Origin of the sequence: Nonomuraea sp. NPDC050536 (assembly GCF_044457685.1) — a bacterium.
Taxonomy (GTDB): Bacteria; Actinomycetota; Actinomycetes; order Streptosporangiales; family Streptosporangiaceae; genus Nonomuraea.
This window is the reverse complement of the sequence record NZ_JBITHD010000023.1, coordinates 55,577-145,685: the sequence shown is the minus strand read 5'-3', so window position 1 is coordinate 145,685 and position 90,109 is coordinate 55,577. Positions and strand designations below refer to the sequence as shown.

General features: G+C 70.7%; 87 protein-coding genes and 1 pseudogene (1 of these 88 only partly in view). 56 read left to right on the top strand and 32 right to left on the bottom strand.

Annotation, left to right across the window (positions count from 1 at the left end; translation table 11 throughout):
• Together ACIBHX_RS43485 and ACIBHX_RS43480 are read right to left on the bottom strand one after the other, a co-directional pair.
• Window positions 1–273: DUF899 family protein (locus tag ACIBHX_RS43485; protein WP_397073739.1), on the bottom strand; the 273-nt coding region annotated here is incomplete at its 3' end.
• 880 nt (window positions 274–1,153) lie between these two features.
• The gene (locus ACIBHX_RS43480) at window positions 1,154–3,697 is read right to left on the bottom strand and encodes a methyltransferase domain-containing protein (protein ID WP_397073737.1); all 2,544 of its coding nucleotides are present in this window, start codon (window positions 3,695–3,697) and stop codon (window positions 1,154–1,156) included.
• Here ACIBHX_RS43480 and ACIBHX_RS43475 point away from each other — a divergent pair.
• Window positions 3,647–4,672 (top strand): hypothetical protein, encoded by a 1,026-nt coding sequence (locus ACIBHX_RS43475; RefSeq protein WP_397073735.1) that lies wholly within the window; start codon window positions 3,647–3,649, stop codon window positions 4,670–4,672. The two genes, ACIBHX_RS43480 and ACIBHX_RS43475, sit on opposite strands and share 51 nt — an antisense overlap.
• Window positions 4,673–4,739: 67 nt before the next feature.
• Here the strand turns inward: ACIBHX_RS43475 and ACIBHX_RS43470 are convergent, their stop codons facing one another.
• The gene (locus ACIBHX_RS43470; protein ID WP_397073734.1) at window positions 4,740–5,663 is read right to left on the bottom strand and encodes an MBL fold metallo-hydrolase; all 924 of its coding nucleotides are present in this window, start codon (window positions 5,661–5,663) and stop codon (window positions 4,740–4,742) included.
• Between the two features lie 109 nt (window positions 5,664–5,772).
• Between ACIBHX_RS43470 and ACIBHX_RS43465 the strand changes: the two genes are divergently transcribed.
• Entirely contained in the window at window positions 5,773–6,183 is a 411-nt protein-coding gene (locus ACIBHX_RS43465) for a single-stranded DNA-binding protein (protein WP_397073732.1), read from the top strand.
• 669 nt (window positions 6,184–6,852) lie between these two features.
• A complete protein-coding gene (locus ACIBHX_RS43460) occupies window positions 6,853–7,803 on the top strand; it encodes a helix-turn-helix domain-containing protein (RefSeq protein ID WP_397073731.1) in 951 nt (316 codons plus the stop codon).
• Window positions 7,804–8,471: 668 nt separating this feature from the next.
• On the opposite strand, the gene ACIBHX_RS43455 is transcribed toward ACIBHX_RS43460, so the two are convergent.
• Window positions 8,472–10,010: an MFS transporter gene (locus ACIBHX_RS43455; protein ID WP_397073730.1), complete on the bottom strand. Its 1,539-nt coding sequence runs from the start codon at window positions 10,008–10,010 to the stop codon at window positions 8,472–8,474.
• 710 nt (window positions 10,011–10,720) lie between these two features.
• On the opposite strand from ACIBHX_RS43455, the gene ACIBHX_RS43450 reads away from it, so the two are divergent.
• Window positions 10,721–11,182, top strand: coding sequence for a hypothetical protein (locus tag ACIBHX_RS43450; protein ID WP_397073728.1), 462 nt, complete (start codon window positions 10,721–10,723; stop codon window positions 11,180–11,182).
• 241 nt (window positions 11,183–11,423) lie between these two features.
• Window positions 11,424–12,014, top strand: coding sequence for a transposase family protein (locus tag ACIBHX_RS43445; protein ID WP_397073726.1), 591 nt, complete (start codon window positions 11,424–11,426; stop codon window positions 12,012–12,014).
• 231 nt (window positions 12,015–12,245) lie between these two features.
• On the opposite strand, the gene ACIBHX_RS43440 is transcribed toward ACIBHX_RS43445, so the two are convergent.
• The 4 genes and pseudogenes from ACIBHX_RS43440 to ACIBHX_RS43425 all read right to left on the bottom strand — a co-directional run.
• A complete protein-coding gene (locus ACIBHX_RS43440) occupies window positions 12,246–12,539 on the bottom strand; it encodes a DUF1330 domain-containing protein (protein WP_357939971.1) in 294 nt (97 codons plus the stop codon).
• Between the two features lie 33 nt (window positions 12,540–12,572).
• The gene (locus tag ACIBHX_RS43435; RefSeq protein ID WP_397073725.1) at window positions 12,573–14,006 is read right to left on the bottom strand and encodes an MFS transporter; all 1,434 of its coding nucleotides are present in this window, start codon (window positions 14,004–14,006) and stop codon (window positions 12,573–12,575) included.
• Window positions 14,003–14,461, bottom strand: a complete 459-nt coding sequence (locus ACIBHX_RS43430; RefSeq protein WP_397073723.1) for a MarR family winged helix-turn-helix transcriptional regulator — start codon at window positions 14,459–14,461, stop codon at window positions 14,003–14,005. The genes ACIBHX_RS43435 and ACIBHX_RS43430 overlap by 4 nt, the downstream gene beginning before the upstream one ends.
• A 228-nt stretch (window positions 14,462–14,689) precedes the next feature.
• A pseudogene (locus ACIBHX_RS43425) lies at window positions 14,690–14,995 on the bottom strand (recombinase family protein); the annotation flags it as partial.
• 210 nt (window positions 14,996–15,205) lie between these two features.
• Here ACIBHX_RS43425 and ACIBHX_RS43420 point away from each other — a divergent pair.
• Genes ACIBHX_RS43420 through ACIBHX_RS43410 form a run of 3 tightly spaced genes read left to right on the top strand, consistent with a single transcriptional unit; the run spans window position 15,206 to window position 17,303 of the window.
• The gene (locus ACIBHX_RS43420) at window positions 15,206–15,442 is read left to right on the top strand and encodes a hypothetical protein (protein ID WP_397073742.1); all 237 of its coding nucleotides are present in this window, start codon (window positions 15,206–15,208) and stop codon (window positions 15,440–15,442) included.
• A 57-nt stretch (window positions 15,443–15,499) separates the two neighbouring features.
• A complete protein-coding gene (locus ACIBHX_RS43415) occupies window positions 15,500–15,745 on the top strand; it encodes a hypothetical protein (protein WP_397073722.1) in 246 nt (81 codons plus the stop codon).
• A 22-nt stretch (window positions 15,746–15,767) separates the two neighbouring features.
• The gene (locus tag ACIBHX_RS43410; protein WP_397073720.1) at window positions 15,768–17,303 is read left to right on the top strand and encodes a Mu transposase C-terminal domain-containing protein; all 1,536 of its coding nucleotides are present in this window, start codon (window positions 15,768–15,770) and stop codon (window positions 17,301–17,303) included.
• 93 nt (window positions 17,304–17,396) lie between these two features.
• Here ACIBHX_RS43410 and ACIBHX_RS43405 read toward each other — a convergent pair whose 3' ends face one another.
• Entirely contained in the window at window positions 17,397–18,737 is a 1,341-nt protein-coding gene (locus ACIBHX_RS43405; RefSeq protein WP_397073718.1) for a DUF1015 family protein, read from the bottom strand.
• A 70-nt stretch (window positions 18,738–18,807) separates the two neighbouring features.
• Between ACIBHX_RS43405 and ACIBHX_RS43400 the strand changes: the two genes are divergently transcribed.
• The gene (locus ACIBHX_RS43400; RefSeq protein ID WP_397073717.1) at window positions 18,808–19,215 is read left to right on the top strand and encodes a tetratricopeptide repeat protein; all 408 of its coding nucleotides are present in this window, start codon (window positions 18,808–18,810) and stop codon (window positions 19,213–19,215) included.
• A gap of 121 nt (window positions 19,216–19,336) precedes the next feature.
• On the opposite strand, the gene ACIBHX_RS43395 is transcribed toward ACIBHX_RS43400, so the two are convergent.
• Window positions 19,337–19,753, bottom strand: a complete 417-nt coding sequence (locus tag ACIBHX_RS43395) for a TipAS antibiotic-recognition domain-containing protein (protein WP_397073715.1) — start codon at window positions 19,751–19,753, stop codon at window positions 19,337–19,339.
• 53 nt (window positions 19,754–19,806) lie between these two features.
• Here ACIBHX_RS43395 and ACIBHX_RS43390 point away from each other — a divergent pair, with 53 nt between their 5' ends.
• A complete protein-coding gene (locus ACIBHX_RS43390) occupies window positions 19,807–20,766 on the top strand; it encodes an HAD-IIA family hydrolase (RefSeq protein ID WP_397073713.1) in 960 nt (319 codons plus the stop codon).
• Between the two features lie 102 nt (window positions 20,767–20,868).
• Here ACIBHX_RS43390 and ACIBHX_RS43385 read toward each other — a convergent pair whose 3' ends face one another.
• Window positions 20,869–21,210: an SCP2 sterol-binding domain-containing protein gene (locus tag ACIBHX_RS43385; protein WP_397073711.1), complete on the bottom strand. Its 342-nt coding sequence runs from the start codon at window positions 21,208–21,210 to the stop codon at window positions 20,869–20,871.
• Between the two features lie 128 nt (window positions 21,211–21,338).
• Between ACIBHX_RS43385 and ACIBHX_RS43380 the strand changes: the two genes are divergently transcribed.
• The 13 genes from ACIBHX_RS43380 to ACIBHX_RS43320 all read left to right on the top strand — a co-directional run bounded on the left by ACIBHX_RS43380 (window position 21,339) and on the right by ACIBHX_RS43320 (window position 33,725).
• Entirely contained in the window at window positions 21,339–21,488 is a 150-nt protein-coding gene (locus ACIBHX_RS43380; protein ID WP_397073709.1) for a hypothetical protein, read from the top strand.
• Window positions 21,485–22,294, top strand: coding sequence for a TlyA family RNA methyltransferase (locus tag ACIBHX_RS43375; RefSeq protein WP_397073707.1), 810 nt, complete (start codon window positions 21,485–21,487; stop codon window positions 22,292–22,294). The genes ACIBHX_RS43380 and ACIBHX_RS43375 overlap by 4 nt, the downstream gene beginning before the upstream one ends.
• Window positions 22,291–23,190 (top strand): NAD kinase, encoded by a 900-nt coding sequence (locus ACIBHX_RS43370; RefSeq protein ID WP_397073706.1) that lies wholly within the window; start codon window positions 22,291–22,293, stop codon window positions 23,188–23,190. The genes ACIBHX_RS43375 and ACIBHX_RS43370 overlap by 4 nt, the downstream gene beginning before the upstream one ends.
• Window positions 23,191–23,254: 64 nt before the next feature.
• A complete protein-coding gene (gene recN / locus ACIBHX_RS43365; RefSeq protein WP_397073704.1) occupies window positions 23,255–24,964 on the top strand; it encodes a DNA repair protein RecN in 1,710 nt (569 codons plus the stop codon).
• Window positions 24,965–25,037: 73 nt separating this feature from the next.
• Complete coding sequence (steA, locus tag ACIBHX_RS43360) at window positions 25,038–26,234, top strand: putative cytokinetic ring protein SteA (RefSeq protein WP_397073702.1); 1,197 nt, start codon at window positions 25,038–25,040, stop codon at window positions 26,232–26,234.
• Entirely contained in the window at window positions 26,231–27,208 is a 978-nt protein-coding gene (locus ACIBHX_RS43355; protein ID WP_397073700.1) for a copper transporter, read from the top strand. Before steA ends, ACIBHX_RS43355 begins: the two co-directional genes overlap by 4 nt.
• 1 nt (window position 27,209) lies before the next feature.
• A complete protein-coding gene (locus ACIBHX_RS43350; protein WP_397073698.1) occupies window positions 27,210–28,046 on the top strand; it encodes a hypothetical protein in 837 nt (278 codons plus the stop codon).
• Window positions 28,043–29,620, top strand: a complete 1,578-nt coding sequence (gene murJ, locus ACIBHX_RS43345; protein WP_397073696.1) for a murein biosynthesis integral membrane protein MurJ — start codon at window positions 28,043–28,045, stop codon at window positions 29,618–29,620. The genes ACIBHX_RS43350 and murJ overlap by 4 nt, the downstream gene beginning before the upstream one ends.
• Before the next feature lie 14 nt (window positions 29,621–29,634).
• Window positions 29,635–30,699 carry a glycosyltransferase family 4 protein gene (locus ACIBHX_RS43340; RefSeq protein WP_397073694.1) on the top strand — a complete coding sequence of 355 codons (1,065 nt, stop codon included), beginning with the start codon at window positions 29,635–29,637 and terminating at the stop codon, window positions 30,697–30,699.
• A gap of 176 nt (window positions 30,700–30,875) precedes the next feature.
• Window positions 30,876–31,853 carry a TerC family protein gene (locus tag ACIBHX_RS43335; protein WP_397073692.1) on the top strand — a complete coding sequence of 326 codons (978 nt, stop codon included), beginning with the start codon at window positions 30,876–30,878 and terminating at the stop codon, window positions 31,851–31,853.
• Window positions 31,854–31,933: 80 nt separating this feature from the next.
• Window positions 31,934–32,587, top strand: a complete 654-nt coding sequence (locus tag ACIBHX_RS43330) for a phosphatidylserine decarboxylase (protein WP_397073691.1) — start codon at window positions 31,934–31,936, stop codon at window positions 32,585–32,587.
• Complete coding sequence (gene pssA, locus ACIBHX_RS43325; RefSeq protein WP_397073690.1) at window positions 32,574–33,395, top strand: CDP-diacylglycerol--serine O-phosphatidyltransferase; 822 nt, start codon at window positions 32,574–32,576, stop codon at window positions 33,393–33,395. Before ACIBHX_RS43330 ends, pssA begins: the two co-directional genes overlap by 14 nt.
• 54 nt (window positions 33,396–33,449) lie before the next feature.
• Entirely contained in the window at window positions 33,450–33,725 is a 276-nt protein-coding gene (locus ACIBHX_RS43320; protein ID WP_397073688.1) for a hypothetical protein, read from the top strand.
• A 113-nt stretch (window positions 33,726–33,838) separates the two neighbouring features.
• Here ACIBHX_RS43320 and ACIBHX_RS43315 read toward each other — a convergent pair whose 3' ends face one another.
• Together ACIBHX_RS43315 and ACIBHX_RS43310 are read right to left on the bottom strand one after the other, a co-directional pair.
• A complete protein-coding gene (locus ACIBHX_RS43315) occupies window positions 33,839–34,480 on the bottom strand; it encodes an MBL fold metallo-hydrolase (RefSeq protein ID WP_397073686.1) in 642 nt (213 codons plus the stop codon).
• Window positions 34,477–35,232 (bottom strand): maleylpyruvate isomerase family mycothiol-dependent enzyme, encoded by a 756-nt coding sequence (locus ACIBHX_RS43310; protein ID WP_397073684.1) that lies wholly within the window; start codon window positions 35,230–35,232, stop codon window positions 34,477–34,479. Before ACIBHX_RS43310 ends, ACIBHX_RS43315 begins: the two co-directional genes overlap by 4 nt.
• Before the next feature lie 203 nt (window positions 35,233–35,435).
• Here ACIBHX_RS43310 and uvrA point away from each other — a divergent pair, with 203 nt between their 5' ends.
• The 5 genes from uvrA to ACIBHX_RS43285 all read left to right on the top strand — a co-directional run bounded on the left by uvrA (window position 35,436) and on the right by ACIBHX_RS43285 (window position 41,067).
• A complete protein-coding gene (gene uvrA / locus ACIBHX_RS43305) occupies window positions 35,436–38,276 on the top strand; it encodes an excinuclease ABC subunit UvrA (RefSeq protein ID WP_397073683.1) in 2,841 nt (946 codons plus the stop codon).
• Window positions 38,277–38,381: 105 nt separating this feature from the next.
• A complete protein-coding gene (locus ACIBHX_RS43300) occupies window positions 38,382–39,512 on the top strand; it encodes an ArgE/DapE family deacylase (RefSeq protein ID WP_397073681.1) in 1,131 nt (376 codons plus the stop codon).
• A 99-nt stretch (window positions 39,513–39,611) separates the two neighbouring features.
• Window positions 39,612–40,040: a Rieske (2Fe-2S) protein gene (locus tag ACIBHX_RS43295; RefSeq protein WP_397073680.1), complete on the top strand. Its 429-nt coding sequence runs from the start codon at window positions 39,612–39,614 to the stop codon at window positions 40,038–40,040.
• A 104-nt stretch (window positions 40,041–40,144) separates the two neighbouring features.
• Entirely contained in the window at window positions 40,145–40,603 is a 459-nt protein-coding gene (locus ACIBHX_RS43290; protein ID WP_397073679.1) for a Rieske (2Fe-2S) protein, read from the top strand.
• A 44-nt stretch (window positions 40,604–40,647) separates the two neighbouring features.
• Window positions 40,648–41,067: a Rieske (2Fe-2S) protein gene (locus ACIBHX_RS43285; RefSeq protein ID WP_397073678.1), complete on the top strand. Its 420-nt coding sequence runs from the start codon at window positions 40,648–40,650 to the stop codon at window positions 41,065–41,067.
• Window positions 41,068–41,070: 3 nt separating this feature from the next.
• On the opposite strand, the gene ACIBHX_RS43280 is transcribed toward ACIBHX_RS43285, so the two are convergent.
• Both ACIBHX_RS43280 and ACIBHX_RS43275 read right to left on the bottom strand, forming a co-directional pair.
• Window positions 41,071–41,787, bottom strand: a complete 717-nt coding sequence (locus ACIBHX_RS43280) for a dienelactone hydrolase family protein (RefSeq protein ID WP_397073676.1) — start codon at window positions 41,785–41,787, stop codon at window positions 41,071–41,073.
• The gene (locus ACIBHX_RS43275) at window positions 41,780–42,445 is read right to left on the bottom strand and encodes a type 1 glutamine amidotransferase domain-containing protein (protein ID WP_397073675.1); all 666 of its coding nucleotides are present in this window, start codon (window positions 42,443–42,445) and stop codon (window positions 41,780–41,782) included. The genes ACIBHX_RS43280 and ACIBHX_RS43275 overlap by 8 nt, the downstream gene beginning before the upstream one ends.
• 72 nt (window positions 42,446–42,517) lie before the next feature.
• Between ACIBHX_RS43275 and ACIBHX_RS43270 the strand changes: the two genes are divergently transcribed.
• The 5 genes from ACIBHX_RS43270 (at window position 42,518) to whiA (ending at window position 48,448) form a co-directional block, all read left to right on the top strand.
• Complete coding sequence (locus ACIBHX_RS43270) at window positions 42,518–43,387, top strand: LysR family transcriptional regulator (protein ID WP_397073673.1); 870 nt, start codon at window positions 42,518–42,520, stop codon at window positions 43,385–43,387.
• Window positions 43,388–43,675: 288 nt separating this feature from the next.
• Window positions 43,676–45,574 carry an excinuclease ABC subunit UvrC gene (uvrC, locus tag ACIBHX_RS43265; protein ID WP_397073672.1) on the top strand — a complete coding sequence of 633 codons (1,899 nt, stop codon included), beginning with the start codon at window positions 43,676–43,678 and terminating at the stop codon, window positions 45,572–45,574.
• Window positions 45,575–45,576: 2 nt separating this feature from the next.
• Window positions 45,577–46,446 (top strand): RNase adapter RapZ, encoded by an 870-nt coding sequence (rapZ, locus tag ACIBHX_RS43260; RefSeq protein WP_397073670.1) that lies wholly within the window; start codon window positions 45,577–45,579, stop codon window positions 46,444–46,446.
• Window positions 46,443–47,396, top strand: a complete 954-nt coding sequence (gene yvcK, locus ACIBHX_RS43255; RefSeq protein ID WP_397073668.1) for a uridine diphosphate-N-acetylglucosamine-binding protein YvcK — start codon at window positions 46,443–46,445, stop codon at window positions 47,394–47,396. The genes rapZ and yvcK overlap by 4 nt, the downstream gene beginning before the upstream one ends.
• Before the next feature lie 71 nt (window positions 47,397–47,467).
• Complete coding sequence (whiA, locus tag ACIBHX_RS43250; protein WP_397073666.1) at window positions 47,468–48,448, top strand: DNA-binding protein WhiA; 981 nt, start codon at window positions 47,468–47,470, stop codon at window positions 48,446–48,448.
• Between the two features lie 243 nt (window positions 48,449–48,691).
• Here the strand turns inward: whiA and ACIBHX_RS43245 are convergent, their stop codons facing one another.
• Entirely contained in the window at window positions 48,692–49,252 is a 561-nt protein-coding gene (locus ACIBHX_RS43245) for a hypothetical protein (protein ID WP_397073664.1), read from the bottom strand.
• A 45-nt stretch (window positions 49,253–49,297) separates the two neighbouring features.
• The gene (locus ACIBHX_RS43240) at window positions 49,298–49,936 is read right to left on the bottom strand and encodes a hypothetical protein (protein ID WP_397073663.1); all 639 of its coding nucleotides are present in this window, start codon (window positions 49,934–49,936) and stop codon (window positions 49,298–49,300) included.
• 176 nt (window positions 49,937–50,112) lie between these two features.
• Here ACIBHX_RS43240 and gap point away from each other — a divergent pair, with 176 nt between their 5' ends.
• The 7 genes from gap to ACIBHX_RS43205 all read left to right on the top strand — a co-directional run bounded on the left by gap (window position 50,113) and on the right by ACIBHX_RS43205 (window position 54,982).
• Window positions 50,113–51,117 carry a type I glyceraldehyde-3-phosphate dehydrogenase gene (gap, locus tag ACIBHX_RS43235; RefSeq protein WP_397073662.1) on the top strand — a complete coding sequence of 335 codons (1,005 nt, stop codon included), beginning with the start codon at window positions 50,113–50,115 and terminating at the stop codon, window positions 51,115–51,117.
• Window positions 51,117–52,301, top strand: a complete 1,185-nt coding sequence (locus tag ACIBHX_RS43230) for a phosphoglycerate kinase (protein WP_397073660.1) — start codon at window positions 51,117–51,119, stop codon at window positions 52,299–52,301. Before gap ends, ACIBHX_RS43230 begins: the two co-directional genes overlap by 1 nt.
• A complete protein-coding gene (tpiA, locus tag ACIBHX_RS43225; protein ID WP_397073658.1) occupies window positions 52,298–53,074 on the top strand; it encodes a triose-phosphate isomerase in 777 nt (258 codons plus the stop codon). Before ACIBHX_RS43230 ends, tpiA begins: the two co-directional genes overlap by 4 nt.
• A 99-nt stretch (window positions 53,075–53,173) precedes the next feature.
• Window positions 53,174–53,404: a preprotein translocase subunit SecG gene (gene secG / locus ACIBHX_RS43220; RefSeq protein WP_214324142.1), complete on the top strand. Its 231-nt coding sequence runs from the start codon at window positions 53,174–53,176 to the stop codon at window positions 53,402–53,404.
• A gap of 63 nt (window positions 53,405–53,467) precedes the next feature.
• A complete protein-coding gene (locus ACIBHX_RS43215; RefSeq protein ID WP_219465784.1) occupies window positions 53,468–53,812 on the top strand; it encodes an RNA polymerase-binding protein RbpA in 345 nt (114 codons plus the stop codon).
• A gap of 223 nt (window positions 53,813–54,035) precedes the next feature.
• The gene (locus tag ACIBHX_RS43210) at window positions 54,036–54,440 is read left to right on the top strand and encodes a hypothetical protein (protein ID WP_397073655.1); all 405 of its coding nucleotides are present in this window, start codon (window positions 54,036–54,038) and stop codon (window positions 54,438–54,440) included.
• 17 nt (window positions 54,441–54,457) lie between these two features.
• Window positions 54,458–54,982, top strand: a complete 525-nt coding sequence (locus ACIBHX_RS43205; protein ID WP_397073653.1) for a hypothetical protein — start codon at window positions 54,458–54,460, stop codon at window positions 54,980–54,982.
• Here the strand turns inward: ACIBHX_RS43205 and ACIBHX_RS43200 are convergent.
• The 3 genes from ACIBHX_RS43200 to ACIBHX_RS43190 are packed head-to-tail and all read right to left on the bottom strand — an operon-like array spanning window position 54,960 to window position 59,011.
• Window positions 54,960–56,690, bottom strand: coding sequence for a hypothetical protein (locus ACIBHX_RS43200; protein ID WP_397073651.1), 1,731 nt, complete (start codon window positions 56,688–56,690; stop codon window positions 54,960–54,962). The genes ACIBHX_RS43205 and ACIBHX_RS43200 overlap by 23 nt on opposite strands.
• Complete coding sequence (locus ACIBHX_RS43195; RefSeq protein ID WP_397073649.1) at window positions 56,683–57,375, bottom strand: hypothetical protein; 693 nt, start codon at window positions 57,373–57,375, stop codon at window positions 56,683–56,685. The genes ACIBHX_RS43200 and ACIBHX_RS43195 overlap by 8 nt, the downstream gene beginning before the upstream one ends.
• 34 nt (window positions 57,376–57,409) lie before the next feature.
• Window positions 57,410–59,011, bottom strand: a complete 1,602-nt coding sequence (locus tag ACIBHX_RS43190; RefSeq protein ID WP_397073647.1) for an amidohydrolase — start codon at window positions 59,009–59,011, stop codon at window positions 57,410–57,412.
• A gap of 68 nt (window positions 59,012–59,079) precedes the next feature.
• On the opposite strand from ACIBHX_RS43190, the gene ACIBHX_RS43185 reads away from it, so the two are divergent.
• Window positions 59,080–60,102, top strand: coding sequence for a GNAT family N-acetyltransferase (locus ACIBHX_RS43185; RefSeq protein WP_397073645.1), 1,023 nt, complete (start codon window positions 59,080–59,082; stop codon window positions 60,100–60,102).
• On the opposite strand, the gene ACIBHX_RS43180 is transcribed toward ACIBHX_RS43185, so the two are convergent.
• The gene (locus ACIBHX_RS43180) at window positions 60,094–60,672 is read right to left on the bottom strand and encodes a Clp protease N-terminal domain-containing protein (RefSeq protein WP_397073643.1); all 579 of its coding nucleotides are present in this window, start codon (window positions 60,670–60,672) and stop codon (window positions 60,094–60,096) included. The two genes, ACIBHX_RS43185 and ACIBHX_RS43180, sit on opposite strands and share 9 nt — an antisense overlap.
• Before the next feature lie 33 nt (window positions 60,673–60,705).
• Between ACIBHX_RS43180 and ACIBHX_RS43175 the strand changes: the two genes are divergently transcribed.
• The 3 genes from ACIBHX_RS43175 (at window position 60,706) to ACIBHX_RS43165 (ending at window position 63,102) form a co-directional block, all read left to right on the top strand.
• Window positions 60,706–61,497, top strand: coding sequence for a hypothetical protein (locus tag ACIBHX_RS43175; RefSeq protein ID WP_397073641.1), 792 nt, complete (start codon window positions 60,706–60,708; stop codon window positions 61,495–61,497).
• A 139-nt stretch (window positions 61,498–61,636) separates the two neighbouring features.
• Complete coding sequence (locus tag ACIBHX_RS43170) at window positions 61,637–62,506, top strand: oxidoreductase (protein ID WP_397073640.1); 870 nt, start codon at window positions 61,637–61,639, stop codon at window positions 62,504–62,506.
• Window positions 62,507–62,517: 11 nt separating this feature from the next.
• Window positions 62,518–63,102: a TetR/AcrR family transcriptional regulator gene (locus ACIBHX_RS43165; RefSeq protein ID WP_397073638.1), complete on the top strand. Its 585-nt coding sequence runs from the start codon at window positions 62,518–62,520 to the stop codon at window positions 63,100–63,102.
• Here ACIBHX_RS43165 and ACIBHX_RS43160 read toward each other — a convergent pair.
• Entirely contained in the window at window positions 63,082–63,792 is a 711-nt protein-coding gene (locus ACIBHX_RS43160) for a class I SAM-dependent methyltransferase (RefSeq protein WP_397073636.1), read from the bottom strand. The two genes, ACIBHX_RS43165 and ACIBHX_RS43160, sit on opposite strands and share 21 nt — an antisense overlap.
• 94 nt (window positions 63,793–63,886) lie before the next feature.
• Between ACIBHX_RS43160 and add the strand changes: the two genes are divergently transcribed.
• Both add and ACIBHX_RS43150 read left to right on the top strand, forming a co-directional pair.
• Window positions 63,887–64,903, top strand: a complete 1,017-nt coding sequence (gene add / locus ACIBHX_RS43155) for an adenosine deaminase (protein WP_397073634.1) — start codon at window positions 63,887–63,889, stop codon at window positions 64,901–64,903.
• A gap of 63 nt (window positions 64,904–64,966) precedes the next feature.
• On the top strand, window positions 64,967–65,215 hold the full coding sequence (locus ACIBHX_RS43150; protein WP_397073632.1) for a hypothetical protein: 249 nt from the start codon (window positions 64,967–64,969) through the stop codon (window positions 65,213–65,215).
• Window positions 65,216–65,218: 3 nt separating this feature from the next.
• Here ACIBHX_RS43150 and pgl read toward each other — a convergent pair whose 3' ends face one another.
• The 6 genes from pgl to tkt form a co-directional block, all read right to left on the bottom strand.
• Complete coding sequence (pgl, locus tag ACIBHX_RS43145; RefSeq protein WP_397073630.1) at window positions 65,219–65,992, bottom strand: 6-phosphogluconolactonase; 774 nt, start codon at window positions 65,990–65,992, stop codon at window positions 65,219–65,221.
• A gap of 219 nt (window positions 65,993–66,211) precedes the next feature.
• Complete coding sequence (locus ACIBHX_RS43140; protein ID WP_397073628.1) at window positions 66,212–67,123, bottom strand: glucose-6-phosphate dehydrogenase assembly protein OpcA; 912 nt, start codon at window positions 67,121–67,123, stop codon at window positions 66,212–66,214.
• Window positions 67,123–68,721 carry a glucose-6-phosphate dehydrogenase gene (gene zwf / locus ACIBHX_RS43135; RefSeq protein ID WP_397073627.1) on the bottom strand — a complete coding sequence of 533 codons (1,599 nt, stop codon included), beginning with the start codon at window positions 68,719–68,721 and terminating at the stop codon, window positions 67,123–67,125. The genes ACIBHX_RS43140 and zwf overlap by 1 nt, the downstream gene beginning before the upstream one ends.
• Before the next feature lies 1 nt (window position 68,722).
• The gene (locus tag ACIBHX_RS43130; protein WP_397073625.1) at window positions 68,723–70,348 is read right to left on the bottom strand and encodes a glucose-6-phosphate isomerase; all 1,626 of its coding nucleotides are present in this window, start codon (window positions 70,346–70,348) and stop codon (window positions 68,723–68,725) included.
• A 66-nt stretch (window positions 70,349–70,414) separates the two neighbouring features.
• Window positions 70,415–71,509: a transaldolase gene (gene tal / locus ACIBHX_RS43125; protein WP_397073623.1), complete on the bottom strand. Its 1,095-nt coding sequence runs from the start codon at window positions 71,507–71,509 to the stop codon at window positions 70,415–70,417.
• A gap of 1 nt (window position 71,510) precedes the next feature.
• Window positions 71,511–73,541 carry a transketolase gene (gene tkt, locus ACIBHX_RS43120; protein ID WP_397073741.1) on the bottom strand — a complete coding sequence of 677 codons (2,031 nt, stop codon included), beginning with the start codon at window positions 73,539–73,541 and terminating at the stop codon, window positions 71,511–71,513.
• A gap of 322 nt (window positions 73,542–73,863) precedes the next feature.
• On the opposite strand from tkt, the gene ACIBHX_RS43115 reads away from it, so the two are divergent.
• Complete coding sequence (locus ACIBHX_RS43115; protein ID WP_397073621.1) at window positions 73,864–74,808, top strand: heme o synthase; 945 nt, start codon at window positions 73,864–73,866, stop codon at window positions 74,806–74,808.
• Window positions 74,809–74,833: 25 nt separating this feature from the next.
• Window positions 74,834–75,976 carry a PrsW family intramembrane metalloprotease gene (locus tag ACIBHX_RS43110; protein ID WP_397073619.1) on the top strand — a complete coding sequence of 381 codons (1,143 nt, stop codon included), beginning with the start codon at window positions 74,834–74,836 and terminating at the stop codon, window positions 75,974–75,976.
• A 39-nt stretch (window positions 75,977–76,015) separates the two neighbouring features.
• Here ACIBHX_RS43110 and ACIBHX_RS43105 read toward each other — a convergent pair whose 3' ends face one another.
• The 4 genes from ACIBHX_RS43105 to ACIBHX_RS43090 form a co-directional block, all read right to left on the bottom strand.
• Window positions 76,016–79,354, bottom strand: coding sequence for a S8 family serine peptidase (locus ACIBHX_RS43105; RefSeq protein ID WP_397073617.1), 3,339 nt, complete (start codon window positions 79,352–79,354; stop codon window positions 76,016–76,018).
• 208 nt (window positions 79,355–79,562) lie between these two features.
• Complete coding sequence (locus ACIBHX_RS43100) at window positions 79,563–80,261, bottom strand: vancomycin high temperature exclusion protein (RefSeq protein WP_397073615.1); 699 nt, start codon at window positions 80,259–80,261, stop codon at window positions 79,563–79,565.
• Between the two features lie 82 nt (window positions 80,262–80,343).
• Window positions 80,344–81,309: a heme A synthase gene (locus ACIBHX_RS43095; RefSeq protein WP_397073613.1), complete on the bottom strand. Its 966-nt coding sequence runs from the start codon at window positions 81,307–81,309 to the stop codon at window positions 80,344–80,346.
• A 38-nt stretch (window positions 81,310–81,347) separates the two neighbouring features.
• Complete coding sequence (locus ACIBHX_RS43090; protein ID WP_397073612.1) at window positions 81,348–82,274, bottom strand: LysR family transcriptional regulator; 927 nt, start codon at window positions 82,272–82,274, stop codon at window positions 81,348–81,350.
• Between the two features lie 96 nt (window positions 82,275–82,370).
• Here ACIBHX_RS43090 and ACIBHX_RS43085 point away from each other — a divergent pair, with 96 nt between their 5' ends.
• The 8 genes in view from ACIBHX_RS43085 to ACIBHX_RS43050 are tightly spaced (at most 24 nt apart) and all read left to right on the top strand, a layout consistent with a single transcriptional unit that may run on beyond the window.
• The gene (locus ACIBHX_RS43085) at window positions 82,371–84,020 is read left to right on the top strand and encodes an ABC transporter substrate-binding protein (RefSeq protein ID WP_397073610.1); all 1,650 of its coding nucleotides are present in this window, start codon (window positions 82,371–82,373) and stop codon (window positions 84,018–84,020) included.
• On the top strand, window positions 84,017–84,859 hold the full coding sequence (locus ACIBHX_RS43080; protein WP_397073608.1) for an ABC transporter permease: 843 nt from the start codon (window positions 84,017–84,019) through the stop codon (window positions 84,857–84,859). The genes ACIBHX_RS43085 and ACIBHX_RS43080 overlap by 4 nt, the downstream gene beginning before the upstream one ends.
• A complete protein-coding gene (locus ACIBHX_RS43075) occupies window positions 84,856–85,851 on the top strand; it encodes an ABC transporter permease (protein ID WP_397073606.1) in 996 nt (331 codons plus the stop codon). The genes ACIBHX_RS43080 and ACIBHX_RS43075 overlap by 4 nt, the downstream gene beginning before the upstream one ends.
• Window positions 85,848–86,645, top strand: a complete 798-nt coding sequence (locus tag ACIBHX_RS43070) for an ABC transporter ATP-binding protein (RefSeq protein WP_397073604.1) — start codon at window positions 85,848–85,850, stop codon at window positions 86,643–86,645. The genes ACIBHX_RS43075 and ACIBHX_RS43070 overlap by 4 nt, the downstream gene beginning before the upstream one ends.
• Window positions 86,642–87,574, top strand: coding sequence for an ABC transporter ATP-binding protein (locus tag ACIBHX_RS43065; RefSeq protein ID WP_397073602.1), 933 nt, complete (start codon window positions 86,642–86,644; stop codon window positions 87,572–87,574). The genes ACIBHX_RS43070 and ACIBHX_RS43065 overlap by 4 nt, the downstream gene beginning before the upstream one ends.
• 10 nt (window positions 87,575–87,584) lie before the next feature.
• Window positions 87,585–88,799, top strand: coding sequence for an alpha/beta fold hydrolase (locus tag ACIBHX_RS43060; RefSeq protein WP_397073600.1), 1,215 nt, complete (start codon window positions 87,585–87,587; stop codon window positions 88,797–88,799).
• A gap of 15 nt (window positions 88,800–88,814) precedes the next feature.
• Window positions 88,815–89,939 carry a M6 family metalloprotease domain-containing protein gene (locus ACIBHX_RS43055; protein ID WP_397073598.1) on the top strand — a complete coding sequence of 375 codons (1,125 nt, stop codon included), beginning with the start codon at window positions 88,815–88,817 and terminating at the stop codon, window positions 89,937–89,939.
• Between the two features lie 24 nt (window positions 89,940–89,963).
• Window positions 89,964–90,109, top strand: the start of a protein-coding gene (locus ACIBHX_RS43050) for an NAD(P)/FAD-dependent oxidoreductase (protein ID WP_397073597.1). The gene runs 982 nt beyond the window's last position; the window shows 146 of its 1,128 coding nt (coding positions 1–146); the start codon lies at window positions 89,964–89,966; the stop codon falls past the right edge of the window.

Genomic DNA, 90,109 nt, shown 5'->3' with positions numbered 1-90,109 from the left:
GTCGTACCACATGTGCTTGTAGACCACGAGCTCGTCGCGGCCCTGGAACAGGTCCAGGAACGGGACCGGGCCGTCGGGTCCGACGACCTCGACCGACCCGTCGAACTCCACCATCGGCAGCCGGCGGCGGGCCACGGCGATGGCGTCGCCCTCGCGGGTGTGGGCCTTCTCGCGGACCAGAAGCTCGTCACGGGCGGCCTGCCAGGTGGCCAGGTCAACGACGGGCGGGCGGCCGGGCAGCGCGGTGGTCGGGTCGTTCGGCGTGGAAGGCATGGTGTCCTCCGTGGTGGCTCGTGCCGGGCAGCGTCGCACGACTTCCTACGACGGTCACCAGAACAGACTCGCGCCCCGGCCGGAACTCATCGCGGCAGGGGGTGACTTCTCCCGCGAGTCTTGGCCGAGCCTGCACGGACCACGTCGGGCTGACAAGTTCACGCACGCGCTCTGCGTGGGCGGTTGATCCTGCGAGGTGATGTATCTGGCTGGTATGCCCGCCCACCAGTACGCCTCGTTTGCGCGCTTTCGGTGGATGTCGGTGCGGCGGTGTCCGATGAGCGGGCCGCAGGGCGCCAGCCATATCCTGGAACATCATTCCAAGATGCCTGGCATGTCACCTTATGTAGTTGAAGATTGACGCTAAGGGCTGGCAGGAGATGCGATCTGCGCTTCGCCGGAAGCATGGCTGTACAGCGACCGTATCCCAGCGACCCGTCCGACGCCCGGTGGGCGCTCATCGAACCCGCGCTGAGCACCTGACGCGCCGACCCCCGCGGCAGACGCCTGGACATCGCCCGCCCCTGCGAGCACGACCTGCGCGCCATCATGAACGCCATCCTCTGCGTCGACCGCACCGGCCCCCCTAGCGCTATCTGCCGCACGAATACCCACCCTGGCAGACCGTCTACGGCTACCTCGCCCACTGGCAGACCGACGGCATCTTCACCCAACTCAGCGGCCTGCTGCGCCGCTTAGCCCGCACCGCCGAAGCCCCGCCACGATGCCGAGGACGCTGGCGAATCCCGGACTGGTGAGGGAAGGCGGGAGGACGAGGTGTGGATGCGGGGTGCAATGTCCGTACTTCGCCTCGGGTGGAGCGGGTGGCGGGGGTGAGGTGGTAGGCGTTCAGCGGGGCGGGTGACGAAGGTGCTGGCGTTCAGCGGGGGCGGGTGACGAAGATGCCCCAGCCGAGGTACTGCCGGCCGTACTCGAGGTGAGAGGTTCGCGCTTGGGCGAGGAAGTCGCGCATGGCGGGAGCGTCGGGATCGTCCGGGTTGGTGCGGAGCCAGTCGCTGATCGTCCACCACTGGCTTGCCACGTAGCGGTCCCAGCTGTCCTGGTTGGCCAGGACCATCTCGAGGAGTTCGAAACCGGCCTGTTCGATGCGCTCTGCCGTACCTGCGAGGGACGTGCAGTCTGCCGGGTCGATGCCGAGTGCCTCGGAGGCCTCCGCCGACGGCGGTGAGAGCCAGAAGATGTCGCCGACCAGGGCGAGGCCGCCGGGGCGGAGGGCCGGGCGCATCAGGTCGAGCGTGCCGGCGAGGCCGCCGCCGATCCAGGTCGCGCCGATGCAGGAGACGAGGTCGTAGGAATGCGGTTCCGCCTGGTAGGTGGCGGCGTCGGCCTCGAGGTATTCGAGGCGGTCGGCCACGCCCAGTTCCTCGGCTCGGGACCTGGCCGCCTCCAGGAAGACCTTGCTGATGTCGACGCCGACGCCGCGCGAGCCGTACCGGCTGGACCACTGGGCGAGCAGTTCGCCCTTGCCGCAGGCGAGGTCGAGATGCCGCAGATCTGGGGTGATGCGGCAGAGGTCGCCGAGCAGGTGGAGCTTGTCCTCCGTGAACGGGTTGAGGATGCGGTGACGGGCTTCGGCGATCTCGTGGTGGCGTAGGGACATGGAGGCCAGTGTGTCGTGAGGGGCACGGCCGGGGCCATCGAATATGTGCGGGCTCGGGAAGGCTCCACGGCTTGCTAGGCTGGAGGGGCCGGGCCACCCCCACGGGTGGCCTTCGTCGCGTAAGGCCCTTAGGCGGGCGGCGACCAGCCACGGTGGACCGTCGTTGGAGCACGGGTCCGCTGAGTGAGCCAACGAAATGGACCAGAAGTGAACAGAGACAGCGGATCGGACGGCGAAGAGCGCGGGCGTGGCGACGGCCCCCGCGACAGGAGCTCGGACAACAGAGGCGGGTACGGCTCGCGCGGCCGTGAGCCCAGGAGCGACCGGCCGTACCGTTCCGACGACAGGTCGCGGGACGGGGGATCCCGGGACGACCGGCCGCGACGTGAGGGGTTCCGCGATGATCGCGGCCCGCGTCGTGAGGGTGGCTACCGGGATTCCGGTGGCGACCGTGGCCCCCGGCGTGAGGGTGGTTTCGGTGGCGACCGTGGCCCCCGGCGTGAGGGTGGTTTCGGTGGCGACCGTGGCCCCCGGCGTGAGGGTGGTTTCGGTGGTGATCGTGGCCCCCGGCGTGAGGGGGGTTACCGCGATGACCGTGGCCCCCGGGGTGAGGGTGACCGGGGTCCTCGCCGTGAGGGCGGTTACCGCGACGATCGCGGGCCGCGTCGTGAGGGTGGCTATCGGGACGACCGCGGCTCTCGTGATGATCGTGGCCCCCGCCGTGAGGGTGGCTTCCGTGATGATCGTGGCCCCCGTCGTGAGGGTGGTTTCCGCGATGATCGTGGCCCCCGGGGTGAGGGTGACCGGGGTCCTCGCCGTGAGGGCGGTTTCCGGGACGACCGCGGGCCGCGTCGTGAGGGTGGTTTCCGTGATGATCGGGGTCCGCGGCGTGAGGGCGGCGGTTTCCGTGATGATCGTGGGCCTCGCCGTGAGGGTGGTTTCCGCGACGATCGGGGTCCCCGGCGTGAGGGTGGTTTCCGTGATGATCGGGGTCCCCGCCGTGAGGGCGGCGGTTTCCGTGATGATCGTGGGCCGCGTCGTGAGGGTGGTTTCCGCGATGATCGTGGACCCCGCAGTGAGGGTGACCGGGGTCCTCGCCGTGAGGGTGGTTTCCGGGACGACCGCGGGCCGCGTCGTGAGGGTGGTTTCCGTGATGATCGGGGTCCCCGCCGTGAGGGTGGTTTCCGGGACGACCGCGGGCCCCGCCGTGAGGGTGGCTTCCGTGATGATCGGGGTCCGCGTCGTGAGGGTGGTTTCCGCGATGATCGTGGACCCCGCAGTGAGGGTGACCGGGGTCCTCGCCGTGAGGGCGGTTTCCGGGACGACCGCGGGCCTCGCCGCGAGGGTGGTTTCCGGGACGATCGGGGTCCCCGCCGCGAGGGCGGGTTCCGCGACGACCGCGGGCCGCAGCGCGAGGGCGGGTTCCGCGATGATCGGGGTCCTCGGCGCGAGGGTGGTTTCCGGGACGATCGGGGTCCCCGCCGCGAGGGCGGGTTCCGCGACGACCGCGGGCCGCGGCGTGACCGGGATGACCGCTCTCGTCCCTTCTCGCGTGACGAGCGGCCGCGCGGCGACCGCGACGCGGGTCCGGCCAGGGCGCGCTACGGTCGGTCCGACGAGCGCGAGGACGCGCCGCAGCGCGAGCGCCTGCCCGAGGTCGCGCCCGACATCACCACCGACGAGCTCGACAAGGACGTCCGCGACGAGCTGCGTTCCCTGCCCGGCGACCTTGCCGACCTGGTCGGCAGGCACATGGTCGCCGCCGAGCGGGCGCTGACCGAGGACGACCCCGACGCGGCGCACGAGCACACCAAGGTTGCCCGCAGGTTCGCGGCCCGCATCGGTGTCGTGCGCGAAGCGGCCGGAATCGTCGCCTACCGGGCGGGTCACTTCTCCGAGGCGCTGAGCGACTTGCGCGCGGCGCGGCGGATGACGGGCTCGGACGCGTACCTGCCGATCATGGCCGACTGCGAGCGGGGTCTCGGGCGTCCGGAACGCGCCCTTGACCTGGTCCGTTCGCCCGAGGCGGAGCGCCTCGACCGTCCCGGCCGGATCGAGCTCACCATCGTCGAGTCCGGCGCCCGCCGTGACCTGGGGCAGCACGACGCCGCCGTCATCACGCTGCAGCGCCTGCCCGAGCTGCGCGACCCGCAGCCCCGGCCCTGGTCGGCGCGGCTGGCGTTCGCGTACGCCGACGCGCTCGCCGACGCGGGTCACCAGGACGCGGCCACCGACTGGTTCTCCCGGGCGATGGCCTTCGACGAGGAAGGCGAGACGGAGGCCGCCGAGCGGTACGCCGAGCTGACGGGCGCCGTGATCGAGGACGTGGAGGAGGAGTTCGAGGCCTTCGACGCGGACGACTTCGACGACGACATCCTGGTCGGATCCGCGGCGATCGCGCCTACCCAGGCTGCCGATTCCGCCTCGACGGACGAAGCCGCGGCATCCGACGTCGAGGACGACGAGGCGGACGCCGAGGCCGAGTCTTCCGAAGCGGAAGCCGAGCCGGAATCTTCCGAGGTGGACGCCGAGGCGGAATCTTTCGAGGTGGACGCTGAATCCGGGTCAGCCGAATTCGCTGCCGAGGCCGAATCCGCCGAGGCCGAGATTGCCGAAGCGGACGACGAGGCCAAGCCCGGCGAGGATGAGCCCATCGAGGCCAAGCCTGCCGAGATCAAGCTCGCCGAGGAGGTCGCGATCACGCCGGCCTTCATCGAGCCGGACTTCGGCGACATTCTCGACCAGCCTGACGAGGAGTCCCCGAAGCGCCAGGACTAGCGTGCCGCCTGCCGTACCAGATGGTGATCTTGTACGGCAGGCCGTACCTCCGTGCGCGGAAAGGTCGTCAGGGCTTGGCGCGGCCGAGCCAGTGGAGGATGCCGGCGACGTTGGACGGGGCGCCGCTGAGCATCTCGAACTGCTCGGCGCGCTCGTCCTCCTTGAGCACCGCGTAGCGGTCCTTGGTGCGCTCGTAGACCATGGCGACTGCGTGGTCGAGGTCCATGCCCTCGGCGTGCGCCTGGCGGGTGAGATCAACCCAGATACGTAGTTCCTCCGCCGAGCGGTCGAGGGTGTCCTCGACCGCGCCGACGGGGCCGTAGTGGCTGAACAGCAGGCGTTGCGGACCAAGGGCCTTGAACAGGGCAATCGAGTTGAGTGCCGTGTCCAGGTCGAAGTCCGGCGGCGGCGTGGCCGGACGGACGTCCCCCGTCTGCGGGAGATACACGCCGGCCGCGTCCCCGACATAGAGGTCACCGGTGGCCGAATCGATCAGGCCCACATGGTGCTTGGCGTGGCCGGGAGAGTAGTGGCTGCTCAGCGTGCGGCCGTTGCCCAGGTCGATGGCGCCGGTGTCCCCGAGGGCGACGATGCGCTCGGACTCGGTGGGGGACATTTCGCCGAAGAGCGTGTCGAGCTGGTCGCCCCAGACCATGCGCGCGCTGGCCATCAATCGCGACGGATCGGCCAGGTGGCGCGCCCCCTTCTCGTGCACCACGATCTGGGCGGACGGGAAGAAGCCCGCGATGTCCCCCACGCCGCCCGCATGGTCCAGGTGGATGTGCGTCACCACGACCGTGGCCAGGTCGTCCGGGCCGACGCCGAGTGCGGCGAGCGCGTCACGCACGACCGGGGCCGAGGTGGAGGTGCCGGTCTCGACCAGGCAGGGGCGGTCGCCGAGGATCAGATATCCAGCGGTGATCCCGGCATATCCCGCCATCTTCGTATCGATCTCATAGACGTCGCCGCCAAGGGCGGTGATGTTGTCCACAGGCACTCCCGCGCTGCTGCCGTTGTCCCCAGAACGGCGTTCGAGCCGATCCGGCCTTTCCCTCATCGTAAAGAGTGATCTCCACGCGAGTATCGACGGGAGGGCGACAGTGGACCGCAACGAGGTCTTGCTGGTGGGACGGCTTTCTGCGGCGGCGGAGGACAAGACTCTGCCGGGTGGCGACGTCCTGACGAAATGGCGCTTGATCGTACGGCGGCGCCGCCACAGACGCGGGAGCACGGTGTACGACAGCCTGCCGTGCGTGACCTTCGACCCGGTGGTGGCGGCGGTGGTGCACGGGCTGAGACCCCGGGATCCGCTGCAGGTGTCAGGGTCACTGCGGCTACGGGTCTACGGGCCGACGACGGCGAAGGTCTTCAACTACGAGGTGGAGGTGGAGGCCGCCTCATCGGTCACCGAGGAGGAGGCCATGTCGCCGGTCTCCGAGGAGGTGGAGGTCACGTCGCCGGTCTCAGAAGTGGCGGTGATGCAGGTGGAGTACCTGGCTCCCACGGGGTGATCCAGCTCTTGTCCCCTCCGGGTGGTGACGCCCACCACCCGGGGAACGGGCATGCCTATGTTGCTGGCCGCCAAGCAGGTCTGGTGTCCGTTCATCTTGTCTGCCGCTAGCGGTCCTGGCTGACGCTTGGACGGCCAGGTCTGTCGCTGGCTTGCCTTGCATTAGCGAGAGATGCGGGCACACCGGCTCACCGCTTGCTGTCTGTGCCCTGGTCGGTTTATCTAGCTCCAGGCGTGGACTCCTCGGGTTGGCTCGGCTCGGTTGGTTGGTTGGCTCAGTGGCGTAGCAATCTTTTGGTTGGCTCGTTGGCTCGATGGCGTAGCACTCCTCCGGTCGCCTTCTGTGGTCATGACGCAGCACCTCTGGTTGGTTTCGCTGGGTCGGTGTGCGCATATCGGGATGCGCAATGCGGTCGCGTGAGCTCTTTGACTGCGCCGTCCGTCATTGCGTGGATTCCCGGGCCGCGCCGGCCGGGGTGGGGACCTTCGTGACATGGGCACCTCGAGTCATACGGGCTGCCTCATCGCGGTTGTCGAGCGTGAGGCATCGTGACCGCGGAGTGCTGGCGGGTCCGGGTGTGAGGATGCACGGCTTCCAGCGGGGTCTTGGCAGAGCGGATGTCGGCAGGTGTGGGGTGGCAGAAATGCGGAGCAGCGTACGATTTCGGACATGAGGAGTGTTGCGTTGGCCGTGTACGAGGGGATCAGCCTGTACGAGATGGCCGCGCCGTACGAGGTGTTCGGCGTGGATCGGTCGGATCTGGCGGATCCTTGGTACGACTTCATGGTGTGCGGTGGGTCGTCCGTCCGGGTGGGCGAGTGGCTCCAGGTGGAGACGTCCGGCGGGCTGGAGCGGCTGGTTGAGGTCGGCACGGTGGTGGTTCCCGCGTGCCGTGACATCTCGAACGAGCCGCCAGGCGATCTGGTCGATGCCGTGCGGGCGGCGCACGAGGCCGGGGCGCGGGTGATGTCCATTTGCACCGGAGCGTTCGTGCTGGCCGCGGCGGGGCTGCTGGACGGGCGGCGGGCGACCACGCACTGGATGCACGCTGACGTGCTCGCTGAACGGTATCCGCGAGTGCGGGTCGATCCGGAGGTGCTGTACATCGACGACGGGTCGATCCTCACCTCGGCCGGAAAGGCGGCAGGGATGGATCTGTGCCTGCACGTGGTCCGGCTCGATCACGGGGCGGCGGTGGCCAACGCGCTGGCCAGGCGGCTGGTCGTGCCTCCGCATCGGGAGGGCGGGCAGGCCCAGTTCATCGCCGCGCCTGTCTCCAGCGGGCGCGAGCAGCCCTTGGGCGACGTGCTGGCCTGGGCACTCGAGCAACTGGACCGACCGCTGACGGTCGAGGACCTGGCCGGGAGAGCGAACATGAGCTCACGCACCCTCGTTCGCCACTTCCATGCCGTCACGGGCACGACGCCACTGCAGTGGCTGCTGACCCAGCGCCTGCACCGTGCCAGGGAGCTCCTCGAGACGACGGACGACAGCGTCGAACTCGTTGCGGCCCGCACAGGCATGGGCACGGCCGCCACGCTCCGCCGCCACTTCAACCGCACGCTGGGAGTTGCCCCCGACACCTACCGCCGCACCTTCCGCACCACCTCCCCCACATGATCCCAAGCGCCGCAGGCGTGTCCCGAAACGTTGGATCTAGGACCTCCTGTGCGCCCCGGGCAGAAACCGCATGACCTCCGGGACTCTCCTGGGCGGATCTCCCGGTCGGAGCCGGACAGCCCCAGCGCCTCCGGCAGCGCGGACAGGGTCCCGACCGCGTGTCCGATCTCTGGTCGAGCGGAAGGGCCGCCCATGAGGTTCCCGCAGGCCACGCAGCTTGCCGGAGGGGGAGGCTGGATCCACCGTTTTCGGAACACTCCCACGTGACCCATCACTTCCATGTGGAAGCAGCGGCGTTCTGGGCAACGGGGGCGACCAGTACCAGTGGGCCAGTGCTGCGTACCAAGCGTCGCCGCGCAGTGGCGCTGGTTCAGCGGTGAGGGGACCCCCACCGGCCAACCATCCCGCGGTACATCAGCCTGCGCACCGCTAGCACGCTCGGGCTCGGGCACGGTCGCGGCGAGGGGTGTGTCGTGCCGTGGTGTGGGTCGGTGGTGCGGTGTGTCTGCGGTGTGGGTGGTGGTGAAGGGTGCGCGGTATCGCGGGGGTGCTCGGCGGCGAGGACCGTGATGTGCCGCGTTGATGGGCGGTGGTGAGAGCACACCGTACCGGAAGGACGGCCTGAGCCGAGGGTGTTCGGTGCCGTACCGCGAGGGGCTGCGGTGAGGTTAGCGCCTGGGTTGGGTCGGGGGGACTGTGGTGGTGGTTGGTTTGGAGAGGGGTTTTGTGGGCCCGGTAGCGGTGGTGCGGGTGTGGTGGGTAAGCCAGGTCCAGGTGAGGGTGGCGATGGCGGCGGTGGCTAGCAGGAGCCACGGGGCGGGGAACGACCGGGTGAGGGCCGCGAGGGGGTAGGGGGCTACGAAGCCGATGTACGAGAGTGCCTGGTAGACGGCTGTGAGGGCGGCCAGGCGGGTGGGGTGGGCCAGGCGTTGGACCTCGATGAGGCCGTAGAGCTGGCAGGTGCCGTAGCCGGCGCCGAGGGTCAGGGCGGCGAGCACCACGAGGAGGGGGTTCAGGGTGGCGGCTGCGGCGGCGCCGATGAGGAGGCCGGTGGTGATGGTGGCCATGACCGTCGTCAGGAGACGGGAGTGGGTGAGTCGGCGGGCCAAGGGTTGTACGGCAATGCCCGCGCCTGCCGTGAGTACGGTGACGGCGGCGCTGAAGATCAGGACGTAGCCGGGAAGCTGGTCCTTGACCAGGCCGGGAAGGTACGCCAGCGCGATCGACGCCGAGCCGAACACCCACGGAGCCAGAGGCGCGACCACGGTCAGGAAGCGTCGCGAGCGTACCTCCGGGAGACGCCATGGCTTCGACGCAGCCCCCTCGGCACCGTCGTGGCGCATCGCGAGCACCCGGGAGTGTGACCGTACCGACCGCTCACTTGTCCGCACCGCCTCGCTGGCGGGCCGACGCCCGACGATCCAGCCTGGTTGCTCGTCGGGTGCCAAGGCGGCCGCCGGATTGCCGAGAGTGCTGGCGGGCTTGTCGGCGTGGTCGTGGTGCTGGGTGTGGGTGTGGCTGTCGGCAACATTGCGGTCCAGGGTGTGGGCGGACGCGTCGACGGAGTCGCGGTTGCGGGGGCTGGCGGGGCTGTCGGCAACGTCGTGGTCGGGGGTGCTGGTGGGGCCGTCGGCGGGATTGTGAGAGGTGGTGTGAGCACGCCTGTTGCGTGTGGGGAGGGTTAGGGGGAGGGCGGTCAGGGTTATTGCCAGGTGTGGGAGGTATGGGAGGGCGGTGGGCCAGGGGGCCCACTGGGCCAGCGTGCCTGCGGCCAGAGGGCCGAGGCCGAAGCCGATGGTCATGGCGATGGTGATGCGGCGGGGGCCGTCGGCGGGGTTGGGGGAGAGTTCCTTGATCCAGGCGGCTCCGGAGCTGAAGGCGGCGCCGCTCGCCATGCCCGCGACCAGGCGGCCGGCGAAGAGCCAGGGGGCCGCTGTGCCGCCGAGGATGAGGAGGGTCGTCGCCAGGAGGGACCCCAACAGGGTGGGGATCATGACGCGGCGCCGGCCGTAGCGGTCTGAGATGGGGCCGCCGAGGAGGAGTCCGGGGATGAGGCCCAGGACGTACATGCCGAAGGTCGCTTGGATGGTGGTCGCCGAAAGGTCCAGGCGGGTCTGGTACATGATCAGGAGAGGGGCGAACTGCTGGGCGCCCCAGCCGACCGCGGCCACCGCCAGTCCTGCGGCCCACCATGGGTTCTTGTTCATTTAGCCCATGGTTGTGAGATGGCGCCGGGTCTACGAGTGGCAGCAATGCCAACATACGCGCAATTTCCGACACGCTCGACAGACATGAAACGGGCGACGGAGTGCCCTCGCATTCGCGGGAGTGGAGGGGTTGGGGGGTGCCTCGTGCTCGCGGGCGTGGAGGGGTGGTGGGATGCCTCGTGCTCGCCGGCCCGGAAGGGTGGTGGGGTGCCTCGCGCTGGTGCGGCGCGGGACGGTGTTAGGTGCCTCGTGCTCGCGGCGCGTGAGGGTGGTGGGGTGCCTCGTGCTCGTGAGGCGAGGGTGTTGGGCGCGGAGAAGATGTCAGTGACAGCGCCGACTTAATGTCAGCGCCACGCCCTACTCACCGATGCACATCACGATCTCGCCATCCGCCCCCCTTGTTGTGGGGCCGGAGTGGTTGTTGGGTCAGGCGTGTCAGATGTCTGACCGGGGGTTTGTGGGTGAGAATGCATCAGGACCGTGCGGGTCTGGTCGGGCGTGATGCGCCGGGCAGGTTCTCGTTCGGCCTTGCTTGGGTGCCAAATGAAGATCTACCATCTTGATTCCGCTGGTGAGGGTGCTGGAGTGGCAGGGTTCGTAGGCGCTCGTGCTGGTCGTGTGCGGGTGTCTTGGGTGTAGATCGTTCGTCAGGGTGGTTCGTGGGCTGTTCCGGCTCGTGGTGGCCGGTGCGGTTCCTACGCTGGAGTGTCATGACGGATGAGGGGATGCTGGAGCGGATCGCCACGCGACGTGCCGAGCTGGACCTGCTGGAAGAGGAGCTGGTCAAGCAGCTGGCCGATGTGCGGGTCGAGCGTGATGAGCTGGTGGTGGCCGGGCGGGTCGTGCAGCGGATCAGCGAGCAGGGCTTCGGGGAGTACCTGTCGCTCGCGCCGCCGGCGCCGGAGGTCCAGGTGGGCGGCCGGTCGGTGCTGCTGATCCCGGCCCGCGCCGCCGGTATCGACCCCGACGTGCTGCCGCAGGACTATCAGCGGCTGGTGGCCATCGTGCGGGAGGCGGCCGGGCCGGTCACGGTCCGGGCCGTCGGCGAGGTGCTCGGCCTGCCGGTCGAGGTGCGGGGCAAGCTGGAGCCGCTGCGGGCGAAGCTGAACCGGCTGGCCGACCGGGCCTGGCTGCGGAAACTCGCCGACGGCCGGTTAACGATCGCCTTCTGAGCCGCCGTGACGGCGACCCTTACCGGATCGCGCCTGCGGTGGGCCCGTGAATTGGCCGCTGGCCTGGGCGGCGAGAGCGGAGGCTGTCCACCCGAAGGTGGTGCCCGGATCGGCGGCGAGCATCCGGACCGCCGTGCGTCCGTCCCACATACCGGCGATTATGCGGACCCTGACATAGGGGCGAACCGGGCGGGCGGCAGAGCCGGCCGTAAGGGGCGTCCCCGGTGCTCGTTGAAGTTGTGTGAAGAACAAGAACCAGCAGGCCGGGGACGCCGTCTCCCTGGTCTATCAGTGCGCCCTGCCGCTGTCCACGAGAACTGTCCAATACGTCACCGACCTGCTGCGCAAGCACCTGAAGGCGATCAGATCGCGGTGGCGGTCCCTGCCGGCGGGCCGGATCGTCGTGATCGTCCTGGCCGTGCTGCGCCACGACCAGCGCGCCGCCGACCTGGCCGGCGGTAACGGCATCGCGGCCACGACGATCCGCCGCTGGACCGACGAGGTCGTCGCCCTGCTGGCGGCCGGGGCACCGCGCCTGGACCGCGCCCTGGCCAAGGTCGCCAGACGCGGCGGGGAGGCCGTGCTGATCGACGGCACCCTCATCCCCACCCGCCGCCGCACCGGCAAGGACAACCGCAAGAACTATTCGGGGAAGCACAAGCGCCACGGCCTGCACTTCCTCGCGCTCACCGACGAACGCGGACGCCTGATCTGGATCTCCGCCGCGAGGCCCGGGCGCACCCACGACATCACCGCCGCCTGCCACGACCACATCGTCGAGCACCTGAAAGCCGCCGGCCGCTCCCCGTCGAGCACGGCTTCGCGCACCTGAAGACCTGGCGCATCCTCACCAAACTCCGCACGAGCCCCGCCCGCGCCACCAACCTGCTCCGCGCCCTGCTCGTCCTGACGAACCTCGAACTCGATCGCTGACAGACGATCAAGACCGAAGACAGCCGCCCACGACCAGCACGAGCACCCACGAACCCCGCCACACCAGCAGCCGCACCAGCGAAAACCAAGATGGTGGATCTTCAGTGAAGATCCACCATCTTGGCCTCGGTCAGTCGATGCCTTCGACGATGCGGAAGTCGCGCTCGACGCCGTCGGAGAGGACGACCAACGCCTCCTGGTAGGCCGCACTCTCGTACGCCGCGACGGCCTGCTCGAAGCTGTCGAACTCGATCAGGACGGTGCGTTCGGCAATTCCAGCGTCACGCGCCACGACCCGACCGCCACGGACGAAGGTCCGACCGCCCCCGGCCTTGACGGCCGGACCGGCCAGCTTGTTGTAAGCAGCCAGCTTCTCAGGGTCTGAAATGGTGCGGTAGACGCTGACCCAGTAGCCCTTGGGCATGGAACCTCCAGTATTGAGATGAGTGCATCTGACTTACGGGTTGGTCTTGGACGAGCGTCGGCGGGCGAGAGCGAGGCTTGTCAGCGTCGTGATCGCCATGGCGCCGATGCCGACCAGCGCCGCGGTGGTGTAGGCGCTGTCGTCGGGGAAGAGGTGGCCGGGGCCGGTGCCCGCGGCGAGGATCAGGCCGCCGATGGCGCTGCCCAGGGAGTACCCGACGCTGCGGACGACGTAGTTGAAGCTCATGGCGCTCGACGTCTCGCTCTTGGGGGTTACGGCCAGGATGACGCCGGGCATCGCGGCCGAGAAGCCGCCGACGCCGAAGCCGAGCACGCCCATCGCCACGAACAGTTCGGCCAGGTCCGACCGGGCCGCCGCGAACAGGGCGAACCCGCCGCCGACCACGACGGCGCTGCCGGCCAGGAGCAGGGGGTCGGCGATCCGCGTCCGGACCCGCGGCGTGAGCTTGCCGGCGACGAACCCCAGCACCGAGAACGGGATGAGGACCAGCCCGGCGACGAAGGTCGTCAGCCCGAAGCCGTAGCCGGCGCCGTGCGGCGTCTGCGCGTACCGGGTGATGAGCGTGAGCAGGAGGTACATGCCGATCCCGCCGACGAACATGGCGAGGTTCGCCCCGGCGACCGCCGGGTGCCGCACCGCCTGCACATCGACCAGGGGCGTCGTGCTGCGCAGCTCGATGACGGCCCAGACGCAGAGCAGCACCACCGCGACGACGGCGAGGCCTGCCGCCACGGCGAGGTGCTGGCTCCATAGATTCCGTTCGCCGGCGAGGAACAGCACCAGGAGCAGCGCAGCGGCCAGGACGACCGCGCCAGTCACGTTCATGTGGGCGGAGCGGCCTTCGGGGGCTTCGGGCATGGAGCGCCACGCGGTCAGGAGGGCGGCGGCGGTGACGACCAGGCCGAGGCCGTAGGCGGCCCGTACCCCGCCGAGCTCGGCGAGCAGTGCGGCCAGCGGGTAGCCGACGCCGGCCCCGATGATCGAGACCACCGAGATCAGGGCGATCACGGCCGCGCTGCGCTCCTCGGGGAGGTGGTCCCGGGCCACGCCCATCATCAGCGCCGTCAGCCCGAGCCCGACGCCCTGGGCCGCCCTGCCGGCCAGCAGCCACGCGAACGGCAGCGGCAGCACGGTGAGCGCGCTGCCGGCGACGACGACCGCCAGCGTGGCGAGGATCGTGGCCCGCCGATGCGGGCCGGCTCCGAGCCGGCCCAGGACCGGCGTGGCGACGGCGCCGCTGAGCAGCGCGACGGTCAGCGTCCACTGCGCGCTGCCGAGCGAGACGTGGAACGAGGTCGCCACGCTGGTGATGAGCGGCGTCCCGAGGCTGGCGACCGCCGCCACGACCAGAGCGATGAACATCAGGGCGGCGACCAGCAGCCGCGCCTCGGAACGCGCCACCGGGAACGCCCTCACCGCGCCCCCGCCGACCGGCTGCCCGGTCACTGCTTCGGCCCTTCGCGGTCCTGGCTTTCGAGCTCTGCCAGATGCTTCAGCGCCGGAAGGGCCGCCACCAGCGCCTCGACCTCGTCGCCGGTGAGCTCGCCGATCAACCGCTCGAACGCGTGGACGCCCGCCTGGCGCCGCGTCCGGACATAGGAGGCGCCGGCCTCGGTCAGGCACACCAGCGTGACCCGCTTGTCGGACGCGTCGCCCCGCCGCTCGACCAGGCCGGACTCCTCCATCACCCGGACCAGGGCGGTCATCGCGGGCTGGGTGACGCCCTCGACCGCGGCCAGATCGGTGATGCGCCGCGGGCCGGTCCGGTCCAGGGTGGCCAGGGTGGCGGCGGACGTCAGGCTCATGTCCCGGGGCAGGCGTCTCGTGGCCCCGGTGGCCAGGCCGTAGAGGGCTGCCCCGATGGCGGCGGACGCGCCAGGAGCGGCGTCTTGACGACTCATGCTCGAAGCATAGCATTTTTATATTCACAGTTTATGGAAATGGTCGGCCAGCCGGTTCAGCTTCGCCGGCAGCGGCTCCAGCTTCGGGGCTGAGGAACAGCGGTACGGCCGTTATCGGTGAGATTGATCTTGGTAGTCGTGGCGGCAGTCAAGGGATACGCCGATCAGGCCTGACGGGGCTTATGCGCTGAGGCCAGGACGACTTACGGGGCCTGGGCATCGATCGCCTTAGAACTCCGCCAGGGCGGCGAAGACGTGGAAGACCAGCCGTCCGCCGGGCGTGGTGGTGTCGAGCTTCTCGTGCAGGCTGGTGAAGCCGATCTCGCGGCGGCGCAGGTCGCCGACCAAGGTGATGAGGTCGGCCAGGGAGCGGCCGTAGCGGGCCAGTCCGGGCACGACCAGGGTGTCGCCGGCCGACAGGAAGGCGTGGCAGGCCTTGAGCTCCGGGCGCATCGCGTTCTTGCCGGACTTCTTGTCGGCGAAGATCTTGTGGCAGCCAGCGGCGGTGAGCGCGTCGATTTGCCGGTCCAGGCTCTGGCCCTGATCCCTTCAATAAACGAGTGTTTCTTGAAGGGGTCCACCCCGCAGAGGTCGTGAGGTCGCTACAGGATGCGTCCGGCCGCCAAAGGGATCGGGCGATTACTCCGATCCCGGGACGGCTCGAAGCCTGCTTGCTACGGCCCGTTCGGGGTCGGCGTTCGCGAGCCGGGCAATACGGCGCACGAACACTGGACACCACGCCCTGTGCTCGTAGCCCTCATCGTCCGGAGCGCCGTAGCCGGGAGGCACGCCGTGGCCGTCGATCGTGAACGTCGCGCGGCCACGCTCGCGCGGCTGACCGCCCTGCGCGAAGCGGGCCATCTGTCCACCGAGCACGTCCGGCTGGCCGCGCGCGGCCTGGACGTCACCGAGCGCACCATCTGGCGCTGGCTCGACGAGCCTGCCCAGGACGCTCCGCGGCGCCCGGGCCGCGCGCCGTAGGAGCTTTCACGCGCCGACCGCGAGGCCTTCGCCTACTTCCGTGGCAACATCGCCGCCGTGCATCGCGCCCGCAGTGCTGTCACCTCCCCGTCGCCCCCGCCAGCAGAGAGCGCCCATCAGGACGACACCGAGCAGAACGGCCCGGCACAGGACCGGCTCACCGAGGTGGCCGGGGGCGTGGTCGTGCCCGACTTCCTGCGCCACGGCTGGGCCGGAGCCCGGCCGCTCGCGCTGCGCACCCTGCAGGAGGCGTACGCCCCGCGAGCTCACCCCGGCCGAACGCGCCGCCTGGCGCACCGGTGAGGAAGGCCGCCGCCAGGCCTCGGTGTACCTGACGCGGCCTCGCTCGCCGCGCAACCACACCTGGGAGGCCGATCACAAGCAGTTGCCCATCGTGGTGCTGCCGCCGCGCGGACCGGCGCTCAAGCCGTGGCTGACCACGGTGGTCGACGACGGCACCCGCGCGCTGCTCGGCTGGGCGATCGCCGTCACCCCGCACGCCGGCACCGTGCTGACCGCTTTCCACATGGCGTTGGTCTACGACGTCGAGCGCGGCCCGTTCGGCGCCGTCCCGGCGCTGGTGCGCATCGACCGCGGGCTGGAGTTCGCCGCCGGCGCCGTCTACGACGTGCTCGCCGCGCTCTGCGTCGACCGCCACCGGCTGCCCTCCCGCAAGGCCTGCCGCAAGGGCAAGGTGGAGCGCATCCACCGCACCATCGACGAGACGCTGCTGCGCGGCCTGCCCGGCTTCACCGGCGGCCCGCGTGACGCGGCCGGCAAGCTGTACAGGCCGATCGACGACCGCTTCGCCGCCCGCGCCGCCGCGCAGGACGACAGCGATCCGCGCCAGGCCCAGCCGATGCGCATCGAACGCCTCGCCATGAGGTTCGCCGACTGGGCGCGCTGGTACAACACCGAGCGTCCCCACCGGATGCTGGACGGGCAGACCCCGCTGCAGGCATGGGAGTCCGACACCGGCCCGCTGCACCGGATCGGCGCCGACAAACTGCGGCATCTGATGCTGGCCGCCACGACGCGCACCATCGGCAAGGACGGCATCCACTTCAACAACCTCGCTTACCTCGCCCCCGAGCTCCAGGGGCGCGGCGGCCAGCGCGTGGAGATCCGCTACATGCCGCACGACGACCGCTTCGTCGAGGTCTACCTGGGCGGCGCGCATCTGGGCACCGCGCACCCGGCCGAACGCCTGACCCCTGAGCAGACCGAGGCCTTCCGCGCCCACACCCGTGCTGAGGCACGCCGCCTGGGCGTCAAGCGGCGCCGGGCCACCGCCCGGGCCTGCGCCGAACTCGTCCCGCTCACCGAGACCAGCGCGGGCACCCCTCCGGCAGAGTCGAGAATCCTGCCGCCCGCCGCCGCGGCGACGGCCTCGGCCCGGACTCGCGACGATCAGCTGCGGCGGCGGGCCAGCACCATCGCCCGTACGGCACCCGCCTCTGCTCCGGGCGCTGCGGCTGGGCGAGGCGACGACGCTCCGCAGGAGGGCTCATCCGCGACACAAGCGTCCCCACCAAAGCATCCGCCGACGTCCAGTACAGCCTGCGCCTCACCCGAGGCGACCACCTCGCCGAGCCCGACAGTCCCTTCGCCGAGCCCCCTTGGTGGCGGCGGTCACCCGATGCCGACGAGGCCGGCCTCCAGGAACGGTTGTTCGGCGGGGCCGACGATGGCTTCTGGCACCACGACGCGGACGACACCGGCCGCTGACATTAGATCTGCGCAGCCACGGACATTCTCGCCGCGCTCAACAGAGGGAGGGTGGTGCAACGCCTCGCGTTGGCGCGGCGCAGAAGGGTGGCGGAGTGTCCTCAGCGCTCTCGCGGTGCGGAAGGGCGGCTGAGGGCTTTCACCAGGCGTGCGAAGGCGAGCGAGGGTCTTCGCTAGGTGTGCCAGGGCGGGCCTTGACGCAGGGGCCGGTGGGGTGGGCGGTGGGTCAGTCGATGGCGAAGGTGCGGAGGAGGAGGCCGGTTCGGGGCTTGGGGCCGAAGGAGGTGGACTTGCGGGGGACGCGTTCGCCCCTGGCCGCCACCGCCAGGACCGAGTCCACGTGCAGGGACTTGAGGATGACCGCCGTGCCGCCGGTGCGGGTGGCCTGCCGTACCGCCGCGTGGGCGTCGTGGTGGACGATGCGGACCGTTCGCTCGTCATCCTCCAGGCCCCACACGTGGGGGAGGATGAACCGCGTCAGGATCGAGGTGTTCAGCGCCCGCCACTGGGGGGAGTGGTCGGCGGGCATGGCACGCTCGAGCTGGGCCTGGTCGGGGTCCGTCAGGAGGTGGGTGCCGGTTTCGCCGGCCAGCAGGAAGGCGGGGTCGGCGGCCTGCGCGAGGGCCTCGAGGCCGGCCTGCAGGGAGTCGAAGGAGCTGACCCGCCAGGCGTTCTCGGCGCGGGACGTCGCTTCCGCCAGCGGCAGGCCGGGAATGACGCGGTGGATGGGCTTGAGGTCCGGCGGGTAGGTGGAGGAGTCGACCAGGAGCGCCAGGCCGAAGTCCCAGGGACCGTTCCGCCCCTGGCCGGCGTGCTCCTGGCGCTGCAGGACGCGGTAGGTGGCGTAGCGGTGGTGGCCGTCGGCGATCAGGGCCTGGCGGTGGTGGAGGTCGCCGTTGATCGCGGAGATCTCGGCGGGGTCGGTGATGGCCCACAGGCGGTGACGCACACCGTCCGAGGTGCTCGCGTCGATCAGCGGGGCGCGGGTGGTGGCGACCGTGTCGACCAGCGTGCTCGCCGGGCCGCGCGAGCCGTCGTACAGCAGGAAGATCGGCTCCAGGTTGGCCTGGGTGGTGCTCATCAGCGCCAGGCGGTCGGCGACAGGGCCCGGCATGACGTCCTCGTGCGGGAGGATCACGCGGGACTCCGGGTCGGTCAGGCCCACGTCGCCGATGAGGCCACGCTGGAGGACGCCGGCACCCTGCTGCTCGTAGACGTACAGCGCCGGCTCGGAATCGGCGGCCAGCACCCCCGACGACAGCCACTCCCGCAACGTGTCGCGCGCCGCGCCATACCGCTCGGAAGCCGCGGGGTCCGGTGACACCACGGCATCGACGACCGAGGCGGGCACTGAGGGCGCGGTTGAGGGACGGGGGGAGCGGGCGCAGGGAAGGATCAGCCGGACCACGTTGTTGGGATGAGAAGCGAGCAGGTCGTCGACGTCGCTGTCCGAGATGAGGTCGTACGGAGGGGACGTCACACCAGCGGGATCGTCCACGGCATAACGGACACCGCGGAATGGCCGCAGCACCAGCCCATCGGGCACTGGCAGTTCAGGAGTCCCCATACCGGGCATGCTCCCATAAAAGGCCGAGTCTTCCCTGAGCAGCCCCCCGAGCAGAAGGAGGCCCGCACGCATGGACCATGAGAAAACAGGCGGCGCACCGGAAGGCGATGTCTACGACTGGTACCAGCGCGGGGTGAAGCTCCTCAAAGAGGGCAGTCCAGCCGCCGCCGCCGCAATCCTGGAGCGCGCCGCCACCGCGGAACCCGACTCACGCAGCATCAGGGAGGCCCTGGCCAGGGCCCAGTTCAACTCGCGGCGCTACGCCGAGGCGGCCGAGAGCTTCCGCTGGATCGTCGACGCCAACCCAGCAGAGGACTACGCCTATTTCGGACTCGGCCTGTCGCTCTGGCGCACGGGCGACGTCGAGGGCGCCCAGGAGCCCCTCGCGATCGCCGTCGCCATGCGCCCCGACGAGCGCAACTACAACAACGCCCTCAAGAGCGTCCGCGCCACGATCCGCGCGCGCCGCGAGATGTGACCACACCGCCTGTACGGCAGGCCACACCACCGCCACCCGCCGTAGCCGCATCCCCCCGTCCAGGGAGACGCCACTCCGGCGATGACGGCTGACCGCCGCGACGAGGCACGGGCAGCAGCGGTCAGCGAACGCAGTTGGCCGTGATCGCGTCCCGGATATACGCCGCGACCCCGGGCGCGAAGTTGGCGGCGAACTGCGCATCCGACACGTACATCTCTCCCAGACCCCGATGAATCTCCAGAGAGCAGTCGTAGAACCACCGGGTGATGTGCTGCCGATGTTCCTCCGCCAGATCCATCGCCTGCTCGGAGGAGGCCGCCACCCCGGCATCCATCGCGGCCGCGAACCGCGAGGAGATGTCGGCGGCCTCCGCCTTGAGCCGCTGCCAGTCCTGCTTGGTGTAACCCGCGGTACGCCGGGCAGACTGCGCGAAAGCCACAGAATCTCCCCAGCGCTGCTGGGCCTCCTCCGCGTGGGAGGCCGGGTCGAAGTCGCCGAACACCTCCGCCCGCTCGGCGGGGGTCAGATTGAGTTCCATGAGCCCGACGCTAGAGTCTCACGCGGCGTGAGAGTCAACCGAGATGAGGCAGCTTGTTGATCGACGGTTACGACACCCTGCTCCTCGACCTCGACGGGGTCGTCTACCTGGGCGCGCACGCCGTCCCGCACGCGGCCGAGTCGCTCGAGCGGGCTCAGGCCGCGGGCGCGAGGCTGGCCTACGTCACCAACAACGCCTCGCGCACCCCGGCCGCCATCGCCGCCCACCTGCGCGAACTCGGCGTCCCAGCCACCAGCGAGGACGTGGTCACCTCCGCCCAGGCCGCCGCCCGCCTCATCGCCGAGCGCGTGCCGCCCGGCTCCCCGGTGCTGGTGGTGGGCGGGTCAGGCCTCCGGCTCGCTGTACGTGACCAGGGGCTGAGGCCCGTCACGACGGCCGACGACGCGCCGGTGGCGGTCGTGCAGGGCATCGCGCCCGGCCTGTCGTACGGGCTGCTGTCGGAAGGCGCGCTGGCGGTACGGCGGGGCGCCCTGTTCGTGGCCTCGAACGGCGACAGCACCATGCCCACCCGCCGCGGCGAACTGCCCGGCAACGGCGCGATGACCCGGGTGATCGCCACCGCGACGGGCGTCGAGCCGATCTACGCGGGCAAGCCCGAGCCGCCGCTGCACCGCGAGTCGATGATCCGCACCGGTGCGCGCCGCCCGCTGGTCGTGGGCGACCGCCTCGACACCGACATCGAGGGCGCCACGAACGCCGGCGTCGACAGCCTGGTGGTGCTCACCGGCGTCACCCAGCCGCTTGACCTGCTCACGGCCCCGCCGCACCGCCGCCCCACCTACATCGCCCAGGACCTGTCCGCGCTGCACGAGCCCTATCCCGAGGTACGGCGGGGCCAGTGCGCCGGCTGGCGGGCGAGTTTCGCCGACGGCCGCCTCCACCTCGAGGGCTCGGGAGTCCGTCTGGACGCGCTCAGGGCCGCCTGCGACGCCGCCTGGTCGGCCGCCGCCGACGAGGACGCCGTCAAGCCCGTCCTCGACCGCCTCACGTAGCCAGAGTCGCCAGACCAGGCGGCGCCTCGATCGCGTACGTGAGCGGATTCAGCCTGAACAGCATGTGCAGCCGCTTGGTCTCGATGAGCGGGCTTGCGTGGTTCAGATCAGGCGGCGCAGGCGCAGCAGGTCGCCGAAGCTGGCGTCGATCTTCACCCGGCCGCCGAGCAGCGCCCTGGCCAGATCCAGCTCCCCGTCGACCAGCGCCACCAGGTCGCCGCTGCCGATCGTCAGCTTGACGTCGGCCGGATCGGCGGGCGGCTCCTCGGTGAACGGGTCGAGGCCGTCGTGGTGCAGCCGGCCGTAGAACGTCACGTCGAGGTCGGGAACACGGCAGCTGACCGTGCGCTCGACGACGTGCTTGGCCCGATCCTCATCGCCGATCTCGTCGAACTGCGCGACGAGCTTCGCCAGCGCGGCCCGGCACTCCTCGACGCTTGCCATGGTGCGTTCCCTTCCGTCCGCCGCTAGACCGTAGCGTTCCACAACCGTATGACCCTCCAACGCGTGACACGCGTGCCCAGTGCCGGGCAGGTGCCACGGGCACTCCCCGGAGGCGTTACGGTCGTGTCATGAGTGAGCTGCCGGAGGAGACCGGCCACGAGCGGGTGGACGCGATCGTCGCGGGCCTCGCCCGCCTGTCCGAGCTGCCCGCCGGCGAGCACGTCGAGGTGTTCGAGGAGGCATTCTCCGGGCTCGAGGCCACCCTGGACGCTCAGTGAGCCGCAGGATCAGGCTGGACAACGAGCTCGTGCGGCGGGGGCTGGCAAGGTCGCGCGAGCAGGCACAGCAGCTGATCGAGGCTGGACGCGTGACGGTCGGCGGCCAGGCCGCAGGCAAGCCCGCCACCCAGGTCGACACCGCCGCCGCCATCGTGGTGGCCGAGTCGCCGCAGGGCCCCGACTACGTCTCGCGCGGAGCGCACAAGCTGCTCGGCGCGCTCGACACCTTCCCCGTCGCGGTCGAGGGCCGCAGGTGCCTGGACGCCGGCGCCTCCACCGGCGGTTTCACCGACGTGCTGCTGCGCCGCGGCGCCGGGCACGTCCTCGCGGTCGACGTCGGCTACGGCCAGCTGGCCTGGTCGCTGCGCACCGACGACCGGGTGACGGTCATGGAGCGGGTCAACGTCCGCGACCTGACGCCCGAGCAGGTCGGCGAGCCGCCCACGCTGGTCGTGGGCGACCTGTCGTTCATCTCGCTGCGGCTGGTGCTGCCCGCCCTGGCGGCGGTGGCCGCCGGCAAGGCCGACTTCGTGCTGCTGGTCAAGCCCCAGTTCGAGGTGGGTAAGGAACTCGTGGGGGCGGGCGGCGTCGTGCGCGACCCCGCCTTGCGCGCGCAAGCCGTACGGCAGGCCGCCGACAAGGCCGGTGCGCTGGGCTTGGACGTGCGCGGGGTGACGGCGAGCCCGCTGCCGGGCCCGTCGGGAAATGTCGAATATCTGCTCTGGCTGGGCAAGGGGGAGGGCGAGCCGCCGGTCGCCGACCTCGAAGCCGAGATCCAGCGTGCCGTCGCGGAAGGGCCGCAATGAACCGGAGTGTCCTGGTCACCGTACACACCGGGCGGGGGCCCGCCGTGGAGAGCGCCCGCCTGGTGGTCAACCGGCTCGTCGAGGCGGGAATGACCGTGCGCGTGCTCGACATGGAGTCCGAGGAGATCGGCTGCATGGGCGTCGACGTCGTGCCGTGCGACCCGACGGCGGCCAAGGACGCCGAGATCATGATCGTGCTCGGCGGCGACGGGTCGCTGCTGCGCGCCGCCGAGCTGGCCAGGCCCGCCCGCACGCCGCTGTTCGGCGTCAACCTCGGCCACGTCGGCTTCCTGGCGGAGGCCGAGGTCGACGACCTGTTCACAGCCGTCGACAGCGTCGTGGCGGGCCGCTACGACGTCGAGGAGCGCATGACGGTCGACGTTCTCGCCCGGCTGAACGGCCAGGTCCTGGCCGACACCTGGGCACTGAACGAGGCCACCGTGGAGAAGACCGACCGCATGCTCGAGCTCGTCGCCGAGATCGACGGGCGCCCGCTGTCGCGCTGGGGATGCGACGGCGTGATCTGCGCGACGCCGACCGGCTCGACCGCCTACGCTTTCTCCGCGGGTGGTCCGATCGTCTGGCCCGAGGTGGAGGCCCTGCTCATGGTGCCGATCAGCGCGCACGCCCTGTTCGCCAAGCCGCTGGTCGTCTCGCCCCGCTCCACGGTGGCCGTGGAGATCCTGCCCGACACGCCCGGCGGCGTGCTGTGGTGCGACGGCAGGCGCCGTTTCGAGCTGCCGCCAGGCGCGCGCGTGGAGGTGAGACGCGGGCAGATCCCGGTGCGGCTGGCGCGGCTGCACGGCATCGAGAACACCGGCGCGCCCTTCACCGACCGGCTGGTGGCCAAGTTCGAACTTCCCGTTCAGGGGTGGCGTGGGAGAGTGCGTCCCTGAGCTAATTGACTCAGGAGCGCGTAAGATCTGATGCGCACACATGTTCGGAAGGCGGGAGTGGGCAGTGCGACCAAGGGTCGAGGAGGTCCGCATCCAGGGGCTCGGCGTCATCGATGAGGCCGTGCTCGAGCTTTCACCGGGCTTCAACGTGGTCACCGGCGAGACCGGGGCAGGCAAGACGATGGTCGTCACCGGCCTCGGGCTGCTGTTCGGGGGCCGCGCCGACCCCTCGCGCATCCGCCCGGGCGCCGAGCGGGCCACCGTCGAGGGCACGCTCGTCATCGAGACCGGCGGCCGCGTCTCCCAGCAGGTCGAGGACATCGGCGGCGAGGTCGAGGACGGCGAGCTCATCATCTCCCGCACCGTCTCGGCCGAGGGCCGCTCGCGCGCCTGGCTCGGCGGGCGCACCGTCCCCGTCGGCACGCTGACCTACCTGGCCGACGACCTGGTGGCCGTGCACGGGCAGATGGACCAGCAGCGGCTGCTGCAGGCCGCCAGGCAGCGCGCCGCCCTCGACCGCTACGCGGGCGAGGACCTGGTCAAGCCACTGCGCGCCTACACCCAGACCTACAAGCGCCACAAGCAGGTGGCCGCCCTGCTCGAGGAGCTGACCACCCGCGCCAGGGAGCGCGCCCAGGAGGCCGACCTGCTGCGTTTCGGGCTCGACGAGGTCGAGAAGGTCGATCCCAAACCAGGCGAGGACGTCGAGTTGCGCGCCGAGGAGGAGCGGCTCTCGCACGCCGACTCGCTGCGCACCGCCGCGACCACCGCGCACACCGCGCTGCTCGGCGACCCCATGGACTCCTCGGGCGGCAACCACGACGTGATCTCGCTGCTGGGCGAGGCACGCTCGGCCATGGAGGGGGTGCGTGACTTCGACCCCCAGCTGGCCGGCGTGGCCGACCGCCTGGCCGAGGCGGGTTATCTCATCTCAGACGTGGCCACCGACCTGGCCGCCTATGCCGAGTCGATCGAGGCCGACCCGGCCCGCCTGGCGTCCGTGCAGGAGCGACGCGCCCTGCTTACCGGACTGATCCGCAAATATGCGGAAGACAGCGCCGGTGTCCTGGCGTGGGCTCAAGAGTCCGCCGCCCGGCTCGCCGAGCTCGAGGGCGACGACGAACGCATCGATGAGCTGACGCGCGAGCTCGAGGAGCTGACCGCGCGCCTGACCGAGCTGGCCGCCGAGCTCACCGGGGTCCGAGAGACCGCCGCCGAGCGGTTCGGCCAGGCCGTCACCGAGGAGCTGACCGCGCTGGCCATGCCGCACGCCAGGGTCGTGGTCCAGCTCACCCGCGCCGACGATTTCGGGCCCGAGGGCGTCGACGAGGTCGAGCTGCGCATGGCCGCGCACCCGGCCGCGCCGCCGCTGCCGCTCAACAAGGGCGCCTCCGGCGGCGAGCTCAGCCGCGTCATGCTGGCCATCGAGGTCGTCTTCGCCGGTGCCGACCCGGTGCCGACGTTCGTCTTCGACGAGGTCGACGCCGGCGTGGGCGGCAAGGCGGCCGTCGAGATCGGCCGCAGGCTGGCCCGGCTGGCCCGCACCGCCCAGGTCATCGTCGTCACCCACCTGCCGCAGGTGGCCGCCTTCGCCGACCAGCACCTCGTGGTCGAGAAGGCGAGCGACGGCAGCGTCGTGCGCAGCGGCGTGGTCGCGCTCAACCACGAGGGCAGGGTCCGCGAACTGTCGCGCATGCTGGCCGGACTGGAAGATTCCGAGCTGGGCAGAGCCCACGCGGAAGAACTGCTCAGTTTGGCGGCCGCCGATGGGTGATCCTGCGTGACATAACAGACACGCCGCGTAGTGTCGGGCCTGCCAGTCGTTTCCCTCTGGCAGGATGGTCTTGATGAAGGTTCCGGGAAGCAGACTGCCGGGCCTCCGCGGTAGGAAGGACGGAGTCCTTCCCGGTGTCACGGCCGTGGCGAGAATCGATAGGCGAACCAAGAGGCTGACCAAACGGCTCCGGCCTGGTGAAATCGCCATCATCGATCACGTCGACGTCGACCGGGTCAGCGCGGAGGCACTGGTCGCGTGCGGGGTGGGCGCGGTGGTCAACGTGGCCGCCGGCATCAGTGGCCGCTACCCCAACCTGGGCCCGCAGATCCTCGTCGAGGCGGGCGTCCCCTTCGTCGACAACGCCAGCCCCGAGCTGTTCGAGCGGGTGCGCGACGGTGACGTCGTCCGCCTGCAGGACGGCGTGCTCTATATCGACGAAGAAGTCGTCGGCAAGGGCGACGAGCAGAGCCCCGAGGCGCTCGAGGCCGCCATGGCCGAGGCGCGCGCCGGACTTTCCGTGCAGATCGAGGCTTTCGCCGTCAACACCATGGAGTACGTTCGCGGTGAGGGCAGGCTTCTCATCGACGGAGTCGGCGTGCCGGAGATCCGCACCCCCATGGAGGGCAGGCATGTCCTCATCGTGGTGCGCGGCTACCACTACAAGGAGGACATCGCCACCCTGCGCCCCTACATCCGCGAATACCGCCCCGTGCTCATCGGGGTCGACGGGGGCGCGGACGCGCTGATCGAGGCCGGCTACCTACCCGACATCATCGTCGGCGACTTCGACTCGGTCTCCACCAAGGCACTGACCTGCGGCGCCGAGCTCATCGTGCACGCCTACCGCGACGGCCGCGCGCCCGGGCTCGAGCGGGTGCACCAGCTGGGCCGCGAAGCGGTGATCTTCCCGTCCACCGGCACCAGCGAGGACATCGCGATGCTGCTGGCCGACGCCAAGGGCGCCGAGCTCATCGTGGCCGTCGGGACGCACTGGACCCTGGAGGAGTTCCTCGACAAGGGCCGCTCGGGCATGGCCAGCACCTTCCTCACCCGGCTGCGCATCGGCAGCAAACTCATCGACGCCAAGGGCGTCAGCAGGCTCTACCGCAGCCGTATCTCCACCGGGCAGCTGCTGCTGCTCGTGGTGACGGCCGCGGTCACCATCGCGGTGGCCATCTACGCCTCGCCCGTCGGCAAGACGTGGCTGAACGGCCTGCAGGACGTCTGGAACGCATTCATCTTCTGGGTGGTCGGACTCTTCTCGTGATCGATTTCCGTTATCACCTCGTCTCCATCGTCGCGATCTTCCTGGCGCTGGCGGTGGGCATCATCATGGGCACCACGCTGCTGCAGGAGCCCGCGGTCGAGCTGGCCAAGAAGACCAGCGACGAGCTGACCAAGACCAACGGCGACCTGCGCACCGAGCTCGACGCGCTGCGCGGCAGGGAAGCGGGCAACGACCAGTTCGTGCTCAACCAGACTCCCCAGCTGGTCGCAGGCAACCTACAGGGCCAGCGTGTCCTGCTCATGGACGCGCCAGGCGACAGCGCCACCTACCGCGAGGCCCAGCAGCAGGTCATCGAACAGTCCGGTGCCGTCGTCTCCGGGCGGGTGTCGCTGAGCGAGAAGTTCTTCGACCCCAAGTCGGCCGGCGTCATCGACGGGCTCGTCAACACGCTCAAGCCGGCCAGCATGTCGTTCTCGACCTCCGCCTCCGTCTACGACAAGGCGGCCGCGCTGCTGGCCGCCACGACGCTGACCGCCGACCCCTCGCAGGCCAACACCGTCAACCCCGACACCTCGGCGGTGCTCAAGAGCTTCGAGACCGACTCGCTGCTCAGCACCACCGACGGCGACCCGAACAAACGGGCCACGATGGTGGTGATGTTCGCCCCGGAGAAGGCCTTCGACGGAGACAACGCCCCCGCCCAGAACGACGCGCTGGTCTCCCTGATCGGCGGGCTCGACCAGGGCGCCAAGGGCTCGGCCCTGGCCGGCACCGCCGCCACCGCGGCCGTGGCGGGCGGCACGATCAGCGCGCTGCGCGACGACAGCGACGCGGCCAAGCGCGTCTCGTCCGTCGACACCCTCGACATGCCCGCCGGCCGCGTGGTCGTGATCTACGCGCTGCGGGAGCAACTGGCCGGCAAGAGCGGCCAGTACGGCATCGGCACCGGCGCCTCTCTCTTCCAGCCTGTCGTGCCGAGCGCGTCCACATCCCCCACCTCCTCAGGAGGCTGAAATGGCCCGTGGCCTGCTCTATGCCCTGGCGGGCGCCGCGATCGGCGCCGCCGCCGCGCGCGTCGCCTACACCGCGCTGACCCGGTCCAGGACCGGCGACGACCGCTGGACCAGGAAGAACCACCGCGGCGAACCCATCACCCTGCTCGAAGGCCCGGCCTTCGTCGCCGGCGCGGGCGCGGCCGCCGCACTGGCACCCGGCCTGCCCGCCCGGGTACGGCTGGCCGCCCTGCTCGCGGGCACCGGCAGCGGCGCACTCGGCGCCTACGACGACCTGTACGGCACCACCTCCTCCAAAGGTTTCAAGGGCCACCTGAGCGCCCTGACCAGGGGAGAGGTCACCAGCGGCGCCGTCAAGATCCTCGGCATCGGCGCGACGGGGCTGGCCGCCGCCGCCGTGGTCTCCAGCGGGCCTGTCGACACCCTGATCAACGGCGCCACCATCGCCGGCAGCGCCAACCTGGCCAACCTGTTCGACCTGCGGCCCGGCCGGGCCATCAAGGTCGGCCTGCTCACCGGCGGGCCGCTGCTGCTGGCCTCCCTGTTCCGTGACCAGCCGGTCGCCGCCGCGCTCGCCGCCGTCCCGCTCGGCGCCGCGGCCGCCGTGCTGCCCGACGACCTGGGCGAGCGGGCCATGCTGGGCGACGCGGGCGCCAACGCGCTCGGCGCGCTGCTCGGGCTCGCCGCCGTCACCAAGCTCGGGCGGCCGGGGCGGCTTGCCGTACTGGGCAGCGTGACCGTGCTGACGGCCGCCTCGGAGAAGGTCAGCTTCACCAAGGTGATCGCCGGCAACCCGATGCTGAACAAGCTCGACATGCTGGGGCGCCGTCCCGCGTGACCGCCCGTCTCGGCAGAGGCGTCGCCGGTGGCGCGATCCTCATCGGCGCCATCACGATCCTGGCCAGGGTCGCGGGCTTCGCCAAGCAGCTCGCCTTCGCCCAGACCGTCGGCACCAACTGCCTGGCCACCGCCTACTTCACCGCCAACCAGATCCCGAACATCCTCTTCGAGGTCGTCGTCGGCGGAGCCCTGGCGGGGATGGTGGTCCCGGTCTTGGCGGGCGTGCCGGGGCGGGAGGCGGGCAGGATCGGCTCGGCGCTGATGACCTGGGTGCTGGTCGTCCTGGTGCCGCTCGGCCTGCTCACCGCACTGCTGGCCGGGCCGATCGCCGGGCTGTTCTTCGGCGACGTCGTCGCGGGCTGCGACGCGTCCGCGGTGACCGCGACCGCCGCGCGGATGCTGGTCGTCTTCGCCCCGCAGATCCCCCTGTACGGCGTGGCCGTCGTGCTCTACGGCGTGCTCCAGTCGCGCCGGCGCTTCGCCGGGCCCGCGCTGGCGCCGCTGGTGTCCAGCATCGTGGTGATCTGCGCGTACCTGCTGTTCGTGCCGCTCAGCCAGGGCGAGACCGATCCGGCCACGGTTGCGCGGCCCGCCGAGCTCGCGCTGTCGATCGGCACCAGCCTGGGCGTGCTGGCCCTGGTGCTCACCGTGCTGCCGCCCACCGCCCGGCTCGGGCTGCGCTGGCGGCCCACGCTGCGCTTTCCGGACGGCGTGGCCACCCGGGTCGCCAAGCTGGCCCTGGCCGGCGTCGCCGGGCTGCTGGCCCAGCAGGCCGCCATGGTGGTCGTGCTGCTGCTGTCCAACGAGATCGGCACGGGCGCCATCGCGATCTACAACTACGCCTGGGCGATCTACCTCGTGCCCTACGCCGTGCTGGCCGTCCCCATCGCCACCAGCGCCTTCCCCCGGCTGTCCGCGGCGGCCTCCGGGGAGTTCGAGCAGCTGGCCGCCCGCACGACGCGGGCCGTGGTGCTGGTGTCGGGGCTGGCCGCCGGGATCCTGGCCGCCGTGTCCGTGCCGGGTTCGATCGTGTTCCTCGGGTTCAAGTCGGACGTGCCCGCGCCGGAGTTCGCGCGGGCCATCGCGCTGTTCGCGCCCGGACTCGTCGGCTACGGGCTGATCGCGCACCTCAGCCGCGTCCTGTACGCCTCGGGCAAGGGCAGGGCCGCCGCCGCGGGCACCGTCGCCGGGTGGATCGTGGTGATGATCGCCCAGACGGTCTTCGTTTCGCTGTTCCCGTCTGACTGGAAGATCGCGGGCATGGCACTCGGCATGACCGTGGGTATGACCGTCGGCGGCGCCACGCTGCTGCTGTCCGTGCTGCGGGCCCGCGGCCCCGAAGCGCTTACAGGGCTGTGGCGGGCCCTGCTCGCGGCCGTGGCGGGCGGCGCCGCCGGCTACCTGGCCGGCACCGGCGTCGTCGGGTGGCTGGGCGCGAGCGGCATCTGGCCCAACGTGCTGTCGGTCGTCCTGGCCGCGCTCGTGGCGCTGGCCGCGGGCGGCCTGGTGGCGGCCCTGCTGGATCGTCAGGACGCCCGCGGCGTCACCGGGCTCGTCATGCGCGGGCGTTGAGGAAGGGAGCGGTCGTGCGGGTGGCGTTCGTGCTCGGGACCACCACGGGCGGGACGGGGCGGCACGTGGCGATGCTGGTCGAGGGCCTGACCAGGCGCGGCCACCAGGCGCTCGTCGCCGGGCCCCCGTCGGTGGAGCGGCAGTTCGGATTCAGCGGGCGCGGCGCCCGCTTCGTGCCCGTCCCCGTCTCCGACCGCCCGCATCCCGTCAACGACGTGCGCGCCGTCGCCGCGATCCGGCGCCTGACCCGTGACGCCGACATCGTGCACGCCCACGGCCTGCGCGCCGGCGCCCTGGCGGCCCTCGCCCGCCCCCGCGCCACGCTCGTCGTCACCCTGCACAATGCCCTCACCGCCGGCGGCCTCATCGGCATCGTGTACGGCGTGCTCGAGCGCATCGTGGCACGCGCCGACCGCATCCTCGTGGTCTCGCCCGACCTGGGCGAGCGCATGCGGCGCCTGGGAGCGCGCGACGTGCGCCCCGCCGTCGTGCCCGCCCCGCCCCCGCGCCCGGCCGGGCGTGACCCGCAGGATGTACGCGCCGAGCTCGGCCTGGGTGAGCGCGCCCTGGTCCTCAGCGTGGGCAGGCTCGCCCAGCAGAAGGGCCTGGACACCCTCCTGGACGCCGCCGGAGGCGTCGAGGGCGCCGTGTTCGCCGTGGCGGGCGAAGGACCGCTGCGGAGCGAACTGCAGGCCAGGATCGACGCGGAAGGGCTTCCCGTGGCCCTGCTCGGCAACCGCGACGACGTGCCCGACCTGCTCAACGCCGCCACCGTCGCGGTGTGGGCAAGCCGCTGGGAAGGCCAGCCGCTCAGCCTCAGCGAGGCGCTGATGACCGGCACGCCGGTCGTGGCCACCGCCACGGGCGGCATCCCCGACCTGATGGGCGACGCCGGGATCCTGGTGCCCTACGGGGACGCGGAGGCGCTCCGCTCTGCCGTACGGACGGTCATCGACGACGCGGCCGAGGCCGAGCGGCTGGCACGGGCGGCGGCGCGCCGAGGAGCGGAGCTGCCCCGCGAAGCTGATGCGATCGACAGCGTTCTGGCCGCATACGGCCAAGATCGCGAGAAAGATTAGGCGAGGCTAACGTGTTCTCATATACTGCGTTAGTTAGAGGAGGGGAGTATCCCTTCGCGACAGCTTCGTCATCACGGTGCCGCCCCGATCCATGGGGCCCCCGGGGCTGTCGGTCCGCGTCGAGCGGGCGGGAGAGACCTCCGGCAATGAGTCATGCATGCCGGAGGTTGTGAATCGTGACCGTACCCATGTGGGCCTGGATCGCCGTCATCGGCGGGCTGCTGCTTGTTCTCGCCGTCGACCTGTGGATCGTCGACCGCGGGGAGGCCCGCGAATTCTCGATGAAACAGGCGGGATACTGGGTCACCTTCTACGTCGCCCTTGCCGTGATCTTCGGGGGGGTGCTGTGGGCCGGGTCAGGGCCTGACAAGGCGGGGGAGTTCTTCGCCGGATACATCACCGAATACAGCCTCAGTGTCGACAACCTGTTCATCTTCTTCATCATCATGAGCAGGTTCGCCGTGCCCCGCGTCTACCAGCACAAGGTGCTGCTCGTCGGCATCGTGCTGGCACTGGTGATGCGCGGCCTGTTCATCGCGCTCGGCGCCGCCGCGCTCCAGCGCTTCAGCTGGCTGTTCTACGTCTTCGGCGCCTTCCTCGTCTACACCGCGATCAACCTCATCCGGCAGCACCTCAAGGGCAACGAAGACGAGTTCAACGAGAACATCCTGCTGCGCTGGGTGCGCAAGGCCTTCCCCACCACCGACGGGTACGTCGGCTCGAAGGTCAGCGTCAAGATCGACGGCAAGCGGTTCGTCACCCCGATGCTGATCGTCATGGTCGCCATCGGCACCACCGACCTGCTGTTCGCGCTCGACTCCATCCCGGCGATCTTCGGGCTCACCCAGGACCCGTTCGTGGTCTTCACCGCCAACGCCTTCGCGCTGATGGGGCTGCGCCAGCTGTACTTCCTGCTGGGCGGGCTGCTACAGCGCCTGGTCTACATCAGCTATGGTCTCGCGTTCATCCTCGGGTTCATCGGGGTTAAGCTGATTCTGGAGGCGCTGCACGCCAGCGGGGTCTCCTGGGCGCCCGAGATTCCCATCTGGGCGTCGCTCACGGTCATCGGCGCCACCATGGTCATCACCACTGCGGCGAGCCTGATCAAGGTCCGGATCGACGCGCGCAAGGGCGAGGAAACCAGGGCTAGCTAAATGGCGTTCGAGGCGTTGTGATAGTTGCAGGTTCTGTAACATCACAAAGCGCCCAGTCCAGTCACCAACAAAGGTTGTTCGTGTCAGACGATTCTGCAAAGCCAGGCCGCCTGCGGCTGGCCAGGGGCACCTCCCCATGGCTCCTCCCGACGGCCACCGCGGCTGCCGCCGCCACCCTCCTGGTGCGCCGCGACCGGCGCTGGGCGCTCGCGGCCGTGCCGCTGTCCGCGCTCACCGGCGCGATGCTCTGGTTCTTCCGCGACCCCGACCGTGAGCCTGGTCAGGGCCGGATCCTGTCGCCCGCCGACGGGGTGGTGCAGAGCATCGACGCCTGGCCCGACGGCCGTACCCGGGTCGCCATCTTCATGAGCCCGGCGAACGTGCACGTCAACAGGGCCCCCCTTGCGGGGACCGTCACCTCGGTGCAGCATGTGGCGGGTGGGTTCCTGCCGGCTTTCAACAAGGACAGTGACCAGAACGAGCGCGTGGTGTGGCATTTCGCGCCGGCCGACGACAGTGGGCTCGGTGACATCGAGATGGTGCAGATCGCGGGTGCGGTGGCGCGCAGGATCGTGCCGTACGTAAGCGAAGGCGCCAAGGTCTCGCAGACCGAGCGGATCGGCCTGATCAGGTTCGGTTCGCGGGTCGACATCTATCTTCCCGAAGGGATCGCCCCCGCGGTGTCCGTGGGGGAGAAGACGGTTGCGGGGGTGACCAGAATTGACCGCGGCTGACGCCGGTAGCTGGCAGGCCGAAGAAGACGAGCCACGCGGTCCGGTCGGCAAGGCGTTCAGGCTGTCGGCCGCCGACTCGCTGTCCCTGGGCAACGCGCTCTGCGGGTTCCTCGCGGTGTGCGTGCTGGCGGGCTCGGCCATCCAGTCGCTGCAGGCACACTCCAAGCTGGAGATCGCGCCCGGCTTCTTCGCCACCGCGGTGGTGCTGCTGCTGATCGGCGCGACCTGCGACCTGTTCGACGGGCTCGTCGCCCGCCGCTTCCGCGCCTCGGCGATGGGTGCCGAGCTGGACAACCTGGCCGACGTCATCAGCTTCGGCTTCGCCCCGGCGTTCATGGTCGTCGTCTGGGGCGGCTTCAGCGGCAGAGTGCCGTTCACCGCCGTGCTGGTGGTCGCCGCGTCCGTGCTGATCGCCGGCGTCGTACGGCTGGCGCGTTTCGCCTGCGTCAAGACCAAGAGCGGCGACTTCATGGGGCTGCCCATCCCGATGGGCGCGATGACCGTGATCTCCATCGTGCTGCTGTTCCAGCCGAGCTGGCCCGCGCTGGTCGCGGTGCTCGGCGTGGCCTGGCTCATGGTCAGCCGCATCGAGTACCCCAAGCCCAAGGGGCAGCTGCTGGCCGGCGTCCTGGCCTGGATCATGGTGAACGCGGCGTTCCTCACCGTGTGGGTGGCCTGGCCGCAGGGCGGCGACATGCCCATCAAGGTGGGCGCGTCCATGCAGATCGCGCTCGTCGCCGCGATCCCGCTGCGGATGCTGTTCTACAAGCGCGAGCAGCGCAAGGAACGCGAGCGCGTCGGCGGCTAGCGCCACGCGCCGACAGAGGAGGCGTGCGGGCGGCCGACGCGCGATGATGGTGACATGCCGCGCGAGCACACCCGCACGTACTACCTCGGCAAGCTGGCCGCCGAGCTGGAGCTCCGCGGGCTGACCGCCCAGCTGCGCGACCACCCTCCGGCGCTGCGGGTCAGCGATCCTGACACGGCCATGCTGGTCGAGACCGTCGACTGCGTGCCGCTTTCTGACGGATGGTTCTACCGGTGGTCCTGGGGAGAGATCGTCGGCCTCGCGGACGACCCCGCCCTCGCCGCCCAGCGCATCGCCCACGTCCTCGCCTGCCGCCCCACCACCGACTGACGCCCCCTTCTCTTTCGGCGTGCGGACGCCTGCCCCGAGGGCGACGCCGGTCGCGCGCCCCTGGCCTGGTGCGGCGGGCAGGGGCGGCTTCGCCGTACAGGAAGAAGGTCAGATCACCAGCCGCGGGCCTTCCACTCCGGGAGGGAGGGGCGCTCGGCGCCCAGGCTGGTGTCCTTGCCGTGCCCGGGATAGACCCAGGTCTCGTCAGGGAGCCGGTCGAAGAGACGCTCCACCACGTCGGTGTAGAGCTGGTCGAAGCGTGCCGGGTCCTTCTGGGTGTTGCCCACCCCGCCGGGGAAGAGCGAGTCCCCGGTGAACAGGTGCGTGCCGTACAGCAGCGCGATCGAGCCCGGCGTGTGCCCGCGCAGGTGGATGACCTCGAGGCTGACGTTTCCGAAGGTGATCGTGTCGCCGTGCGAGACGGTCCTGTCGGGCGTGATGGGCAGCGGGGCCGCGTCGAGCGGGTGGGCGATCGTGGCGGCGCCGGTGACCTTGGCCACCTGTTCGAGCGCCTGCCAGTGGTCGCCGTGCTGGTGGGTCGTGACGATCCACTTCAGCGGCCCGTCGGCGGTCAGGGCGAGCAGCCGGTCGGCCTCGGCGGCGGCGTCGATGAGCAGTTCCTCGCCCGTCTCGGTGCAGCGCAGCAGGTAGGCGTTGTTGTCGAACGGGCCGACGGCCAGCTTGGCGATCGTCAGCCCGGGCAGTTCGCGCACGTCGGCCGGCCCGCCGACCTGAACGTCACCGGTGTAGGTCATGGGTAGTCCTTCGGAGGCGTCGCGGTCAGGGCATCGGGGGCGGGCATCGTCAGCCAAGGCGGCGCGGACGGCAATCGCCCCTCGGGCACCACACTAACCCCGTCTCCATCCGAGCGTCCGGTCAGCCAGGCGAGCACCTCGGCCGCTCCGCCCGCCACGACGGGGCCTTCGCCCAGGTCTGTCCACGTCTCGCCGCCGTCGATGCGGATCTCGCTGACGGTGGCCTGGCCGTACGGCCAGCAGATGCGGCAGGCGTGCAGCTCGCGGCGGACGAACGAGGCGGACCAGTCGGCAGGGGTGAACCCGGCGTCCAGGTCGACGCGGTGCATGCCGACCTCGCGCAGCCGCCTGACCAGGCAGTACCAGGCAGGGTGGGACGGCGGGCGCATCGGGGTGACCATGGTCCGCCAGCCCTCCTCGGGCATGTCCCTGACGGCCTGGGCCAGCCGGGCGGCGCCGTCCTCGACGGCTGCCAGGTGTTCGGCGGGGGAACGGGTGGCGTTGCGCTCGATCTCGGCGGCGCGGGCCTCGGGACCGGCGTACTGCGGCGTCCGCACGCCCGTCCTGGCCCAGGTGAGCAGCCGGAGATGCGAGTCGGCGTTGCCCGCGACGTGGGCCAGGACGTGGCCGCGGGTCCAGCCGGGCAGCCGCGAGGGCGCGGCCACGTCGCCGGGCGAGAGAGCGGCGGCGGTGGTCAGAAGGCGGTTCGTGGCCTCGGCCAGTTCGGCCTGGATCGCCGGTAGAACGGTCATATACCGATATTTCATCAGATGCCCCGGGCATAAGGGGGCAGGTCATGCGGTTGACTGTGAAAGCCCTCTGCCGTGGCCAGGGAAGGCCGTAACCTGAGAGGGACGGATTTTCGGGGGTCGATGCGCGGGCACCGAAAACTGTCGGGGCCACCGTCTACCATCCCCCGTTGGACCTATCCGCCTTTACGACATCCGGGATCGCCGTGGCAGACCGCCTGATCGTGCGTGGTGCACGTGAACACAACCTCAAGGACGTCTCGCTAGACCTACCGCGAGACTCTCTGATCGTTTTCACCGGCCTGTCCGGCTCGGGCAAGTCCAGCCTGGCCTTCGACACCATCTTCGCCGAGGGCCAGCGGCGCTACGTGGAGTCCCTGTCGGCCTACGCCCGCCAGTTCCTCGGCCAGATGGACAAGCCGGACGTCGACTTCATCGAGGGCCTGTCGCCCGCGGTCTCGATCGACCAGAAGGCCACCAGCAAGAACCCCCGCTCGACCGTCGGCACGATCACCGAGGTCTACGACTACCTGCGACTGCTGTGGGCGCGCATCGGCAAGCCGCACTGCCCGGTATGCGAGCGCCCGATCGCCCGACAGTCGCCGCAGCAGATCGTCGACCGCGTGATGGACCTGGAGGAGGGCACCCGCTTCCAAGTGCTCGCCCCGGTCGTCAGAGGCCGCAAGGGCGAGTACGGCGAGCTGTTCCGCGAGCTGCAGACCAAGGGCTTCGCCCGCGCCCGCGTCGACGGCACCGTGATCAGGCTGGAAGAGCCGCCGGTGCTGAAGAAGTACGAGAAGCACGACATCGAGGTCATCGTCGACCGTCTGTCGGTCAAGGACACGGCCGTGCGGCGGCTGACCGACTCGGTGGAGACCGCGCTGCAGCTGTCCGGCGGCACGATCACGCTGGAGTTCGTCGACCTGCCCGAGGACGACCCCGGCCGCGAGCGCTTCTACTCCGAGCACCTCTACTGCCCCTACGACGACCTCTCGTTCGAGGAGCTGGAGCCGCGCTCGTTCTCCTTCAACTCCCCGTTCGGCGCCTGCCCGGAGTGCACCGGCCTGGGCACGAAGATGGAGGTCGACCCGGAGCTGGTCGTGCCCGACCCGGAGCTGGCCCTCCGCGAGGGCGCGCTGCACCCGTGGTCCGGCGGCCACACCAGCGAGTACTTCGTCCGGCTGATCGAGGCGCTCGGCCACACGATGGGCTTCACCCTCGACACCCCGTGGGAGAAGCTGCCCAAGAAGGCGCAGAAGGCGCTGCTCTACGGCCACGACGAGCAGGTCCACGTCCGCTACAGCAACCGCTACGGCCGCCAGCGCTCCTACTACACCACCTACGAGGGCGTGATCTCGTGGGTGCAGCGCAGGCACGCCGAGGCCGAGAGCGACGCCACCCGCGAGCGCTTCGAGGGCTACATGCGGGAGATCCCGTGCCCGACCTGCGACGGCAAGCGGCTCAAGCCGGTCACGCTGGCCGTGACCGTGGCGGACAAGTCGATCGCCGACGTGGCGTCCATGTCGATCGGCGAGTGCGCCAAGTTCCTGGCCGCGCTGCGGCTGTCCGACCGCGACATGCAGATCGCCGAGCGGGTGGTCAAGGAGATCAACGCCCGCATGGGCTTCCTGCTGGACGTCGGCCTCGACTACCTGACGATGGACCGCGCCGCGGCCACCCTGGCCGGTGGTGAGGCGCAGCGCATCCGGCTGGCCACCCAGATCGGCTCGGGGCTGGTCGGCGTGCTCTACGTGCTCGACGAGCCGTCCATCGGCCTGCACCAGCGCGACAACATGCGGCTGCTGGAGACGCTGATCCGGCTGCGCGACATGGGCAACACGCTGATCGTGGTCGAGCACGACGAGGACACCATCGCCGCCGCCGACTGGGTCGTCGACATCGGTCCCGGCGCGGGCGAGCACGGCGGCCAGGTCGTCGTGTCGGGCACCGTACAGGACCTGCTGACCAGCGAGGCGTCGCTGACCGGGGCGTACCTGTCGGGCCGCAAGTCCATCACGATCCCCGGCAAGCGCCGCAAGCGCGACAGGAAGCGCCAGATCACCGTCAAGGGTGCACGGGAGCACAACCTCAAGGGCATCGACATCGACTTCCCGTTGGGTGTGTTCACCGCGGTCACCGGGGTGTCGGGGTCCGGCAAGTCGACGCTGGTCAACGACATCCTCTACACCGCGCTGGCCAAGGAGCTGCACGGCGCGCGCACGGTGCCCGGCCGCCACTCCCGCATCAACGGCATGGACCAGGTCGACAAGGTGGTCCACGTCGACCAGGCCCCGATCGGGCGCACGCCGCGCTCCAACCCGGCGACCTACACCGGCGTCTTCGACCATGTGCGCAAGCTGTTCGCGGCCACCACCGAGGCAAAGGTGCGCGGCTACCAGCCGGGGCGCTTCAGCTTCAACGTCAAGGGTGGCCGCTGCGAGTCGTGCGCCGGCGACGGCACCATCAAGATCGAGATGAACTTCCTGCCGGACGTCTACGTCCCCTGCGAGGTCTGCCACGGCGCCCGCTACAACCGGGAGACCCTGGAGGTCCACTACAAGGGCAAGACCATCTCCGAGGTGCTGGACATGCCGATCGAGGAGGCGCTCGGCTTCTTCGAGGCGATCCCGGCGATCAAGCGGCACCTGCAGACGCTCAACGACGTCGGCCTCGGCTACGTCCGGCTCGGACAGCCGGCCACCACGCTGTCGGGCGGCGAGGCGCAGCGCGTCAAGCTCGCCTCCGAGCTGCAGCGCCGCCAGACCGGCCGGACGATCTACGTCCTCGACGAGCCGACCACCGGTCTGCACTTCGAGGACATCCGGCGGCTGCTCGGCGTGCTCGGGCGGCTGGTCGACGGGGGCAACACCGTGATCGTCATCGAGCACAACCTCGACGTGATCAAGACGGCCGACTGGGTGATCGACATGGGCCCCGAGGGCGGCTCCCGCGGCGGCACCCTCGTCGCCTCGGGCACGCCGGAAGAGGTCGCCCTGGTGGACGACAGCCACACCGGCCGCTTCCTCCGCAAGATCCTCTCCCTCTGACCCCTTCACCGGACCCCGCACGGCAGACCGCCGCGCGGGGTCTCGTCGTTCCGGTACGGGAGGGTGGGGTTGACCTTGGGGGTGGGGCGGAGGGAGACTCCGTTTGTGATCTTGGACTTGTTGCGGGAGCTGGTCGGCATCGACTCCGTGAATCCCGGGCTCGTGCCCGGCGGGGCGGGGGAGGGGGCGATCGCGGACCACTGCGCGCGGTGGTTCGGCGAGCGTGGGTTCGAGGTGCACCGGCTCGAGGAGCGGGCGGGGCGGCCGTCGATCGTGGCGATCGCGCGCGGGAGCGGTGGCGGGCGGTCGCTGATGTTCAACGGGCATCTCGACACCGTGGGGCTCGCCGGCTACGACGGTGATCCGCTGGCGGCCGAGGTCCGCGACGGGCAGATCCACGGGCGGGGCGCCTTCGACATGAAGGGCGGGCTGGCCGCCATGATGGTGGCCGCGCACGAGGCCACGCGGCTCGGGCTGCGCGGGGACGTGCTGGTGGCGTGCGTGGCCGACGAGGAGTTCGGCAGCCACGGCACCGAGGAGGTGCTGCGGCACTTCACCGCCGACGCCGCCATCGTGGCCGAGCCCAGCCACCTGGAGCTGACGGTCGCGCACAAGGGGTTCGCCTGGTTCGAGGTCGAGATCGAGGGGCGGGCGGCGCACGGGTCGCGGCCCGACCTGGGGATCGATGCGATCGTCAAGGCCGGGCACTTCCTGGTCGCCCTGGAGGAGTGGCAGCGGCGGCTCGGCGCCGGGGACGGGCATCCGCTGCTGGGGACCGGGAGCGTGCACGCCTCGACGATCGACGGCGGGCAGGAGGCCTCGACGTATCCGGCGCGGTGCCGGGTCACGCTGGAGCGGCGGACGATCCCCGGTGAGACCACCGAGTCGGCGCGGGCGGAGCTCGAGGCGCTGCTCGACGGGCTCGTGGCCACGGTGCCGGACTTCCGGTACCGGGTGGTGCAGGGGCTCGGGCGGCCGCCCTTCCAGGCAGACAGGGAGTCGCCGATCGTGGCGTGCCTGGCCGCGCAGGCGGACAAGGAGCTCGGGCATCCGCCGGTGATCCGGGGCGAGCCGTTCTGGACCGACTGCGCGCTCTACGACGCGGCCGGGATCCCCTGCGTGCTGTACGGCGCGGGCGGCGAGGGCGCCCACGCGGCCACGGAATGGGCGGACGCCGCCTCGGTCGAACGCCTCGCCCGCATCTTCACCGCCACCATCGCCGACTTCTGCGCCTGACCCCACCCAGGAGCCGGGCCACGCCGGACCCGGCTGGGGGGCCGGGGGATGGTCTCAATAGGCTTGTGTGCAGGTAAAGAGACCTAACGGGGAGTATCCATGGCAGGCAAGGCGAGTGGTTCTCGTGTGCCCGGAATCGGGCGGCGCGAGGTCATCGGGGCGGCCGGAGTCGCCGTGTGCGGGCTGGCGCTGACGGCGTGCGGCGGCGGAAGCAAGCCCACCTCGGCTGCCGGGATCAAGGGAAAGGTCATCGCCAAGACCGCCGACGTGCCGGTGGGCGGCGGCCACCTCGTCGACGAGTGGAAGATCATGGTCACGCAGCCCAAGCAGGGCGTCTACAAGGCGTTCAGCGCGGTCTGCACGCACGCGGGCTGCACCGTCGGCTCGCCCGAGGACGACGTCATGACGTGCCCGTGCCACGGCAGCGAGTTCTCCTGCGACACCGGCCAGCCGGTCAAGGGCCCGGCCAAGGCGCCGCTCACGGTCTACAAGGTGCAGGTGCAGGGCGACGGAATCGTGGTCGTGTGAACCGGTAATTCTGCGTGGTTCCCAGGCTCCCAGGTACGGCACGCTGAACCGGCGCGCAGTCGCCAGCCGTACCTGAGGAGAGACCCAACCTGGGAGGACGCATCATGACCGATACGACACGCCGCGCGGTGGTCTTGGGGGCCGGGGGCGCAGGACTCGCGGCGGTGCTCACCGCCTGTTCGGGGTACGGCACCGCCAGTGGAGCCCAGCCGACCGAGGCACCCGCACAGAGCGAGCCTTCGGCCACCGCGTCGAAGAAGAAAAAGCAGAAGGTCGCCGAGGGGCTGGCCAGAAGCAGCGAGATCCCGGAGGGCGGCGGCAAGGTCTTCACCGACCAGAAGATCGTCGTCACGCAGCCCAAGGCGGGAGAGTTCAAGGCGTTCACCGCGATCTGCACCCATCAGGGCTGCACCGTCGCGAGCGTCTCGAACGGGACGATCAACTGCCCGTGCCACGGCAGCAAGTACAACATCGCCGACGGATCGGTCGCCAAGGGGCCGGCGTCCCAGCCGCTGGCCGAGAAGCAGATCAACGTCAAGGGCGGTGAGATCTCGCTCGCCTGACGCGCTTTCATGATTTTCTCACGTGCGTGCGATTGGCTGTTCGCATGGGAGATGAGCTCAAGAGCCGTAGGGCAGTGATCGCGGGCGTCGGTGCGGGCGGACTCACGCTTGCCCTGGCCGCCTGCGGTGGCAACAACACGGATAGCGGTACCAGTGCCACGGTCGCCGAGGCGCCCGGCGGGGGCCTGGGCAAGGCCTCGGAGATCCCCGTCGGCGGCGGCAAGGTGTTCGCCGGCCAGAAGGTCGTGGTGACGCAGCCGAAGTCAGGCGAGTTCAAGGCGTTCACCGCGGTGTGCACCCACCAGGGGTGCACGGTCGCCACGGTCGCCGACGGCACGATCAACTGCCCATGCCACGGCAGCAAGTACAACATCGCCGACGGCTCGGTCGCCAAGGGACCGGCGAACAAGCCGCTGGCCGAGAAGCAGATCAAGGTGAGCGGCGACGAGATCGCGCTGGCCTGACCGTCAGGCGAGGCCGTCCCGCAGCGCCTGCTCGATGTGCCGCCACGTCTCCTCCTGGTAGGGGGAGTCGGGGTCGGACAGGAAGGCGTGCGGGGCGCCCTCGACCACCACCATCTCGTGGGCGACGCCCTCGGCGCGCAGCCGGTCGGCGATGGCCGCGCGGTGCTCGGCGGTCACCACGTGATCGCGGTCGCCCACGATGTACACGAGCCTGCCCTTGATGCCGGCCGTCAGGTCGAGCGTGGGCTCAGGGCGGCTGATCGGGATCTCGGTGCCGGTCAGCCAGCCCGCGTACAGCACCACGGTCACCGTCAGGTCGAGCCGGGTGGCCGCGAGGTAGGCCAGGTGCCCGCCCAGGCTGAGGCCGACCATGCCGACCGCGCCGGTCGTGTCCTCGCGCGCGGCCAGATGCGCGGCCGCCGCCTGGACGTCTTCCAGCACGCCGGTACGGCTCAGCGTCGCCATCAGCTCGAACCCGCGGGCCCGCCCCTCGTCGGTGACCGGCAGTTCGACGCCGGGCTCGGCCCGGTGGTAGAAGTCCGGCGCGAGCACCACGTAGCCGCCGCGGGCGATCCGGTCGGCCACCGCGCGCACGTCCTCGGTCACGCCGAACAGCTGGTGCGCCACGATGACGCCGGGGTAGGCGCCCGGCGCGGCGGGCCGCGCGAGATAGGCGCCCATCGGTCCGTCGGGGGTCTGGATCGAGACGGTCTCACCCATGGCGCAGAACCTCCACGACCGCCTCGGCCACACCGGCCGCGGAGGCCGGGTTCTGACCGGTCACCAGCCGCCCGTCGCGGACGACCTGGGCCTGGAAGTCGGGTGCGGGCACGTGCTCGGCGCCCAGCTCGCGCAGCCGCGAGGCCAGCAGGAACGGCACCACGTCGGTGAGCCCGACGGCCGCCTCCTCCTTGTCGGTGAACGCGGCCACTCGGCGCCCCGCCACCAGTGGCGTGCCGTCCGGCAGCGTGACACCCACCAGCGCCGCAGGACCGTGGCACACCGCGGACACCACGCCACCGTCCTGGTAGATCGCCCGGGTCAAGGCGGCCAGGCGGGGGTTGTCCGGGAAGTCCCACATCGTGCCGTGCCCGCCGGCGAACAGGATCGCGTCGTACCGCGCCGGATCGGCCTCGGCCGCGCGCGGCGTCGCGGCGAGCTCGGGCAGTTCGAGGAAACGCCGCTGGAGCGGGTCGTCGGGGTCCGCCCCGTCCTGCGGCGGCGCGCCGCCCGCCACGCTGGCGAACTCCACCTCGAACCCCGCCCGCGTGAAGACCTCCCACGGGTGCGCCGCCTCGGACACGTAGAACCCGGTCCGGCGGCCTGTGTCGCCCAGCTTCGCGTGACTGGTCAGAACGATCAGAATGCGCTTCGTCATACCCCCATGCTCGCCCCGGTCCGCCATCGGCCGCCAATAGCCACACATGGGTGCATCCATCAGAATTCTGATATGGCACTCTCCTTCGACCTGCTGCGCACGTTCCTGGCCGTGCACCGCTCCGGCTCGGTCACGCGCGCCGCCGAGCTGCTCGGCCTGTCGCAGCCGGCCGTGACCGCCCAGATCAGGACCCTGGAGGAGGTGCTGGAACGGCCGCTGTTCGAACGGCTGCCGCGCGGGATGGCGCCGACCCCGGCCGCCGACCAGCTGGCCCGCCGCGTCTCCGGCCCGCTCGACTCGCTGGAGGAACTGGTCCTGGGTGACCTCAGCGGGCCCGCCGAGGCGTTCGGGCGCGCGGTGCACCTGGGCGGGCCCGCCGAGATCATGTGCGCCAGGGTGCTCCCGGCGCTGGCGCCCATGGTCGCCTCGGGCCTGCAGGTGCGGGCCACGCTGGGGCTGCCCGACGACCTGCTCGCCGCGCTGGCCGGCGGCAGCCTGGACGTGGTGATCGCCAGCGTCAGGCCGCGCAGGGGCGGGCTGCGGGTGGAGGCGCTGTGCGACGAGGAGTTCGTGCTGGTGGCGGCGCCCGGCTGGGCCGGCGAGCTGGACAGGGCGCCGCTGGTGGCCTACGCCGAGAACCTGCCGATCCTGCGCCGCTACTGGCGGGCCGTGTTCGGCGTGCGGCTCACCCGCTCGCCCGCGCTGGTCGTGCCTGACCTGCGCGGCGTGCTCGCCGCCGTGGTGGCCGGCGCCGGAGTGAGCGTGCTGCCGCGCTACCTGTGCGCCGGCGAGCTGGCGGACGGGCGGCTGCGAGCCCTGCTCGAGCCGGAGGTCGCCCCGCTCAACACACTCTTCCTGGTGACCCGCGCCGGCGCACCACACCCGGCCGCGGCGGCCGTACGGGAGCGGCTCCTCGCTGAAGGATCCGATTGGTCCATATAGCGAGACGAGACGTCTTGACGGCCGCGGTGACACCGTGGGGGACGCCGCTGGTGATCGTGGCGCTGGTGGTGTCGCAAAGGCCCGCCGGACGGCCCGGGTGCCCGGTCCAGGTCTCGCCGTGACGGTGGGGCACTGTCACCGACTCGCCGGAAGCGCCGGTCGCGGGTCCTCAGCCGGAGTGCGGCGGGCGGCCGGTGGGGTGGCCCGCCGTACATCAGAAAGGTCCCCCGCCGTACATCAGAAAGATCGAAGGTGGGCTTGTCGGTGCGGGTCGATAGGCTTGGACGCGTGGCGAGCCCCTTGAGTTTTCGGCCGAAACCCGGATCGATCCCCGAGTCACCCGGGGTCTACCGGTTCAGGGACCAGCACGGCCGCGTGATCTACGTGGGCAAGGCGAAGAGCCTGCGCCAGCGGCTTAACTCCTACTTCGCGGACTTCTCCGCGCTGCACCCGCGCACCCAGACCATGCTGACCACGGCCGCCGACGTCGACTGGACCGTCGTCGGCACCGAGGTCGAGGCGCTGCAGCTCGAATACTCCTGGATCAAGGAGTTCGACCCGCGCTTCAACGTCAAGTACCGCGACGACAAGTCCTACCCCTACCTCGCCGTCACCATGGGCGAGGACTTCCCGCGCGTGCAGGTGATGCGCGGCGCCAGGCGCAAGGGCACCCGCTACTTCGGCCCCTACTCCCACGCCTGGGCCATCCGCGAGACCGTCGACCTGCTGCTGCGCGTCTTCCCCGTCCGCACCTGCAGCGCAGGGGTGTTCAAGCGGGCCGGGCAGATCGGCCGGCCGTGCCTGCTCGGCTACATCGACAAGTGCTCGGCGCCCTGCGTCGGCCGGGTCACCCCCGAGGAGCACCGCGAGCTGGCCGAGGACTTCTGCGACTTCATGGCCGGCAACACCAGCCGCTTCATCAGGCGACTGGAGAAGGACATGCGCGACGCGGCCGCCGTGGAGGAGTTCGAGCGGGCCGCCCGGCTGCGCGACGACATCCAGGCGCTGCAGCGGGCGCTGGAGAAGCAGGCCGTCGTGCTCGGCGACGCCACCGACGCCGACGTGATCGCACTGGCCGAGGACCAGCTCGAGGCGGCCGTCCAGGTCTTCTACGTGCGCGGCGGCCGCATCAGGGGCCAGCGCGGCTGGGTCGTCGACAAGGTCGAGGAGACCACGCCCGGCGCCCTCGTCGAGCACTTCCTCCTGCAGATCTACGCCGAGGGTGAGATCCCGCGCGAGGTCCTGGTGCCCACCCTGCCGCCCGAGCCCGCCGCCGTCACCGAGCTGCTGTCGGAGCAGCGCAACGCCAAGGTGGAGCTGCGCGTGCCGCAGCGCGGCGACAAGAAGGCGCTCATGGAGACCGTCGAGCGCAACGCCAAGGAGTCCCTCGCGCAACACAAGATCCGCCGCGCCAGCGACCTGACCACCCGCAGCAAGGCGCTGCAGGAGATCGCCGACGCGCTCGACCTCGACCAGGCGCCGCTGCGCGTCGAGTGCTACGACGTGTCCCACCTGCAGGGCGAGACCGTGGTCGCCTCCATGGTGGTCTTCGAGGACGGCCTGGTCAGGAAGAGCGAATACCGCCGCTTCGCCGTCAAGACCAAGGAAGGCGACGTCGCTTCCATCTACGAGGTCATCCAGCGCCGCTTCAAGCGCTACCTCGAAGAGCGCGCCAACACCGGCGAGCTGGCCGCCGAAGACGCCGGCAACGGGCCGATCGACCCCGAGACCGGCAAGCCGCGCAAGTTCGCCTACCCGCCCAACCTGGTCGTCGTCGACGGCGCAGGCCCGCAGGCCGCCGCCGCCCAGCGCGCGCTCGACGAGCTCGGCATCGACGACGTGGCCGTGTGCGGCCTGGCCAAGCGACTGGAGGAGGTGTGGCTGCCCGGCGACGACCAGCCGGTCATCATGCCGCGCTCCAGCGAGGGCCTCTACCTGCTGCAACGCGTGCGTGACGAGGCGCACAGGTTCGCCATCACCTACCATCGTTCCAAGAGGTCCAAGACGGTGAAGGAGAGCGCGCTCGACGGGGTGCCAGGGCTCGGCCCGGCACGCAAGCAGGCGCTGCTCAAGCACTTCGGCTCGCTGAAGAAGCTCAAAGAGGCCACCGTCGCCGATATCTGCCAGGTCCCCGGCATCGGACAGTCCACAGCCGAGGTGATCGTGTCGACGCTGAAGGGGGAGTGACCGTGAACACCACCGAGCCGGCGTTCGTCATCGTCACCGGCATGTCGGGAGCGGGCCGCAGCACCGCCGCCAAGGCCCTGGAGGACCTCGGCTGGTTCGTCATCGACAACCTGCCGCCCGGCCTGCTGTTCGCCATGGCCGAGGAGGCGGGGAAGGTCAAGCTGGCCGCCGACAAGGTCGCCGCCGTCGTCGACGTGCGCAGCCTGGCCTTCACCACCGACCTCAACGCCGCCATCGAGGAGCTGGAGGGGCGCGGGGTCCGCGTCCGCGTGGTCTTCCTCGAGGCCAGCGACGAGGAGCTGGTGCGCAGGTTCGAGAACGTCCGCAGGCCCCACCCGCTGCAGGGCGAGGGCCGCCTGGTCGACGGCATCGCCCGCGAGCGCGGCATCCTGCGCGAGGTGCGCGCCAACGCCGACCTGGTCATCGACACCTCCGCGCACAACGTCCACGAGCTGCGCAACAAGATCGTCGCCTACTTCGGCGGGGAGGACCGCCCCGGGCTCCGGCTCAACGTGGTCTCCTTCGGCTTCAAGTACGGCCTGCCGGTCGACGCCGACCTCGTGGTCGACTGCCGGTTCCTGCCCAACCCGCACTGGGTGCCCGAGCTGCGGCCGATGAACGGCCTCGACGCGCCCGTGCGCGAGTACGTCCTCGGTCAGCCGGGCGCCAAGGAGTTCCTGGACGCCTACGAGGAGGTTCTCAAGGTCGTCGCCGCCGGATACGCGCGCGAGGGCAAGAGCTATGCGACTCTGGCAGTGGGATGCACGGGCGGTAAGCACCGCAGCGTGGCCATGGCCGAGCAGGTCGCCGCCCGGCTGCGCGACCGCGGGATGGAGGTCCAGGTGAGTCACCGGGATGTGGGGCGGGAGTGACGGATGAGCGCGAGGATGCGGGCGGCCCGAAGGTAGTGGCACTAGGCGGCGGACACGGACTCTACGCGTCCCTGTCCGCCTTGCGTGCCGTCACCGAGCGGCTGACGGCCGTCGTCACCGTGGCCGACGACGGTGGATCCAGCGGCAGGCTCCGCCGCGAGCTGGGCGTCCTGCCCCCGGGCGACCTGCGGATGGCGCTGGCCGCGCTGTGCGGCGACGACGAGTGGGGCAGCACCTGGAGCCACGTCGTCCAGCACAGATTCCGCAGCGAGGGCGACCTGCACGGCCACGCGGTCGGCAACCTGCTGATCGTGGCGCTGTGGGAGTTGCTCGGCGACCCCGTGCAGGGCCTCGACTGGGTCGGGCGGCTGCTCGGCGCCCAGGGCAGGGTGCTGCCGATGGCCTCCGTGCCGCTCGACATCGTGGCCGAGGTCGAGTTCGACGGCGTCATCTCCACCGTGCGCGGGCAGGTCGCCTGCGCGCTGACGCCAGGGCGCGTCCACGCCATCTCGCTGGTTCCCGAGGACCCACCGGCGCGGCCCGAGGCCGTCGAGGCGGTGCTGGACGCCGACTGGGTGGTGTTCGGGCCCGGGTCCTGGTTCACCAGCGTGCTGCCGCACCTGAAGGTGCCGGAGCTGGCCAGGGCGCTGCACCACACCAAGGCGAAACGGCTCGTCACCCTCAACCTGGCGCCTCAGCCGGGGGAGACCGACGACTTCTCGCCGCAGCAGCACCTGGAGGTCCTCCGCCAGCACGCGCCCGACTTGTCGATAGATGTCGTGCTCGCCGACACGGCCGTGGTCGACGACCGCGACGCGCTGGACAAAGCCGCCGCCGCCCTGGGCGGACGGCTCGTCACCTCCGACGTGGCCACCGGCGACGGCTCCCCGAAGCACGACCCACGACGTCTTGCCTCCGTCCTGGACGAGATTTTCCTCCAGAAGCGTTGATCCTGGTCGGCGCGCTGCCAAGGTGCGAGAGACTGACGAGAGCCGGTCTGAATGGGGGAGGACTAACGCTTATGGCGATGACGGGTGTGGTGAAGGACGAACTGAGCCGCCTGCCGGTGTTGAAGCCTTGCTGCCGCAAGGCGGAGGTGTCGACGCTGCTGCGGTTCGCCAGCGGCCTGCACCTGGTGGGCGGGCGCATCGTGATCGAGGCCGAGCTCGACACCAACGCCACCGCGCGGCGGCTCATCAAGGACATCGGCGAGGTCTTCGGCCACAAGGCCGAGGTGCTCGTGCTCGCGCCCGCCGGGTTGCGCAAGGGCTCGCGGTACGTGGTCCGCGTCTACCGCGACGGTGAGGCGCTCGCCCGGCAGACGGGCCTCATCGACAACCACGGCCGCCCGGTCCGGGGCCTGCCCCGCCAGGTCGTGGCCGGTGCCGCCTGCGACGCCGAGGCCGCCTGGCGCGGCGCGTTCCTCGCGCACGGCTCGCTCACCGAGCCGGGGCGGTCGATGTCGCTCGAGGTCACCTGCCCGGGCCCGGAGGCGGCGCTCGCCCTGGTGGGCTCCGCGCGGCGGCTGAAGATCCACGCCAAGGCCCGCGAGGTGCGCGGCGTCGACCGGGTGGTCGTCCGCGACGGCGACGCCATCAGCGCGCTGCTCACCCGGCTCGGCGCGCACGACAGCGTGCTGGCCTGGGAGGAGCGCCGCATGCGCCGCGAGGTGCGGGCCACCGCCAACCGGCTGGCCAACTTCGACGACGCCAACCTGCGCCGCTCGGCCCGCGCGGCCGTCGCCGCCGGAGCCCGCGTGCAGCGCGCCCTGGAGATCCTCGGGGAGGAGGCCCCCGATCACCTCGTGGTCGCCGGCCGCCTGCGCGTGGAACACAAGCAGGCCTCCCTGGAGGAGCTGGGCCAGATCGCCGACCCGCCGCTCACCAAGGACGCCATCGCCGGACGCATCCGGCGCCTGCTCGCGATGGCCGACAAGCGCGCCTGCGACCTCGGCATCCCCAACACCGAGGCCAACCTCACCGTGGACATGCTCGCCCCGTGATCATCTCGTCCGGCAGGCGACGGTCTTGATCTTCTCGCGACTTGATCTTGTACGGCAGGCCGAGGTAACGCGCACGCGCCGTAGTCTGGCCGGCCTCAGTCCTGGCCGGTCGTGAGGGCCGACGGGGTCGCTCGCCGTTACGGCCGCGCTGTTGTCGTGGCTTCGTGGTCCCCGGCCGAGCGCCGTCCATCTCGCCCGGGCCTGATGCCGAGGGCGTCGTCGGGGACGACGCCCTCGGGTAGGTCACGCCTTGGGAGCCGGGTCCTGCCGCGGGGTGTCCGTCTGGGTGCCCGCGGGGGCGTCAGGGGTAGGCGCCGTGGGGGTCCAGCCCTGGAGGTTCGCGGCCTGGGGCGGGGCGTCGGAGGGGACCTCGCCGGGGGTGGCCTCCTTCACCCGCTTGTTGACGAAGGAGAATGCGGCGGCGGCGCTGATCGCCCAGAAGACGAGCATCAGGGGGTTCTCGCCGATGACGTCCGAGAAGCTGCCGGCGACCGCGGAGAGAGCGTCGCCGAAGCCGACAGGGGTGCCGTCGATGCCCAGCTTGGTCAGCAGGATCGCCAGGCCGAGCATCTGGCCGAGAGCCGCTCCTACCAGGCCCATGACGGCCGCCAGCGGCGGCAGGACCGGGCTGGTCGGCTTGACGGCCATGATGCCGAGGCCGACCAGCACGCCGACGCCGATGCTGACGATGCCGCGCTCGCGCTCGGTGATGCCGATGAAAGCGCCGAAAAGGCCGGCGCCGACGAGCATGGCCAGGATGCCGACGAGGATGCCGGGGACTAAGCCACTCTTCTGCTGATTCATGGTGGGGGGTCCTTGGGAGGCGGGTAGAGGGATGAAAGGGGCACCCTACTGTTTCTGGGTGGGATTGCGCGGGGTGAACAGGTCCGCCGTCGGCTGCTGGGTGGGAGCCTGGGCGGGCTCGAACGGGGCCCGGTACTCGGGCTCCTCGGATTCCGGGGCCTCGACGGGCTCCTGGGCGCGGTCGCGGCGGCGCAGGCGGCGCACGCGCAGGGCCACCAGGACGAAGGCGACGAGCGCGGATATGGCCACCAGCAGCCAGACGGGCCAGGATCTGTCGATCGGACTGATGAAGAGGCTCAGCGCCGAACGCATCCCGCTCATGAACTCGTCCAGGCCGGGAGCGCGAAGAGGGGCGCCCGCCGTCCCCGATGTGTCCAACGCGTACACGACCATGTGCGGCGCGATGCCGACGAGCAGCCCGGCCGCCTCGGCGGCGGCCGCGTAGAGGGCCGCGAGCGGCGGCAGGACGAGGCCGCGCGGGCGGACCAGGCAGATCAGGCCGCCCACGATCAGGCCCGTCACCACGGCCAGCCCGGCGCCGAGCGGCCAGCCGTTCCAGGCCTTGAACACCGCGGGCAGGCGGTCCTCGACGTAGACGACGGCGGCGACCCCCGAGGCGCACACCAGCGATGCGATCAAACCGACGATGAGCCCGGACAGCAGCCCGGACCTGCGTTGCGACATCTCAGCCCCCAGAGATTTACTCCAACGAGTCGGGCACTTTACTCGAAGCCCGCAAAATGCGCTTCCGGATTGCCTCTACGCAGGGCGGGGGTTGGAGTGGTCTAAACCAATTTCGGTCCGATAGGGTTCGTGATTGAGGTTTCAGCCCGCCATCATGTACGAGGAGATCGGTTCCCGTGAGCATCCGCGTAGGCGTCAACGGCTTCGGCCGTATCGGTCGCAACTTCTGGCGCGCGGTCGCCGCCAGCGGCAAGGACATCGAGATCGTGGCCGTCAACGACCTGACGGACAACGCGACGCTCGCCCACCTGCTGAAGTACGACAGCATCCTGGGCCGCCTGCCGTACGAGGTGAAGGCGACCAGCGACGAGATCACCGTCGACGGCAAGTCCATCAAGGTCTTCGAGGAGCGCGACCCGGCCAAGCTGCCGTGGGGCGACCTCGGGGTCGACGTGGTGCTGGAGTCGACCGGCCTGTTCACCGACGCCGCCAAGGCCAAGGTGCACGCCGACAACGGCGCCAAGAAGGTCATCATCTCCGCGCCCGCCAAGGGTGAGGACATCACCATCGTGATGGGCGTCAACGACGACAAGTACGACCCCGCCCAGCACACGATCATCTCCAACGCGTCCTGCACCACCAACTGCCTGGCCCCGCTGGCGAAGGTGCTCAACGACTCCTTCGGCATCGAGAAGGGTCTGATGACCACCATCCACGCCTACACGCAGGACCAGAACCTGCAGGACGGCCCGCACAAGGACCTGCGCCGCGCCCGCGCCGCCGCCGTCAACGTGGTGCCCACCTCCACCGGCGCCGCCAAGGCCATCGGCCTGGTGCTGCCCGAGCTGAAGGGCAAGCTGGACGGCTTCGCGATGCGCGTGCCGATCCCCACCGGCTCGGCCACCGACCTCACCGTCGAGGTCAAGCGCGACGTCACCCTGGACGAGGTCAAGGCCGCCTACAAGGCCGCCGCCGAGGGCGAGCTCAAGGGCTACCTGACCTACACCGAGGACGAGATCGTCTCCAGCGACATCGTCACCGACCCGGCCTCCTGCATCTTCGACGCCGGCCTCACCAAGGTCATCGGCAACCAGGTCAAGGTCATCGGCTGGTACGACAACGAGTGGGGCTACTCCAACCGCCTCGTCGACCTCATCCAGCTGGTGGGCGCTGACCTCTGATGCGCACGCTCGACGATCTCGACGTGAAGGGACGGCGCGTGCTCGTGCGCGCCGACCTCAACGTCCCACTTGACGGTGAGACGATCACCGACGACGGGCGCATCCGCGCGTCGGTCCCGACCATCAAGACGCTGGTCGACAGGGGCGCGAAGGTCATCGTCTGCGCTCACCTCGGCCGCCCTAAGGGCTCCGTCAACCCGAAGTACTCGCTCGCGCCGGTCGCCAAGCGCCTGGGTGAGCTGCTCGGGGATGGGGTGCTCTTCGCCCAGGACGTGGTCGGCCCCAACGCGGTCGACACGGTGGCCTCGCTCGGTGAGGGCGAGGTCGCGCTCCTGGAGAACCTCCGCTTCGAGCCGGGCGAGGAGTCCAAGGACGACGCGGTACGGCAGGCGTTCGCGGCCAAGCTGGCCGCCCTGGCCGAGCTGTACGTCGGGGACGGCTTCGGAGCCGTGCACCGCAAGCACGCCAGCGTCTACGACGTGCCCAAGCTGCTCCCGCACGCCGCGGGCGGCCTGGTCGTGGCCGAGGTCGAGGTGCTGAGGAAGCTGACCGAGGACACCGAGCGCCCCTACGTGGTCGTGCTCGGCGGCGCCAAGGTCTCCGACAAGCTCGGCGTCATCGCCAACCTCCTCGGCAAGGTCGACCGGCTGGTCATCGGCGGCGGCATGGCCTACACCTTCCTCAAGGCCCAGGGCCACGAGGTCGGCAACTCGCTGCTCCAGGAGGACCAGCTCGACCAGGTGCGCGGCTTCCTCAACGAGGCGGTCAAGCGCGGCGTCGACCTGGTGCTGCCGGTGGACGTGCTGGCGGCCACGCACTTCGACAAGGACGCCGAGCACGAGGTGGTCGACGCCACCGCGATCCCCAAGGACCGCGAGGGTCTCGACATCGGTCCCGGGAGCAGGGAACTGTTCGCGGCCAAGCTGGCCGACGCCGGGACGATCTTCTGGAACGGCCCGATGGGCGTGTTCGAGTTCGACGCCTTCGCCGGCGGCACCAGGGCGGTGGCCGAGGCCCTGATCGCCTCTGAGGGCTTCACCGTGGTGGGCGGCGGCGACTCGGCGGCAGCCGTACGCAAGCTGGGCCTGCCCGAAGAGGGCTTCTCGCACATCTCCACCGGTGGCGGGGCGAGCCTGGAGTATCTCGAAGGCAAATCCCTGCCGGGGCTGGAGGCGCTGCAGTGAGAAAGCCGCTCATCGCCGGCAACTGGAAGATGAACCTCAACCACCTCGAGGCCATCGCCCTGGTCCAGAAGCTGGCGTTCGCGCTCACCGACAAGGACCTCGACCGGGTCGAGGTCGCGGTGCTGCCGCCCTACACCGACCTGCGCAGCGTGCAGACGCTCGTCGACGGCGACAAGCTGCGCATCGAGTACGGCGCGCAGGACCTGTCCCAGTACGACGCCGGCGCCTACACCGGCGAGATCTCGGGTGCGATGCTGGCCAAGCTCGGCTGCACGTTCGTGGTCATCGGCCACTCCGAGCGCCGCCAGTACCACCACGAGGACGACGACCTGGTCAACACCAAGGTGCAGGCCGCCTACCGGCACTCGATCACGCCCATCCTGTGCGTCGGCGAGGGCCTGGAGGTACGCCAGGCGGGCGGCCAGGTGGCGCACAGCGTGTCACAGCTTGACGGTGCGCTGCGCAAAATCACGGCGGAGCAGGCAAAATCGATAGTAGTGGCCTACGAGCCCGTCTGGGCGATCGGCACGGGCGAGGTGGCCACTCCCGAGGACGCCCAGGAGGTGTGCGGCGCGTTGCGAGCCAGACTCGCCGAGCTGTACGACTCCGAAGTGGCCTCAGGTGTCCGTATCCTTTACGGAGGCTCGGTCAAGGCAGGCAACATCGCGGGGATCATGGCTCAACCCGATGTCGACGGCGCGCTCGTGGGCGGTGCCAGCATCGACGCAGGGGAGTTCGTCAAGATCTGCCGTTTTCCCGATTTGTCTGCCTAACTGGGTTGTTCCGGAGGCGCGACTTGACAGCAAGCCGTACCCTCAAGAAGCAAGTTTGAATCGTCACGCGTAACAGAGCATTGAAGGAACAGGCATACCGTGGAAATCGGAATCTCCATCGCCCTCATCCTGGCGAGCTGTCTGATGGTTCTGCTCGTCCTGCTCCACAAGGGCAAGGGCGGCGGCCTCTCGGACATGTTCGGCGGCGGCTTCTCGTCGAACTTCGGCGGTTCCTCGGTGGTGGAGCGCAACCTCGACCGGCTGACCGTCATCACGGGCACCGTATGGTTCGTCTGCATCATCGCTCTGGGCCTGCTGCTCAAGCCCTGAGCAGAAGCGTGACAGTGATTCTCCCCCCGTGTCTCGCGGGGCGATCGAGCGAGGAGTTCATCCGTGGGTAGTGGCAACGCGATCCGTGGCAGCCGTGTCGGCGCCGGCCCGATGGGGGAGGCCGAGCGCGGCGAGGCAGCTCCGAGAGTGCGGGTCTCGTTCTGGTGCGCGAACATGCACGAGACGCGCCCCAGCTTCGCCAGCGACGCGGCGGTCCCCGAGACGTGGGACTGCCCACGCTGCGGCCTTCCCGCCGGCCAGGACGAGCAGGCCCCGCCTGCGCCGCCCAAGAACGAGCCGTACAAGACGCACCTGGCGTACGTGAAGGAGCGCAGGAGCGACAAGGACGGCAAGGCCATCCTGGAGGAGGCGCTCGAGCGCCTGCGCAACAACAAGTCACCCTGGTAACCACCAGGCGAGTCACGTAAGGCCCTCCCAGCCGGGAGGGCCTTTTTCGTGTGCGCGATCTGGTGACCCGGAACGCGCACCCCCTTTCTCTACGGTGATCACACCGCAGCAAGAAAGGGGAAACCACGTGCGCATAACGGCACTGACGGGGGCCGCATGGAGCAGGAGAACGGGATCAAGCAGGTCTGCCGGGCGTGAGCCGCTCCGGCGAAAGGAGCGTCGCGTGAACAAGCGAATGTGGCTGGCCGCGATCCCGGTCCTGCTCGCCTGCCTGGCGCCCACCGCGGCATCGGCGGAGCAGACCAGGACGGCGCGCTGGGGGATCAAAGGCGAGGTCGTTTCGGACACGGGGCTCGCGCCGCGCCAGGTGACGGTCTGGCGGAGCGACCAGGAGGGCCACGTCCCCGTCTACACCGTTCACGACGACCAGAAGGTCACGCCCTACCTGGAGTACGGCGAGACGATCTGGATCTCGTGCTGGATCGAGGGACCGGCCAGGACCGGTCCTTATGGGACGTCCAACAGGTGGGACGTCTACTGGCCGTCGCTCACGCCGATGCGCGCGGTCCCCGACGCGTGGGTCTACACGGGCGGCGACATCGCCAACCAGACCAGCCACTGCGACTGACTCAGGAGAGACATCCGATGCGTACAGCATTCGTGGCCGCGGGGGCCGGAGCCGGTCTGCTGGCGAGTGTGCTCGCGGCGAACCCGGCATCCGCCGAGCCGCGCACCCAGTACTACTACGCCAGTGCCACGGTCACGGTGGACACCACGCGGTGGGACACCCCTGCCTGCCCGGGCGGCAAGCGGCAGTTCTTCACCGCCAAGGACGCCAACGGCGTGGACATCGCCTACACCTACTCCAACAACAAGATCACCTGCGTCACGGTCGCCTTCAAGCCACGCACCCTGGATCGCGACTGCGACTTCTACTTCTACGTCCCGAAGGGCCACGCCACGGCCAACGTGCGGCTGAGGTTCGCCACGGATCGCGGCATCGGCGACGGCACGCTCATCAACGAGAATCCGACGGACGGCTGGGAGTACGTCAGAACGGCGCGGAACGTGACCGACGTGTGGTTCACCGACGCCAACGGCCAGGACAGCGGCCAGATCGGCTGGGGCATGGACTCCGTGCACGGCATCAAGCAGGTCTGCCGGGTGTGACCTGCTGAAGCGTGGCAAGGCGGTGGTCGACCTCGGTGAGGCGGCGCTCGATCTCTGGCAGGAACACCGGGTCGAGCGCCGTCCGATCCTGCGTCAGCCGCCGTCTGGCCTCTTCTGCCGCCTCCCGCACCAGCAGGAGGACGTCGGCGCGCCCGCCGCGATAGCCCTCGCTGACCGCGGCGGCCCGCGCCCTGGCCAGTTCCTCGTCGAAGCCCGAGTTCTCCTCGTCCAGCAGGTCGCGCAGGCTCGAGGTCCCGGCGGTGAAGGCCAGCGGCCACGACAGGGCGGTCACGTCCGCCAGGTGCAGGGGCACCGGCAGCAGCGCCGTGCAGGCCGCCAGGATCGCGCCCGTGGCCGCCAGCGTGCCCCAGCGCCGCGCCGCGCTCAGGTCCCGCAGGTACATGACCGCCAACGGTCCGGCGAAGAGCAGGAAGTGCAGGTACGGCAGGCGCGTCAACCCCCCAGACTCCAGGGTCTGCATGAACGCCGTGGACACCAGTGCGTCCACGGCGCCGAAGCCCAGCGCGGCCGCCAGCACGACGCCGTGGGCGGAGGTGCCCCTGGCCATCACCCGCCGGTGCGCCCACCAGGCGACCGCCAGCCCGCTCGCGGTCAGGCCGAGCGCCGGCGGCAGCGGCACCCCGTCCATGTCGGGGTAGGCGTGGCCGAGCGAGCCGAGCGCGCCCAGGCCGATCATGGCAGGCCCGGGGTCGAACGGCGGGGTGTGCGGGCGCTCGTCGGCGGGCAGGCTCACGGCCCGGTCGCCGAGGTGCAGGTCCTGGCGTAATCCGAGCGGCCTGGGGCGGGGTACGGTCACCGTCACGGTCCCGGTGGGCGCCAGCCGTACCAGGAGCTCTTCCAGGACGCTGACCTGGTGCGGGGTGAGCAGCAGCGACGAGCAGCCGCCCGTGGGGCGGAACTCGACGTCGCGCGACAGGTCGGGGCTGGCCAGGTTGTGGCGCTGTTCCCAGCGCAACAGCGCCACCGCGAGGTACTCGGCGTGGTCGGCGGTCTCTTCCGACAGCCGCTGCCGCCAGGCCGACAGCGGGGAGGCGGCGGGCTTGCCGGGCACGGCCAGCAGCGGCCAGGTGCGGGTGAGCAGGTCGACGACGGTGTCGGCGCCGACGGCGACGCTGTGCCGCCCGGCCAGCTCGGCCTGGCTCCTGGCGGCCTGCCGTTCCGCTTCGGCGGTGCGCAGCCGCTGGCGGAGTCTGGCCTCGAGATAGCGGCTGAACAGCAGGCCACCGACCGCCCCGAAGCCGGGCCACAGCAGTGGAGCGGGGCTCAGCTGTCCGCCGGTGGCGAGCAGCACGGTGCTGGCGGCCACGCACACCACCAGCGGCGCCAGCAGGCCGGTCGCACCGCGCAGCAGGGCCGTCTCGAAGGCCAGGGGCGCGGCCACCAGGGAGGGCGCGTCGAGCGGTGCGCCGTACAGCATCGACCAGACGCTCACGTCGGCGGCGTCCAGCGCCAGCCGTACCGGCAGGGGGATGCGCAGGCCGCGGCGGAGCGCCAGGTAGTAGAGCACGTCGTACAGGACGCAGGCGAAGGCGGCGACGGCGAGCCATGGGCGGCCGGTGGTGGCCGCCGACATGCCGACCGTCACCCGCGAGGCCAGGCGCAGGTTGAGGAAGAAGCGGGTGGCGGCGAACCTCAGGGCACGCTCCGCCGCGCGTGATACCCGCAGCGAAGGGCGCGGATCAGTCATCGAGGCCGCTGGACCCGTCGGAGTCCGGCCCGCGCGTCTTCACGCGGGTCGCCCAGGCCAGGAAGCGGGAGATCTGCGGCAGCGACGGCAGGTCCTGCGGCCGGTCGGGCACGCGGCCGTCGGAGGTCATGGCGGCGAGCCTGGCGTGCTGGTTGAACTCCCTGCGCAGCCGCTCCCAGGCCCGCGAGCGCGGGTTGGCGCGCTCGCGCAGCCGCTCGGGCAGGTCTTCCGCCAGAGCGTAGGCGACGGCGGCGTTGACCCTGCTGTGCGCGGAGACGCCGTGCCTGATCTCCTCCTCGGGGTCGAGGGGCTGGGGGACGCTGCCGGCGGGGTCGAGGACGGTGGCCCGCAGCCTGGCCGCGTCGCTGAGCTGGCTGCGGTGGTAGAAGTAGTCGGCCTTCGCCTCGCGCATGCGCCGCCGGACGGCGCCGTCCAGGAAGTGGCCGGTCAGCACGATGATGGTGGCGCGGCCGTTGACCTGGCGGATCGCCTGGACGACGGCCACGCCGGGGAACTGGTCGTCGCCGCGGCGCTCGTCGGCGGCGTCGACGACGGCCACGTCCACCTCGGCCCAGCCGGGCCAGGCGGCGGCGGTGCGGTGGTCGAGCCCGGCCAGCACCCGCAGGCCGGGCGTCTCGGTGAGGATGTGGACGATTCCGGTGCGGCTGATGTCGTCGACGACCACGACCCTTTTCCCCCGTGTTAACGGCACGGGTTAATCACACCTCGTGGACGATCTTCCCGTCCACGAACGTCATCCGCACCTTCGTGGTCCAGATGTCGCCCGGTGGCAGCGCGAACGGGTCGCGATCCAGGACCACCAGGTCGGCGGGACGGCCCGGCTCGATGATCCCGGCGGGGGAGCGGTTGATCCAGGCCGAGCCCGCCGTGTAGGCGGTCAGCGCGGTGGCCAGGTCGATGCGCTGCTCCGGCAGGAACGGCTGCTGGGCCGTGGGGTAGGAGGCGTGCACGGAGCCGCCGGGCTCGGTCCGGTTGACGGCGACGTGCATGCCCTGCAGCGGGTCGGCGTCCGAGACGGGCCAGTCGCTGCCCGCGCAGAAGCGGGTCCCGGCGCGCTGCAGGTCGGCGAAGGGGTACTGCCACGACGAGCGCGGCTCGCCGAGGAAGGGCAGCGTCAGCTCGTCCATCTGCGCGTGGTGGGTGGCCCACAGCGGCTGCAGGTTCGCCGTGACGCCCAGCTCGGCGAAGCGCGGCACGTCCGACGGCTCGATGATCTGCAGGTGGGCGATGTGGTGGCGGTTGCCGGGGTTGGTCCCCGCGAAGCTGTCCAGCGCCTCGCGGACCGCGCGCTCGCCGATCGCGTGGAAGTGCACCTGGAAGCCGAACCGATCCAGCTCGGCCACGTACTCCTTCAGCTTGCCCGGGTCGATGTACGACAGACCCGTGCCGCCGCACCGGCAGTACGGCTCGAGCATGGCGGCGGTGAAGTTCTCCGTGATGCCGTCCTGCATGATCTTGATCGAGGTGGCGCGGAAACGCTCCAGGCCCTCGGCCCGCGAACGCCGCTCCAGCAGCTCGTCGAGCTGGTCGAGACCGCGGGTCCTGTCCCACCACAGGGCGCCCACCACCCGAGCCCGCAGCCTGCCCGACTCGGCCGCCGACAGGTAGGTGGGCAGCTGGTCGTCCGAGCCGGCGTAGGAGCCCACGATGGCGTCCTGCCAGCCGGTGATGCCCAGCGAGAACAGGTGCTGCTGGGCCTCGACCAGCGCCTCGTCCAGGTCGCTCGCGGTCGGGCGCGGGGTGAGCAGGCCGACCAGGTCCATCGCGCCCTCGTGCAGCACCCCGCTCGGCCTCCCGCCGGAGTCCCGCTCGATCCGGCCGTCCGCCGGGTCGGGGGTTTCCGCGGTGATGCCGGCCAGTTCCAGCGCGCGGGTGTTCACCCAGGCGGCGTGGTGGTCGCGCTGGATCAGGTAGACCGGCCTGTCCAAGAAGTCCAGCTGGGAGCGGTGCGGCAGCCCCCCGGGGAACGCCGACATGTCCCAGCCGCCGCCATCGATCCACTCCCTGTCACCATGCTGAGCGGCATAGTCGCCGATCTTCGCCAGATAGGCATCAAGTCCATAGATATCCGACAAATCGCACTTGGCGCGCTCCAAACCGGCCTGCACGGGATGGATGTGCGCGTCGGTGAACCCGGGCACCAGCAACCCGCCGTCGAGGTCCACCACGTCGTGCGCGGCGGCCTGCCGTACGACCTCGCTCTCCGGTCCGACGGCGGCGATCACGCCGTCGCGCACCAGCACGGCCTCGGCGAACCCGGAGGCGGCGAAGACCCGCCCACCTCGGAGAACAATGTCCATGAAACTCCTTTTCGCGATGAAACACGAGGTTAGCGGAGGCGTAACAGAGGCCCCGCATGCTGGATCGCATGGGATTCTTGCGCATCCGCACCACGGTGGACGAGCGGCCCGGGCGCCTGGCGTCGCTGGCCGCGGCACTGGCCGAGAAGGGCGGCAACATTCTCGGGCTGAGCGTCCATCCGGACGCCGACGGCACCGTCGACGAGTTCGTCGCCGACATCCCGGCCTCCGCCGACAGCGTGCGCGAGGCGCTGGAAGGGGCGGGCGGGCGCCGGGTGCAGGTGGTCCCGGCCAGCGCGCACGAGCTGACCGACGAGCCCACCCGCGCTCTGCTGCTGGCCTGCCGGCTGCGGGCGATGCCGTGGCGGCTGCCCGAGTTGCTGGCGGAGCTGCTGCGCGCGGACGATGCCCGCTGGCTCTATGGTGAACAAGTGAGCGAACTGCCTGATCCCACCCAGCTCGTCGTGCCCGTCGCCGCGCGCCGCGCGGTGCGGCTGCGCCGTGCGGGCCTGCCGTTCACGCTGACCGAGGCGGCCCGCGCGGCCTCGTTCGTCCGGCTGGCCCAGCCGCCGGCGCAGCAGCCGGGCGGCGAGCGGACGGTCAGGCTCGCCGACGGCGCCGAGATGACGGTCAGGCCGCTCACCTCGATCTACCGGGAGGCCGTGCGCGACCTGCACGAGCGCTGCTCGCCCGAGTCGCGCCGCTTCCGCTACTTCACCTCGATGCCCGCGCTGCCGCCGCGGATGTTCGACCGGCTGTGCGACCGCGACCGCGGCCACTCGCTGGTGGCCGGGCACGATGGCCAGGCGGTGGCGATGGCCAACCTGATGTTCACCCCGGATCCCGGCATCGCCGAGATGGCCTTCCTGATCGAGGACCGCTGGCAGGGGCGCGGTCTGGGCAAGGCGCTGGCCAGGATGCTGGTGATGGAGGCGCGCGACCTCGGGTACGCCGAGGTCCGGGCCACCATGCTGTCCGACAATGCGCGGATGCGCCGGCTGCTCATCTCGCTGGGCGCCACCCTCGGCTACACCGAGGACCCGGGCGTGGTGGAGGCCCGGCTGCCGGTGGGCGCCCTGGTGTCAGCCTGAGGCGGCCTCGTCGTCCTGGCCGTCGATGCCGAGGTGGCGTTCGATGCGGGCCAGGCTCTCCTCGATCCTGGTCAGCCGCTCGGCGAGCGCGGAGGTGCCGGTGAAGAACATCTCGGGGCTGGGCCGCTCGCGCGGCAGCGCGCCCACTCGGTCGATGACCAGTTGCCGCACCTCCTCCAGCGACAGGTTCAGGTGCACCAGGGACTGGCAGGCCAGCCCCTTGCCCTCGCGCAGCAGCCCCAGCAGGATGTGCTCGGTGCCGATGTAGTTGTGGCGCAGCTGCAGGGCCTCGCGCAGCGACAGCTCCAGGATCTTCTTGGCGCGCGGCGTGAACGGGATGTGCCCGCGGGGCTGGTTGGAGCCCCGGCCCACCTCCCGCTCGATGAAGGCACGTACGGCGTCCTTCTCGACGCCGCTCTCCTCGAGCACGAGCCCGGCCACGCCCTCGCGCTCGCTGATCAGGCCGAGCAGGATGTGCTCGGTGCCGATGTAGTTGTGCTCCAGCATCCGCGCCTCCTCCTGAGCGAGGACGACGACCCTGCGGGCACGGTCGGTGAAGCGCTCGAACAACGGGGGCCTCCGTTCGAGGGGACTGTCTCCACTATGCGCTACAAACCTGCCGCCGCGGGGTATTTGACCAGTGTGGATCTTGACGAGGTGGCCGACCGCCTCTACGCGCTGACGCCGGGCGAGTTCACCGCCGCACGCGAGGCCGAGGCCCGCGCGGCCAAGGACGCGGGAGAGGTACGGCTGGCGCGCGACATCGCGGCGCTGCGCAAGCCCACCGTCTCGGCGTGGGCCGTCAACCAGGCCGCCAGGCGGCATGCGGACGAGCTCGCGGAGCTGCTCGCGCTGGGGGAGGAGCTGCGCTCGGCCTGGCAGGCGCAGGACGCCGACGCGCTGGCCGATCTGACCAGGCGGCGCGGCGAGGTCAGCGGCAGGCTCGCCAGGCTGCTCAGGTCCGGCCTGTCGGCCGCCGCCGCGGCCGAGGTGGAGCAGACGCTGGAGGCGGCCGTGGTCGACGCCGACGCCGCCGACCAGGTACGGCAGGGCCGCCTGGCTAGGCCGCTGAGCTACAGCGGCTTCGCCCCCGCGCCCATCCCCAAGCAGCGACCCAAGCGCAAGGCGCCGACCAAGGAGGAGGACGAGGCGGCCAAGGCGGAGGAGGCCGCCAGGCGGGCACGCGAGCGGGAAGAGGCGGAATCCGCCTACCAGGAGTGGCGGGACGCGCTGGCGCTGGCCGTACAGGAGCACGAGGCGCGGGCGGAGAAGGTCGCGAAACTGGAGCGCAAGATGGCCAAGGCGCGCAAGAAGCTGGCCGAGGCCGACCAGCGCCTGGATGTCACCCGCCGCGAGGAGCGCCACGCCCGCCAGCGCCTGGAGCGAGCGCGCTAGCGTGCACGGGCGGCACCTGGAGTGAACGCAAAGGGTACGGCTGCTCCCATAGCTCCATTGTGAACCCCATCGGCTGTACGAAACGGTTTCGTACAGATATGGTGTACGACACCGTTTCGTACACCTAAGAGGAGTGGCGATGAGCACGTGGACCCCCTCGGACATGCCCGACCTCACCGGCAGGAAGGCCGTCGTCACCGGCGCCAACAGCGGCATCGGCCTCCCCACGGCGCTCGAGCTGGCCAGGCACGGCGCCGAGGTCGTGGTCACCGCCCGCGACGCGGCCAAGGGGGAGGCGACCCTGGCCGCGATCAGGCGGGAGGTGCCCGGCGCGAAGGTCTCCTACAGGCGGCTCGACCTGGCGGACCTGGCCTCGGTCAGGGAGTTCGCGAGCACGATCGACCGGCTCGACCTGCTGGTGAACAACGCGGGAATCGGGCTGATCCCGCGACGGCTCACCAAGGACGGCTTCGAGCTGCAGTTCGGCACCAACCACCTGGGGCATTTCGCCCTCACAGGGCTGCTGCTCCCGCTGCTGCTGCGCGCGGAGAAGGCCCGGGTGGTGACGGTCTCCAGCGACGCCCACACCCGCGGCAGGATCGACTTCGACGACCTGGCGCTGGAGCGTGGCTACGGGCGGATGAGCGCCTACGGCCGCTCCAAGCTGGCCAACCTGCTCTTCACGCTGGAGCTGCAGCGCCGGGCCGTGAAGGCGGGCGCCGGCCTGCTCAGCGTGGCCACCCACCCGGGCGTGACCGCCACCAACATCGTCAAGGTGGGCCCGCTGAAGCCGCTGATGGCCCTGTTCATGCAGTCGGCCGCGGCCGGGGCGGTGCCCTCGCTGTACGCCGCCACGTCGCCGGAGATCCGCGGCGGGGAGTTCGTGGGGCCCAAGACCAAGCTCCTGACTTCGTCGGGGACGGCCAGGTCGGGCGAGCTCGCCGCGCGGCTATGGGAGGTGTCCAGCCGGCTGACCGGCGTACGATTCGAGGAGATCGCCTACAGCTGAAGGACGTGCACGTGGCTCCACTCGACCCCGACCGGGAGAAGGCCATCCTCGACGCCACGCTGGAGCTGCTGTCGGAGGTGGGTTATGACCGGATGTCGGTCGACCAGATCGCCAGGCGGGCCAAGGCCAGCAAGGCGACCATCTACCGGCGCTGGGCGGGTAAACCCGAGCTGGTCGTGGACGTCATCTGCGGCCGCTTCGACATGGAGGTGCCCACCGGCGCCGACACCGGGTCGCTCAGGGGCGACCTGGTCGCGCTCTTCCTCGGGCTGTGCGGCGCGGTCGAGCGCAAGCACACGCTGATCATCGGCCTGTCCTCCACGCTGGTCTCGCACCAGGAGCTGGCCCGCACGCTGCGCGAGCACATGCTCACCAGGGACCTGAGCGGTGTGCGGGAGACACTGGAGCGCGCCAGGAAGCGCGGCGAACTGGACGGGCCGGTCGATCCCGGGCGGGTGTTCAGGCTCGCCGAGGCGCTGGTGTGGCATCAGACGATCTTCACGGGACCGGTCTACGACGACGCGTTCGTCGGCGAGTCGATCGACGCCTACCTGCTGCCGCTGGTGCGCGCCTGGTCAGCGGGTGCCGTGGGCTAGCAGGGCGCACACGGGGAACCCGGCGGCCGCGTAGGGCTCGGCCCGCCTGAGGTACTCCTGCCTGATCCGCTCGATCTCCTCGGGTGGCCGCTCGCTGATCACCCCGAACCGGGGGCCGCCCGCCGCCAGCACGTCGGTCCACCACGCGTCGAGGTCGACGCGGTGGCACCAGCGCATCGTGTCCACGGCCACGCCGCTGAAACCCGCCTCCCGCATCGCCGCGGCCACGTCGTGGAGTGGCGGCGGGACAGCGATCCCGGCCGCCTCGGCGATGACCGAGGTGGCCGTCATCTCCTCCCGCTTCCACCAGCTCAGCGCGAGCGTGCCGCCGGGGCGCAGGACCCGGTGGAGCTCGTCGACGGCCCGTGGCACGTCCTCGATGTGGTTGATCACGAAGTTTCCCGTCACGGCGTCGAACGTCTCGTCGGGGAAGGGCAGCTCGGGCAGGGTGGCCAGCCGTACCGTCGCGTAGGGGTGGCGGCGGGCGGTCAGCTCCAGCATGTCGAGGTCGCTGTCGACGGCCGTCACCTCGGCGCCCAGGGCGATGGCCGCGCCGGTGACGACGCCGGTGCCGCAGCCGACGTCGAGCAGGCGGATCGCACGGCTTCTGCGCACCAGGTTCAGCAGCGGGTCGACGGTGTGCGCGGTGAGGCGGGCGAACCCGCGCTCGTAGGCCTCGGCATCCCTCACCCGATCACCATAGCGGCGAGAAGCTGACATCTTCCTGTGAGATTCGAGGCCAAAGCCTAGGTTCGCCGGGATCCGGCGACCTAAAGTCGGCGGCATGACCATCGACGCCTTCATCGACGCCCTGCCCAAGGTCGAACTCCACGTGCACCTGGTCGGCTCGGCCTCGCTGCCGACCGTCCTGGAACTCGCCCGCCGCCACCCGGGAAACGGCGTTCCCACCACCGAGGAGGAGTTGCGCGACTTCTACACCTTCGTCGACTTCCCCCACTTCGCCCGCGTCTACCGGGCCGTCAACTCCCTGGTCCGCGAGCCGGAGGACGTGGCCACGCTGGTCACCGGGCTGGCCCGCGACCTGGCCGCCCAGGGCGGGCGCTACTTCGAGATCCAGGTCACGCCCTACGCCCACCACATGGTCGGTCTGCCGATGCGCGCCGTCACCGATGCGCTCGACCTGGCCGCCGCGCAGGCGCAGGAGCAGTACGGGGTCGAGGTTGCCTACATCTTCGACATCCCCGGCGAGTACGGCGAGGAGTCGGCCCGCATCACCGTCGAGCACGCGCTGCAGGAACCTCCCGCCGCCTTGGTAGGTTTCGGGATCGGCGGGATCGAGCAGGAGCGGCCCAAGTACCGGGACGCCTACCGCGACGCGTTCTCCGCCGCCCGCGCGGCAGGACTGCACAGCCTCCCGCACGGCGGCGAGATGTCAGGACCCGAGACGATCTGGGAGGTCATCGACGGCTACGCCGCCGAGCGCATCGGCCACGGCATCAACTGCCTGTCCGACCCGCGGCTGGTGGCGCACCTGCGCGAGACTCAGATCCCGCTGGACGTCTGCCCGACCTCCAACGTCTGCACCGGCCAGGTGGCCCACATCGCCGACCACCCGTTGCCGCGCCTGCTGGAGGAAGGCCTGTTCGTCACGCTCAACAGCGACGACCCGCCCATGTTCGGCACCACGCTGGCGCAGGAGTACCGGGTGGCGGCCGAGGTCTTCGGCCTTGGCAAGTCCGAGCTCGCGCAGCTGGCGCGCAACGGCGTCACCGCGTCCTACCTGCCCAAGGACCGCAAGGAAGCACTGCTGGCCGAGATCGACGCCCTGACACGCGGGTGAGATGCCGGTGAGACGGCGTGAAAGAACACTCGATCGTGACAGCACGAACGGGAGGGAATTCACATGAGTCGCATCGCACTGGGCGCCCTGATGATCGGCGCTTTCCTGGCGGCCGGAACGACGGCCGCCTCGGCCTCCGCCGCTCCGCCCGCGCCGATCGCCCCCGCCGCCGCGTACGGCACGCCGCTGGGACCGTACGAGTACGAGTCGCAGTGCCTGAGCGCCGGCAACACGGGCATCGAGAACGGCGAATGGTCCGACTACGAGTGCGCCGGCAGCTACGGGGCCTGGTACATCCACCCCACCGGCTGAGCCTCAGGGAGAGGCGATGCGGCCGAGGCCCGGCGGGATCTTACTGGCGGCCGCCCTGTCCAGCAGGAACAGGGTGCCGCTGCGCCCCCGGGCCCCGGCCGCGGGCACCTGGACCGGCCCCGAGTCCGACAGGGCCAGCCGTACCGCACCCGACTTCTCCTCACCGGCGGCCACCACCCACACCTCGCGCGAGGCCTGGATGGACGGCAGCGTGAGCGAGATCCGGGTGGGCGGCGGCTTGGGCGAGCCGTGCACGGCCACCACCGAGCGCGTGTCGTACAGCGCCGGCATCCCCGGGAACAGCGAGGCCACGTGCGCGTCGGGACCCATGCCGAGCAGCATGACGTCGAAGCGCGGCACCGGCCCGTGGTCCTCGGGCCGCGCCGCCTTGTTCAGCTCGACCGCGTACGCGTCGGCCGACTCCTCGGCCGTCAGCCCCGAGTCGGGGCCCAGCATCACGTGCACCCGCTCGGGGTCGAGGTCCACGTGGTCGAGCAGCGCCGCCCGCGCGCCGGTCTCGTTGCGCTCGGGATCGCCGGTGGGCACGAAACGCTCGTCGCCCCACCAGATGTCCAGCCGCTGCCAGTCGACGGCGTCGCGCGCGGGCGTCTCGGCGATCGCGGCCAGCGTGGCGGTGCCGACCGTCCCGCCGGTCAGCACGAGCGACGCGCTGCCCCTGGCCGCCTGCACGTCCACCAGCCGCGTGATGATCCGCGCCGCGACGGCCTTGGCCAGCACGTCGGCATCACGATGCACAACCACACTAGGCACGCTCACGTGCTCCACTCTTCCACCCCCGAGGTCCAAATCACGAATTTCTTAATGATCTTTTACGGCGAGCCCCCGCCACCGGCCGCCCTCCGCACGTCGGCTGAGGGCCCGCGCCCGGCGCTTCCGGCGAGTCGAGGACGCTTGCCCGCCGCCACGACGTCGCGTGACCCGGGCACCGCGGCCGGGGCGGCCTCGCCGTACGAGAACCGCCCCGGAAGAAGCCGGCTACGACTTGTAGGTGCGGGCCACGCGCTTGACCGCGGACTCGTAGATCTCGTCGGGGTCCAGGCGGCGCAGTTCCTCGGACAGCAGCTCGGAGGTCTGGCGGCGGGCCAGAGCGACGTTGCGGTCCGGCTGGCCGGGGCGCGAGAGCGTGGCCAGGCGGGCGTCATGGCGCGAGACCGCCAGGTCCCCGTCGGACAGCCCCATCCGCACCGACGTCAGCCCGGGTCCGCCCGATTCCGTCACCTTGACCGGCGCGCCGAGGCGCTCGGAGAGCCAGGCCGCCAGAAGCGGGGCGCTCGGGTGCCCGGGCGGGCCCGCGACCGTGCCCTTCTTCACCTTGCCCACCGGCTGGTCGAAGGCCGCGGCCATCAGGCTGCGCCACGGCGTGATCCGGGCCCAGGCCAGGTCGGTGTCGCCGGGCGTGTACCCCTTGGCGCGCGCCACCAGTTCCTTGATCCCGTCGTGCGCGGCGCGGGCGTCGGTGATGCGCCGCTGGGCCAGCATCCCGATCGGGTCCTTGGCGGGGACCGGGGGAGCGTCGCCGGGCCACCACGCCACCACCGGGGTGTCGGGCAGCAGCAGCGGGCTGACCACCGAGTCGGCGTGCTCGGTCAGCTCGCCGTACAGGCGCAGCACCACCACCTCGCCCGGCGTCGACTCGCCGATGCGGATCTCGGCGTCCAGCTGGTTGGCCTCGTCGGGCTCCCGGTTGACGACCACGAGGATGCGCGAGGGGTGCTCGCGGGCGGCCTCGGTGGCGGCGCGGGTGGAGTCGTACTGGTCACGTTCGTCGCAGACCACGACCAGCGTCAGCACCATGCCCATGGTCGGCGCGCCCATCGCGTGCCGCAGGTGCGTCAGCTGCGCGGCGATCTTCCCCGCGGTCGTGTCCGTAAGCATAAAAGTGCTCATCAGAGCCTCCTCCAGACACGCCCGTCGCGGGCCATCATCGCGTCGGCCGACGGCGGTCCCCAGGATCCGGCCGGGTAACCCTCGGGCTGGTTCTGCTTGGCCCAGAACTGCTCGATCGGGTCGAGGATCTTCCACGACAGCTCGACCTCGCGCTGATGCGGGAACAGCGGCGGGTCGCCGATCATCACGTCGAGCAGCAGCCGCTCGTAGGCCTCCGGCGAGGACTCCATGAACGACTCGCCGTAGGCGAAGTCCATGGACACGTCCCGCACCTCCATCGCGGTGCCCGGCACCTTCGAGCCGAACCGCACCGTGATGCCCTCGTCCGGCTGCACCCTGATCACCAGCGCGTTCTGGCCGAGGATCTCGGTGTCGGTCTTGGCGAAGGGCAGGTGCGGCGCCCGCTGGAACACCACCGCCACCTCGGTCACGCGGCTCCCGAGCCGCTTGCCCGTGCGCAGGTAGAACGGCACGCCGGCCCAGCGCCGGTTGGCGATCTCCAGCTTGATGGCCGCGTACGTCTCGGTGGTCGAGGTGGGCGGGATGCCCTCCTCCTGCAGGTAGCCGACGACCTTCTCGCCGCCCTGCCAGCCCGCGTCGTACTGGCCGCGGGCGGTCTCCAGCGCCAGGTCCTCGGGCAGCCGGACGGCCTTGAGTACCTTCTCCTTCTCCCTGCGCAGCGCGGAGGCGTCGAAGGAGGTGGGGTCCTCCATCGCCACCAGCGCCAGCAACTGCAGCAGGTGGTTCTGGATCACGTCGCGGGCCGCGCCGATGCCGTCGTAGTAGCCCGCCCGGCCGCCGATACCGATGTCCTCGGCCATCGTGATCTGCACGTGGTCGACGTAGCCGCGGTTCCAGATCGGCTCGTAGAGGTTGTTGGCGAAGCGCAGCGCCAGGATGTTCTGGACGGTCTCCTTGCCCAGGTAGTGGTCGATCCGGAAGATCGACGACTCGGGGAAGGCCTCGTTGGTGATCTCGTTCAGCTCGTGCGCGCTCTTCAGGTCGTGCCCGAACGGCTTCTCGATCACCACCCGCCGCCACGACCCGGGCGGCGCGTCGGCCAGCCCGGTCCGCTTCAGCTGCTTGACCACGGTCGGGAAGAACTTCGGCGGCACCGACAGGTAGAACGCGTAGTTGCCACCGGTGCCCCGGGTCTCGTCAATCTCCTTCAGCGCCATCGCCAGCGCGTCGAAGGCGCCGTCGTCGGTGAACTCGCCGGGCACGAAGTGGATGCCCTCGCGCAGCTGCTTCCAGACCTCCTCGCGGAAGGGCGTCCTGGCGTGCTCCTTCACCGCGTCATGCGTCAGCTGTGCGAAATCCTGGTCCTTCCAATCCCGCCGGGCGAAGCCGACCAGCGAGAACCCCGGCGGCAGCAGCCCGCGGTTGCCCAGGTCGTAGATCGCCGGCAGGAGCTTACGCTTGGCCAGGTCACCGGTCACGCCGAACAACACCATCACACACGGGCCCGCCACCCTGGGCAGCCGCTTGTCGCGCGGGTCGCGCAGCGGGTTGAGCTCCACGTCGAGGGTCGTGGCGGGACCCGCGACGGCGGTCGCGACGGTCGCCGCCTCCTCCGCGGGCGCTGCCGGGTCATTCATCTCAGGCCTCCTGTGCGGCTGCGAGCAGGTGCGCGACACCTGCCGCGCGATCGGTCAAGTGCAGGCGTACGGCCGGCCGCCCGCGCTCCAGCAGAGCGCCCAGATCCCCGAGCGCCTGGGAGAGCTGAAGAGTCCCCAATGAGTATTTCTCCCCCGGCACCGGCACATCCTCCGAAACCGCCCCGGTGATCAGGATGAACACCCCGTTGCGTGGTCCGCCCTTGTGGAACTGCCCGGTGGAGTGCAGGTAGCGCGGACCCCAGCCGAACGTGACGGGCCGCTCGGTACGCAGGGCGAGCAGCGCCCGCAGCGTGGCCGCGTCGGCCGCCAGCCACGCGTCGGTCATCTGCTCGAAGTCGGCGTTCTCCGGCACGGGAGCGTCGAAGGCCGCCAGCCGATCAAGATAGCCCATCACGGACATATAGCCGTCGTCAGGGATGGCCTTCAGCATCGCCGACAGCACGCCGGGCAGGTCCTTGGCCCCGGTGGCGCCGTAGACCTCGACGGGGCCGTCGACCAGGACGGGCTCGCCGACCGGCAGCGCGGGCATGGCCAGCAGCGCCGCCGTGTTCCGCTTGGCCTCGGCCACGTCGGGCTGGTCGAACGGGTCGACGTCCAGCACGAGGCCGGCCAGCGCCACGGCGTACTCCCAGACCAGGAACTGCGCGCCGAGCGGGCCGTCCACACGTAGGTCGCCGTCGTCGGACTCGATCGCCACCACCAGCTCGTCGTCGGCGCCGTGCCACTCGGCGCCCACGACCGGCAGGATGCCGCGGCCCTGCTTGCCGGTGGACTCGGCGACCAGCTGCTCGATCCAGTCGGGCAGGCCGTTGATCTGCGACAGCTGGTCCTCCAGGAGCAGCTTGTCGCGCCCGGCCAGCGCCGTGGCGCCCAGCGCCACGCCCAGGTCGAAGCCGGGGTTGCCGTCGCGCTTGGCCAGCAGCGGCAGCACCTCCTCGGCCTCGTCCAGCAGGCGTGCCACGTCGGCGCCCGCCAGCGCGCTCGGCACCAGCCCGAACGCCGACAGCGCCGAATAGCGCCCGCCCACGTCCGGCCTGGCGAGCACGAGCTGGTAGCCCGAATCGATCGCGTACTGCTCCAGGGGAGTGCCGGGGTCGGTGACGATCACGATCCGGTCGGCGGGGTCGACGCCCGCCTCACGGAACAGCGCCTCGTAGACGCTCAGATGGGCCAGGGTCTCCACCGTCGTGCCGCTCTTGCTGGACACCACGAGGGTGGTGGCCTCCGGCCGGTCCGTCAGCGCCCGCCGTACCTGGGCAGGGTCGGAGCTGTCCAGGACGGTCAGCGGGACGTCGGCGGTGTTGCAGATGACCTCGGCCGCGAGGGAGGAGCCGCCCATGCCCGACAGCACCACGTGCGTCAGGCCCTGGGCGCGGATCCGCTCGGTCAGCTTCTCCAGCTCCGGCAGCAGCTCGCGGGAGCCCCGCGGCAGGGTGAGCCAGCCGAGGCGATCGGCAGCCCCGGTGCCGTCACCCGGGCCATCCCCCCACAGCGACGCGTCGCCGGCGGCGAGCCGCTCGGGCACGCCCCCGTCGACGAGCCGCGCCGCGACGGGGGCGGCGGCGGAGGCCACCCCTTCGTCGCGGTAGGTGACTTGCACTGTCACTCCTTCGTCGTGATCCCGCAAGCGAGACCGTGTTCGATGGTTCCCTCGCGCTGCTCGGTCACGGGCTCAGACGACCAGGTTCTTCTTGACGCTTTCCAGGAGCTCGTTCCAGGAGGCCTCGAACTTCTCCACGCCCTCGTCCTCGAGCACCTTCACCACGTCGTCGTAGTCGACGCCGGCTTCCTTGAGCGCGGCCATGGTGTTCCAGGCCTGCTCGTAGAAGGGGCGGATGGCGTCACCCTGGACGCGGCCGTGGTCGGCGGTGGCGTCGAGCGTCTTCTCGGGCATGGTGTTGACCGTGCCGGGGGCGACGAGCTCGTCGACGTACATGGTGTCGGGGTAGTCCGGGTTCTTGACGCCGGTCGAGGCCCACAGCGGCCGCTGCGGCCGGGCGCCCGCGGCGCGCAGCCGCTGCCAGCGCTCGGAGTTCATGACCTCCTCGAAGGCGGCGTAGGCCAGGCGCGCGTTGGCGATGCCGGCCTTGCCCTTCAGCTCCGCGTTGCCCAGCTTGTCCAGCCGCTTGTCGATCTCGGTGTCGACGCGGCTGACGAAGAACGAGGCGACCGACTCGATCGTGGCCAGGTTCAGCCCCTTGGCCTGCGCGGCCTCGAGGCCGGCCAGCCAGGCGTCCATGACCTGGCGGTAGCGCTCGAGCGAGAAGATCAGCGTCACGTTCACGCTGATGCCCTCGGCCAGCGCCTGCGTGATGGCGGGCAGGCCCTCGACCGTGGCCGGGATCTTGATGAACAGGTTCGGCCTGTCGACCATCCACCACAGGGCGCGGGCCTCGGCCACGGTCTTCTCGGTCTCGCGGGCCAGGCGCGGGTCGACCTCGAGGGACACCCGGCCGTCCATGCCCTGCGTGGCGTCGAACACCGGGCGCAGCACGTCGGCGGCCCACCGGATGTCGTAGGTGGTGATGGCGCGCACGGCCTCGCCCAGGTCCACGCCGCGCACGGCCAGGTCGTGCATCTGGCTGTTGTAGGCGTCGCCCTTGCTCAGGGCGCCGGCGAAGATCGTCGGGTTGGAGGTGACCCCCACCACGTTCTTCTCCCGGATCAGCTGCTCCAGGTTGCCGGTGCGCAGCCGGTCGCGGCTGATGTCGTCGAGCCAGATGGATACGCCCTGGCTCGAGAGCTTGTTGAGGATCTCGCTAGTCATCTCAGTTTCCCGTCGTCTCGCCCTTGTCGTGGCCCAGCTTGGCAAGGCTGGACCTGGCGGCCGCGGCCACCCGGTCCGCCGTCAGGCCGAACTGCTCGTACAGCGTCCGGTACGGCGCCGAGGCACCGAAGTGCTCGAGGCTGACCGAGTCGCCGTGCTCGCCGACGAACTCCCGCCAGCCCAGCGCGATGCCGGCCTCGACCGATACACGCGCCCTGACCGACGGCGGCAGCACCGCGTTCCGGTAGGCGTGGTCCTGCGCGTGGAACCACTCGACACACGGCATGGACACCACCCGCGTCGGGATGCCCTGCGCCTCCAGCAGGTCGCGGCCGCCCACGGCCACCTCCACCTCACTGCCCGTGGCGATGAGGATCACACGCGGCTGGCCGGTGGAGGCCTCGCGCAGGATGTAGCCGCCGCGGGACACGCCCTCGGCGCTGGTGCCCTCGTAGACCGGCAGGTTCTGCCGGGTCAGGGCCAGGGCGGCGGGCCTGTCGGTGTGCTCGAGGATCGTCTTCCACGCCGCGGCCGTCTCGTTGGCGTCGGCCGGGCGCACCACGTCCAGGCCGGGGATCGCGCGCAGCGCCCACAGGTGCTCGATCGGCTGGTGGGTCGGGCCGTCCTCGCCCAGGCCGATGGAGTCGTGCGTCCACACGTAGGTGACGGGCAGCTTCATCAGCGCCGCCAGCCGTACGGACGGCCGCATGTAGTCGGAGAAGACCAGGAACGTGCCGCCGTAGGGGCGGGTGCCGCCGTGCAGCGCGATGCCGTTGAGAATCGCGCCCATGGCGTGCTCGCGGATGCCGAAGTGCAGCGTGCGGCCGTAGCGGTTACCCGGGAACTCCTTGGTCTGGTACTCCTCGGGGATGAAGGACGGCTCGCCCTTCATCGTGGTGTTGTTCGACTCGGCCAGGTCGGCAGAGCCGCCCCACAGCTCGGGCAGCACCCTGGACAGCGCGTTGAGCACCTCGCCCGAGGCCTTGCGGGTGGCCATCGAGCCGCCCGTGTCGAACTCGGGCAGCGCCTTGGCCCAGCCGTTCGGCAGCAGGCGACGGGAGATGCGGTCGTACTCGGCGGCCCGCTCGGGGTTGGCCACACGCCAGTTGGCGTAGGCCTTCTCCCACTCGGCGTGCGTCTCGCGGCCGCGGTCGGCCACCTGGCGGGCGTGCTCGAGCACGTCGGCGGGCACGTCGAAGGTCTTGCCCGGGTCCAGGCCGAGGACGCGCTTGGTGGCGGCCACCTCCTCGTCGCCCAGCGCGGAGCCGTGGATCTTGCCGGTGTTCTGCTTGTTGGGCGCCGGCCAGCCGATGATCGTGCGCAGCCGGATGAAGCTGGGCCTGTCGGTCTCCGCCTTGGCCGCCTCGAGCGCCTGGTGCAGCGCCTCGACGTTCTCGACGTAGTCGCCGGTCTCGGTCCAGTCGACGCTGAGCGTGTGCCAGCCGTAGGCCTCGTAGCGCTTGACCACGTCCTCGGACTTGGCGATCAGCGTGTCGTCCTCGATGGAGATGTGGTTGTCGTCGTACATGACGATGAGGTTGCCCAGCTTCTGGTGGCCGGCGAGCGAGCTGGCCTCGTGGCTGATGCCCTCCTCGATGTCGCCGTCGCTGACGAAGCACCAGATGTGGTGGTCGAAGGGCGAGGTGCCGGGCGCGGCGTCGGGGTCGAACAGTCCGCGCTCGCGGCGGGCGGCCATCGCCATGCCGACCGCGTTGCCCAGGCCCTGGCCCAGCGGCCCCGTGGTGGTCTCCACGCCGACCGTGTGCCCGTGCTCCGGGTGGCCGGGGGTGAGGCTGTCCCACTGACGCAGCCGCTCCAGGTCCTCAATCGTCAGACCGTAGCCCGACAGGTACAGCTGGATGTAAAGCGTCAGGCTTGAGTGGCCGCACGACAGGACGAAGCGGTCGCGGCCCAGCCATGTCGCGTCCGTCGGGTCGTGGCGCATCGTACGCTGGAACAGCAGGTATGCGGCGGGGGCCAGGCTCATGGCGGTGCCGGGATGTCCCGAGCCCGCCTTCTCCACTGCATCCATCGCCAGGGCTCGAACGACGTCGACGGCCTTCTTGTCGAGGTCGGTCCATTCAAGGGCTGGCACGAGTTCGGTGCTCAACTGCTCGATCTCCGGAATCTAGTTGTCATCGGTGGTCGCCGGTCGGCATTTCCCGCCCACATCGGACCCTAACCGAGTCGGGTCGTTGATCGATTCCCCCACTCCACGCAGTGCGTGTCACAGAGCGGTCAAGACCCCCCCTTTGGCTGGACCGGCTCTCCCTGCCACTACAGTTTGGTTGTCCCACCATGGATCCGCTCTATTTCAGAGGTTACGCGTTGACTCCGCTTGTGCTGGAAGCGCCTTGACGGTGCTCACCAATAGGCAGACGACGGCCCCGGCCAGCGCGCCAGAGGCGCCGCGCAGCTTCGCCATGCTCGTCAAGGCCTACATCGCGCTGACCAAGCCGCGGATCATCGAGCTGCTGCTGATCACGACCCTGCCCGTGATGTTCCTGGCAGCGCACGGCTTGCCGCCGCTGTGGACGTCCGTGTCGGTCATGGTGTTCGGCACGCTGTCGGCGGGCAGCGCCAACGCGCTCAACTGCTACGTCGACCGTGACATCGACGTCAAGATGCGCCGCACCAGGCGTCGCCCGCTGGCGCGCCACCAGGTCTCGCCGCGCGGGGCGCTCGTCTTCGGCATCGTGTTGGGAATTTTGTCCACAATTGGACTCTGGCTGACCACGAACTGGCTCGCCGCGGTGCTGTCGACGGCCGCGATCCTGTTCTATGTCCTGGTCTACTCCATGATCCTCAAGCGGCGCACCGCGCAGAACATCGTCTGGGGCGGCATCGCCGGCTGCATGCCGGTGATGATCGGCTGGGCGGGCATCACCGAGCGGCTCGACTGGGCGCCGCTGGTGCTGTTCGGTGTGGTGTTCTTCTGGACGCCGCCGCACACCTGGACGCTGGCCATGCGCTACAAGGAGGACTACGCGGCCGCCGAGGTGCCCATGCTGCCCGTGGTCGCCACCGAGCGGCGCGTGATCACCGAGTCGATCGTCTACACCTGGGCGACCGTGATCTGCTCGCTGCTGCTGTGGCCGGTGGCGCACACCACGCTGTTCTACCCGATCGTGGCGGCGGTCCTGGGCGCGATGTGCCTGTGGGAGGTGCACCGCCTGCTGAGCCGCCTCAACTCCGGCAAGACCGGCGTCGAGCTGCGGCCGATGCGCTTCTTCCACTGGTCGAACGCCTATCTGGCGCTGCTTTTCCTCGCGGTTGCGATCGACCCGCTCCTCGCCTGATGGCCTGATCAGTTACAGTCACTCTATGGCGTCCCGTGATCCACGCTGGGTGTTCAAGGACCGCCCGTCGTTCGCGTTGATCATCGGCCTGGTCCTGACGGGCATCTGCGCGATCGTCTCGCTTTCCTTTGACGTCATCAACGGCGCGCCCGTGCAGTTCGTCATCGCGCTGGTGCTCGCGATCGCGCCGGTGCCGGTGCTCCTGGCCGCCGTGCTGGCGCTCGACCGGCTGGAGCCCGAGCCGCGCAGCAACCTGATCTTCGCCTTCGCCTGGGGCATGGGCATCGCCGTGCTGGCCGCGGGCATCATCAACTCGCTGAACCTGCACTACATCATCGACACCGCCAAGATCTCCCAGGCCGGTGCCCGCAACATCGCCGCCACGTTCGGCGCTCCGCCGGTCGAGGAGACCATGAAGGGCCTGGTGCTGCTCGGGATCCTGAAGTTCCGCCGGGCCGAGCTCGACGGGCCGACCGACGGCATCATCTACGCCAGCATGGTCGGGCTCGGCTTCGCGATGAGCGAGAACGTCAGCTACTACCTTCAGGCGCTCAACTCCGAGGCCGGGGCGGCCGGGCTCGCGGTGACCGTGGTGCTGCGCGGCATCCTGTCGCCGTTCGCGCACCCGCTGTTCACCTCGATGATCGGCGTCGCGGTGGCCTACGCAGCGCAGCGCAGCGGCCCCGAGCGGGTCTTCATCATCCTCGTCGGCTGGATCGGCGCGATGACGCTGCACGGCCTGTGGAACGGCCTGGCCTCCTACGGCGGCTTCCCCGGCCTGGTCGTGGCCTACCTGATCCTGCTGGTCGTGCTGCTGGTGCTGATCGCCGTGGTGTTCCGCGACCGGCGCCGCATCGTCGGGCTCCTGCAGCGCTACCTGCCGTCCTACGAGCCGACCAGGCTGGTCACCCAGGACGACGTCTACATGCTGTCGGCGCTGTCGCGGCGGCGCCGGGCCCGCCAGTGGGCCGGCACCCGCGGCGGCAAGCGCAGTCTGCAGGCGATGAAGGACTACCAGCTGGCGGCCACCGAGCTGGGCCTGCTGCACGAGCGGGCCGCCCGCCGCATCGTCGACGAGCAGACCTTCCACGCCGAGCAGCGGGCGCTGCTGGAATGCATGAGCGCGGCCCGCGCCGACTTCCCCGCACCTGTCCCCGGACACGGCTGAGCCGCGGGCGGACGGGCCGCCCGCGGCTCAGTCAGCGACTCACTGGACGGTGATCTTGTCGACGTCCACGGTGATCCCCTTGACCTGATCGGTCGAGGTGGCCGTGGTCACGCTGCCGACCCCGGTGCTGACGCCCTTGACCTTCATCGTGTAGGTCAGGGTGCCGCCGGGGGCGCCCGGCGTGCTCTTGACGACCAGGTCCTGCGTGGGCGGGCCGGTGATCTGGCTGCCGCCGGTGCCCTCGTCGTTCTCCGCGCCGACGGTCAGGCCGAAGCCCGCGGGCGGGTCGCCGGGCAGGTTGGCCGGGTCGTAGGCGTAGCTGATGTCCTCCGTTCCGTTGATCCCGATCCACTGCTGGAACACCTTCTGCGAGGTGGTGCCGAAGATGTTCAACCGCCACTCGACGACGATCCAGCTGCTGACGCCGTCGGTCAGGTTCGCGATGTAGACGCCGGGGGCGGCGGTGCCGTCCAGGTCGGTCCAGTACGGCGCGAGCACCGCGTTGGGCTTGGCCGGGTCGGGCAGCGTCTGCGGGACGGCGGCGATGTCGTCCGCGCCGTTGGTGCCGCCGGCGACGGTGTAGCCGTCGGACACCACGCCGAGCCGGGTGTAAGACTTCCCGGCGAAGGTGTAGGCGGGCACCGTGAAGTTCAGCGCCTGCTCGTCACCGATCGGTTGCGGGGTGATCCCGAACAGGTCCAGCGGCAGGTAGCCCGCGGGGCCGGCGCCGGGGGAGACGACCGGCTTGTCCGGCTTCCGGGCCGTCAGCGTCGCCTTGGCGGTGGCGATCTGGCTGCCGACCTGGGTCGCTCCGGTCACGCTGTTGAGCCGCAGCCGCGAGTCGAGCGTGCTGAGCGCGGTCACCTCGGTGTCCTTGAAGGTGTCGTTGCGCACGGTGACCGTACAGGTCGACTCGCCCGTGTTCCGCGGGATCGTGGCGGGGGCGCAGGTCTGGTCCACCGGCACCGCGCCCTGCTGGCGGAAGAAGGCCACCGGCAGGTGGAGCGCCCTGGAGCCGCCGATCTGCTTGAGGTCCACCTGGCCGAAGTACTGCCCGTTGGGCAGGTCCGGCGCGGTGATGACCACGGTCAGCTTGGCGCTCTTGCCGGGCTTGAGGCTGAACGCCGGCGGCAGCACCGTGATGTTGGCGCCGCTGACGGTCTTGCCGGTCGCGGAGAACGTGAGCGTCTTGTTCGTCACGTTCGTGACCGTGCGCTTGGCGGTGATGACGCCCGGCATGATCGGCGCGTTCACCGACGGCAGGTTGAGGTCGATCCTGTTGAGCGGGTCGGCGGCCGAGGCGGCGAAGTTGGCCGCCGTCTCGTCCAGGGTCAGTCCCGGGTCACCGGCCTTGGTCAGGTCGATCCGGCCGCCGCCGCGGTCGAACGGGTCCGACGGCGTGGTCCGGTCCGGCTTGGTCACCGCGGTCGTGGCGGTGGTCTCCAGGGCCGACTTGACCTGGCCGGGAGTCCAGTCCGGGTGCAGCGCGAACACCAGAGCCGCCGAACCCGTCACGTGCGGCGCCGACATCGAGGTGCCGGCGATCACCTGGTAGAGGTTGCCGGGCGGGCCCTCGGCCGGGGACTCGGGCGTGGGAGTCTGGCCGGCCAGGATGTGCAGGCCGGGTGCGGTCACGTCCGGCTTGAGGAAGTCGCCGCCGGGGCCGCGCGAGGAGAAGTACGTCATCACGTCGCCCTGCCAGGTGGCCTTGGTCCCCTGGGTGAACGACGCGGTCGCGCCGGGATTCGCCGACAGGAAGCCGAGCAGGGTGTCGGCCTCCGGCTTGTCGATGTGCACCGAGGGAACCCAGTGGGCGTCGGTGAACACGTCGAACGGGAAGCTGTTGTAGAGGATCATCCCCACGGCGCCGCCCTGCCTGACGTTGAAGCTCTTCAGCGTTCGGTTGGGCCCGCGCTGGCAGACGACGATCTTGCCGGAGAAGACCCCAGGAGGAACCGGAGCGTCACACAGCGCGTTGCTGTACGGCGGAGCCGAGGCGAGCACCACCGGCGCGGGAGAGCTGATCCCCGCGGTGATCGACGCACCCTTGACCGTGGCCGTGGCACCGCCGGAACCGTGCAGCGTGATGGTCGACTGGAAGGTCCTGGACTGCGTGGAGGCGGCCACCGTGGTCACCCACGGGCTGCGGTGGTCGGTGGTGTTCGGGCCGGGGCCGGAGTTGCCGGCCGACGCGGACACCAGCACGCCCGCGGCGTAGGCGTCGAGGAAGGCCAGCTCGACCGGGTCGCTGTACGGGTCGCTGCCGCCGGAGATGGAGAAGTTGATGACGCGGACGCCGTCCAGGATGGCCCGCCCGACGGCCTGCGCCGAGTCGGAGGGGAAGCAGCCCTGCGCGCCGCAGACCTTGTAGACCGAGACCTCGGCGGCCGGGGCGATGCCGTGGATGGGGCCGCGGCTGATGCCCAGCGGGTTCGCGTCGGCCACCGGACCGCCGGCCGCGGTGGTGGCGGTGTGCGTGCCGTGCCCGTTGGAGTCGCGGCCGCTGTCCGGGTAGACCTCGCCGCCGATGACCGCGTTGTAGGTGTCCAGGAACGGCCGTCCGCCGATCAGCTTGTTGTTGCACTCGAACGGGTCGTTGGCCGGGGTCAGCGGGTTGTCGCCGAAGTTGCAGACGCGCGGTGTGCCGTCCTTGGTGGGCGCCGGCGCGGGCAGCGAGGGGTTGGCGGCGAAGGAGGGGTGCTCGGGCCAGGCGCCGGAGTCCAGGTCACCGACGATCACGCCCTTGCCCGAGGAGCTGCTTCCGCCGAGCTGGTTGTAGATGGTGTCGGCGCCGATGAAGCTGGGGCTGGAGTCGGTGAGCAGCTGCTGCGGCTTGTCCTCCTGGATGGCCACCGCGCCGGGCAGCTTGAGCACGTCGGCCGCCTTGTCGGCGGGGATCTTGAGCGCGATGCCGCCGTAGACGGTCCTGACGCGCTGGCCGACGACGGCTCCCGGCACCTTCTTGGCCAGCTCGCCGAGGAAGGCGTTCTCCACGTCCTCGATGTGCTTGCCGTAGTTCTTGGCGTCGGCGCTCTTGACGTCCAGGGACTTGCCGGTGACGGCGGGGCTGGTGCCCGGCAGGCCGGGAAGGCCGCCGCGGTAGGCGGCGAGCGAGTCGTAGTCGAGCTTGACCATGACCGTGATCGGCGCGGCCGAGGTGGATTTCAGCAGCGACTGGTCGCTCTTGGCGAGCTTGCCCGTCTCGGACTTGGCCCCCTCGGCGAGCTGCGCGCCGGTGATGGGGGTGGCCGTCCACTTCGAAGGTGACGGGGTGGGAGTGGCGTGCGCCGAGGCCGGGACCATGGCGACGACGACGCCCAGGCCGACCGTGGCCGATGCCAGCCTTAACGCGCGCGTTAAGCCGGAACTGGATAACACGAAAAAACCTCCTCGTCGAGGCATCGCTCGCCACACGCCGGAGGCTTCATGTCGACATCGCCCCGCACAGGTTCGGCGGAGAACCCCCAGACCCTCCCCGGAGATGACGAGCTGTGCGGGCCGACCTGGAATGTAACCAGCCATCAAAGATCGTCATAGATCGCGAAATTGCCAGAAACGCCGCCGAAGATCGGCACCTTTTGGTGTTTCAGCCTGCGAGCACGCGGCGCAGCGACGTCTCCGGAGGGCCGGGGAAGACCGGGTCCGACCTGAACACCAGTGCGTCGGCGAAAGCCTTGCCCGTGGCGAACAGCTCCCGCACCGCGTAGCTGTAGGTCGGCGCGGGCCACAGCTTGACCGAGTCGTCGCCCACCCCGTACGTCTCCAGGCCGGCCGCCCTGCACAGCGCCACCGCCCGCGGCAGGTGGAACAGCTGCGTCACCACGGTCAGCCGCTGCGCGCCGAACACCTTGCGCGCCCGCACGCACGAGTCCCAGGTGTCGAAGCCGGCGTAGTCGAGCACCATCGCGCTCACCGGGATGCCCCTGGCCGCCAGGTAGTCGCGCATCGCGGTCGGCTCGTCGTAGCCGACCCGGCTGTTGTCGCCGGACAGCAGCAGTGCCTTGACCTTGCCCGCCCGGTACAGCTCGGCGGCGATGTCGAGCCTGCGCGCCAGCATCCCTGTCGGCTGCTCGCCGTTCACCCGGGCGCCCAGCACCAGCGCCGTCCCCAGGTCGGGCACCCGCCCCAGCCACCCGCCGGTGTCGGCCACCTCCCGATGGCCGGAGCTGTAGAGCCAGGCCCAGGTCATCGGCGCCAGCGCGAGCACGCTGCCGAGCACGAGCGCCTGGTAGACGCGCCGCTGCGCGCTACGAGAGTGGTGGACATTCCCCAGCAGCTTCGGCAATCGGCCGATAAATCCTGGCAAACGGCACCTCGCACCGGTGGGGGAGTGGCGGACCTATCGCCACATACCCTGGCACAAAGGCTTAGACGGCGGCGCCAGCCGCGCTGGGGGAGGGGATGGGAGCCGCCTCCACCGGGCCCCGCGTCCGCAGCGACGTGACCAGCCGCAGCGCCGCGATCCACACCAGCGTCGAGCCCAGCACGTGCACCCCCACCAGGAAGGCGGGCACGGCCAGGAAGTACTGGGTGTAGCCCACCGCGCCCTGGGCGAGCTCCACCACGAGCAGCGTGAGCGCGGCCCGCCGCGCGGTCCTGGTCGAGTCGCTGACGTGCAGCGAGAACAGCACCGCGAAGGTCATCCCGACCACCACGTAGACGACGTCGGCGTGCAGGCGTGCCACGGACTCGATGTCGAAGGGGAAGCGCGAGGCCAGCGCGTCGCCCGAGTGCGGGCCGGTGCCGGACACCACGACGCCGACCACGAGCAGCGCCATCACGGCCAGCAGCAGGACGTAGCCGAGGCGGCGGATGTCGCGGTGCACGGTCCGCCTGGCGGGCCCGTCACCCTCGCTCGCGCGGGCGTAGAGCATCCAGCAGGTGGCGATGAGCCCGATCGAGATCAGGAAGTGGACGCCCACCGTGATCGGGTGGAGCAGGCTGCGCACCACGAGCCCGCCCCACAGCGCCTGCGCCACGATGCCCGCCGGCTGCGCCAGCGCCAGCCACACCAGCGCCTTTCTGCGCGGCGCCAGCCGTACCGCCGCGACGACGCAGGCGAAGCCGACGGCCAGCACCAGGAACGTCAGCAGCCGGTTGCCGAACTCGACGAGCATCGTGGACATCGCCGTCTCGGGATGCGCGATGGGGATGAAGCTGTCAGGCGTGCACCTGGGCCAGGTCGGGCACCCCAGGCCGGAGCCGGTGACCCGCACGGCCGCGCCCGTCACCGCGATGCCCGCGTTGACCACCACGGACGCCAGCGCCCATCCCCGCATGGACTCCGCCGTCGGGGTCCAGAACGACAGGAGGTGGTCCTTGGAAAGCTTCACGTCATCGATGGTAGGGGCCGGTATGGGCGGTCTCGCCATCAGCCCGCGAGCCAGGCGGGATACACCTCGTTGCGGGCCGTCACGGCCTGGTAGGCATGCCGGGCCGCCTCGGCGACCTCCTCGGACCGGGCGGCCAGCTGCCCGTCGCGGTGCCAGGCCAGCAGGTGGCGGTACCACAGCGGGTTGCCGGCGATCGGCCGGATCGCCAGCCCGGGCAACTGGCGGAAGGTGGCCTGGCACAGGCTGATGCCCTGCCCCGCCAGCACCAGGTCGGTCTGTACCTGCCCCTCCACCTCGTGCAGCACGTGGAACCTGAGCCCGGCGGCGTGGAAGACGGTCGACCAGTACTCGCGCACGCGGTCGTCGTCGGGCGGCGGCGCGACCCAGCTCTCGGCGGCCAGCTCGCGCAACGTGACCTCCGGCTTGGCGGCCAGCGGATGGTCGGCGGCCATCATCGCGAACGTCGGCTCGGTCACCACGGGATGCAGCACCACGCCGGGCCGGGTGGCGAGCTCGAACCCCGGGCAGTCGCCGACCACGGCCAGGTCCAGATGGGCGGCCTCGACCAGCTCGACCAGCCGGGTGGAGGCCCCGCGGGTGACCGTACTGACGGTCGTGCCGGAACGCTCGCCGCGCAGCGCCGCCACCAGCCCGGGCAGCAGCGGCGCGTTGACCGAGCCGATCCGCAGCCGCTGCGGCCGGTCCAGCGCCCGCAGGCCCAGTGCCAGGTCGTCGATGGCGGGCAACACCGACCGGGCCCTGGCCAGCACGAGCTCGCCGAAGGCGGTGGGCCGAACCCCGTGCACGGTCCGGTCGAAGAGCACGCCGCCGAGCATCGACTCGATCCTGCGCAGCTGGGCGGTGAGCGCCGGCTGGGAAAGCCGCAGCGATTTGGCGGCCTTGGTGAGGCTGCCGCTCTCGGCCACGGCGCAGATCACGCGCAGATGCCGAACCTCCAGGTCCATAACCCAATGTTATGGGTTTTCGAGAGCTGCCCGGCTGTTTACCGAGAGTTCAGGATTCCGCCATAACAACATGTGCCATTTCACATTGGAGGGGTGATGAGAAGACGTGTCATTCTCGCGCTCGCCGTCATGACCACGGTCACGAGCGCCTGCGGGCAGAGCACCTCCGGGGCCGAGCAGAAGGGCGGTGGCACGCTGCACGTGCTGTCGCCGCTGGACCTGGAGCACCTCGATCCGGCGCGCAACTACGTCACCTCGACGATCGACGTGGCCCGCCTGATCTACCGCACGCTCACCACCAACGCCGCCGCGCCCGGCGCCGCGGGCGGCAAGATCGTGCCCGACCTGGCCACCGACCTCGGCACCCCGTCCGACGGTGCCAGGACCTGGACCTTCCACCTCAAACCCGGCATCCAATACGAGGACGGACGCCCGATCACCAGCAAGGACGTCAAGTACGGCGTCGAGCGTTCCTTCGCGCCCGAGCTGCCCGAGGGCCCGCCGTACGCGAGGAACTGGTTGAAGGGCGGCGCCGGCTACAAGGGCCCGCTCCAGGGCGGCGAGCTGGCCTCGATCGAGACGCCCGACGACGCGACGATCGTCTTCCACCTCAACCGGCCGGTGGCCGACTTCGGCTCGGCGGTGTCGCTGCCGCTGTTCTCGCCGGTGCCCAAGGACAAGGAAGCCGGCGTCGCCTACGACAACCGGCCCTTCTCCTCCGGCCCGTACAAGATCGCCTCGTTCGAGCCCAAGAAGCGGATCGAGCTGGTCCGCAACCCCCATTGGGACAGGTCCACCGACCCGGTGCGCACCGCGCGGCCGGATCGGGTGGTCATCGACCTCAACCTCGACCCTGCCGTCCTGGACCAGCGGATGATCGCCGCTCAGGGGGAGGACGCCGACGCCGTCCAGTTCGAGCCCGTCACCGCCGCCTCGGTGGCCCAGGTCCAGACCGACCCGCGGCTGAAGCAGCGCCTGGTCCTGGGCGAGTCGACCAACACCCGCTTCCTCGCGCTCAATACGGCCCGCAAGCCTCTCGACGACGTCCGCGTACGGCAGGCCGTCGCCTACGCCCTCGACAAGGAGGCCCTGCGAACCGTCCGCGGCGGTCCGATCGCCGGAGACCTGGCCACCACCATCCTGCCGCCGTCGATCCCCGGGCACACCCAGGAGGACCCCTACCCCCAGGACGTGAACCGGGCCAAGGCGCTGCTGGCCGAGTCCGGCCACGCGGCCGGGATCGACCTCACCCTGGACGCACCCGCCACGCCCGGTGGCAAGGCGCAAGCCGAGGCCGTCCAGGCCGCCCTGGCCAGAGCCGGGATCCGCGTCAAGGTCAACGAGATCAGCTCGTCGGCCTTCTGGAGCACGGTCGGCACCGTCTCCCAGGAACACGACCTGGTCATCGACGGCTGGACGCCGGACTGGACCGGCCCGTCGACGTTCCTGCCGAACATCCTGGACGGCCGGGCCATCGTCAAGCAGGGCAACCAGAACCGCTCCCAGTACTCGGTCAAGGAGGTCGACGAGCGCTTCGACGAGATCGCCGCGATGACCGACCCCGCCAGGGCAGCCACGGCCTACGGCGAACTGGCCTCCCGCATCATGAAGGACGCCCCGATCGTGCCGTTCCTGTGGGACAAGTCCGCCTTCCTCGTCGGCCCCAACGTGACCGGCGCCTACGGTCACGTCGCCTTCGTCGGGCGGGTGGATCTCGCCACGGTCGGGCTCAAGGGCGCCGCATGAGGCTGAGAGGCGCCGCGCTGGCGGGAGCGGTCGTCATCGGCCTGCTGGTCCTCATGGCCGCCGGCGCTCCGGTCATCACGGCGGTCACCGGCCAGTCACCCACCGCGTTCCATCCCGAGGCGATTGACCCTGCCCTGGGCGGGCTCCCCAGGGGCGGCTGGGGCGGGATCGGGGCCGGGCACCTGCTGGGCGTGGAGCCGGGCAGCGGGCGGGACGTGCTGGCCCGGGTCGTCTGGGGCGCCCAGGTCTCACTGCTGATCTCACTGGCGGCCACCATCGTGTCCACGGCCGTCGGCACCGCGCTCGGGCTGGTGGCCGGGTACCTGGGCGGATGGGCCGACATGGCGGTGGGGCGGCTGATGGATCTGCTCATGTCGTTCCCCAGCCTGATCTTCATGATCGCCATCATGTCGGTGGCCCCGGACGGCGACAGGGAGCTGATCCTGGTCGGCGTGCTGGGCCTGTTCGGCTGGCCGTACATCGGCAGGATCGTCAGGGGGCAGGCGATGGCGATGGCCGGCCGCGAGTTCGTGGAGGCGGCCAGGGTGCTGGGAGCGCCGCGGGGCGCGATCCTGTTCCGCGAGATCCTGCCCAACCTGACCGGCCCGGTGCTCGTCGTGGCCACGCTGTCGATCCCCGGCTACATCGCGACAGAGGCGGGGCTGTCGTTCCTGGGCGTGGGGGTGCGGCCGCCGACCCCGTCGTGGGGGCAGATGATCGCCTCCGCCGTGCAGTGGTACGCCGCCGACCCGGTCTACTTCCTGATCCCCGGGGTGCTGCTGCTGGTCACGGTGCTCTCCTTCCACCTGGTCGGCGATGCGCTGCAGGGGGAACGATGATCGCCTTTCTCGCCCGGCGGCTGGCCGCGGCGGCCGGGATCCTGCTCGTCATCTGCGCGCTCACCTTCGCGATCTTCTATGTGGCGCCCGACGACCCCGCGCAGAAGGCCTGTGGCAAGGCCTGCACACCTGAGCGGATCGCCGAGATCCGCGGCCAGCTGGGCCTGGACCGGCCGGTGCCCGAGCAGTTCGCGGCGTTCCTGAAGGGGCTGGTGGCCGGGCGCTCCTACGGCAGCGGCGCGACCGCCGTCCAGTGCCCGGTGCCGTGCCTGGGGTTCAGCTTCCAGACGCACGTGCCGGTGCGGGAGCTGCTGGTCGGCAGATTGCCGGTGAGCGCCTCGATCGCGCTCGGCGCCGCCGTGCTGTGGCTGGTGGTGGGCGTGGGAGCGGGCGTGCTGGCCGCGCTGCGCAAGGGGTCGTGGTGGGATCGGACGGCGATGGCCGCGGCGCTCGGCGGGGTGTCGCTGCCCGTCTACCTGACCGCGCTGGTGTTGCAGTACGTGCTGGTCGTCGTGCTGCGGCTGCTGCCCTACCCGCGCGCGGTCGGTTTCGCCGAGGACCCGGGCGGATGGTTCGCCTCGATGCTGATGCCGTGGATCGCGCTGGCCACGCTGTACGCGGGCATGTACGCGCGGCTGTCGCGCGCCGAGCTGATCGGCGCGCTGCGGCAGAACTTCGTCCGTACGGCACGCGCCAAGGGCCTGCCGGAGTCCACCGTGATCCGCCGCCACGCGCTGCGGCCCGCGCTCACCCCGATCGTGACCGTGTTCGGCATGGACCTGGGCGCGCTGCTCGGGGGCGCGCTCATCACCGAGTCGGTGTTCGGGCTGCCCGGCGTGGGCAAGCTGGCCGCCGACGCGATCAACAGCTCCGACCAGCCGGTCATCCTGGGCGTCACGCTGTTCGCCGCGGGCTTCATCGTGCTGGCCAATCTGGTCGTGGACCTGCTCTACGCGGTGCTCGACCCGCGCATCAGGCTGGGGGCGGCATGAGCCTGCTGAGCGTGGAGGACCTGGGTGTCTCCTTCGGCCCGGTGCGTGCGGTCGACGGGCTGTCGCTGGAGCTGGCCGCGGGCGAGGTGCTCGGCCTGGTGGGCGAGTCCGGCTGCGGCAAATCGGTCACCAGCCTGGCCGTGATGGGGCTGCTGGGCGAGGCCACGGTCTCCGGCCGGATCCGCTTCGACGGGCAGGAACTGCTGTCGGCGCCGGCCCGTACCGTGCGGCGGCTGCGCGGCGACCGGATGGCGATGATCTTCCAGGATCCGCTGTCGTCGCTCAACCCGTACTACCCGGTCGGCTTCCAGATCGCCGAGGCGTATCGCGCGCACCGCCGTACCGGCTCCAGGGGCGCCCGCGAGGTCGCGGTGCGGATGCTGGAGCGCGTCGGCATCCCCGAGCCGGGCAGGCGCGCCCGCGACTACCCGCACCAGTTCTCCGGCGGGATGCGTCAGCGCGTGATGATCGCGATGGCGCTCTGCCTGGAACCCGAGCTGATCGTCGCCGACGAACCCACGACCGCCCTGGACGTGACCGTGCAGGCGCAGATTCTCGCCCTGCTCGCCGAGCTCAGGCGCGAGTACGGCACAGCCGTCCTGCTCATCACCCATGATCTGGGCGTGGTGGCGGGGATGGCCGACGAGGTGCTGGTCATGAACGACGGCCGGGCCGTCGAACGGGGACCCGCGGTCAGCGTGTTCGACAGTCCCCGGGACCCCTACACACGGCGGCTGCTGGCCGCGGTACCGCGCATCGACCGCCCCGTGCCGCACCGCCTGGAGGTGACATGACCGCCCTGCTGGAGGCCACCGGCCTGGTCAAACGCTTCGGCCCGATCACCGCCGTCAACGGCGTCACGCTCGCCGTGGCGGCGGGGGAGTCACTCGGGCTGGTGGGCGAGTCGGGCTGCGGCAAGTCCACCACCGCCCGGCTGATCACCCGGCTGATCGACCCGACACAGGGCACGGTCAGCTTCGCCGGGCGCGAGCTGACCGGGCTCGGCGAGCGGGCCCTGCGGCCGGTGCGCCGGGACCTGCAGATGATCTTCCAGGATCCGTACTCGTCGCTCAATCCGTCCAAGACCGTGCGCGAGATCCTCACCGCCCCCTACCGCTACCAGGGGCTGCGTCCCGAGCCCGGCGAGGTCGAGGAGTTGCTGCGCCGGGTCGGGCTGCTGCCCGAGCACGCCGAACGGCTGCCCCGCACGTTCTCCGGCGGGCAGGCGCAGCGCATCGGCATCGCCCGGGCGCTGGCGCTGCGGCCGAAGCTGATCGTCTGCGACGAACCGGTGTCGGCCCTGGACGTGTCGGTACAGGCGCAGATCCTCAACCTGCTGCTCGATCTGCGGGAGGAGGAGCGGCTCGGCTACGTGTTCATCGCGCACGACCTGGGCGCCGTACGACAGGTGTGCACCCGGATCGCGGTCATGTACCTGGGCACGGTGGTCGAGGTCGCCTCCAGGGACGAGCTGTTCGCCAACCCCGCCCATCCCTACACGGCGGCGCTGCTGTCGGCCGTGCCCATTCCCGACCCGAAGATCGAGCGCACCCGGCCCAGGGTCGTGCTCTCCGGTGATCTGCCCAGCCCGGCCAACCCGCCGTCGGGCTGCCCCTTCCGCACCCGCTGCGACCGCGCCACCGACGTGTGCGCCGTGCAACGGCCCGCGCTGGTGCGGCGCGAAGGCGGTCACGAGGTCGCCTGCCATCACCCACTGGACTGAAAGGACCGTTGTGAACGGGCTCCACCTGACCGACCACACCTTCCGCGTGCCGCTCGACCACGCCGACCCGGACAGCCCGGCCATCGAGGTGTTCGCCCGGGCCGCCGTCGACCCCGCACGCAGCGGGGACGACCTGCCGTGGCTGGTCTACCTGCAGGGCGGCCCCGGCGGCAGGTCGCCACGGCCGCTGGGCCCTGACGGGTGGCTGGCCCGCGCCCTCCGGACGCACCGGGTGCTGCTGCTGGACCAGCGCGGCACCGGCCGCAGCACCCCGGTCACGCCGTGTACCCCCGGACGGCTGGGCTCGCAGGAGGCCCTGGCGCGGTACCTGCGCCACTTCAGGGCCGACTCGATCGTGGCCGACTGCGAGCGCATCAGGCAGGCCCTGGAGGTCGAGCGGTGGGAGACGCTGGGGCAGAGCTACGGCGGCTTCGTCACGATGACGTACCTGTCGCGGGCCCCGAAGGCGCTCAAGGCCTGCTACGTCACCGGTGGCCTGCCGGGGCTCACCGCCACGGCCGACGAGGTGTACGAGCGCACCTATCCGAGGGTGGCGGAGAAGGTCAGGCGGTTCCACCGGCGCTACCCCGAGGACGCCGAGCGGATGCGCGCCATCGAGAAGCTGCTGGACTCCCGCGACGTGCGGCTGCCCGACGGCGACCGCCTCACCGTGCGGCGGCTGCGGACGCTGGGCCTGGGGTTCGGCATGGGCGCCGGGTTCGAGCGGGTGCACTGGCTGCTGGAGGACGCCTGGGACGGCGACGAGCTCTCGCCCGACTTCCGCTACCAGGTGATGCAGCAGACCGGCTTCACCGGCAATCCGCTCTTCGCGGTGCTCCAGGAGAGCATCTACGGCCGGCCGGGCGAAGCCACCGCCTGGGCCGCCGACCGGGCCTTCCAGGACCTGCCGTTCACCGGGGAGATGATCTATCCCTGGATGTTCGAGGAGATCGCCTCCCTGCGCCCCTACGCCGGGGCCGCCCACCTGCTGGCCCACGTCGACGACTGGCCTGACCTCTACGACCTCGAACGGCTGGCGTCCAACCAGGTGCCGGTCGCCGCCGCGGTCTACCACGACGACATGTACGTCGATGCCGGGCTCTCCCTGGAAACCGCCGCCGCCGTCGGCAACGTGCGGGCGTGGGTGACCAACGAGTGGGAGCACGACGGCGTCACCGCCTCCGGCGAGCAGGTGCTCGACCGGCTCATCCAGCTGGCTCTCTGAAAGGAGACACCCCCCATGATCACCCACTTGGCTCTCGCCGTCGCCCTGACGCTGACCCCGGTCCCGCACAGGCAGGCCCCTCTCTCGCAGTGCGCTCTGCCGGGCCGTACGGGATGGACCGACGAGGGACACGACACCGACCACCGGCAGTTCAGGAAGGCCACCGGCGTCATCAGGGCGGTGATGCTGTTCGTCGACTTCCCAGATGCGCCCGCCTCCGGGAGCACGCAGGAGTACGAGGACGCGCTCACCCCCGCGGCCGGGTGGCTGCGGACCGCCTCCAACGGGCGGGCCCGTCTGGCCATCACGCCGGTGCGGACCTGGTACCGGATGCCGTCAGCCAGCACCACCTACGGGTTCGAGCGGGGCATCTCCTACGAGCAGCACCAGCAGTACGTCCGGGACGCGGTCGCCGCAGCCGATCCGGAGGTGGATTTCTCCGCCTACGACATCGTCTACATCGTCCCGCCGAAGAACGCGGCCGCCGTCACCTTCTCGCCCACCTACCTCTACGACCCGGCCGCGCCCGGTGTGATCGCCGACGGGCGGCCGGTGCGCTGGTCCGTCACGCTCGGCCAGGACATGTGGCGCTGGGGCTACAAGGTCATCGACCACGAGACCGGGCACGTCTTCGGCCTGCCCGACCTGTACGCCTTCACCGGCACCGACTACCACCGCTTCGTCGGAGGCTGGGACCTGATGGGGCTCATCAGCGGCCCCGCGCCGCGCTACTTCGGCTGGCACCAGTGGAAGCTCGGCTGGCTCGACGACGACCAGGTCGCCTGCGCCGTCAGCGGCCACTACCGGCTCGGCGGCCCGACCAGGCTCGTCGTGGTCAAGACCGGTGAGACCAGCGCCTACGCCGTCGAGGCCCGCACCCGGACGGGCCTGGACGACAAGGCCTGCTCCAACGGGGTACTCATCTACCGGGTCGACTCCTCCGTCGCCACCGGCGAAGGGCCGATCAAGGTCATGGACGCCCGTCCCGACCAGGCTCCCGCCGCCGGGTGCCACCAGCTCGACGACGCCGCCTACGCTCCTGGGCAGGTCTTCACCGATGAGGCGGCGGGTGTCCGCATCAGCGTGACGGGGGAGGCATCGGTAGAGGTCGAACGCCTTCCCATCGCGCGAAATATGTGACATATTACTGAGCGGGAGGTGGAAATGCCCGACGTGATCGTCGTCGGTGCCGGAGTAGTGGGCGCCGCGACCGCGTACTACGCGGCCGAGGCCGGCCTGGACGTCACCGTCGTCGACCGTGGCCCTGTCGCGGGCGGCACCACGGGCGCGGGCGAGGGCAACGTGCTGGT

Excerpts from the sequence above, each read along its gene's own strand:
- ACIBHX_RS43245 (WP_397073664.1), bottom strand. The coding sequence starts at position 49,252 with ATGAATCAGCAGAAGAGTGGCTTAGTCCCCGGCATCCTCGTCGGCATC.
- ACIBHX_RS43395 (WP_397073715.1), bottom strand. The coding sequence starts at position 19,753 with ATGGAACTCAATCTGACCCCCGCCGAGCGGGCGGAGGTGTTCGGCGAC.
- ACIBHX_RS43090 (WP_397073612.1), bottom strand. The coding sequence starts at position 82,274 with ATGGACCTGGAGGTTCGGCATCTGCGCGTGATCTGCGCCGTGGCCGAG.
- ACIBHX_RS43285 (WP_397073678.1), top strand. The coding sequence starts at position 40,648 with ATGGGAGATGAGCTCAAGAGCCGTAGGGCAGTGATCGCGGGCGTCGGT.
- ACIBHX_RS43380 (WP_397073709.1), top strand. The coding sequence starts at position 21,339 with ATGAGTGAGCTGCCGGAGGAGACCGGCCACGAGCGGGTGGACGCGATC.
- ACIBHX_RS43170 (WP_397073640.1), top strand. The coding sequence starts at position 61,637 with ATGAGCACGTGGACCCCCTCGGACATGCCCGACCTCACCGGCAGGAAG.
- ACIBHX_RS43175 (WP_397073641.1), top strand. The coding sequence starts at position 60,706 with ATGCGCTACAAACCTGCCGCCGCGGGGTATTTGACCAGTGTGGATCTT.
- ACIBHX_RS43370 (WP_397073706.1), top strand. The coding sequence starts at position 22,291 with ATGAACCGGAGTGTCCTGGTCACCGTACACACCGGGCGGGGGCCCGCC.
- ACIBHX_RS43450 (WP_397073728.1), top strand. The coding sequence starts at position 10,721 with ATGACGGATGAGGGGATGCTGGAGCGGATCGCCACGCGACGTGCCGAG.
- ACIBHX_RS43080 (WP_397073608.1), top strand. The coding sequence starts at position 84,017 with ATGAGGCTGAGAGGCGCCGCGCTGGCGGGAGCGGTCGTCATCGGCCTG.
- ACIBHX_RS43275 (WP_397073675.1), bottom strand. The coding sequence starts at position 42,445 with ATGACGAAGCGCATTCTGATCGTTCTGACCAGTCACGCGAAGCTGGGC.
- ACIBHX_RS43405 (WP_397073718.1), bottom strand. The coding sequence starts at position 18,737 with ATGGGGACTCCTGAACTGCCAGTGCCCGATGGGCTGGTGCTGCGGCCA.
- tkt (WP_397073741.1), bottom strand. The coding sequence starts at position 73,541 with ATGGATGCAGTGGAGAAGGCGGGCTCGGGACATCCCGGCACCGCCATG.
- ACIBHX_RS43270 (WP_397073673.1), top strand. The coding sequence starts at position 42,518 with ATGGCACTCTCCTTCGACCTGCTGCGCACGTTCCTGGCCGTGCACCGC.
- ACIBHX_RS43190 (WP_397073647.1), bottom strand. The coding sequence starts at position 59,011 with ATGGACATTGTTCTCCGAGGTGGGCGGGTCTTCGCCGCCTCCGGGTTC.
- ACIBHX_RS43310 (WP_397073684.1), bottom strand. The coding sequence starts at position 35,232 with ATGACCGTTCTACCGGCGATCCAGGCCGAACTGGCCGAGGCCACGAAC.
- ACIBHX_RS43295 (WP_397073680.1), top strand. The coding sequence starts at position 39,612 with ATGGCAGGCAAGGCGAGTGGTTCTCGTGTGCCCGGAATCGGGCGGCGC.
- ACIBHX_RS43055 (WP_397073598.1), top strand. The coding sequence starts at position 88,815 with ATGATCACCCACTTGGCTCTCGCCGTCGCCCTGACGCTGACCCCGGTC.
- ACIBHX_RS43320 (WP_397073688.1), top strand. The coding sequence starts at position 33,450 with ATGCCGCGCGAGCACACCCGCACGTACTACCTCGGCAAGCTGGCCGCC.
- ACIBHX_RS43400 (WP_397073717.1), top strand. The coding sequence starts at position 18,808 with ATGGACCATGAGAAAACAGGCGGCGCACCGGAAGGCGATGTCTACGAC.
- ACIBHX_RS43460 (WP_397073731.1), top strand. The coding sequence starts at position 6,853 with ATGAGGAGTGTTGCGTTGGCCGTGTACGAGGGGATCAGCCTGTACGAG.
- ACIBHX_RS43070 (WP_397073604.1), top strand. The coding sequence starts at position 85,848 with ATGAGCCTGCTGAGCGTGGAGGACCTGGGTGTCTCCTTCGGCCCGGTG.
- whiA (WP_397073666.1), top strand. The coding sequence starts at position 47,468 with ATGGCGATGACGGGTGTGGTGAAGGACGAACTGAGCCGCCTGCCGGTG.
- ACIBHX_RS43200 (WP_397073651.1), bottom strand. The coding sequence starts at position 56,690 with ATGACTGATCCGCGCCCTTCGCTGCGGGTATCACGCGCGGCGGAGCGT.
- ACIBHX_RS43085 (WP_397073610.1), top strand. The coding sequence starts at position 82,371 with ATGAGAAGACGTGTCATTCTCGCGCTCGCCGTCATGACCACGGTCACG.
- ACIBHX_RS43230 (WP_397073660.1), top strand. The coding sequence starts at position 51,117 with ATGCGCACGCTCGACGATCTCGACGTGAAGGGACGGCGCGTGCTCGTG.
- add (WP_397073634.1), top strand. The coding sequence starts at position 63,887 with ATGACCATCGACGCCTTCATCGACGCCCTGCCCAAGGTCGAACTCCAC.
- ACIBHX_RS43205 (WP_397073653.1), top strand. The coding sequence starts at position 54,458 with ATGCGTACAGCATTCGTGGCCGCGGGGGCCGGAGCCGGTCTGCTGGCG.
- ACIBHX_RS43315 (WP_397073686.1), bottom strand. The coding sequence starts at position 34,480 with ATGACCTACACCGGTGACGTTCAGGTCGGCGGGCCGGCCGACGTGCGC.
- ACIBHX_RS43075 (WP_397073606.1), top strand. The coding sequence starts at position 84,856 with ATGATCGCCTTTCTCGCCCGGCGGCTGGCCGCGGCGGCCGGGATCCTG.
- ACIBHX_RS43440 (WP_357939971.1), bottom strand. The coding sequence starts at position 12,539 with ATGCCCAAGGGCTACTGGGTCAGCGTCTACCGCACCATTTCAGACCCT.
- ACIBHX_RS43065 (WP_397073602.1), top strand. The coding sequence starts at position 86,642 with ATGACCGCCCTGCTGGAGGCCACCGGCCTGGTCAAACGCTTCGGCCCG.
- ACIBHX_RS43110 (WP_397073619.1), top strand. The coding sequence starts at position 74,834 with ATGGCGTCCCGTGATCCACGCTGGGTGTTCAAGGACCGCCCGTCGTTC.
- ACIBHX_RS43185 (WP_397073645.1), top strand. The coding sequence starts at position 59,080 with ATGGGATTCTTGCGCATCCGCACCACGGTGGACGAGCGGCCCGGGCGC.
- ACIBHX_RS43150 (WP_397073632.1), top strand. The coding sequence starts at position 64,967 with ATGAGTCGCATCGCACTGGGCGCCCTGATGATCGGCGCTTTCCTGGCG.
- ACIBHX_RS43280 (WP_397073676.1), bottom strand. The coding sequence starts at position 41,787 with ATGGGTGAGACCGTCTCGATCCAGACCCCCGACGGACCGATGGGCGCC.
- ACIBHX_RS43385 (WP_397073711.1), bottom strand. The coding sequence starts at position 21,210 with ATGGCAAGCGTCGAGGAGTGCCGGGCCGCGCTGGCGAAGCTCGTCGCG.
- ACIBHX_RS43140 (WP_397073628.1), bottom strand. The coding sequence starts at position 67,123 with ATGAGCACTTTTATGCTTACGGACACGACCGCGGGGAAGATCGCCGCG.
- tal (WP_397073623.1), bottom strand. The coding sequence starts at position 71,509 with ATGACTAGCGAGATCCTCAACAAGCTCTCGAGCCAGGGCGTATCCATC.
- steA (WP_397073702.1), top strand. The coding sequence starts at position 25,038 with ATGAAGGTTCCGGGAAGCAGACTGCCGGGCCTCCGCGGTAGGAAGGAC.
- ACIBHX_RS43350 (WP_397073698.1), top strand. The coding sequence starts at position 27,210 with ATGGCCCGTGGCCTGCTCTATGCCCTGGCGGGCGCCGCGATCGGCGCC.
- ACIBHX_RS43290 (WP_397073679.1), top strand. The coding sequence starts at position 40,145 with ATGACCGATACGACACGCCGCGCGGTGGTCTTGGGGGCCGGGGGCGCA.
- ACIBHX_RS43475 (WP_397073735.1), top strand. The coding sequence starts at position 3,647 with ATGGTCGCCGCCGAGCGGGCGCTGACCGAGGACGACCCCGACGCGGCG.
- zwf (WP_397073627.1), bottom strand. The coding sequence starts at position 68,721 with ATGAATGACCCGGCAGCGCCCGCGGAGGAGGCGGCGACCGTCGCGACC.
- ACIBHX_RS43455 (WP_397073730.1), bottom strand. The coding sequence starts at position 10,010 with ATGAACAAGAACCCATGGTGGGCCGCAGGACTGGCGGTGGCCGCGGTC.
- ACIBHX_RS43240 (WP_397073663.1), bottom strand. The coding sequence starts at position 49,936 with ATGTCGCAACGCAGGTCCGGGCTGCTGTCCGGGCTCATCGTCGGTTTG.
- ACIBHX_RS43430 (WP_397073723.1), bottom strand. The coding sequence starts at position 14,461 with ATGAGTCGTCAAGACGCCGCTCCTGGCGCGTCCGCCGCCATCGGGGCA.